111 protein-coding genes, 2 tRNA genes, 3 pseudogenes and 1 riboswitch (1 of these 117 running past the window's edge) are annotated in these 109,463 nt (G+C 63.0%); of the genes and pseudogenes, 67 read left to right on the top strand and 49 right to left on the bottom strand.

Translation table 11 applies throughout. From position 1 onward, the window contains the following. The 5 genes and pseudogenes from FFS12_RS18040 to FFS12_RS20310 form a co-directional block, all read left to right on the top strand. Nucleotides 1–490, top strand: the 3' portion of a protein-coding gene (locus FFS12_RS18040) for an energy transducer TonB (protein ID WP_137888857.1). The gene continues 329 nt to the left of window position 1, outside the view; 490 of the gene's 819 nt are visible here — the last part of the coding sequence; its start codon lies off the left edge, out of view; its stop codon occupies nt 488–490. Further along, entirely contained in the window at nt 483–935 is a 453-nt protein-coding gene (gene rimI, locus FFS12_RS18035) for a ribosomal protein S18-alanine N-acetyltransferase (protein WP_137888855.1), read from the top strand. Before FFS12_RS18040 ends, rimI begins: the two co-directional genes overlap by 8 nt. A gap of 286 nt (nt 936–1,221) precedes the next feature. Further along, nucleotides 1,222–3,141: a bifunctional UDP-sugar hydrolase/5'-nucleotidase gene (locus FFS12_RS18030; RefSeq protein ID WP_137888853.1), complete on the top strand. Its 1,920-nt coding sequence runs from the start codon at nt 1,222–1,224 to the stop codon at nt 3,139–3,141. A gap of 150 nt (nt 3,142–3,291) precedes the next feature. Continuing rightward, the gene (can, locus tag FFS12_RS18025) at nt 3,292–3,936 is read left to right on the top strand and encodes a carbonate dehydratase (RefSeq protein ID WP_137820579.1); all 645 of its coding nucleotides are present in this window, start codon (nt 3,292–3,294) and stop codon (nt 3,934–3,936) included. A gap of 79 nt (nt 3,937–4,015) precedes the next feature. Further along, nucleotides 4,016–4,111 (top strand): annotated as a pseudogene (locus FFS12_RS20310) (isocitrate/isopropylmalate family dehydrogenase); the annotation flags it as partial. A 63-nt stretch (nt 4,112–4,174) separates the two neighbouring features. On the opposite strand, the gene FFS12_RS20005 reads toward FFS12_RS20310, so the two are convergent. From FFS12_RS20005 to FFS12_RS18005, 3 genes are all read right to left on the bottom strand, one after another. Next, nucleotides 4,175–4,573, bottom strand: coding sequence for a hypothetical protein (locus FFS12_RS20005; protein ID WP_218568990.1), 399 nt, complete (start codon nt 4,571–4,573; stop codon nt 4,175–4,177). Between the two features lie 223 nt (nt 4,574–4,796). After that, nucleotides 4,797–4,873 (bottom strand) — tRNA-Met (locus FFS12_RS18010). 62 nt (nt 4,874–4,935) lie between these two features. Beyond that, the gene (locus FFS12_RS18005; RefSeq protein WP_137888851.1) at nt 4,936–5,976 is read right to left on the bottom strand and encodes an AraC family transcriptional regulator; all 1,041 of its coding nucleotides are present in this window, start codon (nt 5,974–5,976) and stop codon (nt 4,936–4,938) included. Between the two features lie 529 nt (nt 5,977–6,505). On the opposite strand from FFS12_RS18005, the gene FFS12_RS18000 reads away from it, so the two are divergent. The 11 genes from FFS12_RS18000 (at nt 6,506) to FFS12_RS17950 (ending at nt 17,094) form a co-directional block, all read left to right on the top strand. Continuing rightward, nucleotides 6,506–7,396: a hypothetical protein gene (locus tag FFS12_RS18000; RefSeq protein WP_137888849.1), complete on the top strand. Its 891-nt coding sequence runs from the start codon at nt 6,506–6,508 to the stop codon at nt 7,394–7,396. Between the two features lie 36 nt (nt 7,397–7,432). Next, on the top strand, nt 7,433–8,311 hold the full coding sequence (locus tag FFS12_RS17995) for a sugar phosphate isomerase/epimerase (RefSeq protein ID WP_137888848.1): 879 nt from the start codon (nt 7,433–7,435) through the stop codon (nt 8,309–8,311). A 32-nt stretch (nt 8,312–8,343) separates the two neighbouring features. Further along, a complete protein-coding gene (locus tag FFS12_RS17990; RefSeq protein ID WP_137888846.1) occupies nt 8,344–9,036 on the top strand; it encodes an L-threonylcarbamoyladenylate synthase in 693 nt (230 codons plus the stop codon). Between the two features lie 197 nt (nt 9,037–9,233). After that, nucleotides 9,234–10,394, top strand: a complete 1,161-nt coding sequence (locus FFS12_RS17985; RefSeq protein WP_137888844.1) for an MFS transporter — start codon at nt 9,234–9,236, stop codon at nt 10,392–10,394. Nucleotides 10,395–10,416: 22 nt separating this feature from the next. Further along, nucleotides 10,417–11,049 carry a CoA pyrophosphatase gene (locus tag FFS12_RS17980; RefSeq protein ID WP_171011914.1) on the top strand — a complete coding sequence of 211 codons (633 nt, stop codon included), beginning with the start codon at nt 10,417–10,419 and terminating at the stop codon, nt 11,047–11,049. Further along, nucleotides 11,030–12,643, top strand: coding sequence for a citramalate synthase (cimA, locus tag FFS12_RS17975; RefSeq protein WP_137888841.1), 1,614 nt, complete (start codon nt 11,030–11,032; stop codon nt 12,641–12,643). The genes FFS12_RS17980 and cimA overlap by 20 nt, the downstream gene beginning before the upstream one ends. Further along, nucleotides 12,640–13,314: a hypothetical protein gene (locus FFS12_RS17970; protein ID WP_137888838.1), complete on the top strand. Its 675-nt coding sequence runs from the start codon at nt 12,640–12,642 to the stop codon at nt 13,312–13,314. The genes cimA and FFS12_RS17970 overlap by 4 nt, the downstream gene beginning before the upstream one ends. Nucleotides 13,315–13,328: 14 nt before the next feature. Beyond that, entirely contained in the window at nt 13,329–14,201 is an 873-nt protein-coding gene (locus FFS12_RS17965; RefSeq protein WP_137888836.1) for a phosphate/phosphite/phosphonate ABC transporter substrate-binding protein, read from the top strand. A gap of 10 nt (nt 14,202–14,211) precedes the next feature. Continuing rightward, a complete protein-coding gene (locus tag FFS12_RS17960) occupies nt 14,212–14,955 on the top strand; it encodes a phosphonate ABC transporter ATP-binding protein (protein WP_137888834.1) in 744 nt (247 codons plus the stop codon). A 10-nt stretch (nt 14,956–14,965) separates the two neighbouring features. Further along, nucleotides 14,966–16,039 (top strand): phosphonate ABC transporter, permease protein PhnE, encoded by a 1,074-nt coding sequence (gene phnE / locus FFS12_RS17955; protein WP_171011913.1) that lies wholly within the window; start codon nt 14,966–14,968, stop codon nt 16,037–16,039. Between the two features lie 11 nt (nt 16,040–16,050). Continuing rightward, entirely contained in the window at nt 16,051–17,094 is a 1,044-nt protein-coding gene (locus tag FFS12_RS17950; protein ID WP_171011912.1) for a flavin reductase family protein, read from the top strand. A gap of 81 nt (nt 17,095–17,175) precedes the next feature. On the opposite strand, the gene ychF is transcribed toward FFS12_RS17950, so the two are convergent. From ychF to FFS12_RS17910, 8 genes are all read right to left on the bottom strand, one after another. Continuing rightward, nucleotides 17,176–18,273 carry a redox-regulated ATPase YchF gene (ychF, locus tag FFS12_RS17945; RefSeq protein ID WP_137888828.1) on the bottom strand — a complete coding sequence of 366 codons (1,098 nt, stop codon included), beginning with the start codon at nt 18,271–18,273 and terminating at the stop codon, nt 17,176–17,178. A gap of 41 nt (nt 18,274–18,314) precedes the next feature. Further along, nucleotides 18,315–18,899: an aminoacyl-tRNA hydrolase gene (gene pth / locus FFS12_RS17940; protein ID WP_137888826.1), complete on the bottom strand. Its 585-nt coding sequence runs from the start codon at nt 18,897–18,899 to the stop codon at nt 18,315–18,317. A gap of 32 nt (nt 18,900–18,931) precedes the next feature. Further along, nucleotides 18,932–19,534 (bottom strand): 50S ribosomal protein L25/general stress protein Ctc, encoded by a 603-nt coding sequence (locus FFS12_RS17935; protein ID WP_137888824.1) that lies wholly within the window; start codon nt 19,532–19,534, stop codon nt 18,932–18,934. A 126-nt stretch (nt 19,535–19,660) separates the two neighbouring features. Beyond that, nucleotides 19,661–20,602: a ribose-phosphate pyrophosphokinase gene (locus FFS12_RS17930; protein ID WP_137888823.1), complete on the bottom strand. Its 942-nt coding sequence runs from the start codon at nt 20,600–20,602 to the stop codon at nt 19,661–19,663. A gap of 46 nt (nt 20,603–20,648) precedes the next feature. Beyond that, nucleotides 20,649–20,723 (bottom strand) — tRNA-Gln (locus FFS12_RS17925). 34 nt (nt 20,724–20,757) lie between these two features. Then, nucleotides 20,758–21,609, bottom strand: coding sequence for a 4-(cytidine 5'-diphospho)-2-C-methyl-D-erythritol kinase (ispE, locus tag FFS12_RS17920; RefSeq protein ID WP_137888821.1), 852 nt, complete (start codon nt 21,607–21,609; stop codon nt 20,758–20,760). A gap of 1 nt (nt 21,610) precedes the next feature. Continuing rightward, nucleotides 21,611–22,243, bottom strand: coding sequence for a lipoprotein insertase outer membrane protein LolB (lolB, locus tag FFS12_RS17915; RefSeq protein WP_137888819.1), 633 nt, complete (start codon nt 22,241–22,243; stop codon nt 21,611–21,613). A 3-nt stretch (nt 22,244–22,246) separates the two neighbouring features. After that, nucleotides 22,247–23,977, bottom strand: a complete 1,731-nt coding sequence (locus tag FFS12_RS17910) for a tetratricopeptide repeat protein (RefSeq protein WP_137888818.1) — start codon at nt 23,975–23,977, stop codon at nt 22,247–22,249. Nucleotides 23,978–24,283: 306 nt separating this feature from the next. Between FFS12_RS17910 and hemA the strand changes: the two genes are divergently transcribed. The 6 genes from hemA to FFS12_RS17880 all read left to right on the top strand — a co-directional run bounded on the left by hemA (nt 24,284) and on the right by FFS12_RS17880 (nt 29,642). Continuing rightward, complete coding sequence (gene hemA / locus FFS12_RS17905) at nt 24,284–25,561, top strand: glutamyl-tRNA reductase (protein WP_137888816.1); 1,278 nt, start codon at nt 24,284–24,286, stop codon at nt 25,559–25,561. Continuing rightward, entirely contained in the window at nt 25,558–26,640 is a 1,083-nt protein-coding gene (gene prfA / locus FFS12_RS17900) for a peptide chain release factor 1 (protein ID WP_137888814.1), read from the top strand. Before hemA ends, prfA begins: the two co-directional genes overlap by 4 nt. Nucleotide 26,641: 1 nt before the next feature. Next, on the top strand, nt 26,642–27,475 hold the full coding sequence (gene prmC, locus FFS12_RS17895; RefSeq protein ID WP_137888812.1) for a peptide chain release factor N(5)-glutamine methyltransferase: 834 nt from the start codon (nt 26,642–26,644) through the stop codon (nt 27,473–27,475). 7 nt (nt 27,476–27,482) lie between these two features. Next, entirely contained in the window at nt 27,483–28,238 is a 756-nt protein-coding gene (locus FFS12_RS17890) for a molybdopterin-synthase adenylyltransferase MoeB (protein WP_137888880.1), read from the top strand. Continuing rightward, the gene (murI, locus tag FFS12_RS17885; RefSeq protein ID WP_137888810.1) at nt 28,231–29,025 is read left to right on the top strand and encodes a glutamate racemase; all 795 of its coding nucleotides are present in this window, start codon (nt 28,231–28,233) and stop codon (nt 29,023–29,025) included. Before FFS12_RS17890 ends, murI begins: the two co-directional genes overlap by 8 nt. A 104-nt stretch (nt 29,026–29,129) precedes the next feature. Continuing rightward, complete coding sequence (locus tag FFS12_RS17880) at nt 29,130–29,642, top strand: acyloxyacyl hydrolase (RefSeq protein ID WP_137888808.1); 513 nt, start codon at nt 29,130–29,132, stop codon at nt 29,640–29,642. A gap of 61 nt (nt 29,643–29,703) precedes the next feature. Here FFS12_RS17880 and FFS12_RS17875 read toward each other — a convergent pair whose 3' ends face one another. The 3 genes from FFS12_RS17875 to FFS12_RS17865 form a co-directional block, all read right to left on the bottom strand. Continuing rightward, nucleotides 29,704–30,024, bottom strand: a complete 321-nt coding sequence (locus FFS12_RS17875) for a YkgJ family cysteine cluster protein (protein WP_137888806.1) — start codon at nt 30,022–30,024, stop codon at nt 29,704–29,706. A gap of 113 nt (nt 30,025–30,137) precedes the next feature. After that, nucleotides 30,138–31,586: a deoxyribodipyrimidine photo-lyase gene (phrB, locus tag FFS12_RS17870; RefSeq protein ID WP_137888804.1), complete on the bottom strand. Its 1,449-nt coding sequence runs from the start codon at nt 31,584–31,586 to the stop codon at nt 30,138–30,140. 75 nt (nt 31,587–31,661) lie between these two features. Continuing rightward, nucleotides 31,662–32,648, bottom strand: a complete 987-nt coding sequence (locus FFS12_RS17865) for an NAD(P)/FAD-dependent oxidoreductase (RefSeq protein ID WP_137819953.1) — start codon at nt 32,646–32,648, stop codon at nt 31,662–31,664. A gap of 193 nt (nt 32,649–32,841) precedes the next feature. On the opposite strand from FFS12_RS17865, the gene FFS12_RS17860 reads away from it, so the two are divergent. From FFS12_RS17860 to FFS12_RS17850, 3 genes are all read left to right on the top strand, one after another. Then, nucleotides 32,842–33,744 (top strand): TIGR01777 family oxidoreductase, encoded by a 903-nt coding sequence (locus FFS12_RS17860; protein ID WP_137888803.1) that lies wholly within the window; start codon nt 32,842–32,844, stop codon nt 33,742–33,744. Nucleotides 33,745–33,902: 158 nt separating this feature from the next. Continuing rightward, nucleotides 33,903–34,928 (top strand): ferrochelatase, encoded by a 1,026-nt coding sequence (hemH, locus tag FFS12_RS17855; protein WP_137888802.1) that lies wholly within the window; start codon nt 33,903–33,905, stop codon nt 34,926–34,928. A gap of 154 nt (nt 34,929–35,082) precedes the next feature. Beyond that, the gene (locus FFS12_RS17850; protein WP_137888801.1) at nt 35,083–36,480 is read left to right on the top strand and encodes an MFS transporter; all 1,398 of its coding nucleotides are present in this window, start codon (nt 35,083–35,085) and stop codon (nt 36,478–36,480) included. A gap of 62 nt (nt 36,481–36,542) precedes the next feature. On the opposite strand, the gene FFS12_RS17845 is transcribed toward FFS12_RS17850, so the two are convergent. After that, nucleotides 36,543–37,817: a uracil-xanthine permease family protein gene (locus FFS12_RS17845; RefSeq protein ID WP_137888800.1), complete on the bottom strand. Its 1,275-nt coding sequence runs from the start codon at nt 37,815–37,817 to the stop codon at nt 36,543–36,545. Between the two features lie 2 nt (nt 37,818–37,819). Continuing rightward, entirely contained in the window at nt 37,820–38,458 is a 639-nt protein-coding gene (upp, locus tag FFS12_RS17840; RefSeq protein WP_137888799.1) for a uracil phosphoribosyltransferase, read from the bottom strand. Nucleotides 38,459–38,652: 194 nt separating this feature from the next. Here upp and FFS12_RS17835 point away from each other — a divergent pair, with 194 nt between their 5' ends. Together FFS12_RS17835 and FFS12_RS17830 are read left to right on the top strand one after the other, a co-directional pair. Continuing rightward, the gene (locus tag FFS12_RS17835; RefSeq protein ID WP_137888798.1) at nt 38,653–39,210 is read left to right on the top strand and encodes a hypoxanthine-guanine phosphoribosyltransferase; all 558 of its coding nucleotides are present in this window, start codon (nt 38,653–38,655) and stop codon (nt 39,208–39,210) included. Then, nucleotides 39,210–39,686, top strand: a complete 477-nt coding sequence (locus FFS12_RS17830) for a WbuC family cupin fold metalloprotein (RefSeq protein ID WP_137888797.1) — start codon at nt 39,210–39,212, stop codon at nt 39,684–39,686. Before FFS12_RS17835 ends, FFS12_RS17830 begins: the two co-directional genes overlap by 1 nt. A 100-nt stretch (nt 39,687–39,786) precedes the next feature. On the opposite strand, the gene dauA is transcribed toward FFS12_RS17830, so the two are convergent. Beyond that, nucleotides 39,787–41,511: a C4-dicarboxylic acid transporter DauA gene (gene dauA, locus FFS12_RS17825; RefSeq protein ID WP_137888795.1), complete on the bottom strand. Its 1,725-nt coding sequence runs from the start codon at nt 41,509–41,511 to the stop codon at nt 39,787–39,789. A gap of 125 nt (nt 41,512–41,636) precedes the next feature. Between dauA and FFS12_RS17820 the strand changes: the two genes are divergently transcribed. The 3 genes from FFS12_RS17820 (at nt 41,637) to FFS12_RS17810 (ending at nt 43,029) form a co-directional block, all read left to right on the top strand. After that, complete coding sequence (locus FFS12_RS17820) at nt 41,637–42,125, top strand: hypothetical protein (protein ID WP_137888793.1); 489 nt, start codon at nt 41,637–41,639, stop codon at nt 42,123–42,125. A gap of 73 nt (nt 42,126–42,198) precedes the next feature. Next, nucleotides 42,199–42,486 carry a PA4642 family protein gene (locus FFS12_RS17815; protein WP_137888791.1) on the top strand — a complete coding sequence of 96 codons (288 nt, stop codon included), beginning with the start codon at nt 42,199–42,201 and terminating at the stop codon, nt 42,484–42,486. A 114-nt stretch (nt 42,487–42,600) separates the two neighbouring features. Further along, complete coding sequence (locus FFS12_RS17810) at nt 42,601–43,029, top strand: VOC family protein (RefSeq protein WP_137888789.1); 429 nt, start codon at nt 42,601–42,603, stop codon at nt 43,027–43,029. Between the two features lie 63 nt (nt 43,030–43,092). Here the strand turns inward: FFS12_RS17810 and mqo are convergent, their stop codons facing one another. Continuing rightward, on the bottom strand, nt 43,093–44,679 hold the full coding sequence (gene mqo, locus FFS12_RS17805; RefSeq protein WP_372239482.1) for a malate dehydrogenase (quinone): 1,587 nt from the start codon (nt 44,677–44,679) through the stop codon (nt 43,093–43,095). Between the two features lie 428 nt (nt 44,680–45,107). Between mqo and FFS12_RS17800 the strand changes: the two genes are divergently transcribed. After that, nucleotides 45,108–45,692: a YajG family lipoprotein gene (locus FFS12_RS17800; protein WP_137888785.1), complete on the top strand. Its 585-nt coding sequence runs from the start codon at nt 45,108–45,110 to the stop codon at nt 45,690–45,692. A gap of 83 nt (nt 45,693–45,775) precedes the next feature. Here the strand turns inward: FFS12_RS17800 and FFS12_RS17795 are convergent, their stop codons facing one another. Next, on the bottom strand, nt 45,776–45,982 hold the full coding sequence (locus tag FFS12_RS17795) for a hypothetical protein (RefSeq protein WP_137888783.1): 207 nt from the start codon (nt 45,980–45,982) through the stop codon (nt 45,776–45,778). Nucleotides 45,983–46,242: 260 nt separating this feature from the next. Here FFS12_RS17795 and FFS12_RS17790 point away from each other — a divergent pair, with 260 nt between their 5' ends. Next, nucleotides 46,243–46,530: a hypothetical protein gene (locus tag FFS12_RS17790; RefSeq protein ID WP_137888878.1), complete on the top strand. Its 288-nt coding sequence runs from the start codon at nt 46,243–46,245 to the stop codon at nt 46,528–46,530. 70 nt (nt 46,531–46,600) lie between these two features. On the opposite strand, the gene FFS12_RS17785 is transcribed toward FFS12_RS17790, so the two are convergent. Further along, on the bottom strand, nt 46,601–47,767 hold the full coding sequence (locus FFS12_RS17785; protein WP_137888782.1) for a 1-acyl-sn-glycerol-3-phosphate acyltransferase: 1,167 nt from the start codon (nt 47,765–47,767) through the stop codon (nt 46,601–46,603). A 100-nt stretch (nt 47,768–47,867) separates the two neighbouring features. Between FFS12_RS17785 and FFS12_RS17780 the strand changes: the two genes are divergently transcribed. From FFS12_RS17780 to FFS12_RS17765, 4 genes are all read left to right on the top strand, one after another. Beyond that, nucleotides 47,868–48,050 (top strand): CPXCG motif-containing cysteine-rich protein, encoded by a 183-nt coding sequence (locus tag FFS12_RS17780; RefSeq protein WP_137888780.1) that lies wholly within the window; start codon nt 47,868–47,870, stop codon nt 48,048–48,050. Beyond that, complete coding sequence (locus FFS12_RS17775; protein WP_137888778.1) at nt 48,050–48,310, top strand: putative signal transducing protein; 261 nt, start codon at nt 48,050–48,052, stop codon at nt 48,308–48,310. The genes FFS12_RS17780 and FFS12_RS17775 overlap by 1 nt, the downstream gene beginning before the upstream one ends. Nucleotides 48,311–48,341: 31 nt before the next feature. After that, on the top strand, nt 48,342–48,959 hold the full coding sequence (locus tag FFS12_RS17770) for an SOS response-associated peptidase (protein WP_137888776.1): 618 nt from the start codon (nt 48,342–48,344) through the stop codon (nt 48,957–48,959). A 354-nt stretch (nt 48,960–49,313) separates the two neighbouring features. Beyond that, entirely contained in the window at nt 49,314–50,135 is an 822-nt protein-coding gene (locus FFS12_RS17765; RefSeq protein ID WP_137888775.1) for a M48 family metallopeptidase, read from the top strand. Between the two features lie 105 nt (nt 50,136–50,240). Here the strand turns inward: FFS12_RS17765 and FFS12_RS17760 are convergent, their stop codons facing one another. The 4 genes from FFS12_RS17760 to FFS12_RS17745 form a co-directional block, all read right to left on the bottom strand. Continuing rightward, nucleotides 50,241–50,684 carry a ketosteroid isomerase-related protein gene (locus tag FFS12_RS17760; RefSeq protein ID WP_137888773.1) on the bottom strand — a complete coding sequence of 148 codons (444 nt, stop codon included), beginning with the start codon at nt 50,682–50,684 and terminating at the stop codon, nt 50,241–50,243. Between the two features lie 126 nt (nt 50,685–50,810). Further along, on the bottom strand, nt 50,811–51,392 hold the full coding sequence (locus FFS12_RS17755) for a TMEM165/GDT1 family protein (protein WP_137888771.1): 582 nt from the start codon (nt 51,390–51,392) through the stop codon (nt 50,811–50,813). 86 nt (nt 51,393–51,478) lie between these two features. Next, nucleotides 51,479–51,653, bottom strand: a riboswitch (yybP-ykoY riboswitch). A gap of 32 nt (nt 51,654–51,685) precedes the next feature. Further along, nucleotides 51,686–52,684: a class I SAM-dependent methyltransferase gene (locus FFS12_RS17750; protein WP_137888769.1), complete on the bottom strand. Its 999-nt coding sequence runs from the start codon at nt 52,682–52,684 to the stop codon at nt 51,686–51,688. Between the two features lie 81 nt (nt 52,685–52,765). After that, nucleotides 52,766–53,725, bottom strand: a complete 960-nt coding sequence (locus FFS12_RS17745; RefSeq protein ID WP_137888767.1) for a 2-hydroxyacid dehydrogenase — start codon at nt 53,723–53,725, stop codon at nt 52,766–52,768. A gap of 433 nt (nt 53,726–54,158) precedes the next feature. Between FFS12_RS17745 and FFS12_RS17740 the strand changes: the two genes are divergently transcribed. Continuing rightward, nucleotides 54,159–55,736 carry a sensor domain-containing diguanylate cyclase gene (locus FFS12_RS17740; protein ID WP_137888765.1) on the top strand — a complete coding sequence of 526 codons (1,578 nt, stop codon included), beginning with the start codon at nt 54,159–54,161 and terminating at the stop codon, nt 55,734–55,736. Nucleotides 55,737–55,856: 120 nt separating this feature from the next. Further along, entirely contained in the window at nt 55,857–56,486 is a 630-nt protein-coding gene (locus FFS12_RS17735) for a LysE family transporter (RefSeq protein WP_137888763.1), read from the top strand. Between the two features lie 234 nt (nt 56,487–56,720). On the opposite strand, the gene FFS12_RS17730 is transcribed toward FFS12_RS17735, so the two are convergent. Then, on the bottom strand, nt 56,721–57,896 hold the full coding sequence (locus FFS12_RS17730) for an acetyl-CoA C-acyltransferase (RefSeq protein ID WP_137888761.1): 1,176 nt from the start codon (nt 57,894–57,896) through the stop codon (nt 56,721–56,723). 195 nt (nt 57,897–58,091) lie between these two features. Here FFS12_RS17730 and FFS12_RS17725 point away from each other — a divergent pair, with 195 nt between their 5' ends. From FFS12_RS17725 to FFS12_RS17710, 4 genes are all read left to right on the top strand, one after another. Then, nucleotides 58,092–59,774, top strand: coding sequence for a fatty acid--CoA ligase (locus tag FFS12_RS17725; RefSeq protein ID WP_137888759.1), 1,683 nt, complete (start codon nt 58,092–58,094; stop codon nt 59,772–59,774). Nucleotides 59,775–60,003: 229 nt separating this feature from the next. Continuing rightward, the gene (locus FFS12_RS17720; RefSeq protein WP_137888757.1) at nt 60,004–61,872 is read left to right on the top strand and encodes a DUF1302 domain-containing protein; all 1,869 of its coding nucleotides are present in this window, start codon (nt 60,004–60,006) and stop codon (nt 61,870–61,872) included. Nucleotides 61,873–61,903: 31 nt separating this feature from the next. Continuing rightward, entirely contained in the window at nt 61,904–63,271 is a 1,368-nt protein-coding gene (locus FFS12_RS17715; protein WP_137888754.1) for a DUF1329 domain-containing protein, read from the top strand. 209 nt (nt 63,272–63,480) lie between these two features. Then, a complete protein-coding gene (locus FFS12_RS17710) occupies nt 63,481–66,222 on the top strand; it encodes a LuxR C-terminal-related transcriptional regulator (protein WP_137888752.1) in 2,742 nt (913 codons plus the stop codon). Between the two features lie 56 nt (nt 66,223–66,278). Here the strand turns inward: FFS12_RS17710 and FFS12_RS17705 are convergent, their stop codons facing one another. Beyond that, nucleotides 66,279–67,133, bottom strand: coding sequence for a hypothetical protein (locus FFS12_RS17705; protein WP_137888751.1), 855 nt, complete (start codon nt 67,131–67,133; stop codon nt 66,279–66,281). Nucleotides 67,134–67,225: 92 nt separating this feature from the next. Between FFS12_RS17705 and FFS12_RS17700 the strand changes: the two genes are divergently transcribed. Then, nucleotides 67,226–67,900, top strand: coding sequence for a TetR/AcrR family transcriptional regulator (locus FFS12_RS17700; protein ID WP_137888749.1), 675 nt, complete (start codon nt 67,226–67,228; stop codon nt 67,898–67,900). Nucleotides 67,901–67,923: 23 nt separating this feature from the next. Further along, a pseudogene (locus FFS12_RS17695) lies at nt 67,924–68,170 on the top strand (alpha/beta fold hydrolase); the annotation flags it as partial. Between the two features lie 103 nt (nt 68,171–68,273). Here the strand turns inward: FFS12_RS17695 and FFS12_RS17690 are convergent. Further along, nucleotides 68,274–68,653: pseudogene (locus tag FFS12_RS17690) on the bottom strand (metal-dependent hydrolase); the annotation flags it as partial. 142 nt (nt 68,654–68,795) lie between these two features. Beyond that, the gene (locus FFS12_RS17685; RefSeq protein ID WP_137888747.1) at nt 68,796–69,629 is read right to left on the bottom strand and encodes a metal-dependent hydrolase; all 834 of its coding nucleotides are present in this window, start codon (nt 69,627–69,629) and stop codon (nt 68,796–68,798) included. A 153-nt stretch (nt 69,630–69,782) separates the two neighbouring features. Here FFS12_RS17685 and FFS12_RS17680 point away from each other — a divergent pair, with 153 nt between their 5' ends. The 3 genes from FFS12_RS17680 to FFS12_RS17670 all read left to right on the top strand — a co-directional run bounded on the left by FFS12_RS17680 (nt 69,783) and on the right by FFS12_RS17670 (nt 72,344). Continuing rightward, nucleotides 69,783–70,802, top strand: coding sequence for an AraC family transcriptional regulator (locus FFS12_RS17680; protein ID WP_137888745.1), 1,020 nt, complete (start codon nt 69,783–69,785; stop codon nt 70,800–70,802). A gap of 125 nt (nt 70,803–70,927) precedes the next feature. Then, the gene (locus FFS12_RS17675) at nt 70,928–71,566 is read left to right on the top strand and encodes an MBL fold metallo-hydrolase (protein ID WP_137888743.1); all 639 of its coding nucleotides are present in this window, start codon (nt 70,928–70,930) and stop codon (nt 71,564–71,566) included. Between the two features lie 88 nt (nt 71,567–71,654). Further along, a complete protein-coding gene (locus FFS12_RS17670; RefSeq protein ID WP_137888741.1) occupies nt 71,655–72,344 on the top strand; it encodes an OmpA family protein in 690 nt (229 codons plus the stop codon). A 107-nt stretch (nt 72,345–72,451) separates the two neighbouring features. Here FFS12_RS17670 and FFS12_RS17665 read toward each other — a convergent pair whose 3' ends face one another. The 4 genes from FFS12_RS17665 to FFS12_RS17650 all read right to left on the bottom strand — a co-directional run bounded on the left by FFS12_RS17665 (nt 72,452) and on the right by FFS12_RS17650 (nt 77,199). Continuing rightward, the gene (locus FFS12_RS17665) at nt 72,452–73,360 is read right to left on the bottom strand and encodes an acyltransferase (RefSeq protein ID WP_137888739.1); all 909 of its coding nucleotides are present in this window, start codon (nt 73,358–73,360) and stop codon (nt 72,452–72,454) included. Between the two features lie 171 nt (nt 73,361–73,531). Next, nucleotides 73,532–75,625 (bottom strand): phosphate acetyltransferase, encoded by a 2,094-nt coding sequence (gene pta / locus FFS12_RS17660; RefSeq protein WP_137888737.1) that lies wholly within the window; start codon nt 75,623–75,625, stop codon nt 73,532–73,534. Between the two features lie 96 nt (nt 75,626–75,721). Beyond that, nucleotides 75,722–76,909 carry an acetate kinase gene (locus FFS12_RS17655; RefSeq protein ID WP_137888735.1) on the bottom strand — a complete coding sequence of 396 codons (1,188 nt, stop codon included), beginning with the start codon at nt 76,907–76,909 and terminating at the stop codon, nt 75,722–75,724. A 2-nt stretch (nt 76,910–76,911) separates the two neighbouring features. Next, nucleotides 76,912–77,199, bottom strand: coding sequence for a DUF3565 domain-containing protein (locus FFS12_RS17650; RefSeq protein ID WP_137888733.1), 288 nt, complete (start codon nt 77,197–77,199; stop codon nt 76,912–76,914). Between the two features lie 12 nt (nt 77,200–77,211). Here FFS12_RS17650 and FFS12_RS17645 point away from each other — a divergent pair, with 12 nt between their 5' ends. The 4 genes from FFS12_RS17645 to FFS12_RS17630 all read left to right on the top strand — a co-directional run bounded on the left by FFS12_RS17645 (nt 77,212) and on the right by FFS12_RS17630 (nt 80,289). After that, on the top strand, nt 77,212–77,697 hold the full coding sequence (locus tag FFS12_RS17645) for a peptidylprolyl isomerase (RefSeq protein WP_137888731.1): 486 nt from the start codon (nt 77,212–77,214) through the stop codon (nt 77,695–77,697). A 91-nt stretch (nt 77,698–77,788) separates the two neighbouring features. Next, nucleotides 77,789–78,271 carry a glutathione peroxidase gene (locus FFS12_RS17640; RefSeq protein WP_137888729.1) on the top strand — a complete coding sequence of 161 codons (483 nt, stop codon included), beginning with the start codon at nt 77,789–77,791 and terminating at the stop codon, nt 78,269–78,271. A 231-nt stretch (nt 78,272–78,502) separates the two neighbouring features. Continuing rightward, entirely contained in the window at nt 78,503–79,111 is a 609-nt protein-coding gene (locus FFS12_RS17635) for a TetR/AcrR family transcriptional regulator (protein WP_137888727.1), read from the top strand. A 68-nt stretch (nt 79,112–79,179) separates the two neighbouring features. Next, on the top strand, nt 79,180–80,289 hold the full coding sequence (locus tag FFS12_RS17630; protein ID WP_171011915.1) for an NADH:flavin oxidoreductase: 1,110 nt from the start codon (nt 79,180–79,182) through the stop codon (nt 80,287–80,289). A gap of 222 nt (nt 80,290–80,511) precedes the next feature. Here the strand turns inward: FFS12_RS17630 and FFS12_RS17625 are convergent, their stop codons facing one another. Together FFS12_RS17625 and cysZ are read right to left on the bottom strand one after the other, a co-directional pair. Next, a complete protein-coding gene (locus FFS12_RS17625; RefSeq protein WP_256657423.1) occupies nt 80,512–81,675 on the bottom strand; it encodes a glycosyltransferase family 1 protein in 1,164 nt (387 codons plus the stop codon). Nucleotides 81,676–81,714: 39 nt separating this feature from the next. Continuing rightward, nucleotides 81,715–82,470, bottom strand: coding sequence for a sulfate transporter CysZ (gene cysZ / locus FFS12_RS17620; protein ID WP_137888721.1), 756 nt, complete (start codon nt 82,468–82,470; stop codon nt 81,715–81,717). Nucleotides 82,471–82,681: 211 nt separating this feature from the next. Between cysZ and FFS12_RS17615 the strand changes: the two genes are divergently transcribed. Together FFS12_RS17615 and trxB are read left to right on the top strand one after the other, a co-directional pair. Continuing rightward, nucleotides 82,682–83,281 carry a peroxiredoxin gene (locus tag FFS12_RS17615; protein ID WP_137888719.1) on the top strand — a complete coding sequence of 200 codons (600 nt, stop codon included), beginning with the start codon at nt 82,682–82,684 and terminating at the stop codon, nt 83,279–83,281. 216 nt (nt 83,282–83,497) lie between these two features. Then, nucleotides 83,498–84,445 (top strand): thioredoxin-disulfide reductase, encoded by a 948-nt coding sequence (gene trxB / locus FFS12_RS17610; RefSeq protein ID WP_137818070.1) that lies wholly within the window; start codon nt 83,498–83,500, stop codon nt 84,443–84,445. Nucleotides 84,446–84,518: 73 nt separating this feature from the next. On the opposite strand, the gene FFS12_RS17605 is transcribed toward trxB, so the two are convergent. The 6 genes from FFS12_RS17605 to folM form a co-directional block, all read right to left on the bottom strand. Beyond that, a complete protein-coding gene (locus FFS12_RS17605) occupies nt 84,519–85,106 on the bottom strand; it encodes a putative glycolipid-binding domain-containing protein (RefSeq protein ID WP_137888717.1) in 588 nt (195 codons plus the stop codon). A 169-nt stretch (nt 85,107–85,275) separates the two neighbouring features. Beyond that, a complete protein-coding gene (locus tag FFS12_RS17600; protein WP_137888715.1) occupies nt 85,276–85,617 on the bottom strand; it encodes a HopJ type III effector protein in 342 nt (113 codons plus the stop codon). Further along, entirely contained in the window at nt 85,614–85,907 is a 294-nt protein-coding gene (locus FFS12_RS17595; protein ID WP_137888713.1) for a DUF1244 domain-containing protein, read from the bottom strand. The genes FFS12_RS17600 and FFS12_RS17595 overlap by 4 nt, the downstream gene beginning before the upstream one ends. A gap of 369 nt (nt 85,908–86,276) precedes the next feature. Continuing rightward, the gene (folX, locus tag FFS12_RS17590) at nt 86,277–86,648 is read right to left on the bottom strand and encodes a dihydroneopterin triphosphate 2'-epimerase (RefSeq protein WP_137888711.1); all 372 of its coding nucleotides are present in this window, start codon (nt 86,646–86,648) and stop codon (nt 86,277–86,279) included. A 2-nt stretch (nt 86,649–86,650) separates the two neighbouring features. After that, nucleotides 86,651–87,211, bottom strand: a complete 561-nt coding sequence (folE, locus tag FFS12_RS17585) for a GTP cyclohydrolase I FolE (RefSeq protein ID WP_137888710.1) — start codon at nt 87,209–87,211, stop codon at nt 86,651–86,653. A gap of 22 nt (nt 87,212–87,233) precedes the next feature. Next, nucleotides 87,234–87,941: a dihydromonapterin reductase gene (gene folM, locus FFS12_RS17580; RefSeq protein ID WP_137888708.1), complete on the bottom strand. Its 708-nt coding sequence runs from the start codon at nt 87,939–87,941 to the stop codon at nt 87,234–87,236. A gap of 420 nt (nt 87,942–88,361) precedes the next feature. Between folM and FFS12_RS17575 the strand changes: the two genes are divergently transcribed. From FFS12_RS17575 to FFS12_RS17555, 5 genes are all read left to right on the top strand, one after another. Then, nucleotides 88,362–88,814 carry a flavodoxin gene (locus tag FFS12_RS17575; protein ID WP_137888706.1) on the top strand — a complete coding sequence of 151 codons (453 nt, stop codon included), beginning with the start codon at nt 88,362–88,364 and terminating at the stop codon, nt 88,812–88,814. Nucleotides 88,815–89,043: 229 nt separating this feature from the next. Next, complete coding sequence (locus FFS12_RS17570; protein ID WP_372239481.1) at nt 89,044–89,808, top strand: class II aldolase/adducin family protein; 765 nt, start codon at nt 89,044–89,046, stop codon at nt 89,806–89,808. Next, on the top strand, nt 89,808–90,710 hold the full coding sequence (locus FFS12_RS17565; protein ID WP_137888701.1) for an alpha/beta fold hydrolase: 903 nt from the start codon (nt 89,808–89,810) through the stop codon (nt 90,708–90,710). Before FFS12_RS17570 ends, FFS12_RS17565 begins: the two co-directional genes overlap by 1 nt. Further along, the gene (locus FFS12_RS17560) at nt 90,689–91,234 is read left to right on the top strand and encodes a DUF1569 domain-containing protein (RefSeq protein WP_137888699.1); all 546 of its coding nucleotides are present in this window, start codon (nt 90,689–90,691) and stop codon (nt 91,232–91,234) included. Before FFS12_RS17565 ends, FFS12_RS17560 begins: the two co-directional genes overlap by 22 nt. A gap of 126 nt (nt 91,235–91,360) precedes the next feature. Continuing rightward, entirely contained in the window at nt 91,361–92,272 is a 912-nt protein-coding gene (locus tag FFS12_RS17555; protein WP_137888697.1) for an SDR family oxidoreductase, read from the top strand. A gap of 98 nt (nt 92,273–92,370) precedes the next feature. Here FFS12_RS17555 and FFS12_RS17550 read toward each other — a convergent pair whose 3' ends face one another. Next, a complete protein-coding gene (locus tag FFS12_RS17550) occupies nt 92,371–93,174 on the bottom strand; it encodes a SirB1 family protein (RefSeq protein ID WP_137888695.1) in 804 nt (267 codons plus the stop codon). Nucleotides 93,175–93,462: 288 nt separating this feature from the next. Here FFS12_RS17550 and FFS12_RS17545 point away from each other — a divergent pair, with 288 nt between their 5' ends. The 4 genes from FFS12_RS17545 to FFS12_RS17530 all read left to right on the top strand — a co-directional run bounded on the left by FFS12_RS17545 (nt 93,463) and on the right by FFS12_RS17530 (nt 97,886). Further along, the gene (locus FFS12_RS17545) at nt 93,463–94,485 is read left to right on the top strand and encodes a Glu/Leu/Phe/Val dehydrogenase (RefSeq protein WP_137888693.1); all 1,023 of its coding nucleotides are present in this window, start codon (nt 93,463–93,465) and stop codon (nt 94,483–94,485) included. Nucleotides 94,486–94,577: 92 nt separating this feature from the next. Continuing rightward, nucleotides 94,578–95,717, top strand: a complete 1,140-nt coding sequence (pdhA, locus tag FFS12_RS17540; protein WP_137888690.1) for a pyruvate dehydrogenase (acetyl-transferring) E1 component subunit alpha — start codon at nt 94,578–94,580, stop codon at nt 95,715–95,717. Then, entirely contained in the window at nt 95,710–96,708 is a 999-nt protein-coding gene (locus FFS12_RS17535) for an alpha-ketoacid dehydrogenase subunit beta (protein WP_137888688.1), read from the top strand. Before pdhA ends, FFS12_RS17535 begins: the two co-directional genes overlap by 8 nt. A gap of 68 nt (nt 96,709–96,776) precedes the next feature. Further along, nucleotides 96,777–97,886 carry a dihydrolipoamide acetyltransferase family protein gene (locus tag FFS12_RS17530; protein WP_137888686.1) on the top strand — a complete coding sequence of 370 codons (1,110 nt, stop codon included), beginning with the start codon at nt 96,777–96,779 and terminating at the stop codon, nt 97,884–97,886. Nucleotides 97,887–98,478: 592 nt separating this feature from the next. Here the strand turns inward: FFS12_RS17530 and FFS12_RS17520 are convergent. Beyond that, nucleotides 98,479–98,748 carry a YebG family protein gene (locus tag FFS12_RS17520; protein ID WP_137888682.1) on the bottom strand — a complete coding sequence of 90 codons (270 nt, stop codon included), beginning with the start codon at nt 98,746–98,748 and terminating at the stop codon, nt 98,479–98,481. A 356-nt stretch (nt 98,749–99,104) separates the two neighbouring features. Here FFS12_RS17520 and FFS12_RS17515 point away from each other — a divergent pair, with 356 nt between their 5' ends. After that, the gene (locus tag FFS12_RS17515) at nt 99,105–99,572 is read left to right on the top strand and encodes an aminoacyl-tRNA deacylase (RefSeq protein WP_137888680.1); all 468 of its coding nucleotides are present in this window, start codon (nt 99,105–99,107) and stop codon (nt 99,570–99,572) included. Nucleotides 99,573–99,629: 57 nt separating this feature from the next. On the opposite strand, the gene FFS12_RS17510 is transcribed toward FFS12_RS17515, so the two are convergent. After that, a complete protein-coding gene (locus tag FFS12_RS17510; RefSeq protein ID WP_171011910.1) occupies nt 99,630–101,957 on the bottom strand; it encodes a bifunctional diguanylate cyclase/phosphodiesterase in 2,328 nt (775 codons plus the stop codon). Between the two features lie 398 nt (nt 101,958–102,355). Here FFS12_RS17510 and FFS12_RS17505 point away from each other — a divergent pair, with 398 nt between their 5' ends. After that, complete coding sequence (locus FFS12_RS17505) at nt 102,356–102,853, top strand: phosphate-starvation-inducible protein PsiE (protein ID WP_137888676.1); 498 nt, start codon at nt 102,356–102,358, stop codon at nt 102,851–102,853. Nucleotides 102,854–102,972: 119 nt separating this feature from the next. Further along, complete coding sequence (locus FFS12_RS17500) at nt 102,973–103,476, top strand: DUF3016 domain-containing protein (RefSeq protein ID WP_137888674.1); 504 nt, start codon at nt 102,973–102,975, stop codon at nt 103,474–103,476. A gap of 105 nt (nt 103,477–103,581) precedes the next feature. Here the strand turns inward: FFS12_RS17500 and FFS12_RS17495 are convergent, their stop codons facing one another. After that, nucleotides 103,582–104,505 (bottom strand): helix-turn-helix domain-containing protein, encoded by a 924-nt coding sequence (locus tag FFS12_RS17495; protein ID WP_137888673.1) that lies wholly within the window; start codon nt 104,503–104,505, stop codon nt 103,582–103,584. A 154-nt stretch (nt 104,506–104,659) separates the two neighbouring features. Between FFS12_RS17495 and FFS12_RS17490 the strand changes: the two genes are divergently transcribed. After that, nucleotides 104,660–105,556, top strand: a complete 897-nt coding sequence (locus FFS12_RS17490) for a DMT family transporter (protein ID WP_137888671.1) — start codon at nt 104,660–104,662, stop codon at nt 105,554–105,556. A gap of 14 nt (nt 105,557–105,570) precedes the next feature. On the opposite strand, the gene FFS12_RS17485 is transcribed toward FFS12_RS17490, so the two are convergent. The 5 genes from FFS12_RS17485 to yaaA form a co-directional block, all read right to left on the bottom strand. Further along, nucleotides 105,571–105,951, bottom strand: coding sequence for a DUF393 domain-containing protein (locus tag FFS12_RS17485; protein WP_137888669.1), 381 nt, complete (start codon nt 105,949–105,951; stop codon nt 105,571–105,573). Nucleotides 105,952–106,030: 79 nt separating this feature from the next. Beyond that, a complete protein-coding gene (locus FFS12_RS17480; RefSeq protein ID WP_137888667.1) occupies nt 106,031–106,411 on the bottom strand; it encodes a VOC family protein in 381 nt (126 codons plus the stop codon). An 80-nt stretch (nt 106,412–106,491) separates the two neighbouring features. Beyond that, entirely contained in the window at nt 106,492–107,322 is an 831-nt protein-coding gene (locus FFS12_RS17475) for an SDR family oxidoreductase (RefSeq protein WP_137888665.1), read from the bottom strand. Between the two features lie 60 nt (nt 107,323–107,382). After that, nucleotides 107,383–107,847, bottom strand: coding sequence for a multidrug transporter (locus FFS12_RS17470; protein ID WP_137888663.1), 465 nt, complete (start codon nt 107,845–107,847; stop codon nt 107,383–107,385). Nucleotides 107,848–107,980: 133 nt separating this feature from the next. After that, nucleotides 107,981–108,760, bottom strand: coding sequence for a peroxide stress protein YaaA (gene yaaA, locus FFS12_RS17465; protein ID WP_137888661.1), 780 nt, complete (start codon nt 108,758–108,760; stop codon nt 107,981–107,983). Nucleotides 108,761–108,896: 136 nt separating this feature from the next. On the opposite strand from yaaA, the gene FFS12_RS17460 reads away from it, so the two are divergent. Continuing rightward, on the top strand, nt 108,897–109,463 hold a 567-nt coding region (locus FFS12_RS17460; RefSeq protein ID WP_137888659.1), incomplete at its 3' end, for a cation diffusion facilitator family transporter.

Genomic DNA, 109,463 nt, shown 5'->3' with positions numbered 1-109,463 from the left:
CTTTGCCCTGCAACTGCTGCGTGCCGGGCAATGCGTGCTGCTGGTCGAATTGCCCACTGGCGAGCCTTTCGCCTCCCGTGATCCGGCCTACCTGCTGCTCAAAGACCTGCTGCGCGCGGCGGGTCTGCCGGACAGCCCGCAACTGATCGGTGAGCCGGTGCGTTGGCCGCTGCTGATGCGCGGCAATCTGGATCAGGGCTCGCAAGCCGCCTTGGAGTATGTGCAGGGCTTTATCTCGGCGCGCCTGGAAGAGCAGGGCGCTTGCGCCTGCCTCTGGCTAATCGGCCTGCCGGCCGTGCGCTTTGCCGGCGAGGCGGGGGCCGAGGCCTATAACCGCGAACTGCAGATCGATGGCCTCGGCAGCGCCTGGGCCTTGCCGGGGTTGGAACTATTAGTGGACGAGCCGGCCCGCAAGGCCGAGCTGTGGCAAGCCATGCGCCGAGTGATGCGCCGTTGGCAACAGCCGCAAGTAGAGTCTGCGAATGAGTGATGCCGTAACCTTCCGCCCGATGACCGAGGCGGATTTGGACGCCGTACTGCAGATCGAGTGCGCCGCCTTCAGCCACCCTTGGACTCGGGGCATCTTCCAGGATGGCCTGAAATCCTATGACTGCTGGCTGATGTTCGAGGGCGAGCAGCAAGTCGGCCACGGCGTGATCAATGTGATCATCGATGAAGCGCACCTGTTGAACATCACAGTCGCGCCGAAAAGCCAGGGCCGCGGCCTTGGCCTGCTGCTGCTGGAGCGGCTGATGCAGCGCGCCTGCGAGCTGAACGCGGGCGAGTGCTTCCTCGAAGTGCGCGCCAGTAATCAGGCCGCCTACCGCCTGTATGAGCGCTACGGCTTCAACGAAATCGGCCGCCGCCGCGACTACTACCCCGCGGCGGGTGGGCGCGAGGATGCGCTGGTGATGGCCTGCACCCTGTTCGACTGAAGGGCTCCTCGCACGCCAGGCCTCGGTCTCTCCATCGGAGCGGTAACCGCTCGGTCGGTTGTATTTTGCCGGCAGCGAGATGGCGACCCGCTGGGAGGGCTATTTCGACGGCGCAGTAGCGACGGCCGAGCCTGCGCGAGCACAAGTGCTGCCCAACTGACCCGATTGGCTACAGCGGTCGACGCCATCGGTCGCTGTCCGCCGCGCGAGCCTCAACCATACTGGGCCGGATTCCCGCCGCCCAGAGCGGCGGCGCCTCTCCCAGTGCTTGACCAAGGACACCATGATGCGATTGCTTCGCCCCTTGCTCGCGGCCGCCTGCCTGCTGGCGGCCACGCTGGCCCCGGCGGCCGAACGCAGCTTTACCCTGCTGCACACCAACGACTGGCAATCGCGCTTGCTCGGTTTCGGCCCAAACAACGAATACACCCCGGCGACCGGCAATGACGACGACACCGCCGGCGGCATCGCGCGCTTGTCGACCTTGGTCAAGGCCCGGCGTGCGGCGGCCGGCGAGCAACCGCTGCTGTTGCTCGATGCGGGGGACTTCAGCATGGGCACGCTGTTCCATACCGTCAGCCGCGAGGTCGGCGGTGAGTTGCGTTTGCTGAGTGAGCTGGGCTATGACGCCGCCACCCTGGGCAACCACGAGTTCGATTTCCGCCCGGCGGGGCTCGCCGCCATGCTCAGTGCCGCGCAGCAGGCCGAAGGGTCGGCGCTGGTGCCGCTGCTCTCCAGCAACATCCAGTTCGATCCGACGCGCCGAGACGATGACAGCCTCAAGGCGCATTACGACGCCGGGCGCATCCTGCCGTACAAGGTGATCGAGAAGGGTGGTATTCGTTTCGGCCTGTTCGGTCTGCTCGGTTACAACGCCATGACGGTGACACCGATGATGACGCCGGTGAGCTTTGCCGACCCGCTCGAAACCGCCAAAGCGCTGGTGAAAACACTCCGCGAGGAGGAAACGGTCGATGTGGTGATCCTCCTGTCGCACATGGGCGTCAGCCAGCAGGCCGATGGCAGCTGGCGCGGCGAAGAGGTCGAGCTGGTCGAGCAGGTGCCGGGCATCGATATAGTCGTCGGCGGCCATTCGCACACCGCGCTGGCGCAACCGATCCTGGTGAATGGGCATACGCCGGTGATGCAGGCGGGGTCGGAGATCCAGTACCTCGGCGAGCTGCATATGCGCCTGGATGACAGCGGCAAAACCCAGGTGGTCGACTACAGCCTGCATCCGCTCGACGATAAAACCCTGGGTGATGAGGTGATCAGCACTCGGGTCGATGGCTTCAAGCGGCTGGTCGACGAGCAGATGCTGGGGCCCAAGGGCTATCGCTTCGATCAGCCGTTGGCCACAGTCGATAAGACCCTGAGTCGTGACCATGACGACCCGATTCTCGCCAACCTGGTTACCGATTCCCTACGACATGCCACCGGCAGTGATGTGGCGTTCACCGGCAACGGCACCATTCGCGATGACCTGATCAAGGGCCGTAACGGCGTACAGGCGGTTTCCGACCTGTTCCGCATCGCCCCGCTGGGCATCGGCCAGTACGACGACGCGCCGGGTTATCCGCTGGTTAAGGTGTACGTCAGCGCGAAAGAGCTCAAAAGCATCCTTGAGGTGCTGCTGCTGGCCCATCAGCTGCGCGACAGCGATAGCTACTACCCACGCGTTTCCGGGCTGAAGTTCAGCTACAACCCCTATCGCGTTCCGTTCGACCGGGTCAGCCGGATCGAGCTGGGCGATGCCGTGCAGGGCTATCGCGAGCTGGACCTGAATGACCCGCGCCTCTACAGCATCGGCACCAGCAGTTATGTCGGCAGCTTTACCTGGCTGATTGCCGATCTCACCAAGGGCCTGCTCGAAGTCGTCCCCAAGGACGCGCACGGCAAGCCCCTGGCCGAGATCAAGGCGGCGCTCATCGACACCGACCCACAGACCCCGGGCGTGCAGGAGTACAAGGAGTGGCAGGGCCTGCTCGACCATATCCGCAGCCTGCCGGACCTGAATGGCGACGGTCTGGCCGATATCCCGACCACCGGCGCCGCCGCAGAACAACGCATACTGCGCGCCCCCAGTCTGCGGCCAGGCGATCTGTATCGCAACGCCGGTGCACTGCAATGGGGTGTCAGCGCTGTGCTGGTGCTGGGCGTATTGCTGATCCTCTGGCTGCTGAGCCGGCCGCTGCGGCGGCAATGAGTGTTGTCGGCTAAAGGGGCGGGTGTCCGGCATCGACATAATCGGTTGCAAAGCAGAGGAATACTGCACTGTGACCTTGGGCATACGTGGCTTGTCAAAACCCACACGCGTTCCGTATGGTGCGCATCCGGTTTTCTGGGAGCATCTGGCATGAGTGATCTACAGCACCTCTTCGACAACAATGAGCGCTGGGCCGAGGCGATCAAGCAGGAAGACCCGGAGTTCTTCGAGAAGCTGGCCAAGCAACAGGCCCCGGAATACCTGTGGATCGGCTGCTCGGATGCCCGCGTGCCGGCCAACGAAATCGTCGGCATGTTGCCGGGCGATCTGTTCGTCCACCGTAACGTCGCCAACGTGGTGCTGCATACCGACCTCAACTGCATGTCGGTGATCCAGTACGCGGTCGACGTGCTCAAGGTCAAGCATATCCTGGTCACCGGCCACTACGGCTGCGGTGGTGTACGCGCCTCGATGCGCGACGTGCAGCTGGGGTTGATTGATGGCTGGATCCGCACTATCCGTGACCTCTACTACGAACACCGCGAGCACCTGGCGCAATTCCCCACGGAAGAAGAGCAGGTCGACCGGCTGTGCGAGCTGAACGTGATCCAGCAGGTCGCCAACGTCAGCCATACCACCATAGTGCAGAACGCCTGGCATCGGGGTCAGGCGCTCTCGGTGCATGGCTGTATCTACGGCATCAAGGATGGCCGCTGGAAGAACCTCAACGTTACCGTCAGTGGCATGGAACAACTGCCGCCGCAATATCGCCTGCGTCCGCTTGGTCAGAGTTAAGGCTTACGGTTGCCGAGCTGAGCGATTCTGAGGTGAGCGAGTACGCAAACTCTGTGTGATCCCTGGCGACGGCATCGGCCTGGCCGAGCCGGTGCATGGCAGTGCCCCGGATGTCGCCGGCCCGGGCCGGGCTAATCCGCTGGCGGCGATTCTCAGCGTTGCGCTGCTGCTCAGGCTTCCTTTAAACCCGCTGATCCAGAGCTGTCAGATTTTTCTGGTCCGGCTTAGGCGGGTTCTTTCATACCACGTCTGTCACACCGGTTGAGGTGCCCAGGCGCATTTCGATGAGTTGCGCTGACTGCGGGCGGGCAGCGCGCTCAGGCTGGAAGCTTGCCGGGCTGAGACTACCAAATTTGGGTGTGAAGCTGCCGTTCAGCACATTCGTAGCCAGGTTGGCAAAGAGCAGGCTCAAGATGAACCAAGTGATCATCAAGGCCGTGCCGCCGAGCCAGATACCCAAGGCGACTTGCAGCGCAAGATTGCGTTGGCGTGGCTGATGCCTGCTGGCCTGGCCGATGCCATACAGCTCATCCGACTCTCTCAGGTCATCTTCCCGCGCACTAAAGCTTTCGAGTCGTGTTCGCTTATCCATCTTCACTACCCTGATTTGGTCTTCGGAATACCAACGCTCAGTCACCTTGTTGGTGATTGTGATGCCAGGTTTGGACTGCGCACGTTTCGCTTTGGTTCGCGGCAGCCAGCCTGGCAGGGCGCGTCTGGATCTCGGTGATACGCAGCCGTCTAGAGAACACTCAGTGCCGGCCTGGCTAAGAGGGGCTAAGTGTGGGCGCGCTGTAGCCACAGTGTACTCACTGCAGGCAATAAAAAAGGCCTGCCTTTCGGCAAGCCTTTTTTATGTTTGGTGGCTACGCAGGGACTTGAACCCCGGACCCCAGCATTATGAATGCTATGCTCTAACCAGCTGAGCTACGTAGCCAACGTGGCGCGCATTATTCTTATCCTGGCCCCCCCTGTCAAGCCATTAATATCGTTGTCGGATCAGCTGCTTAGCGTCGTATCCGAGGTTTCGGCCGAGCGCCGAGCGTGCGCCAGGGCATCACCGGAATGCAGCCATGGCGGAACCTCCGATACGCTCGGAGCCCCCTGGACATCGCCATCGCTTACAGCGAGGGGGGGCGCGCCTGGTTTCGGCTTCAGGCTCCGGTAGGCAGACGGCGAGCAGTTGAACTCCTTGCGGAACATCTTGGAGAAGTGGCTGCTGTCGGCGAAGCCAAGTTTCATGGCGATTCGGGTCAGGGATTCGCTGCCGCAGCGCAGCTGCTGGCGCGCGCAGTCGAGCCGGCGGCGGTTGATCCAACGTTTCGGCGACATGTCCAGGACATTCTTGCACTCGCGCTTGAAGGTGCTGACGCTCAGGCCGAAGCGTTCGGCGAAGTCCTCCACCGACCAAGGCTGCGTGTAGTTGCGTTCCAGAAAGTGCCGCAGCTTGGCGTTGCGGCCGCCGGAGGCGATGAAACGCATGTGCGTCAGCAATTGCCGGGAGCAGTCGGTGTCCAGCAGGTAGAGCAGGATTTCGCGCACCTTTTCTTCGAGGAACAGGGTATTGACCCGATCCGGATAATCGAAGAAGACCCTGAAGGACAGCATGGAAATATCGAGAAAGGGCGTTTTGTCGAACTTGACCCAGGGCGCCATGGGCTCGCGGCAGAGGGGTGGGTCGTTGATGGCGGGCAGCTGGGGAGTCCGCTTGGCATAGAAGTCGATGAGAAAATCATCCTCGATCAGTACCATCAGCGACTCGAAGCCATGCTGAGTGGCCGCGGAGGACATTTCCGTCATGACGTAGGAGCCCTTGGGAATGAAGGCGCCCTGCAAGGCGGAGAGGGTGGTTTTTTCGTCGGAGATCTTCAGTTGCTTGATGCCGCTGTTGACGAACAGCAGCAGATTCTTGTCGAGAATGACTTCGTTGATGACTTCGCTGCACTGATGGTGGTAGCAGAGCACTTCCAGGCTCGTTGTCGTGAAATGGGAGAAGTTGTTTTCCTTCCCATACAGGCAATCCGGCACTGTAATCGACATATGCTTTCCTCTTCCGATTCTTTGACCCGGCGGTCATGGCCTTGCCCGATGCGCTGCGAGGGCCAGGTTCATCATTGATCTTTTGCTCGTAAGCGCCCCGGTCTTATTTTCAGGCGACCCGACTGCTGGCGGGCCAAGGTCTGAACACGCAAGCTCAGCACCCCTGTACGGACCTTGCCCGACTTCGGCTGATCGGAGTCAGAACATGCAGGGTACTTCCCCTAATGCAATGTCTGCGCCCTGGTAAGGAACTTGCTGCTTTGTCGTATTGATTTACTCGCAATTTATAAAGACTGTTCTATTCTGCTGTTGGATTGTCTGACAAAGATCTGCTGAATACACTTCCCTCCTCCTGGAGCCCGCGACACATTTGGGCTCAACTCTCGCGCAACTATCCTTTGTACCGCAAAAACGTTGAAGTAATAAGAACGTTAGAAAGAGCGGAATAAACAAAAAGTTGGCCTCTATGTAAAAGCCCTCTCCCTGCCCCAGTCATTAATCTCTTGCCATCTTGCTAGGAGGGCATGTGATGAGTGGTGCATTGGTTTTGAAGAAGCTTGCGATTGGTGTTCTGGCCTGGGCTGCACTGCCGCTGGTGGGGCACGCCAGTATCTTGGAGGGGAGCGCCTCGCCGGAATCGGTACTGCGTTATGGGGACGATCTTCTGGTGGCCAACGTAGGCGCCAAACTGGAGCCGACCGCGAAGGATGGCAACGGTTTCATCGGCCGTTTTCAGCAAGGCAAAGTGCTGGAGAAGGACATCTTCGCCGGCAAGGTTATGCTCAATGCTCCGAAAGGGATGGGCATCTACAAGGACGTGCTCTATGTGGCGGATATCGACCGCATCGTCGGCATCGATCTGAAGGCCAAGCAGCAAGTGCTTGAGCTGTCGTTCGCCGAGCAGGGGGCGGGCTTTCTCAATGACGTGGTCATCACCGATGCCGGCGTGCTCTATATCAGCGCCACGGACAAAGGAGCCATCTACAGCGTCGATCTGGCCAAGGGCGACGCCAAACCGGCCATCGCCAAGCTGCCGATCGCTCCGCTGCCGGGCCCGAACGGCCTGTTCTTCGATGCGCAGAAGCAGCGTCTGATCGTCGCCAGTTTCGGTGTCAACAAAACCCCAGGCGAGCTGGGCATCGTCGATCTGCGCAACAACAGTTATTCGGTCGTGCCGGGTGTGCATGGTCTGTTCGACGGCGTCAGCCTGCTGAACGAGCAGACTCTGCTGACCTCCGACTGGGGGAAGTTCGAGAGGGGGGCCGGCGAGCTAAAGCAGGTGGATCTGGTCTCGGGCAAGGTCACCGTGGTGCGTCAGGGGCTGAGTGGTCCCGCGGATTTCGTCATGTTGGGCGAGGGCGAGTACGCCCTGCCCAACATGATGGATGGCTCGATCGTCGTCGAGAATTTGAAGCACTAACCGCCATTAGCCGCCACAGGGCAAGAGGACTGCACCATGACCGCTACCGCCGCACAATTGAACGAACTGGCTAGTCGAATCGGTATTTCCACCAACCTCTTCTTGGAAGAGGAGAACGTGGAGGAGCTGGTCTGTCATCTAGCCAACCATTTCCCCGTCGTCGAGGTCGAGATCGAGGGCACCGTGCGTCAGGTCTCAGACGAAGCCAAGAACCTGGAGCTGGCGCGCACGCTGCGCAAGATATCCGAGGAGACCGGCAGCATCATCAACATCCATGCGCCCTACATTCGCGTCGACTATATCCTCGGCAGCGAAGAGGAGCGCGCCAAGGCGCGGGAAACCATTATCCACGCTGCCGAGTTCGCCATCGCCGCCGGCTCGAAGATCATGACCTTCCACCCGGGCTTCCGCTTTCCCAAGAACGGCGGCGCGGAGATGCGCGCCGGGGCCCTGGCACTGATCCAGGAACTGACCTACGACCTGTTTCATGTGAACAAGCACAAGGGCGCGGATCTGACCTACAGCCTGGAGAACTCCGGCAATGAGCGTCCGTTCCTGACCCTGACCCACGAGGAAAACGAAGAGCTGTTCAGCACCTCGCCGCTGTCCTTGACCCTGGACATGGCTCACGCCGCCTCCTACTGCTCCAACGTCGCTCAGGCGCAGGAAGAGATGAAGCGTTTCGCCAAGTACGCCGCCAACGTCCATTTGGCCGACATCAAGTTCCCCAAACACCTGCACTTGCCGCTGGGCCAGGGCGACTTCGATTTCCACGACATGATCCTGGCGATCGAAGAGACCGGCTACACCGGCCCCTACATCGTCGAGGAGATCGGTGCGGGTTACAAAGGTCAGGATTACTTCGACGCCGCTCTGCACTACCGCGATCAGTTGCGCTCGCGCAGCGCTGCCTAAACATAGACCGATCAATTTAAAAGGAGGAAGTCATGGTTCAACTGATGAAGGCGGGTCCCGAGGCGATTCAGAGGGCTGCGGAGATCATCCATGCCGGCGGTACAGTGGTCGTACCGACTGACACCAACTACAACGTGGTCACCTCGCCGTTTTCGGCCCGGGGCGTCGAGCGCATCTTCGATATGAAGAAGCGCGAGAGCCTGAGCCCGCTGACGCTGTTCCTCGGCGATAGCCTGGAGTTCACGCGTTACGCTTACACCACGCCGCTGACCGAGTACCTGGCCAAGCGCATGTGGCCGGGGATGATCTCCTTTGTCTGCTGGCAGCAGCCCACCGTGCCGCACTACGTCACTCGCGGTTTCGGCACCGTGGCCTGCACCCTGCACAGCAACAAGATCCACCGGGAAATCGCCCACTTGGTCGGCACCCCGCTGGCGGGCACCTCGGCCAACCTCAGCGGCACCGGTAACGTGCCAGACGTGAGCAAGGCGGTGGATCACCTGGGCGAGGACGTCGATCTGATCATCGATGCCGGCCTGTCCCCGGTGGACAACGCCAACACCATCATCGACTTCACCTTCGACCGGCCGATGCTGGCGCGTGACGGGGCCTTCCCGCTGGAGGAAGTGCTGCGTTACCTGCCCGACCTGATCATCGACAAGAGCAAGGACGAGTACAAGGCGCTGGCCAAGCAGCGCGTGGGACGACCGGTTATTTCCGCGTAAGCACCGGGGCAAAATAAAAGCCCAAACCGAGCGCCAGCTACTGGCGCCGCCCTAGGCGACCTCACAGGGAGGTGAGGGATCGGGAATGGCGCTACCCGGATTCGCTTGCTCTTTTTCTTGCCTCATAACGCATCGAGCTTCGGCGATCGTCGACGGCCCCCGGCTGCCTCGACTTCGCTCCAGGCCAAGGAGTAGACATGAACGCGCGTTTCTTCGTCGTGGTGTGCCTGACCGTTGCGGTCAATGCTGGGATGGGCCTGATCATCCCGGTGCTGCCCAGCTTCCTGCAGGGTTACGGGTTTTCTGTGGCCGGGCTGTCGCTGCCCTTTCTCAGCCTGATCCTCGGCCGCATGCTGTCCAAGACCTGCGCCGCGCAGGTCATCGCGGTGCTCAGTAACAAGGCGACCCTGGTGGTCAGCTTCCTGCTCTATGGCGCAGTCTTCGTATGCTATCCGTTGGTCGAGCACGTCTATGGCTTCATCGCCCTGCGCTTCTTCGAAGGCGTGGTGGAAGGCATCAGCATCATCTGCCTGACCGACCTAGCCATCGTCATGTCGAAGCACAACCGCGGCAAGCTGATGGGCATCTTCGGCTCCAGCTTCGGCATCGGCTTCGTGGTCGGACCGCTGCTCGGCGGGGTGTGCTTCGAGTGGGGCGGCACCACCGCCATGTTCGGTGCCGGTGCGGTGCTCGGTCTGTTGGGCGCGGCCCTGTCCCTGGTGGTGCCGACGATCGATCAGGTGCCGCCGCGGCGCAACAACTGGCTGTTCCCGGCGATGGAACACATGAAGTTTCTGCCGGAATACGGCCCGAGCATCATCCGGCGCGCCGTGTTCTTCTGCTTCATGATAGTGCTACCGCTCTACGCCACCACCCAGTTGGGGCTGAAGGCCACCGACGTGGCGTTGTACTTCACCTCCTCGGCGATCATCTCCGCGTCGCTGATGCCCTTCACCGGCAAGCTGGCGGACCGCATCTCGGCGGAGAAGATCCTCGCCCTGAGCCTGCCCCTGATGGGCGGCCTGATCATGGCCTTCGGCATCGGCAGCCACGTGCTGCTGTTCACCGCGCTGTTCCTCCTGGAAAGCCTGGTGTTTGCGCTGATGCTGCCGGCCGGCATGAAGGTGTTCGCCGACGCGGTGGACGGCCATCCCGAGCGCACCGAGATCGTCTCTTCCTTCGGCGGCTTCACCGAACTGCTGACGCTGATCCTCGCCGTGCTGATCCCCTGGCTCTACACCGTCAGCACCGAGCTCACCTGGGCGCTGATCGGCCTCCTCTGCGTCGTCAGCGGCGTGCCCTTCGTGCGCCGGGTACTGGCCGGGAAGTCCCGAGCCTACCGCCAGGCCTCTCAGTGACGGCGCTCGGGGCGTGATGCGGATGAATACCCTCCCTCTCAAACAGCATCGGCCGCGGCGCTTGGCGCCAACGCCGAAAAGCTCGGCGGTGATGCTGGCGCTGATCGTGCGTGCCAAGGCGGAACCCGTGCTGCTGCTGACCCGTAGACAGGCCGGCCTGCGGCACTACGCCAACGACTGGTGCCTGCCCGGCGGTCGTCAGGAACCGCAAGACGCTTCGCTGCTGGTCTGCGCCTGGCGCGAGTTCAGCGAGGAGACCGGCATCCCGGCCGACTGCGGCACCCTGCTCGGCGAACTGGACGATTTTTACAACGGCAAGGGCGAACTGGTCCGGCCGTTCGTCTGCGCCCTGCCCGAGTCGGCCCTGCAGGCGCATCTGCGCCTGCAGGCCAGCGAGGCCGTGGAGTACGCGCTGCCGGCCCTGTCCTCGCTGGCGGGCATTGCCGAGGACGCCGCCGGCCAATTTCCCTCCGCGCGCCGGCCAGCTTACCTGCTGGAGATCCACGAGCAGGGCATATCCAAGGGGCATGTCTGGGGGTTGACTGCCAGCATTCTGCTGCATTTCAGGGATGTATTGACGGGCACTGTCTCGCCCATCTGCACGGGTGAACGCTTTAAGCGCGAGGAGGCTATCCATGGAAGCGGATTTCAGTAAAGCGGGGCTGGTCGAGCTTTACGACACCACTCTGCGGGATGGCGCCCAGACCAATGGCGTGCATTTCTCGCTCAACGATAAGATCGGCATCATCGAGTTGCTCGACGATTTCGGCATCGACATCATCGAGGCCGGCTGGAACGGCGCCAATGTCACCGACACCAAGTTGTTCGACTATCTGCGCCGGCATAGGCCGCGCAACAGCCGGATCGCGGCGTTCTGCAGCACCTATCACCCCGCGCGCCGCGTCGACAGCGACCCGGTGTTCCTCGCTGGCACGGCGGCCGAGGTGCCGGTGATGACGCTGTTCGGCAAGAGCTGGGACTTCCAGGTCAGCGAGGCGCTGAAGATTCCGCTGGAGCGCAATTTGGAGATCATCGCCGAGTCGGTGGCCTACTGCCGCGCGCGCTTCGACAGCGTGGTGTTCGATGCCGAGCACTTCTTCGACGGGCTCAGCGCCAACCCCGGCTATGCCTGCGCGGTGGTCGAGGCGGCGCTGTCGGCCGGGGCCGACTGCATCGTGCTCTGCGACACCAACGGCGGCATGCTGCCGGCGCAGGTCAGCCAGGCCCTCAACATGATGCGCCGCCAGTTCCCCGCCGCGCGCTTCGGCATCCATGGGCACAACGACGCCGACACGGCCGTGGCCAACAGTCTGGCTGCGCTGGAGCATGGCGCCTTCCAGGTGCAGGGCACCATCAATGGCATCGGCGAGCGCTGCGGCAACACCAATCTGTGCTCGCTGATTCCCACGCTCGCCCTCAAGTGCGGCTATCGCATGCGCTTCATCACGCCGGAGCGCCTGACCCAGCTGCATGGCTTGGCGCGGCAGGTGGCCGAGGTGGTGCGGGTGCCGGTGTCGGCCAACCAGCCCTATGTCGGCGAGAACGCCTTCGCCCACAAGGCCGGCGTGCACATCGCCTCGGTGCTCAAACATCCGGGCTGTTACGAGCATGTCGCGCCGGAACGGGTCGGGCACAGCCGGCGCCTGGTGATTTCCGACCAGTCGGGGCGGGTCGCCATCGGCCACAAGCTCGCCGAGCTGGGCTACGGCGAATGCGGCGAGGAGACCGTCAGTCAGCTGGTCGACGAGATCAAGCGGCGCAGCAACCAGGGCTATGCCTTCGACAAGGCCGAGCTGTCCCTCGAACTGCTGATCCATGAACGCTTGAGCGCGGCGAACCAGAGTCTGGCGCTGGAGCATCTCGTCTGCGTGGCGCTGCCGCATATCGGCGCTGGCCAGCATTACCGGGTCGAGCTGGCGGTATCCATCGACGGCCGAATCCGTTTCCGCCGCGGTTTCGGCGAGGATCCGGTGGCCACCTTCCAGACCATGCTGCTGACCCTGGTGCGCGGTGCGGTGCCCGAGTTCGAGCCGCTGGAGATCCAGCAGGTGGCCGTCGAGCCCCTGGACGGCACGCGCAAGCGCGCCTGGGTCACGGTGCTGCACGGCACTCCCAGGCGCAGCATGGCGGTGGCCGAGAACTGCGAGGTGCAGGCGCTGTGCCTGGCGATCACCGAGTGCTACCGCTGGGCGTTGGTCACCGCCAGCCGCGCCCGGGAAAACCTGCTGGCCATGGCCCGGTTGGCATGAGCGGCGCCCTGAGAACGAGGCTCTGGGCCTTGGCGCTGCTCGGCTGCGGGTTTTCGGCTGGGGCGGTCGAGCCGTTGACCATCAGCCGTCTGCAGCTGCGCGCGTCCGAGGCCGACACCTATTCGTTCACCGAAAGCCTGTACCACCGGTTCGAGGGCGGCACCTACTTCCTGCAGATCTATGACAACGAGAAGGACCCGCAGGCGGACAGCGACCACGAGCGCTTCGAGTTCTTCCTCGGCAAGCCGCTCGACGAGCGCGTGGGCTGGGTGCTGCGCGAGCAGAAGTGGTCCAGCGCGCAACCCATCAGCAGCGTCGGCGTGCAACTGGAACTCGGCAAGCTGCCGTTCACCGCCGATCTGCTGAGGCGGATGAACGCCGGCTCCTTCGTCCAGGTGTTCGCCAAGAACCGTTCGGAGCTGTTGGGCAACTGGGAAGTCCTGCATTACTACCAACTGAAGACGCCGCTGGGGCTGCCCTTGGAAATCCGCGGCAACAACATTTACTACCACCGCCAGGAGGGCGATCTGTGGAATCTCTGGCTGGACGCTATCCACCCCGTGCACAGGCATTGGGACCTCTACCTCCGTTGGAACTACCTCAGCGAAGCCGATCCCTTGCTCGGGCGGGAAGGTAACACCACGTCCCTCGGCGTTCGCTTCAACTTCTAAAACGGGAGAAAACCATGTTCCGATTGCTAGCCGCTTCGCTCGTTCTCGTCTCCGCGCTGTGCCATGGCGAGGAACCGGTGAAGGAAAACCTGGTGATGGGTTTTGTGCCCTCACGTAGCGTGCACGAAATCCAGATTTCCTCGCAGAAGATCGCCGACTATCTGAGCCGCAAGACCGGCTACGGGATCACGGCCATCACCCTGTCCAACTACGCCGGCGTCGCCCTGGCGATGAAGTCCAAGCGCGTCGATTTCGCCTTCGTCGGACCGATCAACTACCTGCTGATCGACGAGCGCGCCGGTGCCTTGCCGCTGACCGCCGCCGTGCGCCACGGCCAGAAGGGCTACCGCGGGATGATCATCGTCCGCGCCGACAGCGGCATCCACAGCCTGGCGGATCTCAAGGGCAAGCATTTCGCTTTCGGCGATTCGCTGTCCGCTTCCGCCAACCTCTATCCCAAGGCGGCATTGCGCGAGGCCGGGATCGATCCGAAGAAGGACATCAAGTCGTTGAGCCTCAGCAGCCAGAACGCGGTGGTGACCTCGGTGCTGACCGGCAAGGTGGATGCTGGCGCGGTCTACGAGGACGCGCGGCTCAACCCCGAGGTGCTCAAGTACTACCCGGACGCGGCGCCCCGCACCCGGGTGATCTACCACACCCCGCTGATCCCGGGAGATCCGCAGATCGCCCGCGCCAGCCTCAACGTCGGGCAGCGCGAGAAGCTGGCCGAAGCGCTGCTGGCGATGGCGCGCGACGCGCAGGCCAAGGGCTGGCTCAAGGACATCTACGGCATCGATGGTCTCGACGCGGCCACGGCCGAGGAATACCAGGGCCTGCGCAGCGTGGTGGAACAGGTCGATCCCAGCCTGCTGTCGTCGGCCGAGTGAGGGCATAGCCATGACCGAGAAAGCCGTCGCATTGGATATTCGTGAGCTGCAAGTGTGCTACCCGGGGAGCAAGCAGATAGTGCTGGACATCCCCCAGCTCCGCATCGAGGCGGGCAGCTTCACTGCGGTGGTCGGGCCCTCCGGAGCGGGCAAATCGACCCTGCTGCGCGCCCTCAACGGCCTGGTCAAGCCCAGCCGCGGCGGGGTCCGCGTCCTGGGCGGCAGCGCCGAGCAGCTGACGCTCCTGCGCCGGCAGGTGTCTATGGTGTTCCAGGGCTTCAACCTGATGCCGCGCCTGAGCGTGCTGAGCAACGTGCTGGTCGGGCGCCTGTCGCACAAGAGCGGGCTGGCCAAGTTCGGCGCCTACTTCACCGTCGAGGACCGCGAGGTCGCCCTGCGTGCGCTCAGCCAGGTGGGCATGCTGCGCTACGCCTACCGCGACGTGCGCGATCTCTCCGGTGGGCAGAAGCAGCGCGTCGCCATCGCCCGCTGCCTGGCTCAGCAGGCGAGCATCATCCTGGCCGACGAGCCGGTCGCCTCCCTGGACCCCCTGAATGCGCGCAACGTCATGGCGCTGCTGCACAGCCTGAATCAGGAGCACGGCATCACCGTGGTGGTGAACCTGCACCAGGCCGAGCTGGTTGAGGCCTATTGCAACAGCGTGGTCGGACTCAAGGCCGGCCACCTGATGTTTCACCAGGTGATGGCTAAGAGCCATGGCAACGATTCGTCCTGGAAACAAATCTATGCGTGAGGAGACGGCAATGTCCGGCAACGTCCTGTTGGGGTTCCTGCCCGGGGCCCGTGAATTCAGAACCCGGCGTTACTGGCTGGCCCTGCGCGACAGCCTGATGTTCGCCCTGTGCCTGCTCGCCAGCGCCGCGCTGTTCGATCTGCCGAGCATGGCCGCGGTCGGGCTGCTGCTGGTGCTCAGCGAGGGCTATCAAACCTTGCACGCCAACTATCGGCAACAGTGCGAGGCGGCCTTGCAGACCTATCCGCTGGAGGCCGGCAGCGGCGACCTCTGCGCCGTCATGAGGCTGTTCCGCCGGCCGTCCTGGTGGCTACCGGTGCTCAACTGGCCCTGGCTGCTGATCGCCTTCATCGGCCTTGCCGGGCTGGCGTTGGGGCAGAGCACCCAGGTGTCGCTGAGCGGCATCATCCAGGGCCTGCCGGTGGCCGGCGAGTTTCTCCGCGGCCTGCTGCACCCCAACTGGGCGCTGCTGCACGAGGCTGTCTTCGTCTATGCCCGCCAAACCCTCGAGGTGGCGCTGCTGGGCACCGCCCTGGGCTTCGTCCTGGCGCTGCCTGTGAGCTTCTTCTGTGCGCAGAACCTGATGAGCGAGAACCTGCTGAGCAAGGGGCTGTATCTGGTTTGCCGCGCCATCATGGTGGTCCTGCGCTCGTTGCCGACCTTCATGCTTGGCCTGATCTTCGTCGCCCTGGTCGGCCTGGGGCCGTTCCCCGGCGTACTGGCGATCAGCCTGTTTTCCTTCGGCGTGATGGTCAAGCTGTTCTCCGAAACCATCGAGACCATCGACTACGGCGCGGTCGAGGGGATCAAGGCCAGCGGCGGCCACTGGTTCAACGCGGTGACCTTCGCGGTGATTCCCCAAGCCTTCCCAGGCATCCTCGCGCAGTTGCTCTACTGCATGGAGATCAACGTGCACAGCGCCTCGGTGCTGGGCCTGATCGGCGCCGAGGGCATCGGCCTGCCGATCCACGAATACCTCTCGGCGCTGGCCTACGACAGCGCCGCCCCCTTCATCTTGGTGACTATCGTGATGACCATAGTGATCGACTATGCCAGCGCCTTCCTGCGCAGGAAGATCATCTGATGGAGCTGGCCATGCAGGATGTTGCGCTGCCTTCGCGGCGGGCTGTCGCGCCTCAGGGTGAAGGATTCCGGGTGGTGCGGGTGCAGCCGGAAACCGCCGAGGCGGTGTCCCTGATTCTCGAGCGCGAGGGCAATGGCGAGGGGTTCAGCTATGCGGCGGGTCAGTACCTCAGCCTGCACTTGCCCATCGAGGGCCAGGACTGCGTGCGCTGCTATTCCCTCAGCACCGCGCCGCACGAGGCGGAGCTGCGCGTCACCATCAAACGGGTGCGTGACGGTCGGGTGTCCAGTTACCTGACCAGCCAGCCGCTGGTCGGCGCGCGCCTGATCGGCGGCCGTGCCCTCGGCGACTTCACCCTGCGTGATAGCGCGCGGCCGTTCCTCGGCGTGGCGGCCGGCAGCGGCATCACGCCGGTCATCTCCATGCTTAAGCACATGCTGCACAGCACTGAGCAGCCATGCCGCCTGCTGTATGTCACGCCGCACCCGGAGCAGACTATCTTCCGCCAGGAGCTGGAGCAGCTGAGCCGGGCCTACCCCGAACGTTTGGAGGTGCACCACTGGTACACCCGCCTGCAGGGTGCCTGGGAGAAAGGGCTGGCGGGCAGGGTGCTCGGCGAACTGGCGCGGGGCGACTGCCCGGACGTCTATCTGTGCGGGCCCGCGACTTGGATGGAGCAGGTGCAGGAGCGGGTCGTGACGCAGACGGAACGGTTCGGCGGCTGCTACTGCGAGTCCTTCACCCCGTCCGCGCAGATCCCGGCGCCGGCCGGCGGCGAGGCACTGCATGAAGTCGTGCTGCAACACGGTGGCGAGACCCATCGGCTGCTGGCTGCGGCAGGGCAGAGCATCCTGGCCAGCGCCCGTGCGGCCGGCTTGGACTTGCCGTCCGGCTGCGAGCAGGGCAAATGCGGCTGCTGCATGGCGCGCTGTGTGACGGGCGAGCTGGACGCTGGCGCCACCGACTTCCTGACGCTGGACGAGATCGCACGGGGCTACCTACTCTGCTGTCAGGCCAGCCCGAAATCGGCGTGCGAGCTGGCGTTGGAGGGCTGATCAGAGGGTGGTAGGGGCGAATAAATCCGCCTCTACCGGGCATTGCGGACGCGGGGGCGATAAATCGCACCCCACGCGAGGTTAGACGTTAAAGCGGAAGTGCATGACGTCGCCGTCTTTGACGATGTAGTCCTTGCCTTCCAAGCGCCACTTACCGGCTTCTTTCGTCCCGGCCTCACCCTTGAACTGGATGAAGTCGTCGTAGGCGATCACTTCGGCGCGGATAAAGCCTTTCTCGAAGTCGGTGTGAATCACTGCGGCGGCTTGCGGTGCCGTGGCGCCGATGCGCACGGTCCAGGCGCGAACTTCCTTCACCCCGGCGGTGAAGTAGGTCTGTAGGTTGAGCAGCTGGTAACCGGCGCGGATCACGCGGTTGAGGCCTGGCTCTTCCATGCCGAGGTCGGCGAGAAATTCGGCTTTCTCTTCTTCTTCCAGTTCGCCGATCTCGGCTTCCAGTTTGTTGCAGATCGGTACCACGACCGCGCCTTCGGCGGCGGCGATGGCGTTAACCACATCTAGCAACGGGTTGTTCTCGAAGCCGTCTTCGGCAACGTTGGCGATGTACATCACCGGCTTGACGGTCAGCAGGTGCAGGGACTTGATGCGCAGCTTCTCGTCGTCGCTGAGGTCTTTCAGCAGGGTGCGGGCTGGCTTGCCATCGGTGAAATGGTTTTGCAGCTTTTCCAGCAGGTCTTTCAAGGCGACGGCTTCTTTGTCGCCGCTTTTGGCGTTGCGCTGAGCCTTCTGGATCTGCTTTTCGACGCTGTCGAGGTCGGCGAAGATCAGTTCGAGATCGATGATCTCGATGTCGCGCTTGGGGTCGACGCTGTTCGACACGTGGATCACGTTCTCGTCTTCGAAGCAGCGCACCACGTGGGCGATGGCGTCGGTTTCGCGGATGTTGGCGAGGAACTTGTTGCCCAGACCTTCACCTTTGGAGGCGCCTTCCACTAGGCCGGCGATGTCGACGAACTCCATGGTCGTCGGCAGGACGCGCTCGGGCTTGACGATGGCTGCCAGGGCGTCGAGGCGCAGGTCAGGCATCGGCACGATGCCGCTGTTCGGCTCGATGGTGCAGAAGGGGAAGTTCTCCGCGCTGATGCCGGCCTTGGTCAGGGCATTGAACAGGGTGGACTTGCCGACGTTGGGCAGGCCGACGATGCCGCAGTTGAATCCCATGGTGTATCCCTCGCGGAGATGAGTTCGGTAAATAAAGTGGTTCAGGCCTTCTGGCTGTGCAGGAGTTTCATCGCACGGTTCCAATGCCCGGCGTAAACCTCCGGCAGCACGCCGAGGGCAAAGTCGATGCTGGCATCCAGCTTCTCCTGTTCGGTGCGGGGTGCGCGGCCGAGGACGAAGCCAGTTACCTTGTTGCTGTCGCCCGGGTGGCCGATGCCAAGCCGCAGGCGGTGAAAGGTATTCTGATTGCCGAGTTGGGCGATGATGTCGCGCAACCCGTTGTGCCCGCCGTGGCCGCCGCCTTGTTTGAACTTGGCGACACCGGGCGGCAAATCGAGTTCGTCGTGCGCTACCAGAATGGCCTCTGCCGGGATCCGGTAAAAGCTCGCCAGCGCCGCTACGGCTTGGCCGCTGCGGTTCATGAAGGTAGTCGGGATCAGCAGACGAATGTCGTGGCCTTGGTGGCTGAACCGCGCCGTCAGGCCGAAAAACTTGCGCTCTACAGCGAGGCTGACCCGTTGGGCCGCCGCCAGGCGCTCAACAAAAAGGGCCCCTGCGTTATGCCGGGTCTGTTCGTATTCGGCGCCTGGATTACCCAGGCCGACGATCAGTTGCACGGCAGTCACGACAGGAGCCCTTCCTCAGACTAAGCGAGTAATTACTCGGCTGCGCCTTCTTCTTTAGCTACGCGGGAAGCGTGGACGTTGGCAACAGCCAGGTCGTTACCGTGAGCCAGTGCAACGAACTCAACGCCTTTCGGAGCTGTCAGCTCGGACAGGTGAACGATCTGACCGATTTCAACTTTAGCCATGTCGACTTCGATGAATTCCGGCAGGTCTTTCGGCAGGCAGGAAACTTCGACTTCAGCAACGGTGTGAGAAACTTCGGCGCCTTGTTGCTTAACGGCAACGCTGGTTTCCTGGTTGATGAAGTGCAGCGGTACGTGAGCGGTCAGCTTCTGGCCGGCGACAACGCGCAGGAAGTCAGCGTGCAGCACGTGGCCTTTGGCCGGGTGGCGTTGCAGAGCCTTGATCAGAACGCTTTCGGCTTTACCGTCAACGGTCAGGCTGATCACGTGGCTGAAAGCGGCTTCGTTTTCCAGCAGTTTGGCCACTTCTTTAGCCAGCAGGCTGATGGATTGCGGAGCTTGTTCGCCACCGTAAATTACGGCAGGAACTTGGCTGGCGAGACGACGCAGGCGGCGGCTCGCACCTTTCCCCAGGTCGGAACGCACTTCAGCATTCAGGGTAAATTCATTCATGGTGTATCTCCAATATAAACGACAACGCCCGCAGCGCTTGCGACCGGCGCTCGGGCGATTCGGCAAAAAGCCCCGCACGAGGCGGGGCGCTTTTCGTTCTACGCAATCTAGCCAGGGGTTTAGCCCTTAGCGGAACATCGCGCTGATCGATTCTTCGTTGCTGATACGGCGAACCGCTTCAGCGACTACCGGCGCGATATCCAGTTGGCGGATACGTTTGCAGGCTTGTCCAGCGGCAGACAGCGGGATGGTGTTGGTCACCACCAGCTCGTCGAGCATGGAGTTTTCAATGTTTTCGATGGCACGGCCAGAGAGAACAGGGTGGGTGCAGTAGGCAAATACCTTGGCTGCGCCGTGTTCTTTCAGGGCTTTGGCCGCGTGGCAGAGTGTGCCGGCGGTGTCGACCATGTCATCGACCAGGATGCAGGTACGGCCTTCGACATCGCCGATGATGTGCATCACTTCCGATTGGTTGGCTTTCTCGCGACGCTTGTCGATGATCGCCAGATCGACCCCGAGGGATTTCGCGACGGCACGCGCACGCACCACACCGCCAATATCCGGGGAGACGATCATCATGTTGTCAAAGCGCTGATCTTCGATGTCATCCACCAGCACCGGGGAGCCGTAGATGTTATCCACGGGAATATCGAAGAAGCCTTGAATCTGATCGGCGTGCAAATCGACAGTGAGAACCCGGTCAATGCCGACGACGGTCAGCATATCAGCCACCACTTTGGCGCTGATGGCTACACGGGCAGAACGCGGACGGCGATCCTGGCGTGCATAACCGAAGTAGGGGATTACCGCCGTGATTCGAGAAGCCGAGGAGCGGCGGAAGGCATCAGCCATCACCACCAGTTCCATCAGGTTATCGTTGGTTGGCGCGCATGTCGGCTGGATCAGGAAGACGTCTTTACCGCGGACGTTTTCGTTGATCTCAATGCTGATTTCGCCGTCGGAAAACTTTCCAACAGAGGCATCGCCGAGGGGGATATGCAGCTGACGTACGATACGCCGCGCCAGATCGGGGTTAGCATTCCCCGTAAAGACCATCATCTTGGACACGCGCAGTACCTGCCGGCTGAGGGTATATCAGGATGAGTATAGAAAATGGCAGGGGCGGCTGGATTCGAACCAACGCATGGCAGGATCAAAACCTGCTGCCTTACCGCTTGGCGACGCCCCTGTAATGTTGCAACTGGATGCCGAGCATCCGTTTCTCAGGACAGGCTTTGTAGCTTGCGGTGCAACATCGAAACGTTGCTGCCTTTTGCGACAAACCCTGGCAGGGAGACTGGAAGTTGGGCCGCGACTTTATCAGCTTCGGCTTTGTTAGGGAAGCTCCCAAAAACACAACCACCAGTGCCGGTTAATCTAACTGAAACAAATTTGTTTAGCAAGATCAAAGCGTTACGAATATCTGGGTAACGCTTCTCGACCACCGACTGACAGTCATTTCGACCGCCCCGCTCGAGAACGGCCGACAATGTAATCGCCGGAGTATCGCGTGTCAACTCCGGGTCGGAGAAAATTTCTGCTGTGCTGACAGCTACTTGCGGTATGGCCACGAGAAACCAGGGTTCGGCCAGCTCAACCGGGGTCAGGCGCTCACCGATGCCCTCGGCGAAGGCGGCGTGACCGTGGACGAATACCGGCACATCGGCGCCCAGGCCCAGGCCCAGTGTGGCCATGCGGTTTGCATCCCAGCCCAGTTGCCACAGGTGGTTGAGGCCGAGCAGGGTGGTCGCCGCATCGGAACTGCCGCCACCGATACCGCCGCCCATGGGCAGGCGTTTGTTCAGCCAGATATCGGCGCCGAGCAGGCAGCCGCTGTGCTGTTGCAGTTGGCGCGCGGCCCGGACGATCAGGTTGCTGTCGTGGGGGACGCCGGCGATTTCGCTGTGCAGGCGGATCTCGCCGTCTTCGCGCAGGGCGAAACTGAGTTCGTCGCCGTAGTCGAGGAACTGAAACAGTGTCTGCAACTGGTGATAGCCGTCGGCGCGGCGGCCGAGGATATGCAACATCAGGTTGAGTTTTGCCGGTGCCGGCAGGGTCAGGCGTGCCGCGGGCATGTCACTGACCGAGCTGGCGCGGTTGCCAGTCCTTGACCACCAGGGTGACGTCGAGGTCACGGCCGTGCAGCTTGAGGCGATCCGGCAGCCAGTAGCCGTTCTGCTCGGCGTAGCTGAGGTATTCGACCTGCCAGCCGTCCTGCTCCATGCGGGCGAGGTGGCTGGTGCTGTCCAGTGTCAGGATGCTCTTGCTGTCCGGTGCCGGTAAGCCACGCACCCACCAGATCAGGTGGGATATTGGCAGCTTCCAGCCCAACTGTTCATCCAGCAGTGCTTCGGGTGAGTCGGCCTGATAGCGGCCCTGGTTGGCCACTTCGAGTGTCACCTTGCCAGGGCGACCGGTCAGGCGCGCGGCGCCACGGCCAAGCGGGCCGGACAGGCGGATGTCGTAGTAGCCCTGGCGTTGCAGCCAGAACAAGGTGGCGCTCCCGCTTTCTGTTTTACCGGCGCCACGCGGGGCGCGGATGCCGACCTTGCCGCTGATCTGCCACGCATCGAGCGTGCTGATCCGCTGTTTGTGGGCTTGCCAGTGGGCGGGATCACCCTGGCCTTTCAGCGCTTCATAGGAGGTGAGGCCGGCGCAGCCGCTGAGTAGGGTGAGCAGGCCGATAACGATGAGGTGGCGCAAACGCATGGATTAAAGCTTCTCGGAACCAGTCAGGCGCAGCAGGGTGCCGCGCAGGATGCTGTTGTCGGGTTGTTCTTTCAGGGCGCTAGCCCAGACTTGCCGGGCCTCGCGCTGTTTGCCGTTGGCCCACAGCACTTCGCCCAGGTGGGCGGCGACTTCTGCGTCGGGGTAGCGCTCCAGGGCTTGTCGCAGCAAACGTTCAGCTTCATCGAGATTGCCCAGGCGGAAGTTCGCCCAGCCGAGGCTGTCGAGAATCGCCGGATCGTCCGGGCTCAGTTGATGTGCTTGTTCGATCAAGGCTTTGCCTTCGGCATAGCGCGTGGTGCGATCGGCCAGGGTATAGCCGAGGGCGTTGAGGGCCATGGCGTTGTCCGGCTCGCGCGCCAGGATAAAGCGCAGATCCTTCTCCAGTTGGCCTAGATCATTGCGCTTTTCCGCCAGCATGGAACGGGTGTAGAGCAGGTTGAGGTCGTCCGGAAACTGTTCCAGCGCCTGCTGGATGACGCGCCAGGCTGCATCGTATTGCTCACGTTTGGACAGCGCTTCGGTTTCGATCAGATAGAGTTGGATGGCGTAGTCGGGTTGGCTGTCGCGGGCCGTGGCTAAATGCTTGGAGGCTTCTGCGCCGCGACCACTGTCGAACAGTATCTCGCTCTGGCGTAGTTGTGCCGGTAGGTAGTCGTTGCCGGGGCCGACCAGACCGTATTCGATCAGGGCGCTGTCTTTGTTACCCAGTTCCTCGTAGGCACGACCGAGATTGAAGTGGGCGGCGTCGACATGGCTGTTGCGCTCCACCAACTCTTCCAGATAGGCGATGGCTTCCTGCCAGGCTTCGGCCTCCAGGCAGACCAGGGCCAAAGAGAAGCGCAGGTCGTCATCATCCGGGAACTGCTGCACCAGGGTCGCGAACTCGCTCTTGGCATCGTCCAGGCGCTCCTGCTCGACCAGCAGGCGGGCGTAGGCCAAGCGCAGGCGCTTGTCGTCCGGGTGCTGTTTGATGCCTTTTTCCAGCAGCGGCAGGGCCTCGTCGCCGCGTTTCAGGCCTTGTAGCAAGCGTGCGCGGAGCAGCAGCGGGGCGACGTCATGGGTGCCGGCCGGCTGATCTTCCAGCAGTTTGAGTGCCGTATCCGGGTGGCCGTCCTGTTGCAGTAGCAGGGCTTTGCCAAACAGCAACTGGCCGTTATCCGGGTATTTCAGCAGCAGGCGGTCGAAGCTTTGCAGCAGGCCGGCGCGCGTATCGGGATCGGTCTCGGCGGCGGAGAGGGCGAGGAAGTCGAAGTGCGTATCGCCTTGGCCCTGCAGGACCGTCTCCATATAGGTCATGGACTCGTCGTAGCGCCCCGCGCGGGCCAGTTGTATCGCCGCGGCGCGTTGTGCATCGAGGCTGCTCGGGGCGTTTTTCGCCCAGATCAGCGCGGTATCCAGCGCGGCCTGGTCGGCGCCGAGGTATTCGGCGATGCGAAAGCCCCGCTCGGCGACACCGGCATCCTGAGTGGCGTTGGCCTGCTGTACATAGTTGCCGAGGGCGATATCGAAGCGGTTACGTTGCCCGGCCAGCTCGGCGCTGAGCAGGGCGAACAGCGTTTCCTGGCTGAACGAGCCATAGACTTGCGGCTTGGCTGGAGCCGGCGCTGGCGTGACGTCCTCCACCGGTGGGGTGCCGTCCGGTGCGGAAGGGCTCAGTGTTTGACAACCGCCTAAGAACAAGAGGGCGGCGAGCAACGGGAACGATCTATTCATAGAGGAAAGGGCGACTTACCTGCGGTCGGATCATCATGACACAAGCCGTTGGGCAAACCCATGGGGCTATCTATGGTTTGAAGCGAGTGCGTAGGCTGGGTAGAGGCGGCTTTTGCCGAAACCCAGCGATTTTGAATATTTCAAGAGCGCTGGGTTGCGCTTCGCTCTACGCCAGCCTACGTTTCGCTTCGCTTTACCTCTGCCTGCATTTCACCAGCCGACGTTAGGACAATAATGAGCGGTGGTTGTTCTCAATCTGGTGAAGTAGGACAATTGCCGGCTTCCCGTACCCGTCAGCGAACCTGCATGGCCTTTCTTGCCCTCGGTATCAATCACAAAACCGCCTCGGTGGATGTCCGCGAACGCGTGGCTTTCACCCCTGAGCAGTTGGTTGAGGCCTTGCAGCAGCTGTGCCTGCGCACCGAAAGCCGTGAGGCGGCGATCCTCTCGACCTGCAACCGCAGTGAGCTGTATCTCGAACAGGACAGTCTGACCGCCGACGCGGTGCTGGCTTGGCTGGCCGATTACCACCAGCTCAGTCTGGAGGAGCTGCGCGCCTGCGCCTACGTGCATCAGGACGATTCGGCGGTGCGGCACATGATGCGCGTGGCCTCTGGCCTCGATTCCATGGTGCTTGGCGAGCCGCAGATTCTCGGGCAGATGAAGTCCGCTTACGCTGTGGCGCGCGAGGCCGGCACCGTTGGCCCATTGCTGGGGCGGTTATTCCAGGCGACCTTCAGCACCGCCAAGCTGGTGCGGACCGATACCGCGATTGGCGAGAACCCGGTGTCGGTGGCTTTCGCCGCGGTCAGCCTGGCCAAGCAGATCTTCAGTGATCTGCATCGCAGCCAGGCGCTGCTGATTGGCGCCGGCGAGACCATCACCTTGGTCGCGCGGCACCTGCATGAGCAGGGTGTCAAACGGATTGTCGTGGCCAACCGCACCCTAGAGCGCGCCAGTCAGTTGGCGGAACAGTTCGGCGCCCATGCGGTGCTGCTCGCGGAAATACCTCACGAACTGGTCAACAGCGATATCGTCATCAGCTCCACCGCCAGCCAGCTGCCGATTCTCGGCAAGGGCGCGGTCGAGAGCGCGCTGAGGCTGCGCAAGCACAAACCGATTTTTATGGTCGACATCGCCGTGCCGCGCGATATCGAGCCGGAAGTCGGCGAGCTGGATGACGTCTATTTGTACAGTGTCGATGATCTGCACGAAGTCATCGCGGAAAACCTCAAGAGTCGCCAGGGTGCCGCCCAGGCTGCGGAAGAACTGGTCGCCGCCGGGGCCGACGACTTCATGCTGCGCCTGCGCGAACTGGCCGCGGTGGATGTGCTCAAGGCCTATCGGCAACAGGCCGAGCGCCTGCGCGACGAGGAATTGGCCAAGGCGCAGCGCCTGCTGGCCAACGGCAACTCGGCCGACGAGGTGTTGGCGCTGCTGGCGCGCGGCCTGACCAATAAACTGCTGCATGCCCCCAGCGTGCAGCTGAAAAAACTCTCCGCCGACGGCCGCATCGACGCGCTGGCCGTGGCCCAGGAACTCTTTGCCCTCGACGAGGGTACGACGGATAAACCCCCGCAATGAAAGCTTCACTGCTGAACAAACTGGACATTCTCCACGACCGTTTCGAGGAACTCACGGCGCTGCTCGGGGATGCCGAGGTGATCGGTGACCAAAACAAGTTTCGCGCGTATTCCAAGGAGTACGCCGAAGTTGAACCGGTGGTTCGGGCCTTTCAAGAGTTCCGCAAGGTGCAGGCTGACATGGACGGGGCCCAGGTGCTGCTCAAAGACAGCGACCCCGACCTGCGCGAGATGGCCGAGGAGGAGGTTGCCCAGGGCAAGGAACAACTGCTCGAACTGGAGGCTCGTCTGCAGCGCATGCTGTTGCCGAAGGACCCGAATGACGGGCGTAACGTCTTCCTCGAAGTGCGCGCCGGCACCGGTGGCGACGAGGCGGCGATCTTCTCCGGCGACCTGTTCCGCATGTATTCACGCTATGCCGAGCGGCGTGGCTGGCGGGTCGAGATCCTGTCGGAGAATCTTGGCGAGCACGGCGGCTATAAAGAGGTCATCGCCCGTGTCGAAGGCGATAACGTCTATGCCAAGCTGAAGTTCGAGTCCGGCGCCCACCGCGTGCAGCGCGTGCCGGAAACCGAATCCCAGGGCCGCATCCACACCTCGGCCTGCACCGTCGCGGTGTTGCCCGAGCCGGATGAGCAGCAGGCGATCGAGATCAACCCCGCCGATCTGCGCGTGGACACCTACCGCTCCTCGGGGGCGGGTGGTCAGCACGTGAACAAGACCGACTCGGCCATCCGCATTACCCACATGCCCTCTGGCATAGTCGTCGAATGCCAGGAAGAGCGCTCGCAGCACAAGAACCGCGCCAAGGCCATGGCCTGGCTGTCGGCCAAGCTGAACGACCGGCAAGAGGCCGCGGCGCACAAGGAAATTTCCGATACGCGCAAACTGCTGGTCGGTTCCGGCGATCGCTCCGAGCGCATCCGTACCTACAACTTCCCGCAAGGGCGGGTCACCGATCACCGCATCAACCTGACCCTCTATTGCCTGGACGAGGTGCTGGCCGGTGGCGTCGACGCGGTGATCGAGCCACTGCTCAGCGAATACCAGGCCGACCAGTTGGCCGCCCTCGGAGACTGAGATGGCCACCATCGGCATGCTGCTGTCTGACGCCGAGCTGCCGGACTCGCCGAGCGCGCGGCTGGATGCCGAGTTGCTGCTCGCCGCGGTACTCGGCAAGTCGCGCAGCTACCTGCATACCTGGCCGGACCGCGAAGTGCCGAGTGAGCTGGCCGAGCGTTTTGGCGCCGATCTGCAGCGCCGCCGCAGCGGCGAGCCGGTGGCCTATATCCTCGGCCAACAGGGCTTCTGGAGTCTGAATCTGGAAGTCGCTGCGCACACCTTGATTCCCCGCCCGGATACCGAATTGCTGGTGGAGACTGCACTGGCGTTGTTGCCGCAGACGCCGGCTCGGGTCTTGGATTTGGGTACCGGCACCGGGGCCATCGCGTTGGCATTGGCCCACGAGCGGCCGGGCTGGAGTGTCACCGGGGTCGATCGGGTGGCCGAGGCGGTCAGCCTGGCCGAACGCAATCGCGCCCGGCTGCAGTTGCGCAACGCGCTGTTCCGCGAAAGTCACTGGTTTAGCGCCCTGGCCGGTCAGCGTTTTCAACTGATCGTCAGCAACCCGCCGTATATTGCCGCGGGTGACCAGCACCTGGCCGCCGGCGATGTGCGTTTCGAGCCGGCCAGCGCGCTGGTGGCCGGCGTCGACGGGTTGGACGATATCCGCGCGATCATTCAGCAGGCGCCCGACTATCTCGAAGTGGGCGGCTGGTTGCTGCTGGAGCACGGTTTCGAGCAGGCGGCCGCAGTTCGCGCGCTGCTGACGGCGCAAGGTTTCAGCGCAGTAGAGAGCCGCCGCGATCTCGGCGGCCACGAACGGATCAGCCTGGGGCGTTATGGCAATGAATGATGAAACCCTGCTCAGCGACCAGGAACTGCTGCGCTACAGCCGGCAGATACTGCTGGCGCAAATCGATATCGACGGTCAGCTGCGGCTGAAACAGAGCCGGGTCTTGATCGTCGGTCTGGGCGGCCTTGGTTCGCCCGTCGCGCTGTATCTGGCGGCGGCGGGTATCGGTGAGCTGCACCTGGCAGACTTCGACAGGGTCGACCTGACCAACCTGCAGCGGCAAATTGCCCATGACACCGCGAGTATCGGCCAGAGCAAGGTCGACTCGATGATCAGCCGGCTGGCGGCGCTCAATCCTGAAGTCCAGTTACGTGCCCATCGCGTCGCGCTGGACCAGGACTCCCTGGCCGCGGCCGTGGCGGCGGTGGATCTGGTGCTGGATTGCTCGGACAACTTCGGCACCCGTGAGGCGGTCAATGCCAGCTGCGTCGCGGCGAAAAAACCACTGGTCAGTGGTGCGGCGATCCGTCTGGAAGGCCAGCTTTCGGTGTTCGATCCGCGGCGCGCCGATAGCCCCTGTTACCACTGCTTGTATGGCCACGGCAGCGAGGCCGAATTGACCTGCAGTGAGGCCGGGGTAGCCGGGCCGTTGGTGGGCCTGGTCGGCTCGTTGCAGGCGCTGGAGGCGCTGAAATTGCTCGCCGGTTTTGGTGAACCGTTGATTGGCCGCTTGCTGCTGATCGATGCCTTGGGCACGCGTTTCCGCGAGTTGCGGGTCAAACGCGACCCGGCCTGCGCGGTGTGTGGCGCTGCGCATGCTTAAGTCCGCGCCGATTGGCGTCTTCGATTCCGGGGTCGGCGGGCTTTCCGTGCTGCGCGAGATTCGCGCGTGCCTGCCTGAGGAATCCTTGCTGTATGTCGCCGACAGCGGTCACGTGCCCTACGGCGAGAAGAGCCCGGAGTTTATCCGCGAACGCAGTGGGGTCATCGCCGAGTTCCTCCTGGAGCAGGGCGCAAAGGCCTTGGTGTTGGCCTGCAATACCGCGACCGCGGCGGGCATCGCCGAATTGCGTGCGCGTTACCCGCAATTGCCGATCATCGGCATGGAGCCTGCGGTCAAGCCGGCTGCGGCTGCGACCCAGAGCGGTGTGGTCGGAGTGCTGGCGACCACCGGCACCTTGCAGAGCGCCAAGTTCGCCGCTTTGCTCGATCGCTTCGCCAGCGATGTGCGGGTGATCACCCAGCCCTGCCCGGGTCTGGTCGAGCGCATCGAAGCCGGCGAGCTGGATGGCTGGGCAACTCGCGAATTGCTCCAAGGCTTGGTCGAGCCGTTGTTGGCCGAGGGCTGCGACACGCTGATCCTCGGCTGCACCCACTACCCCTTCATCAAGCCGCTGCTGCGCCAATTGGTGCCGGAATCGGTCAGCCTGATCGACACCGGTGCGGCGGTGGCGCGACATTTGCGGGGCCTGCTCGCTGAGCGTGAGTTGCTGGCGCAGGGCCCGGCGCAGGCCGGACGCTTCTGGTCGAGCGGTGAGCCGACGCAGCTGTTGCGGGTATTGCCGGTCCTGTGGGGCGAGCCGGCGCCGGTAGAGGCGTTACTGCGCTAAGCAACGTTTGATGGGTTTGTCGGCTTTCCTTTAGAACAAAGATTTCTATACTCGGATTTAGAACGCAGATTCTTCTTTGCCAACCATACAAAAAGGAAGTTGCCATGAAATTGTTTTCTTTGGTTGCGGTTGCAGCCCTTTCCTTGGGGGGCGTCCTGTCGGCGCAGGCGGCCGATGTCAGCGTGGCTATAGGCCAGACGGGTGAGTCGACCATGGTCTATCGCCTGGGTACGCAATTCGAGTTTGCCAGCAACTGGTTCCAGAGCGATGTGGGTCGCCTGACGGGTTACTGGGATGCCGCTTACACCTATTGGGATGGCGACGAGGCCGCGAGTAACCACAGCCTGTCGTTTGCTCCGGTATTCGTCTACGAGTTCGCCGGCGAAAGCGTGAAGCCCTATGTCGAGGCCGGCATCGGGGTGGCCTTGTTCGCCAATACCGAGGTGGAAGACAAGCAGTTGGGCTCCGCCTTCCAGTTTGAGGATCGGATCGGCGCCGGCCTACGCTTTGCCGGTCAGGAAGTGGGGATTCGGGCGATGCACTACTCCAACGCCGGCTTGCAGAGCCCGAACGATGGGGTAGAGACCTATACCCTGCATTACCGCCTCTCGTTTTAAGGCGCAGGGAAACAAAAACCGGGCCAGGACCCGGTTTTTTTATTCCTGAATGCGGCAGCGTTTAGCGATAAATCGTCGACAGGCCGCTGCGTTCTTCCAGGCACTCGGCTGAGCCCATTTCAAACTCGCGGCAGACCCAGGGGCGATTCTCATAGATGCTGCAGAGCATGGTGTCGCGGTCGAGGGCGATGCACCAGCCATCATCGAGTCGAGCCATGACGTCGCCGCCCCACTCATCGGTGTCGATATAGCGGTCGGGCACGCCGGTGTCGGTGAGCAGGATGACTTCCAACTGGCAGCAGCAGGCCGCGCAGGTGGAGCAGGTCACGGCCGGCTCGGGCTCGAGGGTGGTCAGCGGGATCTGGTTGGAGTCGGTAGTCATAGGCCGGCAGTGTAAGCCAGCCGCCAGCGGCGGTGTTGTCCAACTGACCAGCGCTTGTCGGACGGGCGTCGATCATCGTTATTGCTCGCCGTGCAGTTTTGAATGAAGGCGAGTCAGCAGACCGGTGCAAGCTTCGCCAGGTGCTTGAACGCCGCCAGCGCGCGCTCGCGGCTCTGCTGCAGATCGACTATCGGTCGCGGGTAGTCGAGCGCGCCGAACAGGCCACCGCCATGCGCAGCCAGGGCCGCAGGATGGTTCAGATCCTTGTTGTTCAGCCCGACCAATTCCGGCAGCCAGTGACGGATAAAGTGGCCGTCCGGGTCGAATCTCTCCGACTGGCTGATCGGGTTGAAGAGGCGGAAATAGGGCACCGAGTCGGTGCCGGTGGAGGCGCTCCATTGCCAGCCGCCGTTGTTGGCGGCGAGGTCGCCGTCGATCAGGTGGCGCATAAAAAAACGCTCGCCCTCGCGCCAGTCGATCAACAGGTTCTTGCTCAGGAACATGGCCACCACCATGCGTAGGCGGTTATGCATCCAGCCGGTGGCCAGCAACTGGCGCATGGCCGCGTCGATGAGTGGGAAGCCGGTGCGGCCCTCCTGCCAGGCCGCCAGTTCATCCGGGGCATTGCGCCAGGGCAGCGCCTCGGTGTCCGGGCGGAAGGCGCGATGACGGGAAACCCGCGGGTAACCCACCAGGATGTGTTTGTAGAACTCGCGCCAGAGCAGTTCGTTGATCCAGCTGACCACACCGCCATTGCCGCTTTCGAATTCGCCGTAGTTGATCATCAGGGCGGCGTGCAGGCACTGACGAGGCGAGACCACGCCGGCTGCCAGGTAGGTCGACAGCTGGCTGGTGCCGGGTTTGGCCGGCAGGTCGCGCTGCTCCTGGTAGAAACCGATCTGCTCTTCGGCAAAGCGCTGCAAGCGTTCCAAGGCCGCCGCTTCGCCCGCTGGCCAGAGCTGGCGCAGGCTTTGCTCGGGGGTGGGGAAACCGTCCACGGCCGTGGGAATGGGGTCGCTGGCCAGGCCCAAAGGCGCCTGGGCGGATGGCAGGCGCACCAGGCCGGGCAGGGCCGTGTGCAGGCGGCTGTAACAGAGCTTGCGAAACTGGCTGTAGACCTGGAAATAACCGCCGGATTTGCTCAGCACGCTGCCGGGTTTGAACAACAGCTGATCGAGGTGGCTGCGAAAAGTCACCCCCAGCGCATCCAGTGCTGCGGCCACCGCCTGGTCGCGGCTGCTTTCGTGGCTGCCGTATTCCTCGTTGACCTGCACGCAGTCGATTTTCTGCTCCTGGCACAGGCGGGCGATGAGCTTGGGCGCTTCGCTCCAGGTGTCGGCCTGACGGATCAGCAGCGGCACGTTCAGCTCGCCCAGGGCGCGGGACAGTTCCACCAGGTTGCGCAGCCAGAAGTCGACCTTGCTCGGCGCATCGTCATGGCGTTGCCACTGGCCGGGGCTGAGCAGAAACACCGCGAGGGTCGGCCCGGCAGCCATGGCCGCGGCCAGGGCGGTGTTGTCCTGCACGCGCAGATCGCTGCGAAACCAGATCAATTGGCGCATTACGCGGTTCTTAACGGTTTTCCGCTTGCGCCGCGGCCCATTTGGACAGCAGCAACTTGCGCGGGCTAAGTCGGTTCATTGCAGGTGTTCGAGCAAGCGTTTCGCCGCTTCCTGACCGCTCAACCAGGCACCTTCGACTCGCCCGGACAGGCACCAGTCGCCGCAGGCATACAGGCCCAGGTCGGCATCGGCCAGGGTGCCCCATTCGTGGTTGCTGATGGGGCGCGCGTAGAGCCAGCGATGGGCCAGGCTGAAGGCGGGGGCGGGCACGGCGCAGCCGATCAGCTCGGCGAAGGCGCCGTGCAAGTGTTCGATCACCGTTTCCTTAGACAGGTCCAGATGCAGTTTGCTCCAGTTGCTGCTGGCGTGTAGCACCCAGGTGTCCATGTGGGTGTCGCGTCCCGGTTTGCTGCGGTTGCGCGCCAGCCAACTGAGCGGGCCACCCTCGACAAAGCAGCCTTCGACCGCCGTTTCCAGCGGGTTGGCGAACGCCAGTGCGACGGCCCAGGTGGGTTCCATGGCGACGCTGGCGGCGGCGCCGGCCAGCTTCGGGGCGGCGGCCAGCAGGGCACTGGCTTGTGGTGCGGGGGTGGCGATGATGACGTGACTGAAGGGGCCATGGCTCTGGCCCTCGGCATCCTGCAGGCTCCAGTGTTGCTTGCCGCGGAACACTTCGGTGATACGGCAGGAGAAGTTGATGGGCAGGGCGCCGAGCATGGCGCGGGTGATGGCGCTCATGCGTGGGGTGCCGACCCAGCGAACTTGCTCATCTGGCGAGGCGCTGAGCTGTCCGTCGCTGAAGTTGTAGAGGCTCGGCGCCCACTCGGCGACCCAGCCCCGCGTTTGCCACCGCTGGACGGCTTCGAGGAAACGGCGATCGCGGGCGGTGAAGTATTGCGCGCCCAAGTCGAGGGCGCCGGCGTCGCTGCGCTTGCTGGCCATGCGTCCGCCGCTGCTATGGCTTTTATCGAACAGCTGTACCGCCTGCCCCGCCGAATGCAGGGCTTGCGCGGCGGACAGTCCGGCGATGCCGGTACCGATAATGGCGATAGGTGCACTCATGGTCTACCTCGTTACCTAGGGCTGCAGGCTACGCTTTAGACAGAACCTGTACGCTGTAGTTATGTATAGAACGGTTCGGGTTCAACCGCCTCCTTTGCTTTAGGACGGCGCGCGGCTGGAGGAAAGACACGTGCTCGCGACATGAACCAGACTAGGGCTATATCTTCATTTAGCACCAGGCGAGGAGGATGTCATGCATATATTGCTGACCGGCGGCACGGGTTTGATCGGCCGTGCGCTGTGCCGTCATTGGGCGGCGCAGGGGCAGCAGTTGACGGTCTGGAGTCGTACGCCCGAGCGTGTGGCCAGCCTCTGCGGTGCCCAGGTGCGCGGGATTGGTCGCCTCGACGAGCTGGCCGAAGAGCCGCTGGATGCGCTGGTCAACCTGGCTGGCGCGCCCATTGCGGATCGGCCCTGGACCAGCAAGCGCAAGGCACTGCTCTGGGCTAGCCGGATCACCTTGACCGAACAACTGTTGAGCTGGCTGGCAGGCCGCACGCAGAGGCCGCGGGTGCTGCTTTCCGGTTCGGCCGTGGGTTGGTATGGCGATGGGGGTGAGCGTGAGTTGCGCGAATCCACCGCACCGGTGAGCGAGGACTTTGCCAGCCAGTTGTGTGGCGCCTGGGAAGAGACGGCGCAGCGGGCTGCAACGCTGGGGATGCGCGTGGTGCTGGTGCGTACCGGGCTGGTGCTGGCCAACGACGGCGGCTTTTTAAAGCGCCTGCTGCCGCCGTTCAAGCTTGGCCTGGGTGGGCCGATCGGCAATGGTCGACAGTGGATGTCGTGGGTTCATCTGGCCGATCAAATCGCCCTGATCGATTTTCTCTTACGGCAGGAGAGCGCTCAGGGTCCTTATAATGCCTGCGCGCCGCAGCCGGTGCGCAATGCCGAGTTCAGCCGCGCGCTGGGCCGTGTGCTGCAGCGGCCGGCGTGCTTGCCGGTGCCGGCGGTGGTGTTGCGCCTGGCCCTGGGGGAACTGTCCGGTCTACTGCTGGGCGGCCAGCGGGCGCTGCCGGCCCGGCTGAGTGAGGCGGGTTTCAGTTTTCGCTTTAGCGATTTGGATTCGGCCCTGAACGATCTGTTGGGCCGTCATTGATTAGAGGCTGTTTTGAAAATCGTCGAGCGAAGGTCAGGCAAGGCAAAAATGGCTGAGGAAGCGGAGTTTACGAGCTGTAAATGAGCATTCCGAAGCCATTTTTAACGCAGCATCACCAATGCGTAGACAATTTAAAAACAGCCTTTTAGGGATTTTGCATGACCGATCACGCGTTGCTACTGGTCAACCTGGGTTCGCCGGCTTCTACCGAAGTGGCCGATGTACGTAGTTACCTCGACCAGTTCCTGATGGACCCCTATGTGATTGATCTGCCGTGGCCGCTGCGGCGTCTGTTGGTGTCGCTGATCTTGATCAAGCGCCCGGCGGCTTCGGCCCATGCCTATGCCTCGATCTGGTGGGATGAGGGCTCGCCCCTGGTGGTGCTCAGCCGGCGCTTGCAGGAGGCGCTGCAAGCGAGCTGGACCCAGGGCCCGGTGGAGTTGGCGATGCGCTACGGCGAGCCGTCGATCCAGAGCGTGCTGACCTGCCTGGCGGCGCAAGGCATCCAGCGGGTGACGCTGGCGCCGCTGTATCCGCAATTCGCCGACAGCACCGTGACCACTGTGCTGGAAGAGGCCAAGCGGGTGGTGCGCGAGCAGAAGTTGAACCTGCAATTTGCCGCCCTGCCGCCGTTCTACGCTCAGCCGGAGTACCTCGAGGCCTTGGTGGAAAGCGCCAGGCCGCATCTGGAGCAGGGCTTCGATCACCTGCTGCTGAGTTATCACGGCTTGCCGGAGCGCCACCTGCGCAAGCTGGACCCCGCGGGCAGCCATTGCCTGAAAGGCCCGGATTGCTGCCGCACGGCCTCGGCGGAAGTTCTGGCGACCTGCTACCGTGCCCAATGCCTGCGCAGTGCCCAGGCGTTCGCCGAGCGCATGGGCCTGCAGCCCGGACAGTGGTCGGTGTCGTTCCAGTCGCGCCTGGGCCGGGCCAAGTGGATCGAGCCCTACACCGAAACCCGGCTCGAGGAACTGGCTCGACAAGGGGTGAAAAAACTCCTGGTGATGTGCCCGGCGTTCGTTGCCGACTGCATCGAGACCCTGGAAGAAATCGGCATTCGCGGCCTCGAGCAATTTCAGCAGGCCGGTGGCGAGGAGCTGGTGCTGGTGCCCTGCCTGAACGATCACCCGCGCTGGGTGGCGGCGCTGCAAACCCTGTGCGAGCGTGCGCCCCAGGGGCTGTGACTCGCCAGGCATTCGCGCAAGGGCGCTTGCTGCATTCGCTTGATGGATAACGCTCTCCTGGCAGTATAAGTACGGTTGTTGATGAGGCTAAGCTGCGCTCACTTTCAACCGTCGCGCGTCGCGCGTCGCGCAAGCGGCGCCGAGGAGACCGTTAGTGAACAACAATAATAATGTCGGTTATCCCTCCAACCTTCGTGCCTGGGGCACTGTCGCCATCCTGATGGTGGCGTACGTCCTGTCCTTTATCGACCGGCAGATTCTCAACCTGCTGGTCGCGCCAATCCGCCGCGATCTGATGATCAGCGACACCCAGATGAGCCTGCTGATGGGCTTGTCCTTTGCACTGTTCTACACCGTTTGTGGCATTCCCCTCGGCCGGCTCGCCGATAGCAAAAGCCGGCGTGGCTTGATCGCGGTCGGCGTGCTGTTCTGGAGCGCGATGACCGCGGCCTGCGGCATGGCCAGGCTGTACTGGCAATTTCTGCTCTGCCGGATTGGTGTGGGTGTCGGTGAGGCGGCGTTGTCGCCGGCGGCCTATTCGCTGATTGCTGACAGCTTCCCCGCCGAGCGCCGCGCCACCGCCATCAGTGTGTATTCGATGGGGGTTTACCTCGGCTCCGGGTTGGCCTTCCTGCTCGGTGGTTTGGTGATCAAGTTCGCCTCGGCACAGGGCGATGTGCTGCTGCCGGTGCTCGGTGAAGTGCGCCCGTGGCAGTTGATTTTCTTGCTGCTGGGGGCCGCGGGCTTGCTCTTCACCTTAATGATGCAGGCCGTGCGCGAACCTGCTCGGCGCGGTGTGGGTGCCGGGGTGGCGGTGCCGCTGGCCGAGGTCGGTCGTTACATTCGCGCCAACCGCCGCACCGTGCTGTGTCACAACTTCGGTTTTGCCGGGCTGGCCTTCGCCGGTTACGGCAGTGCCGCGTGGATCCCGACGTTCTTTATTCGCACCTATGGCTGGGATGCTGGGCACGTCGGCGTGGTCTACGGCGGCATCGTCGCGGTCTTTGGTTGCCTGGGCATCGTCTTCGGCGGACGTCTGGCGGATTGGATGGCCAAGCGCGGGCGGACTGACGCCAATATGCGCGTCGGCCTGTATGCGGCGCTGGGTGCGTTGCCCTTCGTGCTGGCCTTCCCGCTGCTGGACAGCGCCAATCTGGCGGCGCTGCTGATGGCGCCGACGGTGTTCTGCCTGAGCATGCCGTTCGGCGTGGCGCCGGCGGCGATTCAGGACATCATGCCGAACTCCATGCGTGGCCAGGCCTCGGCGATTTACCTGTTCGTCATCACCCTGATCGGCCTGGGCATCGGCCCGACGGCGGTGGCGTTGGTGACCGACTATGTGTTCGCCGACGATAACGCGCTGCGTTATTCGCTTCTGCTGGTCACCAGCCTGGCGGTGCTGAGTTCGGTGTACCTGCTGAACAAGGGCTTGCAGCCCTACCGTGACAGCGTGGTGCGCTTGCAGCAGTGGGCGGCCGAGCCTGTCGGCGGCGGGTCAGCAAAGAGTGCGTCGTCACCCTCATTCGCCATTTCCGCGCAGGCCGGAATCTAGGATCAAAGGGTTTTGAGCATAAAAAAGCCCCGCAACTGCGGGGCTTTTTTAGGGTTGGAAGGTCAGCGCTTCTGCTCGTCGAGCGCCTTGTTCTTCCAGCTGTCATTGCCCGGCAACAGCAGGTTGAGGCCGATGGCGACGATGGCACAGAGGGCGATGCCCTTCAGGCCGAAGTCGTCCGGCCCGGTGCCGCTGCCGATCAATACACCGCCAATGCCGAATACCAGTGTCACGGAGACGATCACCAGATTGCGCGCCTCGGCCAGATCGACCTTGTGGCGGATCAGCGTGTTCATCCCGACGGCGGCGATGGAGCCGAACAGCAGGCAGAGAATGCCGCCCATCACCGGTACCGGGATGCTTTGCAGCAGCGCGCCGAACTTGCCGATAAAGGCCAGGGTGATGGCGAAGATCGCCGCCCAGGTCATGATTTTCGGGTTGTAGTTCTTGGTCAGCATCACCGCGCCGGTCACCTCGGCGTAGGTGGTGTTCGGTGGGCCGCCGAACAGGCCGGCGACCGAGGTGGCAATACCGTCACCGAGCAGGGTGCGGTGCAGGCCGGGTTTTTTCAGGTAATCACGGCCGGTCACGCTGCCCACGGCTATCACTCCGCCGATGTGCTCGATCGCCGGCGCCAGGGCGACCGGCACGATAAACAGAATCGCCTGCCAGTTGAACGCCGGCGCGGTGAACTTCGGCAGCTCCAGCCAGGGCGCCGCGGCGATGGCGGCGCTATCGACCACGCCGAAGAAGAACGCCAGCGCGAAACCAACCAGCACACCGGAGATGATCGGCACCAGGCGGAAGAGGCCACGGCCGAACACCGCGACTATCAGCGTGGTCAGCAACGCCGGCATGGAGATCAGCATGGCGGTGCGGTAGGGGATCAACTCGCTGCCGTCACCACTCTTGCCCATCGCCATATTGGCGGCGATCGGCGCCATGGCCAGGCCGATGGCGATGATCACCGGGCCGATGACCACCGGAGGCAGCAGGCGGTCGATGAAGCCGGTGCCTTTGATCTTCACCGCGAGGCCGAGGAAGGTATAGACGAAGCCCGCGGCGACTATGCCGCCCATGGTTTCGGCCAGGCCGAACTGGCCCTTGGCGAGGATGATCGGGGTGATAAAGGCAAAGGACGATGCCAGAAAGACCGGCACCTGCCGCCCGGTGACGAGTTGGAACAGGAGAGTCCCGAGACCCGCGGTGAACAGCGCGACGTTCGGGTCGAGGCCGGTGATCAGCGGCATCAACACCAGCGCGCCGAAGGCGACGAAGAGCATCTGCGCGCCCGACAGCACCTGCCGCCAGAGCGGGTCGTGGAATTCATCCTGCATGCTTAGGCATCCTTTTGCTTGGTGCCGAAAATTTTGTCGCCGGCATCGCCCAGCCCGGGAATGATGTAGCCGTGTTCGTTCAGGCGCTGGTCGATGGAGGCGGTGAAGATCAGCACATCCGGGTGGGCGGCTTGCACCGCCTGGATGCCCTCGGGCGCGGCGACCAGCACCATGGCGCGGATCTCCTTGCAGCCGGCTTTCTTCAGCAGGTCGATGGTGGCAACCATCGAGCCGCCAGTGGCCAGCATCGGGTCGACGATCAGCGCCAGGCGCTCGTCGATCTCGGGCACCAGTTTTTCCAGGTAGGTGTGCGCTTGCAGGGTTTGTTCATTACGCGCGACGCCCACGGCGCTGACCTTGGCGCCGGGAATCAGGCTGAGCACGCCATCCAGCATGCCGATGCCGGCGCGCAGAATCGGCACCACGGTGATCTTCTTGCCGGCGATCTTTTCCACCTGCACGCTGCCGCACCAGCCCTGGATCTCGTAGCTTTCCAGCGGCAGGTCTTGCGTGGCCTCGTAGGTGAGCAGGGCGCCCACTTCCTGAGCCAGTTCGCGGAAATTTTTCGTGCTGATATCGGCGCGGCGCATCAGGCCGAGCTTGTGGCGGATCAGCGGGTGGCGGATCTCACGGATGGGCATGGGGATGGGCTCCGGCGGGGCTGGGGATAATGTTCGCTAAAGTACAGTACTAGCAGCAAAGCGGCGGGCAAGTGTAGCGGCCAGTGAGCCCTATAGCTCGGAAAGACCTGTCGCACCGGTCAGGATGGACTTGCCGTCGTGCCGGCGGATGCGTACCTTTGCCCACTTTTCTTAAACTGCCCCTGGAGCGCGCCATGTCCGTCGATCTCGAGCACATTCGTCAAGTCATGGCGCAAGCCGACTGCCTGTACAACGAAACCGAAGTGGAAGCCGCGATCGCTAGCGTCGCCGTGGCGATCAACGCCGAACTGGCCGAGCGCAATCCGGTGGTGTTCTGCGTGATGAACGGCGGTCTGATCTTCTCCGGCAAGCTGTTGCCGAAGCTGAATTTCCCGCTGGAGCTGTCCTACCTGCACGCCACGCGCTATCGCAATGAAACCAGCGGCGGCGATCTGTTCTGGAAGGCCAAGCCGGAAGTGTCCTTTATCGACCGCGATGTCCTGATCATCGACGACATTCTCGATGAAGGGCACACCCTCGGCGCGATCATCGATTTCTGCCGCCATGCGGGCGCGGCCAACGTGCATATCGCCGTGCTGATCGACAAAACCCACGACCGTAAGGCGCGCCCGGACCTGCAAGCCAACTATGTCGGTCTGCCTTGCGTCGACCGTTACATCTTCGGTTACGGCATGGACTACAAGGGCTACTGGCGCAATGCGCCAGGCATCTACGCAGTTAAAGGCCTGTAATGACTGAGCCTCGTTTCCTCGACCAGACGCTGTTCGCCGAGCTGGCGCAGAAAGCCGCGGCCAACCCGCGTGGCCGTCAGCACCATAACTTCCACCAGATGGAAGAGCCCTGCCACCGCATGGCGGTCGGCTTGCAGCCACACACCTATATCCCGCCGCATCGCCACCTCTCGGCCGATAAAGCCGAGGCCTTGCTGGTGCTCAAGGGGCGTTTGGGGCTGTTGCTCTTCAGCGACAGCGGCGAGGTGCTGGCCAAGCGTGTGCTCGAGGCGGGGGGCGACTGCGTGGGTGTGGACCTGCCGCCTGGGGTGTTCCATGCCTTGGTGGTGCTGGAGGCCGACAGCCTGTTGTTCGAATGCAAGGCCGGCCCCTATCGGCCGGTTGGCGCCGGCGAGCAGGCAGAGTGGGCGCCGCGCGAGGGTGAGGCTGGGGTTGCCGATTACCAGGCCTGGATGCGTGCGCAGTTCAACGACTAAGCCGGTTGCCTGGGGGCACTGCCGATGACCTGTAGGCGTGAGCGCTGTTGGCGAGCGTTGGTGTGCCGAGCTTAAAGCTGATCGCGAGCAGGGCTCGCTCCTAGCTATGGCCTTCATCCAACCAACGCAGCGCCTTCTCCCGCGCCTGCTGCAGATCCTGCACATACGCCAGCTGCCCCTGGACGCGGTGTATCCCCGCACGGCGGAGTTTCAGGCGCACCCGCGGCGACGTGCCGACCAGCACCAGGCCGATACCCTGGTGGCGATAGTCGCGCAGCACATTGTCCAGCGCGGCCAGGGCGGTCATGTCCAGCATCGGCACCGCGCTCATTTCGACGATCACCACCCGCACCCCAGGGGTAAAGCGGCGCAGTACGTTGAGCGCTTTTTCGGCGGCGCCGAAGAACAGCGGGCCACGAATGGCATAGGCCAAGATGTGCTCAGGCAGATCGTGCAGCGCTTGATGGAAATGCTTGGGCAAGGGCTCGGTGTCGGTCAGATCGCTCATGCGCTTGATAAATAGCCCGGCCGCGAGCAGTAGACCGACACCCACCGCCAGCACCATATCGAACAGGACGGTGAGAGTCAGGCAGGTCAGCAGCACCAGCACGTCGCTGCGCGGGGCAATGCGCAGGGTATGCAAGACATGCCTGGGTTCACTCATATTCCACGCGACGATCAGCAGCAATGCCGCCAGCGCGGCCATCGGCAGGTAGCTGAATAAAGGCGCGAGCAGCAGGATGGCGACCAGTACCACGCTGGCATGAATGATCGCCGCCAGGGGTGAGAAGGCACCGGCGCGTACGTTGGCGGCGCTGCGGGCGATTGCGGCGGTGGCGGTGATCCCGCCGAACAGCGGCGCAACCAGATTGCCCAGCCCCTGGCCGATCAGCTCGGCATTCGGGTCGTGCTTGCTGCCGGTCATGCCGTCAGCGACCACCGCGCAGAGCAGTGACTCGATGGCGCCGAGCATGGCGATGGCAAACGCCGGGGCGAGCAGTTGGCGGATCAGCTCGAACGACAGTGGCAACGGCGCGCCATCCGCCCCGGGCAGTTGCCAGGGCCAGGCGAAACTCGGCAGAAACGGTGGGATGCCAGGATGCCTGACGCCATCCAGCAGGTAGCTAAAGCGTTCGCCGAGCGTCGCCACCGGCACGCCGAAACGCTCCAGTGCCACCCCCAGCAAGGCGCCGGCGGCCAAGGCCACCAGATGCCCCGGGATCTTGGGCACCCAGCGCGGCCAGAGGACTAAAACCGCCAAGCAGACTGCCGCGACCACGGCATCGCCGAGCTGGATGCTGGGCAGCGCCTGCACCAGCAGGCCGAGCTGTTCCACATAGTTCTGCGGTTGGCTGCTCAGGCTGAGGCCAAGTAGATCCTTCAACTGCAAGGTGGCAATGACGATGCCGATGCCGGCGGTAAAACCCAGCGTCACGGGGTAGGGGATGTACTGGATCAGCCGGCCAGCCCGCGCCAAGCCCATGGCAATCATGATCAGCCCGGCCAGTAGCGTGCAGAGGAGCAAGCCGCCAAGCCCGAACTGTTGCGTGATCGGTAGCAGGATGACCACAAAGGCGGCCGTCGGCCCGGAGATATTGAAGCGCGAACCGCCGCTGAGCGCGATCAAGGGCGCGCCGATCAGCACCGTATACAGGCCGTGCTGCGGCGCTACACCGACGGCAATCGCCAGGGCCATGGCCAGCGGGATGGCGATGATCCCGACCGTTACCCCGGCGCTGAGGTCGCCGCGCAGGGCCTGCCATGAGTAACCGGCGCGCCGGGTCTGGCGCCAGGCCGCGAATAACGGGGGTAAAGAAAATGCCATAGGGGCTCCACGGGAATTGCCAGGAGTATAGAGCCGCAGGCGCTTAAGGTGGCTGACCTAAGTCGTCTGTGAGCGCGGCAAAGTCGCATGCTAGAGTGGCTCGCTGATTTTTCCCGGAGTTACCGATGCTTGTCTATATCCGTTGCATTGCGTGGTTACTGGTGGCCTGCAGCCTGCCACTGTCTGCCAGCGCCGCTCCACTCTTGCACGTGCAGTTCCTGCCGCCGGATGATCTCGCCTTGCGCCAGGAGCAGCCCGAGCAACAACAGCTGATTCAAATCACCGAATACTCCGTGGTGGTCGGCAGCCAGCGGCAGTCCAGCCAGCAGCCGATTCCGATTACCTCACCGGTGTTGCTGCGCTTGAAAGGCAAGCCGCTCAGCCAGGGGGCGAATGTCAGCCAGGTGCTGATTCACTTCGACGCTGAGGGCAAAAGCCTGAAAAAACCCAGTTACGACGCGAAAACCCGCGTGCTCAGTCTGAACTACCCCTTGGCGCAGTACAGCCTGTTGCTCGATCTGCTGCGCACCGGCACGCTGTATTGCCAGTTCCTCAGCTATCCGAATGGGCATGTCTGGGCCGACCTGCATACCGGCGCACAGCGCGCGCGTTGAGCGCCAGGGCGTGGCGGGGGTAAACTGCCGGCCCGGCGATGTCTGGTCCCCACTACGTCAAGAGAAGTGAACGATGCGTAAAGACAAGAAGCAGGTGATTGGCGAAGAGATTGGTGATGAGCCGATCAAACTGTTCCTCGACGTGGAGCCGGGCGACGACACGCCAGCGTCCCTGCACAAGCTGGTCAAGGCTTACCGTGGCCTGCGTATCGACGATTTCGAACGTTTTATCGGTTTCTTCGTGGCCGCCGGTTACGACCTGAATGCCAAGAATGCACAGGGCCAGGATTTTATCGCGCTGATCCAGGATCAGCGCCAGGCTGAGCCTTACATCGAGGTGATCAAAGCCGCCCGCGGCTGATCTGCCTGACGCTAAAAGCCCGCTCGTCACACGGCGGGCTTTTTTGTCTTCGCGGTGTGCCGCGCTTTTCTACACTGAGCCTTCCAGCAACAGCCATTTGCTTCGGAGGCAAGCATGCGAATCGAACCCTATCTGTTCTTCAACGGCCGGTGTGACGAGGCCTTGCAGTTCTATACCCAGGCGCTGGGCGCGAAAGTCACTATGCTCGTGCGCTTCAAGGATGCGCCAGAGCAAGAGGGCATGCCGCAGGCGGACCCGGACAAGGTGATGCACGCCAACCTGCAGATTGGCGGCAGCCAGGTGATGGCGTCGGATGGCATGTGCTCAGGCGTCCAGGCGTTCAACGGTTTCAATCTGTCGATCAGCACCAATAGCCTGGAGCAGGCCGAGCAGGCTTTTACTGCCCTGGCCGAGGGTGGCCAGGTCAGCATGCCTTTGCAGAAAACCTTTTGGGCGTCGGCTTTCGGCATGCTCACCGATCGCTTCGGCGTGGCCTGGATGGTTAATTGCGAGGCGGCCGACCCAGGCACTTCGTTGCCCTAACCTCAGGCACAAAAAAACCGCCCCGAGGGGCGGTTTTTTCTAGCGAGAGAGATTGGCTAGGGCTCAGAGGCTAACCTCTGGAACGTTGCTCTTCACCGTCAACTCCAGGTGCTCATCGCTACGCGCGCTGACTTCACGGTACAGCGCGGCATCGGCTTCCAGCACCTTCTCCCGGGCCGGGAACATTTCCTTGAGCTTGCTCGCCCACTGCGCGGAGCGCACCTGCTCGGGGAAGCAGCGTTCGATCAGTTCCAGCATGATCGACACCGTCACCGAGGCACCTGGCGAGGCGCCGAGCAGGGCGGCGATGGTGCCGTCTTCGGCCGCGACCAGTTCGGTGCCGAACTGCAAGATGCCGCCCTTTTTCGGGTCTTTCTTGATGATCTGCACGCGTTGCCCGGCCACTTCCAGGCGCCAGTCGGCGGCTTTGGCCTGCGGGTAGAAGCGCCGTAGCGCATCCAGGCGTTGCTCGCTGGACTGCATCACTTCGCTGACCAGATAGCGGGTCAGGTCGAAGTTGTCACGGGCCACTGCCAGCATCGGGCCGATGTTGCTTGGGCGAATCGACAGCGGCAGATCGAGGAAGGAACCGTGCTTGAGGAACTTGGTGCTGAAGCCGGCATAGGGCCCGAACAGCAGGGACTTCTTGCCGTCCACCACACGGGTATCCAGGTGCGGTACCGACATCGGCGGCGAACCGACCGCGGCCTGGCTGTAAACCTTGGCCTCGTGTTGTTTGACGATCTCCGGATCATCGCAACGCAACCACTGGCCACTGACCGGAAAGCCGCCAAAGCCCTTGCCTTCTGGAATGCCGGACATCTGCAGCAGCGGCAGGGCGCCGCCGCCCGCGCCGAGGAAGACGAAGCGCGAGTTCACTTCCCGCAGGTTGCCGCTCTGGGTGTCCTTGATGCTGACGCGCCAGCCACTGTCGGTGCGCTGCAGGCCAGTGACTTTCTTGTTGTACTTGACCTGGCAGTCCGACTTGTTGGCCAGGTACTTGAGCAGTTGCGTGGTCAGGGCGCCAAAGTTGACGTCGGTACCCGCGAGTATGCGGGTGGCCGCAATCGGCTCATCGGCCGGGCGGCCGGGCATCATCAACGGCATCCACTCGGCCATGGTGGCCTGGTCTTCGCTGTACTCCATGTCGGCGAAGGCATGGTGCTTGATCATCGCCGCGAACCGCGTCTTGAGAAAGGCGATGCCCTCGTCGCCTTGCACGAAGCTCAGGTGCGGTATCGGGTTGATGAAGGTTTTCGGCGAGCCGAAGCTGCCTTGCTCGATCAGATAGGTCCAGAACTGCTTCGACACCTCGAACTGGGTGTTGATGCTGACCGCCTTCTTGATGTCGATGGAGCCGTCCGCAGCTTCCGGCGTGTAGTTCAGCTCGCACAGCCCGGCATGCCCGGTACCGGCGTTGTTCCAAGGGTTGGAACTCTCGATAGCCCCCGACTCTTGCAACTCAACGACTTCCAGCTTGATGCCGGGGTCGAGCTCTTTCAACAGCACGGCCAGTGTCGCACTCATGATGCCGGCTCCAACCAGCACCACATCGACAGCCTCGTAATCGTTTTGCGCCATGTGCTCGCCACACTCTTGTGAAGTAGTGAAAACCGTTTTTTCACGCTCTTTTGGAGTCGTGAACCTCAAAAGCTCATGTGCCACCGGCGCATACCTGGGGGGCAATACGCTGCAGGGTTGCCAGACGTTTTGCGTGACAGGCGAAGCCGGAAAAGGCAACACGAAGGGGGCGACTCTCTGGGGCGGTGCGGGCTGATGCTGAGCACATCAGAGTAACTGCGAGGCCCGATCAGGAGACGTCCTTATAATCGGGGCGCGATTATAACGGCGAAATCGGCAAAGTCGCTTTTTTAGCGTGACTTTTCTTCTTCCGTCGGTCAGGCCGCCAACGGCTAGCGACGGGCTGAATGCGTGACGACTGGTGCGCTGCGGGCTTGGCTGGCGATTCGTGTGGCCGTAGCAGCCCAGCAGCCCTGTTAGCGCGTGACATCGCTGGTTATACTGCCGGCCACTTTAAGCGGCCCAATCGGGCGTTTCACCCCTCTGGAGAGATGAGCATGCTGCATCGCCTGTTGCTTGGTCTGATCGCTGTTACCAGCCTGACTCTGGTCGGCTGTGCCCACAGCCCACAACAACTCAGCCCGCAACCGCAACTGACCACGCCGCTGACGGCGGTTGGCCAAGGTCAGCCGGTCGTGGTGCGGGTGGTCGATGGTCGGCCGTCGCCGCTGCTGGGTACCCGCGGTGGTTTGTATCCGGAAACCAGCGCGATCAGCGTCGCTGCCGCGGATATCGTGCCCAAGTTGCAGGCGCAGGCCGAAGCGGCGGTGCGCTTGCTCGGGTTCACCCCGTCGCCGAATGCCTATAACGCGCCGCAGTTGACCATTACCCTGGCCGAGCTGAAGTACCAGTCACCGAAAGAAGGCCTGTACGTGACTGAGGCAACCATCAGTGCGACCTTCCGCGCCGATGTGCAGAACGCCACACGCCGTTACAGCGGCCGTTACGGCTCTTCGCTGGATCAGCGTTTCGGCATGGCGCCGAACCAGCAGACCAATACCAAGCTGGTGAGCGACGTGCTCAGCGATGCGCTGACCCGCGCCTTCAAAGACCCGACCATTGGCCAAATGCTGGCGCAGTAAGCCCAATGAAGTAATGAAAAAGCCCGGTTTAAACCGGGCTTTTTGTTGTGCGCTGTTGGTTGCGGGCAGCGTTCGTCGGTTGCTCAGGCCGCTTCGCTGTACAGCTGCGGCAGACTGAAACCTGTCTGTTGGTCGATCTCTGGCAGGTCGTAATGCTCGTGGCCGCCAAGGGCGCAATAGACCAACCAATGGCGATCCTGCACGTTGAAGGCGAGGCCGTCGATCAGCGCTTCCTGCTCGTCGCTGGGGCTGATGTGGTAGAGCGGATCCTGAATCTGGGCATGCAGCATGCTGGGCTCCTGGTGAGGGTTGGGCGTGTCAGATTGGCCTAGTTGTTTGACGATATCGTGACGCTGGGAACCTGATCACGAAGCCTTGCTGGCCTGCGCCGCGGTGCGACGCGAGGTGCTCGGGCATTCGTCGGAAACGTCGCGCAGTGCTCTATGGCTTCGGTAGAATCCGCCGCCGTAGCGAGCCCATGTCGGGCTTGCTCGGGTCTATCCAGGGCATTGCGCTATTCGCCGCGTGCCACCTGAAACAGAGGTTATTGATGTCGCTGCAGGCGTTGTTATCCCTGGGGCTTGCCCATCCAGCCCAACTGATTAATGGTTTGGCGCTGTTCTTTGCCGTTGCCGGCAGCTGGTTGCTGGTGGCTACCCGTTTGCGTGAGCGGCGCGCGGTGGCGCAGCTGGCGGCGGACACTGAACTGGGCCAGCGCGATGAGCAGGCCTCGTTACTGGATGAGCCGACCCAGCGCCTGAATCGGTTTTTCAACGGGTTCGGTTTCGCTTGCCTGGCGGCTGCGCTGTTGGTGTCCTGGTTTAGCACTCAGTTCTGAGCCGCTCAAGGACAGCAACAAAAACGGCGGCACCCTGTCATAGGGGCCGCCGTTTTTGTTGGTTGTAGGCTTACAGCGCCAGTCCAGCTTTGATGCGGTACTGGTTACGCACGGGGTTGGCGTACTGCAAGACCAGATAAGGCTGCTGCTCAACCGGGCAGGCGTCCAGGCGTTTCTGCCATTCGGCCTGGGCGGCGGCCAGCTCGGCGGCCGGGAACAGCTCGGCGGCGCTCGGCACGCTCAAGGCCGGGTCACGTTCGGTCCACAGCGCATAGGCCAGGTAATGCACCGGGAACAGCCGGTAACCGCAGAGAATCTGGCGATCCATCTCCATGGCCAGCTGCTTGGTGTCTTCGAACGCTGCTTTGATCGGCGCGCCGAAGTTCACATGGACACGGCCCTTGTAGCCGGTGATGCCGAGGGCGATGCTCTGGTCGTCCTCGCCGGCAACTTTCTCGTAGCGGCCTGCCGTTGCGCGGATATACAGCTCGCGGGCCTTGGCCTGGTCGCAGGGGTCGTATTCGTAGCTGATCGACACTGGGGTCAGGTTCAGTTCCTGAATGACCGCGGCGAAGGGCTCGCTCTTGCGGCTCATGTGGAACATTTTCAGGATCGCCGAATCGGTGCGGTCATCGCCGTCTTTGGCGCGGCCTTCGGCCTGGGCGATCCAGATCGACTGGCAATCGTTGCGGAGCGAGTGGTTGATATAGGCCGAGAGCAGTTGATAGGCCGCCAGCTTCTCGCGCCGCCCGCTCAATGAGCGGTGCACGATAAAGCTCTTGTTCAGGCGCATCAGATCGCTGACGAAGGGTTTTTGCAGCAGGTTGTCGCCGATCGCGATGCGCGGCGTGGGCAGGCCGGCGTGGTACACCGCGTAATTGACGAAGGCCGGGTCCATGACGATGTCGCGATGGTTGGCGAGAAACAGATAGGCGCTGCCACTCTTGAGGTGCTCGACCCCGGAATAGGTGACGCCGTCGGTGGCGTGCTCGATGGTGCGGTCGACGTAGTGCGCGACCTTGTCCTGCAGCGCCGCGACAGAAGCGACTCCGTCGAACTCACGGCGCAGGCGATGAGCTATAAGAGGTTTAAGCAGCCAGCCGAAGTGGCGGGCCACGCGCGGGAAGCGAAAGTGCGTGAGGATCTCGAGAAAAGCCTTATCCGCCAATAGGCGCGCCAGAACGGCAGGGACTTCAGCGTCGGCGTACGGTCGGATGGCATCGAATTCGCCCATCATGCTCTCTTGTTCTGGAAATGGCTGCGGTTGGGAAATACCCCTAAAACTGGGGTCTGCAATAGACCGGCGATTATACCTACAAGTCACAGCGGAGGCCGCGATGCTTGAGTCCCAGGACTATCAGTGCCCCTATTGCGGTGAGCCGGCCGAGGCGGTGCTGGATCTGTCGGGCGGCGATCAGCAGTACATCGAGGACTGCCCGGTGTGTTGTCAGCCGATTCTTTTCGATTTGCGCACCGATGGGGTCGACTGGACCCTGGATGTGCGCACGGAGAACGACTGATGCAGCGCATTTACGAGCCGCAGGATCTGCTGGAGGCCGAACTGCTGCAGGGCATGCTGGCCAGTGAGGGGGTGGCGGCTCATCTCACCGGCGGTGATCTGCTGGGGGCCGTGGGTGAACTGCCGGTCAGCGGTTTGCTCGGGCTGCTGGTGGAAAATGACCAGGCCGAACACGCACGGGGTTTGATCGCCGCGTACAATGCCGCGCAGCCGCTGCCGGGCGATGAGCCGGAAAACTTCTCCGGCATTCTGCTCTGCTGACCCCCCCTTAGTTAATGAGCCTTGCCGCCCGATGTGTGGACGTTATGCCCTGTTCCGCTGGACCCCTGCGCTAGCGGCTACCCCTGGCTTTCCCGCGGATCAGCGGGCCGCCTGGAATATTGCGCCGAACACCTCGGTGTTGCTGGTGCGCCATGTGCAGGGCGAACGCCGCGCCGCACGGGCGCGGTGGGGGCTGACTCCGCCGTGGTTGACCGATCTGTCGAAGACGCCCGCACAGGCACGCGCGGAAACCCTGGCCGAGCAACCGATGTTCCGTGAGGCCTTTCGTTTGCGCCGCGGTCTGTTGCCGGCCAATGGCTTCTACGAATGGCGCGGCACCACCCGTAAACGGCCCTACTGGCTCACCAGCGAGGCGTCGCCGTTGTACTTCGCGGCCGTCTGGGAAGCCTATCCGGTCGATGGCCACACCTATTTGAGCGTCGCGGTGGTGACCCAGGCCGCCGCCAGTCAGCGTCGCCCCTTGATTCTCGACGCCGCGGGGCAGGAGCTCTGGTTGGCGGCCGATACGCCGCTGCCGGCCTTGCAGGCGCTGCTGTGTCAGGCACAGCCCGCGCTGCGCGAGCGGGTGTTAGCGAACTTGGTGAATGATCCGAAGCTGGACGGGCCGGAGTGTCTGACCCCGGCCTAGTGGCCTGTGTGGCTAGTTCCATTAGTCAATTTCGGCGCCTGAAGCCCCGATACTGCGTTGCCGCGGATCAAAGTAGCCCAGCTATGACTCGTCACGGCGCCTTGTCTCAGGACTCCAGGCATCCGAACTTGAGTTAACCAACTAGCCGTACAGGCCACCAGGGTGCGGTCTCAAAAATAACGGTGCAATTTTGCCGGCGTCTTTTGCCGTCATACCGCGTTGTCGCGGATCAAAGTAGCTGGGCCATGACTCGTCGCAGTGCCTTGCCTGGCAACAGAATCCCCTCGCCAATTCTTGAACGTATTTCCGAGACAGCACACTAAGATACGGCCCTTGTTTACCTGGAGAACCCCCATGGCCCCGTTGTTTCGCGTTACCGGTCTGCTCACGGCTTTGCTGCTGGCAGGCTGCCAAGCCGTCAATACCACCAGCGGCGGCGCCGTCGGGGTCGAGCGCAAGCAGTACATGTTCAGCATGCTGTCGACCCAGCAGATCAATCAGATGTATGCGCAGTCTTATCAACAGACGCTTTCGGAAGCGTCCGGCAAGGGCGTGCTGGATAAGCGCAGCGTCGATGCCAAACGCGTCGATGCCATCGCTAAGCGGCTGATTGCCCAGGCGCCGATGTTCCGTCCGGACTCGGCGCAGTGGCAGTGGGAGGTCAACCTGATCGACAGCCCGGAGCTGAACGCCAATTGCGGCCCAGGCGGCAAGATCATCATGTATAGCGGCCTGATCGAGAAGCTGCAGCTGAGCGATGACGAAATCGCCGCGGTGATGGGCCATGAGATCGCCCATGCGCTGCGCGAGCATGGCCGCGAGGCGATGTCCAAGGCCTACGGCATCGAGATGGCCAAACAGGGCGCCGGCGCATTGCTCGGCCTGGGGCAGGACAGCCTGGCGTTGGCCGACACCGTGGTGCAGTACAGCATGACCCTGCCCAACAGTCGGGGGAATGAGAATGAGGCGGACTTGATCGGTCTGGAGCTGGCGGCGCGCGCCGGTTACAACCCGAATGCGGCGATCAGCCTGTGGGACAAGATGAGCCAGGCCAGCGAAGGCGCGCCGCCGGAGTTTATGAGCACCCACCCGTCCTCCAGCAGCCGGACTGCGGCGCTGCAAGCGGCCATCCCGAAAGTGCTGCCGCTGTATCAACAGGCCAAAGGCGCGCGTTAAGCCCAGGCTGAGCCGGGCTTCATGGCGCAAACGACAGTGGATGAGACGCTGGCGCGGACTATCCGGTGGTTCCGCGATAAGGCTTATTGGTAGGCACGGGCATCTTCACGGCAAGGCGATTTCGGCAAAGGGCCGGGACTCCAGGCCGAGTTGTGAGCGGAAACTCTCCATGTCGAACATGGTGCAGATTTCCTCCACTTCACCGGCGGGCGACAGGGTCCAGCAGGCCATGGCCGAGATGCTCAGCACCTTGTCGCTCGGCGGGTAGCCCAGGCCGGGCTTCTCGATGGTGCCGATCAGGGTGCTCCAGGTGAAGACCTTATGGCCTTCGGCCAGGCACTCCTCGAGCACCACCTCCAGATCCGGCATGGCGCTACGGATGTCGAGCACCAGTTGGGCGAAAGCCGCACTGCCCATGGGGCGGCCGACAAAGGAGCTTTTGTAGAGGAAGCTCTTGCTGTGCAGCTGTTCGGTCAGGGCCAGGCGACCCTTGTTCCAGGACAGGTCGATATGCTGGCGAACCAGTTTCTTCATATCATCCAGTGACATAACTGCTCTCCATGGGCGCACTAAGGTGTGCAATGACTTGCACACTTTAACAGCGGGCCCTCCCAGGCCGGTATTGGCCGAAACGCCAGCGAGCCGGCGTCAGGAGAGTCTTGAGTTGGTCGCGCTTCAGCTCAGCCCGCTGAGTTGAAGCGCGTGATAGCCGGCGTAGATGGCCAGGGCGCCGAAGGCCATAGCGGCTAGACGACGAATGAGTGTCAGTGGCAGACGCTCGGCGGCGAAGTTGCCCGCCAGCACCACCGGCACGTTGGCAATCAGCATGCCCAGCGTGGTGCCGATGATCACCAGGATAAAGTGCGGGTATTGCGCCGCCAGCATCACGGTGGCGACCTGGGTCTTGTCGCCCATTTCCGCCAGGAAGAAGGCGATCAAGGTGGTGAGGAAGGGCCCGTAGCGCTTCAGGCTCGAGGCTTCATCGTCGTCCAGTTGGTCCGGGATCAGTGTCCACAGCGCGACGGCGACGAAGGACGCCGCCAGAATCCAGCTCAGGGTGGTGGGCGCGAAGAAGCTGGCGACCCAGTTACCGATGGCGCCCGCGGCGAAATGGTTGGCCAGGGTGGCGACCACTATGCCGCAGATGATCGGCCAGGGCCGGCGAAAGCGTGCGGCCAGCAACAGCGCAAGCAGCTGCGTCTTGTCGCCGATTTCGGCCAAGGCAACGATCAGGGTCGGTAGGTAGAGAGATTCCATCGGGCTTCCTAAGGGGCGGGTCGACACGGCTATGACACGCACGCCTTCCCGCCCCGGGTAAGGTGTACGTGTCATAGGTCTGGTCAAACCCTGCGGCCCGGCTGAGAACCTGTTCAATATCGCGACGATCTTGAGCAGGTTCTGAGCGGACCTTGGGTCGCACGCGCCATGGTCTGCGGACCAAGTATGTTGACGCGTGCCGGGCGAGCCTGCCGATGTGAACCTGGCGCTCGCGGGAGACTACTCCCCTAGGACGGGGCGCAGTTTGCCCAAGCGGGGCGTATTGGGCAAGCTCAGCGGCGTTTGGCCTGGTAGATCCGAAAGCCCTGACCTTCGCCCAAGGTATGGCAGGGGCCCAGATGCTCCTCGATCAGCGGTTGGTACCTGAGAAAGCTGTTGGCCACCAGGCGCAACTCGCCCCCCGGCTTGAGGTGCTTGACGGCCTGGCGCAGCAGGTTTTCCGTGGCCAGGTAGTCGGTATGCACGCCTTCATGGAAGGGTGGATTGCTGAGGATGGCGTTGAGCCCGCTCGGCGCCGCGTCGATCCCATCGCCGGTCAGCACCTGCGCTTCCAGGCCATTGGCGGCCAGGGTCAGGCGACTGCTGGCGGCGGCGAAGGCATCCACGTCGAGCAGGCTGATCTGGTTGTGCGGGAAGCGCCGTTTCAGCACGGCGCCGAGTACCCCGGCACCGCAACCGAAGTCGAGCACATGGCCGCTGGGCAACTTGTCCAGATGCTCCAGGAGCAGGGCGGTGCCGCGATCGAGGCGGCCATGGCTGAATACCCCGGGCAGGCTGATCACCGTCAGCGGACCATCCGCCAGTTCCAACTGATAACGCTGGGCCAGGGCTTCCAGGTCCGGTGCGGCGGGGGCTTGCGCGACCCTGACTTGCCAGAGCTGCGAGTGCCGAGCGCTGTCCAGCTTGTGCGGCTGACCGAAAGGCGCCAGTTGCTTGGCCGCGCGCTCGATACCGCTGCGCTTTTCGCCGACCAGAAACAGTTCATGGCCTTGCAGGCGAGCCGCCAGGGCATTCAACAGGTAATCCGTCAGCTCGCGGGATTTCGGCAAAAACAGCACCGCGGCGTCGAACGTCGCACTGGGCGGCGTCACGCCAAACTGACTGCGCCCGGCAAATCGCGCCTCCAGTGTCGCCTGCTCACCGGCATGCCAACTCCAGCCGTGGGCGGCTGGCAGTTGGCCGAGCAAGTCGTCGGCCGGCAAACCGGCGAGCAGCAGGTTGCCGGTGAAGAGTTCGGGCTGGCGCAGTAGCACTTCGCTTCGCGGGTCCATGGGCATTCCTTAAACCTGGGCGTTTCTAAAAAGTGGCGCAGCATAGGCTCCGGCGCGGCCGTCTTCAAACGTCAACAGAGCCTAACCGACCACTCTGCGTGGCGCACCGCTGAAAAACGCCGCGGCGTTTTCCGCCAGCTGGATGACGATGCGTTGCCGCGCTTCCCGGCTGCCCCAGGCGCTGTGTGGGGTGACGATCAGGCGCGGGATATCGGCCGCCAGCAACGGATTGCCCGCCGTTGGTGGCTCCTGGGTCAGCACGTCGGTGGCGGCGCCGCCCAGATGGCCGCGGCGCAGGGCGTCGGCTAGCGCCTGTTCGTTGACCAGGCCACCGCGGGCGCTGTTGATCAGAAAGGCGCCGGGTTTCATCAGGCTCAGTTGGTAGGCGCCGATCAGGTCCTGGGTGTGTTCGGTCAGCGGGCAGTGCAGGGTCAGCGCATCGACTTGCGGCAGCAGCTCGTCCAGCGGCATGCGGTCGGCGCGCGGCGGCCGGCCGGGCAGTTGCCCGAGCAGCACGCGCATCCCGAAGGCCTCCGCCAGTTTGGCGACGGCACCACCCAGCTCGCCATGGCCGAGCAGGCCGAGGGTCTTGCCTTCCAGCTCGACAATCGGGAAGTCCAGCAGGCAGAACTGCTGTGCCTGTTGCCAGCGCCCGGCGCGTACTGCGGTCTGGTAGTCCGGGAGGCGGGTGGCTAGGGCGAGCAGCAGCATCAGGGTGTGCTGCGCCACCGAGGACGTGCCATAACCCTGGCAGTTGCAAACGCTGACGCCATGGGCGCGGGCAGCAGCCAGATCGATATTGTTGGTGCCGGTGGCGGCGACCAGCACCAGCTTGAGCTGTGGGCAGGCGGCAAAGGTCGCCGCCGTCAGCGGTGCCTTGTTGCTGATGGCGATCTGCGCCCCTTGCAAGCGCGGGATGATCTGCTCGGGTGTACTCTGGCCGTGCAGCAGCAGTTCGGCGAATACTTGTTGCAACGGGGTGAGATCGAGGTCGCCAAGATCGAGGGAGGCGTGATCAAGGAATACGGCGCGTGGGTTCATCGATAGGGCTCCCTTCATCCGTGGTGCAATTTAACCTGTGGCCGCTGCGGCAACTGCGCAACCCTGGACATTCGTCGTGCCTGCCTCGGCAGCGCTCGGGTGGCATACTCTCTGCGGCGCCCGAGAGTGACGGTATGCTGGTTCTATTCAGCGTTTGCCGGCGGCAATTCGCGAGCGGACAGGCCTTGGCAGTAAGCCATCGGGCTATTTAAGCGGCGTGGCGAGCTACCTAGTGGCCTGCGTGGCTAGTTCAATTAGTCAATTTCGGCGCCTGAAGCCCCGATACTGCGTTGCCGCTCCTCGCCATAGCCCTGCTATGACTCGTCGCGGCGCCTTGTCTCAGGACTCCAGGCATCCGAACTTGAGTTAACCAACTAGCCGTACAGGCCACTAGTGTACGGTTAATGCTCCGTGAGTACCCAAGCAGGGACCTATGACTGACGAGTACAACAGATTTCCGCGCTTTTTGCGTCTGCTGGAGCAGCGTTCCGTCCTGCCTTTGGCCAAGGTCTTCGTCATTCTCGTCGGCATTTCCCTGATCGCCAGCGATGCCTGGATGACCTGGAATGCACGGGTCAGCCGGCTCAAGGACGCGCAGATCGAGACCTCGAACCTGGCGTTTGCCCTCGCCCAGCACGCGCAGGATACCTTGAAGAAGGCCGACACCATCCTGGTCGGGCTGCTCGAGCGGCTGGCTGAGGAGGGCGCCGGGCCGGCGCAGTTGCGGCGTTTGCAGCAGCTGCTGGGTGTGCAGGTGGTTGACTTGCCGGAGCTGCAGGGGCTGTTCGTGTACGACCAGAGCGGGCAGCAGCGGGTGACCTCCTTGGCTGCCGCGCCATCGGTGGCCAACCATAGCGACCGCGAGTATTTCATCTATCACCGCGAGCATGCCGACCGCCAGCCACACATTGGCCTGCCGATGCGCAGCCACAGTGGCGGTGACTGGGTCATCCCGGTTTCACGGCGGCTCGAGGATGCCGAGGGGCAATTCGCCGGCGTGGTCTTGGCGACAGTGGCCATGGACTATTTCCAGCGCTTCTACAGCAGCTTCGAGCTCAATGAGAAGGGCGCCATTGCGCTCACCCTGGACACCGGCACGGTGCTGGTACGCCAGCCTTTTCAGGAGCGCGCCATTGGCACCAATTTGGCCGCTAGCCCGATCTTCAGCGAGTATTTGCCGAAAAGCCCGGTAGGCAACGCGAGGTTCGTGTCCCTGCTGGATGGCGAGGCGCGGCTGTACAGCTATCGCCATCTGCAGGGCTATCCGCTGGTCGTCACGGCGGCTTTATCGCAGGCCGAGGTGCTCACGAACTGGCGTCAGGACGCTTATCTGCAGCTCGGCGTAGTCACGCTATTGGCGCTATTGCTCGGCCTGCTGGGTTTTCATCTGATCCGCCTGATCAAGGGCGGGCTCAACGTCGAGGCGCAGCTGCTGGCCGCCCGCGACACCCTGGAGTCACTCAATCAGCGCCTGGAGAAGCTGGCGCTGGAGGATGAGCTGACCCTGCTGGCCAACCGCCGGCGCTTTATGGCGGCGCTGACGGATGAATTGCAGCGCGCGGCCCGGTACAAACGCTCGCTGGCGCTGATCATGATGGATATCGACTACTTCAAGCAGTACAACGATATGTACGGCCATGCGGAGGGCGATCAATGCCTACGGCGCGTGGCGCAGGTGATCAAGAACGGGCAGAAGCGCTCAGGCGATCTGGCCGCCCGTTACGGTGGCGAGGAGTTCTGCTTGTTGTTGCCGGAAACCGACGCGGCGGGCGCGCAGACGGTCGCGGAGCAGATTCGCCAGGCCCTGGAGGCCTCACAGATCGTGCATTCGGGCAGCCCCGTGGGGGTGGTCACGCTGAGCGCAGGGGTGCATGCCTTCGTGCCGGCGGGGGAGGCCGAAGGGGCCGCCATGCTGATGCACTGCGCCGATCGGGCGCTGTATCAGGCCAAAGCCAAGGGGCGCAATCAGCTCAGCGTGTTTGACGTCAGTTTGTTCAAACAGCGCTTATGAGACTAAGCGGCGGGTAATGCCCGCGTGCTCTGTGTGAGCCCAACTGTAACTGTTGCCTGGCGAGCGAGTCGCGTAGAGTCGCCGAACAGCTAGACGTATTCATGGTTTGAGGAGACCCCTATGTACTGGGCGGAATTTTTCACCGTTGCCCTGATTCACCTGCTGGCCGTGGCCAGCCCCGGCCCGGACTTCGCCATAGTGGTGCGCGAAAGCGTGGCCAACGGTCGCCGTGCAGGCACCTGGACGGCGCTTGGCGTTGGCTGCGGGATCTTTGTCCATGTGGTCTATTCGCTGCTGGGGATCGGCTTGATCGTGTCGCAGTCGGTTGTGCTGTTCAACGCACTGAAATGGCTGGCGGCGGCCTACCTGCTGTATATCGGCATCAAGGCGCTGCGGGCCAAGCCGGCCGCCCCTGGCACGGCCGAGCTGCCGCTGCTGGCGACTGAGCGCACGGCGCGCGCTGCCTTCACCAGCGGTCTGGTGACCAATGGCTTGAACCCCAAGGCCACGCTGTTTTTCCTCTCGCTGTTCACCGTGGTCATCAACCCGCATACTCCCCTGGCGGTGCAGGCCGGTTACGGCGTCTACCTGGCAGCCGCCACGGCGCTGTGGTTCTGCCTGGTGGCGATGCTGTTCAGCCAGCAGCGGGTGCGCGCCGGGTTTGCCCGCATGGGCCACTGGTTCGATCGGGCCATGGGCGCGGTGCTGGTCGGCCTGGGTGTGAAGCTGGCGTTTACTGAGTTGCGTTGAGGCATGTCACGATGAAGAAAAAAGCCCGGGGCAATGCTCCGGGCTTTTTTCTGCGGCTTTGCTTGATTGCGCAGTGGGGAGCAAGAACCGCTTAGAGCCTGTTCACGATCTCGCGAGCTAAGGTCAGGCAAGGCAAAATCGGGCGAAAAAGCGCAGTTTACGAGTGGTAAATGAGCATTTTGAGCCCGATTTCAACGCCGCATGGCCGACGCGCAGCAGATCGTGAACAGGTTCTTAGAGCAGTTCCACCGCCACGGCAGTCGCTTCGCCGCCACCGATGCAGAGGGACGCGACCCCGCGCTTACCACCGGTATTACGCAGCGCGTTGATCAAGGTCAGGATGATCCGCGAGCCGGTGGAGCCAACCGGGTGGCCCTGAGCGCAGGCGCCGCCGTAGATGTTGACCTTGGCGTGATCCAGGCCGTGTTCGCGGATGGCCAGCATGGTGACCATGGCGAAGGCTTCGTTGATCTCGAACAGATCGACATCCGCCTTGCTCCAGCCGGTCTTCTCGAACAGCTTGCTCATGGCACCGATGGGGGCGAGGGTGAACTCGCTCGGGTCCTGGCTCTGGGTGGCGTGCGCGACTATCTTGGCCAGTGGCTTGAGGCCACGGCGGGCGGCTTCTTCGGCAGTCATCAGCACCAGGGCGCTGGCGCCGTCGGAGATCGAGCTGGCGTTGGCGGCAGTAATGCTGCCGTCCTTGCGGAACGCGGGCTTCAGGGTTGGGATCTTGTCCAGGTTGGCGTTCAGCGGTTGCTCATCGTCCTTGACCAGCACTTCACCCTTACGGGTGACGACGCTCACCGGCACTATCTCGGCGTTCAGCGAGCCGTTGGCGATAGCGGCCTGGGCGCGCTTCAGCGACTCGATGGCGTAGGCGTCCATCTCTTCGCGGCCGATGCCATATTGGTCGGCGGTTTCCTGGGCGAAGGAACCCATCAGGCGGCCGCTGCGCGCATCTTCCAGGCCATCGAGGAACATGTGGTCCTTGATCTCGCCGTGGCCCATGCGCAGACCGGTGCGGGCTTTTTCGAGGATGTAGGGGGCGTTGGACATGCTTTCCATGCCGCCGGCGACCATCACGCTGTTGGTCCCGGCTTTCAGCAGGTCATGGGCCAGCATCACGGCCTTCATGCCCGAGCCGCAGAGTTTGTTGATGGTGGTGCAGCCGGTGGCGCTGGGTAGCCCGGCATTCAGCGCCGCTTGGCGGGCTGGGCCTTGTTTGAGGCCGGCGGGCAAGACGCAGCCCATGATCACTTCTTCTACGTCAGCCGCTTGGATGCCGGCGCGGGCCACCGCTTCGCGAATGGCCGTAGCGCCCAACTCGACGGCGGGAACGCTGGACAAGCTGCCCTGGAAACCGCCCATGGGAGTACGGGCACCGCTGACAATGACGATATCGGACATCGAAGTTACCTCTATGACTGTATTTGATCTATGAGTAGCGGGCCGAAGCCGGCGGCTGCAATCAATTCTACCGCGTGACCGGAACTGGCCAAAGAGTCATCTGGCAAATCATTCTTAGGGCTGATTTCTATGGCGACTAAGGGTTCTAGAGTGCATGCCAGTCAGATAACAACACGCATTCGAGTAGGTGCTTCTATGTTGCAGACCCGTGTCATTCCGCCGGCCGAAAATGCCTACCCTTATCCCCTGTTGATCAAGCGTCTGCTGCTGTCCGGTAGCCGTTACGAGAAAACTCGCGAAATCGTCTACCGCGACAGCGTGCGCTACAGCTATGCGACCTTCAATGAGCGGGTCGCGCGCTTGGCCAACGTACTGACGACGGCGGGGGTAAAGGCCGGTGATACCGTGGCGGTGATGGACTGGGACAGCCACCGCTACCTCGAGTGCATGTTCGCCATTCCGATGCTTGGCGCGGTGTTGCACACCATCAATATCCGCCTGTCGCCCGAGCAGATTCTCTACACCATGAATCATGCGGAAGATAAGTTCGTGCTGGTCAACAGCGAGTTCGTGCCGCTGTATCAGGGCATCGCCAGCCAACTGACCAGTGTAGAGAAAACCCTGCTGCTGAGCGATACCACAGAAAAGAGTGCGGCGCTGCCAAACCTGGTCGGTGAGTACGAAGAGCTGCTGGCGGCTGCGAGCTCGAGCTACGACTTCGCGGATTTCGACGAAAACTCCCTGGCCACCACCTTCTACACCACCGGCACCACCGGTAATCCCAAAGGGGTGTATTTCACCCATCGCCAACTGGTGCTGCACACCCTGTCGGCGGCCAGCGTCATGGGTAGCCTGGACAGCATCCGCCTGATGGGCACCAATGATGTCTATATGCCGATCACCCCCATGTTCCATGTGCATGCCTGGGGACTGCCCTACGTGGCCACCATGCTTGGGCTGAAGCAGGTCTATCCGGGGCGTTACGACCCGGAACTGTTGGTCAAGCTGTGGCAGAAGGAGAAGGTCACCTTCTCCCATTGCGTACCGACCATTCTGCAGATGGTGATGAATGCCAAGAGCGCCCAGGGCGTGGATTTCGGCGGTTGGAAGCTGATCATCGGCGGCAGTGCGCTGACCCGTGCGCAATACGAGGCGGCCAAGGCCCGTGGCATTCAGCTCACCGCGGCTTACGGGATGTCCGAGACTTGTCCGTTGATCTCCTGTGCGCACCTCAACGAAGAGCTGCTGGCCGGTAGCGAAGACGAGCGCACCACCTACCGGATCAAGGCGGGCGTGCCGGTGCCGTTGGTCGAGGCGGCGATCATGGATGACCATGGCCAGTTCCTGCCGGCTGACGGTGAGTCCCAGGGCGAGTTGGTACTGCGTGCGCCCTGGCTGACCCAGGGCTACTTCCGTGAGCCGCAGAAAGGTGCCGAACTCTGGGAGCACGGCTGGCTGCACACCGGCGATGTCGCCACTATCGATGGTATGGGTTTCATCGATATCCGCGATCGGATCAAAGACGTGATCAAGACCGGTGGCGAATGGATTTCCTCGCTGGAACTGGAAGACCTGATCAGCCGTCACGCGGCCGTCCGTGAAGTGGCGGTGGTCGGTGTGCCTGATCCGCAGTGGGGGGAGCGGCCCTTTGCCCTGCTGGTTGTGCGTGAAGGGCAGGAGCTGGATGCCAAGGGCTTGAAGGAGCATCTCAAGCCTTTCGTCGAGCAGGGTCTCCTGAATAAATGGGCGATTCCCACGCAGATCGCGCTTGTTACTGAAATTCCCAAGACTAGCGTGGGTAAGTTGGACAAGAAGCGCATTCGCCTGGATATCGCCCAATGGCAGGCTTCTGGTAGCGCCTTCCTGTCCACGCTCTAACCGTATCCGGCCGCACCCAGCCGGTGCGGCCGCCCCGCCAAGCAAACGCTTGGGTCATTAAGTGCTATCTCTGCTCCCTTCTTGGGGGCTTCCTGAACTGACTGATCAGTCGCAACCGGCGAGCCAGAGTGGTTGGCTGCCGCAAATCACACTTTAGATGGATCATCGGATACCACCTTGTAGCTATAGTCGGTGCCATCCATAACAAAAAACACATGGGGTAGCGTCGATGACAACAACAAACCCGCTCTGGCGTCTGGCAAGACTGCCATTGGCCGTCAGTCTCGCATCCACTCTCGCCGCTCCGGCATTCGGCGTGACCTTCAATATCGGGGAGATCGAGGGGCAATTCGACTCCTCGCTGTCCGTTGGTGCCAGCTGGTCGACTCGTGGTGCCGACCCGGATCTGATCGGGGCAAACAACGGTGGCGATGGTCTGTCGCAGACTTCCGATGATGGCCACCTGAACTTCAAGAAGGGCGAGACCTTCTCGAAGATTTTCAAGGGCATCCACGACCTCGAGCTGAAGTACGGCGACACCGGTGTCTTCGTGCGCGGCAAATACTGGTACGACTTCGAGCTGAAGGACGAACACCGCCTGTTCAAAGACATCGACGATCACGACCGTAAGGAAGGCGCTCAGGCTTCCGGTGCGCAGCTTCTCGATGCCTTCGTCTATCACAACTACGACATCGCCGATCAGCCGGGCTCGGTGCGCCTGGGCAAGCAAGTGGTGAGCTGGGGCGAGAGTACCTTTATCGGTAACTCGATCAACTCGATCAACCCAATCGATGCTTCTGCGTTCCGTCGCCCAGGCGCCGAAATTAAAGAGGGTCTGATTCCGGTCAATATGTTCTATGTCTCCCAGAGCCTGACCGAGAACCTCTCGGCTGAAGCTTTCTATCAGCTGGAGTGGGACCAGACGGTGGCGGACAACTGCGGAACCTTCTTCGCCCAACCTGATGTGATAGCAGATGGCTGTGACGACAACCTGCGGGTGCTGCGCAAGCGTTCGAGCTTGCCCGCCTTCGCCGTTGGCGCTGCGCAAGCCCTGGGCGTTGACGTCAACGAGGAAGGCGTTCTGGTTCGCCGCGGCCCGGACCGGGATGCGGATGACGACGGCCAGTATGGCTTGGCTCTGCGTTACTTCTCCGATGCTCTGGATACCGAGTTTGGCGCCTACGCCATGAACTACCACAGCCGCGCTCCAGTCTTCAGCGCCACCGGCGCGCCGCAAGCCACCTTCAACCTGGCCAATTCGCTGACGGGGGCAGCGGCGGCTTTGGCTCCGCTGTTGGTGGCAGGCAACTCGGAGTACTTCATCGAGTACCCGGAAGATATCCGCCTCTACGGCTTGAGCTTCTCCACCACGCTGCCTACGGGTACTGCCTGGAGCGGGGAGGTCAGCTATCGTCCGAATGCGCCGGTACAGCTGAACACCACAGACATCCTGTTCGCCGGTATTACGCCTGTGCGGGGGTTCGGCAACGTTTCCGTGCTGGATGGCCAAGCTGGCCAGGACCTGCATGGCTATCGCCGCAAGGAAATCACCCAGTTCCAGACCACCTTTACCCATTTCTTCGATCAGGTCATGGGTGCCTCGCGTCTGACCTTGGTGGGCGAGGTGGGCGTAAGTCATGTAGGTGGCTTGGAGCGCACTTCAGAAGCGCGTTATGGCCGGGATCCGGTGTTCGGCCCAGGCCCGCTGGATGGCACTCTCGGCGGTCTGCCGACTTGCCAGGGGCTTAACGCCGGCACCCTTGGCAGTGCGACTGCCGAAAACGTCAGCAAATACTGCGAAGACGACGGTTTCGTCACCACCACCTCCTGGGGCTACCGCGCTCGGGCGATCTGGGATTACAACGACGCCTTCGCCGGTGTCAACCTGAAGCCGAGCATCTCCTGGTCACATGACGTCGATGGTTATGGCGCCAATGGCGTGTTCAACGAAGGCAGCAAGGCCGTCAGCCTCGGTCTGGATGCGGAATACCAGAACACCTACACGAGCAGCCTGTCCTACACCGATTTCTTCGGTGGCGACTACAACACCTCGATCGATCGTGACTTCGTCGCACTCAGCTTCGGCGTGAACTTCTAAGCGGACAGGATTTTTGAGGAAGACTATGCACATGAAAACAACAAAGAGTCTGCTGCAAACCGGCGCTCTGGCGCTGTCCCTGCTGGCCACCGGTGTGATGGCGGCCGTTTCGCCTGACGAAGCTGCGAAGCTGGGCACCACCCTGACTCCGCTGGGCGCCGAGATGGCCGGTAACGCCGATGGTTCGATCCCCGCGTGGACCGGCGGCCTGCCGCAGAATGCCGGCGCCGTGGATAGCAAGGGCTTCCTGGCCGATCCGTTCGCCAGCGAGAAAGCGCTGTTCACCATCACCGCGCAAAACGTCGATCAGTACAAAGACAAGCTGACCCCTGGCCAGCTGGCGATGTTCAAGCGTTACCCGGACAGCTACAAAATCCCGGTATTCCCCACCCATCGTTCGGCGAATGTTCCGGCCAATATAGCGGCTGCCGCCAAGGCTAACGCGACGACTACCGTGTTGGTGCAGGGTGGTAACGGTCTGGATAAATTCAAAGAGGCCTATCCCTTCCCGATCCCACAGAACGGTGTAGAGGCGATCTGGAACCATATCACCCGTTATCGCGGTGGTAGCGTACGCCGTCTGGTGACGCAGGCGACGCCGCAACCGAATGGCTCGTACTCACTGGTCTACTTCCAGGACGAGTTCACCTTCCGTGCCAACCTGAAGGATTACGACGCGAGCAAGGAGAGCAACATCCTGTTCTACTTCAAGCAGCGGGTCACCGCTCCTTCGCGGTTGGCGGGTAACGTGTTGCTGGTGCATGAAACCCTCGACCAGGTCAAAGAGCCACGTCTGGCGTGGATCTACAACGCCGGTCAGCGTCGGGTGCGTCGCGCTCCGCAGGTGTCCTATGACGGCCCGGGTACCGCAGCGGACGGCCTGCGGACTTCCGATAACTTCGACTTGTACAACGGCTCGCCGGACCGCTACGACTGGAAGCTGGAAGGCAAGAAGGAAATCTACATTCCTTACAACAGCTACAAGCTCGATTCGCCGAAGCTGAAATACAGCGACCTCATCAAGGCCGGCCACATCAACCAGGATCTGAGCCGTTACGAGTTGCACCGTGTCTGGCATGTGGTGGGTACGCTGAAGTCGGGCGAGCGGCACATTTACGCCAAGCGTGACTTCTACCTCGATGAGGACACCTGGCAGGCTGCCGAGGTCGATCATTACGACGGTCGCGGTACGCTCTGGCGTGTGGCTGAGGCCCATGCCCAGTACTACTACAACACGCAAGTGCCGTGGTACACCCTGGAAAGCCTCTATGACCTGCTGTCCGGCCGTTACCTGGCGCTGGGGATGAAGAACGAGGAGAAACAATCCTACGACTTCAACTACACCGCTTCGGAAAGCGATTACACCCCGGCAGCCTTGCGTCAGGCTGGCGTGCGTTAATCCTGCCTCTTGCGACATAAAAACCGGCCCTTGGGCCGGTTTTTTAATGTCCAGTTTTTTTGTCCGGTATTTACTCGGCGAATGTTCGCGGCTCAATCACAGCCAAATTGCCAGGTAATGCCGTCATGGGGCTTCAAATGCGTTGGCCAAGCGACTAGGCTGCTGAACGTTCACGCTCCCGATGACGCAACCATGACAAGAGCCGGGTGATGACTGACCTATCCAGTTCGCAAGGCTTTACCTATCCCGCCATTCCTGCAGTTGAGGGGCGTTTTTTCCGCCCGCCGCTGCCTGTCGGCTACGTGTTGCGGCCGCGTTTGTGCGAGCGACTGGCGACCGGATTGGCCGGTCGCCTGCTGCTGATCAGCGCACCGGCCGGGTTTGGTAAAAGCTCGCTGGCCATCGAATTCTGCGAGCGCTTGCCGACCCAGTGGCAAAGCTTATGGCTTGGCCTCAGCCGCAGGGACAGCGATCCAGGGCGTTTTCTCGAACGCTTGCTGGCGGGGCTGCAACGGTTTTTCCCAGGCCTAGGTGAGGATGCGCTGGGGCTGTTGAAAATGCGCCAGCGGCACCAGCCGTTCGCTTTCGAAGAGTGGCTGGATGGTTTGCTCGATGAGCTGACCCAGCGCCTCGACCCGGCGACGCCGTTGCTGCTGGTGCTGGACGACTACCATCTGGCGCAAGGCGCGGTGCTGGATCGCTGCCTGCAATTCTTCCTCAATCACCTACCTGAAGGTTTGCTGGTGCTGGTGACCAGCCGGCAACGACCGGATTGGCATCTGGCCCGCCTGCGTCTGTCACGGCAATTGCTCGAACTGCAGGAGCAGGATTTGCGCCTGACCGTCGAGGAGTCCACTGAGCTGCTCGCCAGCCAGGGCGTCACGTTGCAAGGCGAAGCCCTCGACAGTCTGTTGCTGCGTAGCGAAGGCTGGGTCGCGGGGCTGCGTTTGTGGTTGTTGGCGGCTTCGGAGGAGGGGGATGCAGAGGGACTGGCGCATTCGCTGCACGGCGCCGATGGTTTGATTCGCGACTATCTGCTGGAAGAAGTGATCGAGAGCCAGAGCGCCGAGGTGCAAGCGTTTCTGTATGGCACGGCCTTCCTTGAGCGATTTTGCGTCGAACTCTGCGATGCGGTGCGCGAAGGCCACGACAGCGCCGCGATTCTCCAGCACTTACAGGCGCATCAGGTGTTTCTGGTGCCGCTGGATGAGCAGGGCCGCTGGTTCCGCTATCACCATCTGTTTTCCGATCTGTTACGGGCGCGCCCGGCCGTGGCCGTGTCGCAGCCTGCGGCCAGCCTGCACCTGCGTGCCTGTCGTTGGTTCAGTAGCCAGGGCTTGCTCGATGAAGCCATAGAGCAGGCGCTGCGCGCCGGTCAGCCGGATGTGGCGGCGAGTCTGGTGCAGAATCTTTCCGAGGAACAACTGCTCGGCGAGCAGAATGTGGCGATGCTACTGCGTTGGAAAATGGACCTGCCCGAGAGTTTGCTTAGCAGTACGCCGAGGTTGATTGTGCTGTACGCCTGGGCGCTGGCGTTGGCCTGCCAGCTGGATGCTGCGCAAGAGCTGGCGAGCCAGTTGTCACGTTTTCTGCCGGCGCCCTCGGCCAGGGCGCAGCGCTCGATGCTGGCGCAGTGGCTGGCCTTGAGTGGCGTGATTGCCCGTGGCCGCGGCGATAGCGCCCGTGCTGAGTCGTATTGCGGGGAGGCGTTGGCGACGCTGCCGCTGGAGCGTTTCGGCCAGCGTTTAATGTGCCTGTCGACCTTGGCCAACCTGGCGATAGTGCGCGGCGATCTGTGGCGCGCCCGCGGCCTCAACCGCGAGGCTCTGGAGCTGGCGCAGCGGGTCGGCAATCCCTTGTTCGAGGCGTTGGCGCACTACGATCGTGCGCGAGTGCTGCAGGCGCGTGGTGAGGTGTTGCGGGCGCAGGAGGAAGTGCGCCAGGGCTTGGAATGCCTGCGTGGCCTGGCGCCGCAACGCCTGTATGCGGTGCGCGCCCGGCTGACCTTGTATGAAGGCTATCTGCTGACCTTGCGGCTGCAACCCGAGGTCGCGCGCGCCCGCCTAACTGCCGGGATCGCGGAGGCGCGCGCCTGTCGCGATACCAGCCTGCTGATTGGTCACTGTGTACTAGCCAGTCTGGAAGGGCGCAGTGGGCGCTTGCCGGAAGCCTTCGCCCAGCTCGCCGAGGCCGAGCGGTTGATGCACATCTGGGACGTGCCGGCGATCTACTACCTGGCGATGATCACCCTGGTCAAATGCGAGCTCTGGTTGCTGCGCGGTCAGACGGAGCTGGCGGGCAGTTGGTTGGTGCGCCTGGCCGAAACCTACGGCGGTGAGCAGGCGGCTGCGGCGCCGGAATACCACCCGCAGTTGCCGTTGCATATCGAATTACAACGCGCCGCCCTGGAGCGGATTCAGGGGCAGGTGCCGGACGCCGAGCGCCGCTTGCGGGCCTTGAGTGCGCGTGCGCAAACCGCCGGTGGACAGTTGCTTGGGGTCATCGCGCAGGTTCAGTTGACCTTGCTGTTACGCGGCGCGGGTCGTGAGCGCGAGGCCCAGCAACAGCTGGCCAGTTGCTTGGACGCGGCCGGAGGTGGTGGCTTGTTACCCTTCAATGAGTTGCTCGTGCAGCAACCGGAGTGGTTGCGTGAGCAGCTGGCGGCGCGCCCCTCTTGTGCGCTGCGCGAGGCGTTGTTGGCGCATTTGCCGGCGTTCGATGGCGAGCCCGAGAGCATCGATAGCGGCGCTCCGGCAGAGGCCTTGAGCTCGCGCGAGTTGGCGGTGTTGAAGCTGATCGCCCAGGGTTGTTCGAATCAGGAAATCAGCGAGCGGCTGTTTATTTCCCTGCATACGGTCAAGACCCACGCCCGCCATATCAACAGCAAACTCGGCGTCGAACGGCGTACTCAGGCGGTGGCGCGGGCCAAGGGGCTGGGTTTATTGCGCTGAAACTTATTGCGCTGAAACTTATTGCGTTGAAACGGCGGAAAAAGGCGCTACCCAACCTAGGGTAGCTGCGGCGCCGACAGGTCGAGCTTAGGCGCGATCTGGTTACTGGCCTTCAGCGGCTGGGCCAGTTGCTTTTCCACATCGGCTTGGATTCCGGCCAGTACCAGTTGCAGTTCGGCCAGGCTGGCGCGCACCTCGGCATAGGGGTGCTGCTCGATCAGCTGGGCGATTCGCGCGAGGATTTCCGGGCGTACTTCGGCATTCAGGTGGACGAACAGTTCCGGCAATTGCTTACCGATCTCGGCGGCATACAGCAGCAGATCCTCACGGCCGAATTGCTTGGTCAGGCCCAGGTAATCCAGCGCGCTGGAGGTCAGCATGGCCGCCGCTGCCTTGGTTTCCTGCAGGCCCTGCAGGCGCACGGGGTTGCTCTGCTCGCCTTGCGAGAGCGTCATCCAGAACTCGGTGGTGAGGGTGAACAGCACCGCTTGCTGACGTAGCGAGTAGGTCATCAGCCCCAGCGCCTCGGCGCCATAAGGCTGCTGTACTGCGCGAAAGTCGAAGTACAGACGCATCAATTCCTTGAGCTGGAACAGCGCCTCGCGGGCGCCGTTTTGCCGCAACTCCAGCGGCGCATAGATATTCAGCTGCGGGCGAAAATTCTCCTCGCTGACCATGCGCTGATAGATCGGCCCGGTGAATTCGCCACTGCGTCGTGGCAGGGCGTTGGCCTGGGTGCTGTCGATCTGCTGCAACGCCTCGATCAACTGCTGGTAATCGGCACTGCTCCAGGGCTTTTGAATATCCGGAATCTTCTGCCCGAGGTAGAACAGCTCGGCAGCCGGGAGCGAGCGCGCCACGACCAGCAAAAGGATGGCCAGCGGCCAGAGCAGGCGGCGTGTTAGCTTCATCGACAAAGAAGATTCCGGCGGGAAAGGGCGTGCACAAGAGTAACCAGCTCGGGTGGCGCCGTCACCCGGGCCTAGGTTGGGAGTTGTGCGCGATGGAGCTGGAGCGAGCCGAGCAAGGGGCGGTGCGGGCGGTATTCGAGGATCTGGGTGGCTATGGTGCGGTCGCCCGGCAGCAGGGCGAGTCGGCTGACGGACCCTTGGTCGGGCATTTGCAGCGCATCAACATCCAACTGGCGGCGATCCCGCTGTTTGCCCGCAAGGGGCTGGCGGATACCACGGTAAATGACCTGCTCGATGCGGCGAAGGTGTCGCGGCGGACCTTCTATAAATACTTCGCGAACAAGATGGAGGTGCTCGAAGGCATCTACCAGACCGCAGTGCTTCTACTGCTGGCGCGCTTTCGCGACCTGCAAAACGCCGCCGGCAGCCCGCAAGCCTGGCTGCACGACATGGTCACGTGCTTCTTCGACTATCACCTGGCGGTCGGCCCGATCATCCGTCTGATGCAGGAAGAGGCGCTGCGTGCGGACTCCCCACTGGCGCCGCACCGTCAACGCGCGCATCTGGAAATGGTGAGTTTGCTGGTGGAGCGCCTGGAGGGTTCGAGCGGTGTGCGCGATCCGCTGACCTATCGCGCGCTGATCTGGGCGCTGGAAGCGGCTTCTTTGGAGCTGCTCGGCCGGTCAGCCGCGCGGGTAGAAATCGAACATGCCATGGCGGTCTTGAGCGATCTGCTCATCGCCTCCCTGTGCCCGCCCACAACCTAGGTTAGGCGTCAGCCCGCGGCGCGCGTGGGCTGCTGCAGGTCAACCGCGAGGAGCTGCATGGCACGGCCAGCGCCGGTCGCGGCGATCAAGGCGCCGACGCTGCTGATGTGGGGCGAGCGTGACCGCTGGATTTCGCCCAAGCCTGTGCCGTTGTGGCAGCGCGATCTGCCGGGGATTCAGGTGAAAACCTACCCGGGTGTCGGGCATATTCCGATGGAGGAAATTCCCGAGCAAAGCGCGGCGGATGCCTTGCGTTTTTTGCAGGAGTGAAGCGTTAACACGACCGCTAGGATCTGCAGTGCAAGCAAGCGCTATGGCACCAAGGAAAGGCCCCGAATGGGGCCTTTTGCCGATCAGCCGGCTTGAGGGGCAATCAGGCCGGCTGCGGCTCGAGCTCCGCGCGGGAGCGGTACAGCAGCTCAAGGTTGTCATGCTGCCAGGGGTGGAAGCCGGCCTTGAAGAAGTCCAGGTAGGTGCCGATCAAGGGGCGGAACACGCCTTCCTTGCCCCACATCCACTGGATGCCATCGCGCCAGACGCGCCAGTTTCACAGCAGGCCATCTTGCTTGAGCATGTGCGCCAGGCCGGGCTGGTATCCAGCACGAAGAAGAAGGTGCCCATCAGCATTGCGCGGCGCAGCAGTTTGCGGTCGCCGCAGACCTGATTGAACACATCGAAGGCCACGGCCTTGTGCTCGGTTTCTTCCAGGGCATGCCAGCGCCACAAGCGGATCAGTGAGTCGTTGCTTAACCAGGGTCGCACTATGGGTGGGGCGGTCGGGCTGGAAAAGGTTATCAGCAGCCAATGTTAAGGTTATTTGTGGCCAGGGCGGCGCGCCATAGCACGGCAGAAAAACATGAGGCCCCGGTTGGGGCCTCAGGCATACGTGGGTCGTTTAGGCGGCTTTCGGCTGGGGGTCGAACTCCAGGCGATACTGCTCGACCAGGTGCAGGTTGTCGTGCTGCCAGGGGTGGAAGTTGCCGCGGTAGAAATCCAGGTAAACGCCGACCAGTTGGCGGTAGATGCCATCCTTGCCCCACAGCCAGGTCAGGCCATCGCGCCAGACCCGCCAATTCCACAGCAGGCCATCGCGCTTGAGCATGTGTACCAGCCCCTTGAAGGTGTCGAGGGTGAAGAAGACCGTGCTCTGCAACATCGCCCGCCGCCGCAGCCATTTGCTGCCACAGACGGCCTGATACACGTCGAACGCCACGGCTTTGTGCTCGGTCTCTTCCAGCGCATGCCAGCGCCAGAGTTTGGCCATGGTCGGGTCGGCGCCGTCCAACCAGCGCGGATTTTTCAGCACGGCGTCGGCCATGATTGCGGTCAGGTGCTCGACGGCGCAGGTGGCGGCCAGTTGCAGCTTGGCGGGCAGGTGTTTTTTCACGAAGCTCAGCCGGCGGTTCAGCCCGCGCTCCAGGTAGTCCACGTCATAACCCAGTTCGCGCAGCCGCTGGCTGTACCCCTCGTGCTCGCGGCTGTGATGGCCTTCCTGACCGATGAAGCCGCGAATCTGCTCCTGCAGCACTGGGTCGTCGATCTGCTGGCGGAACAAGCGCACCGAGTCGATGAAGAAACGCTCGCCATCGGGGAACAGCACCGACATGGCGTTGAAGGTGTGGGTTTTGAAGGCATCGCCGCTGTGCCAGTGGCGGGGCAGCGGGTTTGGCAGATCGAAGTCCAGTTGCCGTGGGCGGATTTCCAAACCTTGGGGGGTGGTACTGAGCATACGGACTCCCAGAGTATCGTTAGGACTATGGTACGACTATGAGCTTGCCGGCCTTTGCCGGACAAGGTTATCTTCAGCCAAAATTCGGGTCATATCCGGCCATGTTCTTCAGCCAGAGCCGATAAAAATAATAATGATGAAGCCGCCGCCAGCATGAAACAGCCGTTGAATTTCACCGCCGAACTGGTCCCGATGGCTTACGTCGACGCGCTGCTCGATCTGGCCGAGGAACTCGGTCTGCCGCGCGCCGAGCTGCTGGCTGCGGCGCGGGTCAAGCCGCAGGTGCTGGACAATCCGAAGGGCCGCCTGTCCTTTATCGACTTCAACCTGCTGGCCAGCGTCGCGCTGCTGCGTTGCAACGAGCCGGCGCTGGGACTGGTGCTGGGGCAGCGGCTGAACGTCTCGACCCACGGCATACTCGGCTATGCGGTACTGTCCAGTGCCAATCTGGGCAAGGCCATCCAGTTCGCCCTCAAGTACTACCGGGTGCTCGGCCTGGCGTTCGAATTGGAGATGGTCGAGGAGGGCGAGCGGGTCGAATTGCGCGCCAGTGAGTCGATGCCGCTGGGCGCGCTCAGCCGCTTTGCCGCCGAAGGTTTGCTGAGCAGCCTGCACAGCATCGCGCACTTCCTGGTCGGCGAGGCGATGCAGGGGGTCGAGGTGGGGTTTGCCTATCCCGCGCCGGCTTATGCGGCGCGCTATCGGGAGGTCTTTGGCGCCGCGGTGTCGTTCGAGCAGCCCTACCACCGCATGAGTCTGCCGAAGGCTTACCTCGAGCGGCCGATGGCCCTGGCCAACCCGGCCACGGTGCAAATGTGCGAGCAGCAATGCGAGGCGCTGCTGGCCAGCCTGGACGTTCAGGATGGTCTGCTGACGCGGGTGCGCCGCCTGTTGCTAGCGCGGCCGGGTGACTTTCCCGACCTGGGCAGCGCCGCAGAGGCCCTGCACACCAGCGGCCGCAGCTTGCGGCGGCACCTGTCACTGATGGGTACCAGCTACCAACAGGTGTTGGATGAAGTGCGCAAGCGCCTGGCCCTGCAGTACCTGACCACCACCCACCTGCCGCTGTACGAGATCGCCTACCTGCTGGGTTTCAGCGACCCCTCGAACTTTCGCCGGGCGTTCAAGAAGTGGACGGGAAAGTTACCGAGCGATTACCGTGCCGAACCCTGATTCCATTCCCGTAGCAAGCGGGCACTCTATAGGTAGCACTTGCCATATTAAGTGAGAGTGCCTGCGCGCAGCCTTCGTGCACCCCCATGATCTGCACGGGGAACGATTTTTTTGGAGATGCCGTGATGAACCAGCCCACTTTGATTCGCGAAACCTTCCCCGTCGGGCCTTTGCAGTGCAACTGCACGATCATCGGCGATCCGATTAGCAAGAAGGCCATAGTGGTCGATCCCGGCGGCAATCCCGACTTGATCATGGCGCGCTTAGAAGCTCACGGCTTGCAGGTGGTCAGCATCATCCATACCCATGCGCATCTGGATCATTTCCTGGCTTCCGGGCAGATGAAGGAGAAGACCGGCGCCACCTTGCATCTGCATCAGGACGATCAGTTCCTCTGGGATAACCTGGAGATGCAGTGCCGCATGTTCGGTGTGCCTTACACCCCGGTGCCGGCGCCGGATCAGTGGCTGCACGATGACGAGGAACTGGCCTGTGGCTGCGGCGTGGCGCTGCACACGCCCGGCCATACACCCGGCTCGATGAGTTTCTGGTTTCCCCAGGCCAAGCTGTTGATTGCCGGCGACACCCTGTTTCGCCGCGGCATCGGCCGCACGGACCTGTGGGGGGGCGACTACCCGACCATCGAACGCTCGATCAAGCAGCGCCTGTATAGCCTGGATGAGGATGCGACCGTGGTCACCGGCCACGGCCCGGAGACGCGTCTGGGCGATGAAATGCGCGAAAATCCCTTTGTCCGTGCCTAAGAACTGCTGAACGGAATTTCTGGCCCCGGCCATGCTCTAATTACTCGCGGCCCACTGGGGCTGAAAAAAATATCCAGGAGTAGAGTTCATGTTCATTTCGCGTCGTCTGATCATCGCCGCTACCGCAGTGGCCCTGTTGGCCGGCTGTGCTTCGCAAAACCCCTACGACAACCAGCCGCCCAGCTCGAACAAAACCGCCAAATACGGTGGGCTAGGTGCGCTGGCCGGTGCCGCGGCGGGGGCGTTGATCAGTCATGACGACCGCGGCAAGGGCGCGCTGATCGGCGCCGCCGTCGGTGCCGCCGCCGGTGGTGGTTATGGTTATTACGCCGATAAGCAGGAAGCCGAGTTGCGCCGCAGCATGCAAGGCACGGGTGTCGAGGTGCAGCGCCAGGGCGACCAGATCAAGCTGATCATGCCCGGCAATATCACCTTCGCCACCGACTCCTCCGATATCGCCAGTAACTTCTATTCGCCGCTGAACAACCTGGCGACCTCGTTCAAGCAGTTCAACGAGAACAGCATCGAGATCGTCGGTTTCACCGATAGCACCGGCAGCCGGCAGCACAACATGGATCTGTCGCAGCGTCGCGCGCAGAGCGTGTCCAACTATCTGAGCTCGCAAGGGGTCGATGGCTCGCGCCTGTCTACCCGTGGCGCTGGCCCGGATCAGCCGATTGCCAGCAACGCCAACGCCGAAGGCCGTGCGCAGAACCGGCGGGTCGAGGTCAATCTGCGCCCGCTAGCGGGGCAGCAACAGTCCCAGCCGCAATACTAATAAGCCTTCCCGCTGCGCCCAAGGCCTCCTGATTTGGAGGCCTTGTCGTTTCTGGCTTAGCCGCGGGGGCAAGGCAGCTGTTGACTCGCTTGAGCCATAGCGCAGGCTTAAGGCGCCGGCGGGAACTGCTGATGCAGCCGTGCCAGCTGCGCGTCCTTGGCTTCCCACAGTTGGTTGACCCACTGCTGGAAGGCCAGGCGGTATTGCTCGTCCTGGTCGTAATTCTTGCCGATGAACTGCCGCGGAATTTCCTGCTGTTCGACACGCACCACGATCTGCTCGATCTGCCCGGACAGTAGACTCCAGAAGCTCGGCTTGCCTTGCGGGTAGTGAACGGTGACGTTGACCAGCGAGGTCAGCTGCTCGCCCATGGCGTCCAACACGAAGGCAATGCCACCGGCCTTGGGTTTGAGCAGGTACCGGAAAGGCGACTCCTGTTGGTCGTGCTTGGCCGGGGTGAAGCGCGTGCCTTCGAGGAAGTTGAACACCGAGACCGGGTTGGTCTTGTAACGCTCGCAGGCCTTGCGTGTGGTGGCCAGGTCCTGGCCGCGCTTTTCCGGGTACTTTTTCAGGTAGTCCTTGCTGAAACGTTTCATAAAGGGAAACTCCAGCGCCCACCAGCACAGGCCGATCACCGGCACCCAGATCAGTTCGCGCTTGAGGAAAAACTTCAAAAAAGGCGCGCGGCGGTTGAGCTGGTATTGCAGCACCAGGATGTCCACCCAGCTCTGGTGATTGCTGGTGACCAAGTAGGTGTGGTGCAGGTCCAGGCCTTCGAGCCCTTGCACATCCCAGCGAGTGCGACCCGCCGCGTCCATCCAGGTTTTATTGACGCTAATCCAGCTTTCGGCCGACCAGTGCATGGCGACGTTGATCAGCCGTCTGGCGGCCTGGAAGGGCAGCAGTGCCTTGACCAGTGCGCCGATGAACAGCGGCCAGCAAAAAATCAGGGTATTGAACGCCAACAACAGCGTGGCAATCGAACCTTTAAGCGGAGCAGGCAGAAGACGCAGCATGGGGGCAAGGGCCTCCAAAAAAAGGGGGGGCGGTTTGGCCCGCCCGGGATCGTTATTAACTGGCCCGCGTGTTCTTTGCGCGCAAGGGGCCAAGTGGCGGCACAGGGTAACCTGCGCTCGGTGAACTGCAAGCCTGACCAACAGCTTGTTTACGCCAGAATTGCGGGCGTTCTATGCCGGCAAGTTGGCCGCCTGGATCGCGGTCAGGGCGATGGTGTAGACGATGTCATCGACCAGCGCGCCGCGGGACAGGTCGTTCACCGGTTTGCGCAGGCCCTGCAACATCGGCCCGACGCTGATGCAGTTGGCGCTGCGTTGCACGGCTTTGTAGGTGGTGTTGCCGGTGTTCAGGTCGGGGAACACGAACACCGTGGCGTGGCCGGCCACTGGGCTGTTCGGCGCTTTTTGCCGGCCGACGCTGTCGATCGCCGCCGCGTCGTACTGCAAGGGCCCATCCAGCAGCAGCTCGGGGCGAGCCAGGCGGGCCAGGCGGGTCGCCTCGCGGACTTTTTCCACCTCGTCGCCACTGCCGGAATCACCGGTGGAGTAACTGATCATCGCCACGCGCGGCTCGATGCCGAAGGCCGTGGCCGAGTCGGCACTTTGCAGGGCGATTTCCGCCAGCTCCGCCGCGCTTGGATCGGGGTTCACCGCGCAGTCGCCATAGACCACCACCTGATCGGGCAACAGCATGAAGAACACCGAGGACACCAGGTTGTAGCCGGGTGCGGTTTTGATCAGTTGCAAGGCCGGGCGGATGGTGCTGGCGGTGGTGTGGATAGCACCGGAGACCAGGCCGTCCACCTCGTCCAAGGCCAGCATCATGGTGCCGAGCATCACCGAATCTTCCAGTTGCTGCGTGGCCATGGGCGCGTTCAGGCCCTTGCCTTTGCGCAGCTCGACCATCGGCGCCACATAGCGGTTGCGAATCAGGTCCGGGTCAAGGATCTCCAGGCCCGGCGGCAGTTCGATGCCGTGGGCGCGGGCGACGATCTGCACCTCTTCCGGCTTGGCCAGCAGCACGCAGCGGGCGATGCCCCGGGCCTGGCAGATCGCCGCGGCCTGCACGGTGCGCGGCTCGCTGCCTTCCGGCAGGACGATGCGTTTGTTCGCGGCTTGCGCGCGTTGCACCAACTGGTAGCGAAACGCCGGTGGCGACATGCGCAACTCGCGCGGCTCGCCGCAGCGTTGGCGCAGCCACTGGTAGTCGATATGGCTGGCGACGAAGTCGCTAACCCGCTCCGCGCGCTCGCGGTCGTCGACCGGGATTTCCTTGTTCAGGCGGTTCAGGTTGGTTGCCGTGTCGTAGGAACCGGTGGTGACCGAAAGCACCGGCAAGCCGCTTTGCAGCGCGCCGCGACAGAGCTCCATGATCCGTGGGTCGGGCGCAAAGTCGCTGCACAGCAGCAGCCCGGCCAACGGCATGCCATTCATCGCCGCCAGGCTGGCCGCGAGGATGATGTCGTCGCGGTCCCCCGGGGTGACCACCAATACGCCGGGCTTGAGCAACTGCACGGTGTTGGCCACGGCGCGGGCACAGAGCACGATCTTCAGCATCCGGCGTTGCTCATAGTCGCCGGCGTTGATCACCCGCGCGCCCAGCAGGTCGGCGATATCGCGGGTGCGCGGGGCGTTCAGTTGCTCCTGCCAAGGGATGCAGCCGAGCAGGCGGAAGTCGTCGGTTTTCAGCAGCGGCGAGAGCTCCTTGAGGCGCGCGGCGAAGGCGTCGATACCGTCCGTACTGCGCACCTTGTTGAGAATCACGCCGAGCACTTTCGGGTCTTGCGGCCCGCCGAACAGCTGGGCCTGGATTTCGATGCGGTCGGACAGTTCGCTCAGGGGTTCATCTTCCGGCGCCGAGACCAGAATCACTTCGGCGTCCAGGCTCTTGGCCAGGTGGAAGTTGACCCGTGCCGCATAGCTGGCGTGCCGGGTCGGCACCATGCCCTCGACTATCACCACATCCTTATCCGCCGCCGCCTGCTGGTACAGGCTGATGATTTGTTCCAGCAGTTCATCCAGTTGGCCGTCACCGAGCATCCGCTCGACCTGGGCCAAGCTCAGCGGTTGCGGTGAGTGCAGGCCATGGGTGCGGGCGATCAGCGCGCTGGAGCGCTCCGGGCCGAGATCGCCGGGATGCGGTTGGGCGATGGGTTTGAAGAAGCCGACCTTCAGTCCGGCGCGTTCGAGGGCGCCGACCAGGCCGAGGCTGATGGAGGTGAGGCCGACGCCGAAGCCGGTCGGGGCGATAAAAAAGGTCTGCATGTCATTTCCTGTGTGGGGGCGAATTCATTCGCCCGCTGGGGTCACGCTAGGCGAATCAATTCGCCGCTACAGGTTTGCTTCAGTTACAGGTTTGCCTCAGTTAGTCAGCAACGCCAGGGTGTCCAGGGCGATCTGGCGCTCCTCGTTGGTCGGCACCACCAGCACGCGCGGGTGGCCGTAAGCCTGGATCGGCCCGGCGACGCCACGGATGCAGCGGGCGTTGGCCTGCGGGTCGAGCGCGAGGTTGAGCAACTTGAGATGGGCCACGGTTTTGCTGCGAATCAGCGCTGAATTCTCGCCGATACCGCCGGTGAAGATCAGCCCGTCCAGTTGCGGCAGGGCACAGCTCATCGCCGCCAGGGACTTGGCCAGGCGATAGCAAAATACCTCGATGGCCAGGGTCGCACCGGCATGACCTTGCTCGCGCGCCTGCTCCAGGCTGCGCATGTCATGGGACAGGCCGGACAAGCCTTGCAAGCCGCTGTCGTGATTGAGCATCCGTTCGATCTGCTCCAGGCTCCAACCGAGGGTACGGGCCAGATGGCTGTGCAGGTTGGGGTCGACATCACCGCTGCGGGTGCCCATCGCCAAGCCTTCCAGCGGGGTCAGGCCCATGCTGGTGTCACGGCTTTGGCCGTTGACGATGGCGCAGGTCGAGCAACCGTTGCCCAGGTGCGCCGACAGCCAACTGCTGTCGCCCAGCGCCAGGCCGGCCAGCTCGGCCGCGCGATGGCTGACGTAGCGGTGGCTGGTGCCGTGGAAGCCATAACGGCGCACGCCATGCTCGCGGTACAGCGGCTCCGGCAGGGCGTAGCGATAGGCGTATGCGGGCAGGGTCTGGTGGAAGGCGGTGTCGAATACCGCGACCTGGATCAGGTTCGGGTAGAGCTTGATGGCCGCCTCGATGCCCAGCAGGTTGGCCGGGTTATGCAGTGGCGCCAAGGGCGCGGTGGCCTGGATCGCCGCCAATACCTGCGCGTCGATTTTGCGGGCGCTGGTGAAGCGTTCGCCGCCGTGCACCACGCGGTGACCGATGCCGTGCAACTTGCCGCCCGCCGCGCCGTGCGCCAACGGCAGCAACTGCGAGAGCGCGGCGCGGTGGTCGGCATTGGGGATCATCAGGCTGTCCCTTTCGCCACCGCGCTGCCAGTGCAGCACGGCCTCATGGCTGCCCAGGCGTTCGGCGATACCGCTCAGGGAAAACTGCGAGTGGGCCTCGTTGACCAAGGCGAACTTGATCGACGAGCTGCCACAGTTGATCACCAGAATATTGCGTGCAGGCATCGTTACTCCTTGGTTTGTTCGAGTTCTTGGGCACACCAGCCACAGGGGAACGGCTGGCCGATCTGTGCTAGCCGCTGCACGGGATCGAGCACCCAGCTGCGCGCCTGCCATGGCGGTTGGTGGCGCAGGTGCTGCGTGTGCCCGCAGGACAGGACTGCCAGCCAATGGCCGTCTTCGTCCTGACGAAAGTCAAGGATACGGGAGGCGCCGGCGCTCGGCCGTCCGTCAGCGCTCGGGTCGCTTTCGGGCGACTGCTTGGTTAAACTTGCCCGTTCTACAATCTTTCGCAAAGGTCTCGCCCCATGCTGATCGCCGCCAATAAGGCCGTCTCCATCGACTATACCCTGAGCAACGACGCCGGTGAGGTGATCGACAGCTCCGCTGGCGGCGCTCCGCTGGTCTACCTGCAAGGTGCAGGCAACATCATCGTCGGTCTGGAAAAGGCTCTGGTCGGCAAACAAGCCGGTGACGAGCTGAGCGTGGCCGTTGAGCCAGAAGAAGCCTACGGCGAGTACAGCGCCGAACTGGTCAGCACGCTGAGCCGCAGCATGTTCGAAGGCGTCGACGAGTTGGAAGTCGGCATGCAGTTCCACGCCTCCGCCCCGGACGGCAGCATGCAGATCGTCACCATCCGCGACCTCGATGGCGATGACGTGACGGTCGACGGTAACCACCCGCTGGCGGGGCAACGCCTGAACTTCCAGATCAAGATCGTTGCGGTGCGTGACGCCAGCGAAGAAGAACTCGCCCATGGTCACGTGCACGGCGAAGGTGGTCACCACCATTGATTCGGCTAAGCTGCTAAAGCGGCAGACTGAGAATACTGAGAAGGCGCCTACGGGCGCCTTTTTTGTCCGTTGTGTTTACTGGGAGTTCGTCATGAGTGCCTTTCACGACATCAATTTACGCGCCCTCGATGGCCAGGAGTTGCCGCTTTCGCCCTTCAAGGGCCAGGTGTTGCTGGTGGTTAATGTCGCCTCCAAATGCGGGATGACGCCGCAGTACGCCGGTTTGGAAAGTCTTCATCAGCACTACCGCGACCAGGGGTTCAGCGTGCTCGGCTTGCCATGCAACCAGTTCGCTAGCCAGGAGCCGGGTAGCGAAGACGAGATCCGCGAATTCTGTAGCCGCAACTATGGGGTGAGTTTTCCGCTGGGCAGCAAGCTGGAGGTCAATGGCCCTGGCCGCCATCCGTTGTATCGCTTGCTGGCGGGCGAGGGTGCCGAATTTCCCGGCGACATCACCTGGAATTTCGAGAAGTTTCTGGTGGGCCAGGATGGCCGGGTGCTGGCGCGCTTCTCGCCACGTACCACACCGGATGATCCGGCACTGGTCCAGGCGATCGAAAAAGCACTGAGCTAAACCGCGCCTGGCACAGCCGCGGGACTCGCTGTTGATCACGGCAGTCGTGCCAGCTTTGCCAGGGGTTTCAGCGCTGGCTGGCCGGGCAATCCGGGCGTTGCTCAATCAAGCGACTGCCCGGGATGCCGAGCATGCCCCGTTTCCTTACCGCTTTTGACGCTTAATCACGCACATCAATAGTGCTGGGCGGGGCGAGACGACCGGTCATATGCTTGCGCCATGAACAGCACCATGACCAGCGCCACCAACTCTAGTATCCGACTCGACAAGCGCGACCTGATCCTTGCCAAAGGCGCCCAGGTGATGACCCGCCGTGGTTATCACGGCACCGGTGTGCAGGAGATCGTCCAGGCCGCCGGGATTCCCAAGGGCTCCTTCTATCACTACTTCGCCAGCAAGGAAGACTTCGCCTTGCAGGCCCTGGAGCACCTCTATGGGCCGCGCCTGGTGCGTTATGCCGAGGCCCTGGGCAACCCGGCGCTGAGTCCGCGCGAGCGTATCGTCGGTTATTACCGCGAGTTGATGGTGCACTTCGCCCGCCAGGAAAAGCCCGAATACCACTGCTTTATCGGCAGCCTGAGTTTTGAGATGGCCGAGCTCTGCCAGCCCATCGGCACCCAGGTGGAAAGCATTCTGCAACGCTCGGTGGAGATACTTGCGCAGTGCCTGACGGCGGCCCGCGAAGCCGGCGAACTGCCGGCGGAAACCGACTGCGCGGCGCTGGCCGAATTTATCGGCAATGCCTGGGAAGGTGCGCTGATGCGCATGAAAGTCGGCGCCAGTGCGGCGCCCCTCAAGGTATTTTTGCACCAGTTGGAGCGTCTGCTGACGCCGCGCTGATTTTTCACGTTTTTTTGTATCCAGCAGCGAGACGACCGGTCGCCTGCTTATTGTTTGCCTGCGAGGAGATAGCCATGCCCGTTAAAGCCCTGTTCGAACCCTTCCACCTCGGCGCTCTGGAGCTGCCCACCCGCGTGGTCATGGCACCGATGACCCGTTCCTTCTCGCCGGGTGGCGTACCGAACTCCAAGGTGATCGAGTACTACCGTCGCCGCGCTGCCGCTGGCGTTGGCCTGATCATCACCGAGGGCACCACCGTCGGCCATAAAGCCGCCAACGGTTACCCGAACGTGCCGCGCTTCTACGGTGAAGACGCCCTGGCCGGCTGGAAGCAAGTGGTCGATGCGGTACACGCCGAAGGCGGCAAGATAGTGCCGCAGCTGTGGCACGTCGGTAACGTGCGCAAGCTGGGCACCGAACCGGATGCCAGCGTGCCTGGCTATGGCCCGAGCGAGAAGCTCAAGGACGGCGTCGAGGTCGTGCATGGCATGACCCAGCAAGACATCGCCGAGGTGATTGCGGCCTTCGCCCAGGCGGCCAAAGACGCCCAGACGATCGGCATGGACGGCGTGGAAATCCACGGCGCCCACGGCTATCTGCTCGACCAGTTCTTCTGGGCAGGCAGCAACCAGCGCAGCGACGAATACGGCGGCAGCCTGGCGAACCGCTCGCGCTTCGCCATCGAACTGATCCAGGCCGTGCGCGCCGCGGTTGGGCCGGAATTCCCGATCATTTTCCGCTTCTCGCAGTGGAAGCAGCAGGACTACAGCGCACGTCTGGTGCTGACGCCGCAAGCCCTCGGCGAATTCCTCCAGCCGCTCGCGGACGCCGGTGTGGATATCTTCCATTGCTCGACCCGGCGTTTCTGGGAGCCGGAGTTTGACGGTTCCGAGCTCAACCTCGCCGGCTGGACGCGCCAGTTGACCGGCAAGCCGACCATCACCGTGGGTAGCGTAGGGCTGGACGGCGAGTTCCTGCAGTTCATGGTCAACACCGACAAGGTCGCGCAGCCGGCGAAACTGGAGGGCCTGCTGGAGCGCCTGAACAAACAGGAGTTCGACCTGGTGGCGGTCGGCCGCGCTCTACTGGTCGACCCGGATTGGGCGGTGAAAGTCCGCGAGGGTCGCGAAGAGGACATCCTGCCCTTCAGCCGTGAAGCGCTGATGAGCCTGGTCTGAGTTAGCGGTTATTTAGTGGTGTTCCCCCGGTGCGCTGTTTAGCCAGCGCGCCACTCCTCAAGCGATCCACAAGGATGTGGGAGCAGCCCCGGCACATCGGGGCTTTTTTTCGCCTGGCGAAACCCGCAATCGGTTGGGCTGACTGCGTTCGGTTAAGGCGGCAAGCTGCGAGCATCACAACAAGCGCCGGCTCAGCGACCAAGGCTTTTACTTAGAACCTGTTCATGATCCGCGGCGCGCTTCAGCATGGCGAGCGCTGCGCAGGTGCTCCTCGAAGCGCTGGACTATGGCCTCCCAGCCCTGCCGACCGGCATGTTGGCGAGCGTTCAGGCGCACGCGGCGCAAGGTCTCGGTGTCCTCCAGCAGCCAGCAGGCGCCATCGATAAAGGCCGCATCATCCCCCGGCATGGCCAGCGCGCCGTTATGCCCATGGCGGATATGCTGGGCCGCTGCGGCCTGGTCGAACGCCACCACAGCAAGCCCGGAGGCGAGCGCTTCCAGCAGCACATTGCCGAAGGTTTCAGAGAGGCTGGGAAACAGGAACAGATCGCCGCAGGCGTAATGCGCGGCCAGCTCTTCGCCGCGTTGCACGCCGCAGAATAGGGCATTCGGTAACGCCTGCTGCAGCTCGCTGCGCTGCGGGCCGTCACCGACCAGGATCAGCTTCAGCCGCCGTTGTGGGTGGGCGGCTTGCAACGCGCTAAAGCTGCGGCCGAGCAGGCCCAGGTTCTTCTCCGCTGCGAGCCTGCCGACATGCAGCACCGCCAGATCGTCGTCCCCCAGCCCCCAGCTCGCACGGAGCTCGGTCGAGCGTTTGGCCGGGTGAAACAGTTGCCCATCGACGCCGCGCGCCAGCAGATCGACCCGCTCGAAGCTGCGCCGCTCCAGCTCCAGGCGCTGGCTGGCGCTGGGCACCAGGGTCAGCTGTGAACTGTTGTGAAACCAGCGCAGGTAATGGGTCAGCGCCCGGGTCAGCAGGCCGAGGCCGTAGTGCTCGCTGTATTGCTGAAAGTTGGTGTGAAACCCGCTGACCACCGGAATCCCGAGGCGCCGCGCGGCGCGCAGGGCGGACAGCCCCAGCGGGCCTTCGGTGGCGATATACAGCACATCCGGGCGCTGGCGTTGCCAGCGCCGCAGCAGTTTGTGCATGGACGCCTGGCCCCACTGCAAACCGGGGTAGCCGGGCAACGGCCAGCCGCGGGTCAGCAGCAGTTCGTCATCGCTGTTCTGGCCCTGGTCGGCAGCCTGTCGTGGGCGCACCAGTTGCAGGCGATGGCCACGCTCACGCAGGCCCGCACACAGGCGCCCGAGGGTATTGGCCACGCCGTTGATTTCTGGCGGGAAGGTTTCACTGATCAGCGCGATATGCAGGGGAGAGGCAGTCATGGCGCCAGTCTCGGCTGGCGCCATGTAAGCCGTGTGACGTTAGCGTTGCGCCGCCGTGACAGCGCTATCGCCGCGCTCACGCACCCAGAACAAGGTGGCGCCGGCCACAGCGGCGGGCATCATCAGGATGTTGACCCCCGGAATCAGCAGCGCCAGGTACACCGAGCCGCCGAAGCCGAGGCTCTGCCAGCGCTTCTCGCGCAGCCAGGCGAGCATCTCGTTCCAGCCGAGCTTGTGGTTGTCCGCCGGATAGTCGATGTATTGCACGCACATCATCCACACGCCGAACAGCAGCCAGAGTGGCGCGGCCAGCAGGTTGAGCACCGGGATAAACGACAGGATCAGCAGAGCGATGGCGCGCGGCAGGAAGTAGCCGAGTTTGCGCAGCTCACGGCCAAAGGTGCGCGGCACCATGGCGACCAACTCACTCCAGCGAAACGCCGGGAAGTTGTCCTCGCCACGCAGCACCACTTCGACTTTTTCCGCCAGGAAGCCGTTAAAGGGGGCGGCGATGATGTTGGCCAGCAGGGTGAAGGTGAAAAACACCATCAGCAGTACCAGCACAAAGAACAGCGGCCAGAGCAGGTAGCTGAGAAAGCTCAGCCAGTCCGGCAGATCGGGCATAAACGCCGTGATCCAGCCGTTGAACTGCTGCACGGCAAAACCGATCAAGCCGACGAAGAGGATCAGGTTGATCGCCAGCGGCAACAGTACGAACAGCCGTAAGCCAGGGCTCAGCACCAACTTCAGGCCTTCGCGCAGGTATTGCGGGCCGGACAGCACAGGGGCGGGCATGGGGGTCTCCCGAGAGTTAAAGTCGCGCCGACCTTACCGGCTTTGGGGTTGCGGGGAAAGTCTGGACGGCTGGGCTGCGGCGTCCCCTCTACATAGAGATTGCCTATGAAGTGGATTAGAAATCGGCACTTCCTCAATTGACCGGGCCTGCGTAGCCTTGCCGTCAATTCTTCCACTCGCCCTTAAATTTTTAAGCTATAGGAGTTTTTCCATGAGCGTATTGGTCAACAAACAAGCCCCGGACTTCACCTCTGCTGCGGTATTGGGTGACGGTTCCATCGTCGAGAACTTCCAGCTGTCCGCCCTGCGCGGCAAATATGTGGTGCTGTTCTTCTGGCCGCTGGACTTCACCTTCGTCTGCCCGTCGGAAATCATCGCGCACAACAACCGCATGGATAAATTCCGCGAGTTGGGCGTGGAAGTGGTCGGCGTGTCGATCGACTCGCAGTTCACCCACTACGCCTGGCGCAACACCCCGGTCGAGAAGGGCGGTATCGGCCCAGTCGAATTCACCATGGTGGCCGACGTTAAGCACGAAATCACTCGCGCCTATGGCGTCGAACACGAAGACGGCGTGGCGCTGCGTGCGACCTTCCTGCTCGACAAGAACGGCGTGGTCCAGCACCAGGTGGTGAACAACCTGCCGCTGGGTCGTGAAGTTGACGAAGTGCTGCGTCTGGTCGAGGCCTTGCAGTTCACCGAAGAGCACGGCGAAGTCTGCCCGGCCGGCTGGCGCAAAGGCCAGAAAGGCATGAAGGCCGACGCCGAAGGCGTGGCGGCTTACTTGGCCGAGAACGCCAGCGCGCTCTGAGTGTAGGGTGGGTTAGGCCAAAGGCCGTAACCCACCATTCGGCCCAGCGGGCCGAGCAATGACGATGCCGGTCGGCATCGATGCTGGGTTACGCCGCTAATGCGGCTAATCCACCCTACGATTTTTCCAGGGCCGCCGCTCCTTACCAGCCTCCCCCGAGTGCTTTGGCTGCCCTGTTTTTATTCGCACCGGCGCGCCGGTCGCTAGGAGTTTGTTATGTCTGAAGTTCGTCACTCGCGAGTGATCATCCTCGGCTCCGGCCCTGCCGGTTATTCGGCTGCGGTTTACGCGGCTCGCGCCAACCTCAAGCCGCTGCTGATCACCGGCATGCAGGCTGGCGGTCAGTTGACCACCACCACCGAAGTCGACAACTGGCCGGGCGACGTCCACGGCCTGACCGGCCCGGCGTTGATGCAGCGGATGCAAGAACACGCGGAACGCTTCGAAACCGAGATCGTGTTCGACCACATCAATGCGGTGGATCTGGCCGGCAAGCCCTTCACCCTGATCGGCGACAGCGCGACTTACAGCTGCGATGCCCTGATCATCGCCACCGGTGCCAGCGCTCGCTACCTGGGCCTGCCGTCGGAAGAAGCCTTTATGGGCAAGGGCGTTTCCGCTTGCGCGACCTGTGATGGCTTCTTCTACCGCAACCGTGAAGTAGCGGTAGTCGGCGGTGGCAACACCGCCGTGGAAGAGGCGTTGTACCTGGCCAATATCGCCAGCAAAGTCACCCTGGTGCATCGTCGTGAGACCTTCCGCGCCGAGAAGATCCTGATCGACAAGCTGCACGCCCGGGTCGCTGAAGGCAAGATCGTGCTCAAGCTGAATGCCGCGGTGGACGAGGTGCTCGGCGACAACATGGGCGTTACCGGTGTGCGTCTGAAAAACCATGATGGCAGCAGTGATGAGCTCAAGGTCGACGGCTTGTTCGTCGCCATCGGCCACACGCCGAACACCTCGCTGTTCGAAGGCCAGTTGGCGTTGCAAGACGGCTATCTGGTGGTCAACGGTGGTCGCGATGGCAACGCCACGGCGACCAGCGTGCCGGGCGTGTTTGCCGCCGGCGACGTGGCGGATCATATCTACCGTCAGGCCATCACCTCCGCTGGCGCCGGCTGCATGGCCGCGCTGGATGTGGAGCGTTATCTCGACGCGCAGTAAGTACCGCTGTAATAAAAAGCCCCGCCAAGTGCGGGGCTTCTGCTTATGGGCCGTTTTATTTATGGGCTGGCGCTCATACCCAGGTGTTCAACGTCAGCGTCCGCGAACTCATGCGCAGGTACTGATCGCTGGCTTTCATCAACAGCGCATCGCGATCGACGGTCAGTTCGCGGGGCTTTTTGCCTTCCGATTCGCAGCGGTAAAGCGTTTGCTCGGCGTGCTGGCGCAGGCACAGGTAACGTTGGGTGCGGGCCTCGACCTTGAGGGTCAGCATGTCGATATAGGCCACCTGCACTTGCTCGCTCTGCCCGGTTTCCAGGGCACAGCGTTGCAAGGCCGGCGTATGGGTAAACGGCGAGGCGGAGAGCATCACGTGCTGGCAGTCGAACAGGTCGTGGCGCAGTTCGCCGTTCTGATACCAGCGGCCACGGATATCGCGATCCAAGGTCAGGCTTTTTTGCCCGAAGTTGTCGACCTTCAGCCACAGGCGGCGAAACCGCCAGCGTGGGTCGCAGTTCAAGACGTAGGTGGCCGCAATGCTCTGGCCACGCACGCTCTGCATCAGATGGCTGCTGGCGTGTATACCGCTGTCATCCTGCTTCAGGCGCAGGTTTTCCACGCCAGGGTTGAGCCATGGTTTCCATACCAAGGTCTGCTGCATCCACGCGACTCCAAGCCAGGTAAGGGGGCAACGGAGGACGGCGCGTCAGCGTGCGGAACACCGTCCTTGGTGTTTTCCAGGGCTGCAGGATAAGTGGGTTTTTGAGATATGTCTGTCAGCCGTTGCCGACAGTTGCGCGGTTATTTGCGCATGACGGCGTGGCTTCGGCTTATCCCTTGTGCTTGAGCGGCGGCTGGGTGAAACGCACGCCGCTCAGGCCGGTTTCCATCAGCGCGCGGATATTGCCGTGGTCGGAGCCATCCGGGTCGGCCAAGACGGCACGGTAGTGTTCGCCGAAGGCCTGCAGGGTCTCTTCCAGGCTCAAGCCTTCCAGCAGCGCCAGGCCGAGGGTCTTGCAGGAGCCTTCATTCTGTCCGACGGCGTTTTCCAGCGTGCCGTTGACGAAGGCGCTGGGCTGATAGTCGTAGTGCTCGGCGATAAAGGCCAGGGTGGCGGCGAACAGGTGCTGCTCGCTGCGCAGGCTGGCGCGAAAGTCGAGGAGTGCGCTCATGACTTGTTGCCCTTATCGAAAGTCGCCTGTTGTTCGCTGCTGGCTTCCTGCTGGTATTTGCTCTTCCACTCGCTGTACGGCATGCCGTAGATCTCTTCGCGGGCCTGCTCGGCGGTGACGGCCAGGCCGATGTCGTCGGCGGCGGCCTTGTACCACTTGGACAGGCAGTTGCGGCAGAAGCCGGCGAGGTTCATCAGCTCGATGTTCTGCACATCCGGGCGTGAACGCAGGTGTTGCACCAGTTGGCGGAAGGCGGCGGCTTCGAGTTCGAGGTGTTCTTGCTCGGTCATGGCAGGGTTCTCCGAGGACGTGCGGGTGGCAGATGGGCGCGATGATAGAAGCGCTGGCCCGAAGCAGCAATGCCCGACGGCAGCGAGCTGTCGGGCGGTATGAGTGTCGGCTAAGCACCTGTTCAAGATCGTCGCGAGCGCAGGTCAGGGCCGCACCCGTTCCCTACGGGTAACGGCATTCCCCACATCCATGTGGGTCACAAGGCGCAACGCAGCGCAGCGGAGTAACAGCCGAAGGCTGGCCCGCAGGGCGAGCGTAGCGAGTCAAACAGGCGAGGAAGCGCAGTTTACGAGTGGTAAATGAGCAGTCCGAGCCTGTTTTCAACGCCGCATGGCGCGCGAAGCCCGCAGCAGATATTGAACAGGTGCTTAGCGATGCCCGGCGAGGGTGATCGACACCGACTCGGCAAAGCGCAGGGCATGCGGCTTGTCCACTTCCACTTCGGCGTAACGCACGGTCGGGTGGCTCATCACCAGGTCGAGGATTTCCTGGGTCAGGCGTTCGAGCAGGGCAAAGCGGTGGCCTTCGACGTGCTGGATGATCGCCTTGGTGATGGTGCGGTAGTTCAGCGCGTGCTCGATATCGTTGCCCTGCACGGCGTCGACCGCCGGGTAGAGGACGGTCAGGTTGATCAGCACATCCTGCTTGTTGTTGATCTCTTCCTCTTTGATCCCGATGTAGGTGCGCAGACGCAGGTCTTTGACCCGGATTCGTGCCATTCCAGGCTCCAGTCTCGGCATAACTAGTTACTCCGTCCAATCAGTTTCAGGAATTCGTGGCGGGTGCTGGAGGACTCCCGGAAAGCCCCGAGCATCACCGAGCTGTCCATCGTCGAGTTCTGTTTCTCCACCCCGCGCATCATCATGCACATATGCTGGGCCTCGATCACCACCGCCACACCGGCGGCGCCGGTGACCTCCTGGATCGCCTCGGCGATCTGCCGGGTCAGGCTCTCCTGAATCTGCAGGCGCCGCGCATACATATCGACGATCCGCGCGACTTTCGACAGGCCGAGCACCTTGCCGGTCGGGATGTAGGCCACGTGGGCCTTGCCGATGAACGGTAGCAGGTGGTGCTCGCACAGCGAATACAGCTCGACGTCTTTGACTATCACCATCTCGTCATTGTCCGAGGCGAACAGCGCGCCGTTGACTATTGCCTCCAGGTTTTGCGCATAACCCTGACACAGGTACTGCATGGCCTTGGCGGCGCGCTGTGGGGTGTCCAACAGGCCTTCACGCTCGGGGTCTTCGCCGAGACCGAGGAGGATCTGGCGATAGTGGTGAGGCAGCTGTGGGTTCATCTCAGGGGTCTCGCGGCGGACCTCATTTGAGGTGGCGGCCGCCGTTGACGGTCAGCGTGGTACCGGTGACGTAGGGGTTGTCGAGCAGATAGCGCAGGCTCTGGTAGATCACCTCGGGCCCAGGCTCGATGCCCAGGGCGGATTTGTCCAGGGTCTTGGCGCGGTACGCCGCGTCGTCGTGCTCGTTGAACAGGATCAGCGCCGGGGCGATGCCGTTGACCTTGATCCGCGGCGCGAATTTGGCCGCAAAGGACAGCGTCAGGCTCTCCAGCCCGGCTTTGCTGGCGCAGTAGGCCGGGCGATTGGCGCTGCCTCTGCGCGTCACGTCATCGCTGATGTGGACGATATCGGCCGGGCTCGAGCGTTCGAGCAATTCGGCGCACTTCAGGTTGATCAGGTAGGGCGCGAGCATGTGCACGCTGAACATCTGCTGGAAGGCGGCGGCTTCGTTGCCTGGCGTTTCCGTCAGCCACTGCGAGGCGTTATGCACAATCGCGCGCAGGCGCTGGGTGTGGCTCTTTAGCGTGTCGATAAAGGCCAGGATGCCGGCCTCGGTGGAGAAGTCCGCGGGCAGCGTCAAAGCCCCTCGTTCGCGCAGGTGCGCCACGCTCTCGCGCTCACGGCGATAGCTGAGGATTACCGCATGGCCATCATCGAGCAGGCGTTCGGCGCAGTGTTGGCCGATCCGCTGGCTGGCGCCAGTAATCAGAATGGGGGCGGAAACGCTCATGCGCGACTCGTCGGCTAAAAGTAGGCGCCAGCCCGAGCAGTAGGGGCGGCGGACAGGGCAACGTTACCGCAGTCCGCCGCTGCGCACAAAAGCTGCGGGCGTGGCGCGCTCGCGCCTAGGGTGCCGAAGGCAGCCGGGGTGCTGGCACGTGCTGGGCTTTGCGCTAGTTGCGCGGCACCTGAGGCACGGTCGGCGGGTTTTCACGGCGGCGCGGATCGCCGCGAGTCTCATAAGGCATAATGCCCGGCATTTCAGGCTGTGTGAAAGCTACTGCGCTCGGTTATACGGCGTTAAAAACAGGCTCAAAATGCTCATTTACCCCATGTAAACTGCGCTTTTTCGCCTGTTTTTGCCTTGTCTAACCTTCGCTCGCTACGTTTTCACAAAGCCTGAGTCGCAGCCAGTTTCGGGAGCTCTTGTATGAAAGTCGCCATTCTCTCCGGTTCGGTCTTCGGTACCGCCGAGGAAGTCGCCCGCCACGCCGAGCAGGTACTCAAGGCGGCGGGTTTCGACGCCTGGCATAACCCGCGGGCGAGCTTGGCCGAATTGCAGGCCTTTGCTCCCGAAGCCTTTCTGGCGGTGACCTCGACCACTGGCATGGGCGAGTTGCCCGATAATCTGCAGCCGCTCTACTACGCGATCCGCGATCAACTGCCGGGGTGGCGTGGCTTGCCCGGTGCGGTGATCGGCCTGGGCGATTCCAGCTATGGCGACACCTTCTGTGCCGGCGGCGAACAGGTCCGCGAGCTGTTTGCCGAGCTGGGTATCCATGAGGTGCAGGCCATGCTGCGGCTGGACGCCAGCGAGACGGTCAACCCGGAAACCGATGCCGAGCCTTGGCTGGCCGACTTCGCCGCCGCGTTGAAGGCCTGATGCATCCGCGCGCCGTTGAGCTGATCCGTGAGCTGCGCCCGCCTCTCGTTACATTCTTCAACGGCCTGCTCAATCTCTCTGCTGAGCTAGCTGAAGTCGCGGCGCTCTGACTCGCTCGGCCACTAAGCTGGCTGCCACGGCAACTACCGGCGGCGGCATCCCTCGCTAGACTCCTCGGCACGCCACACTAATAAATGCCGAGGTGAACCCCGTGACCACAGCCCAAGTTCTGCCCACCGCGAACATCAAGGATCAGGTCTCTGCCGCCGAGTGGCAGGCCCGTGTCGATCTCGCCGCCTGCTACCGCCTGGTGGCCTTGCACGGTTGGGATGATCTGATCTTCACCCACATCTCGGCCAAGGTGCCGGGCAGCGAAGACTTCCTGATCAACCCCTTCGGCCTGATGTTCCACGAGATCACCGCCTCCAGCCTGGTTAAGGTCGATCTCGGCGGCGTCAAGTTGATGGACAGCCCCTATGAGATCAACCCGGCCGGTTACACCATCCACAGTGCGGTGCATGAAGTCCGCCATGATGTGGCCTGCGTGCTGCACACCCATACCGCCGCCGGCATCGCCGTCTCGGCGCAGAAGCAGGGCTTGCTGCCGCTGTCGCAGCAAGCGCTGTTCGTCCTCGCCAGCCTGTCCTATCACGGTTATGAGGGGGTGGCGCTGAACCACGAGGAGAAGGCGCGCTTGCAGGCGGATCTGGGCGCAAGCAACTTCATGATCCTGCCCAACCATGGCCTGATGACCTGTTCGGGCAGCATCGCCGATGCCTTCCTGATGATGTTCACCCTGCAGCGCGCCTGTGAGGTGCAAGTCATGGCGCAGAGTGGCGGCGTCGAGCTGATCCATATTCCGCAGTCGATCCTGGCAGGCGCCAAAGCCATGGTCGCCGGGGTGATGCGCAGCGCCCAGGGCATGGGCGGGCAACTGGCCTGGCCGGCGCTGCTGCGCAAACTGGACCAACAGAACCCCGGCTACGCCGCCTGATGGCCCTGGCCGGGATGGCCTTGCACGATTGGCGGGCGCAGGGCCAGAGCTTCGACTTCCGCGGCCACGCCATCCGCTATTGGACAGCCGGGCAGGGCGAGCCGCTGCTGTTGATTCACGGTTTTCCCACCGCCAGTTGGGACTGGCACTACCTTTGGGGGCCACTAACGGCAAAGTATCGGCTGATCGCCTGCGACATGCTCGGCTTCGGCGATTCGGCCAAGCCCCGTGGGCATGCCTACAGCCTGCTGGAACAGGCGGATCTCCAGCAGGCGCTGCTGAGTCATTTGCGCATCGACGGGGCCGTGCATGTCCTGGCCCATGACTATGGCGACAGCGTCGCTCAGGAATTGCTCGCGCGCCATCACGACGGGCGCCTGCAACTGGCGTCCTGCGTCTTCCTCAATGGCGGGCTGTTTCCGGAAACCCATAGGCCGGTGCTGGTGCAGAAGTTGCTGCTCGGCCCGCTTGGGCCGTTGATCGGTCGGCTGTTCTCCCGGCGGAAGCTGGCCGCTAGTTTCGCGCAGATCTTCGGTCCCAACACCCGGCCGAGTGCCAGTGAGCTGGACGACTTCTGGCGCCTGATCGCGGCGAACGATGGCCCAGGCGTGATGCATCGGCTGATCCGCTATATACCGGAGCGCCGTGTGCAGCGTGAGCGCTGGGTTGCGGCCATGCAAAAAGGCGGCGTACCGCTGCGGGTGATCGACGGTGCGGTCGATCCGATTTCCGGCGCCCATATGGTGGCGCGTTATCGCGAGCTGATTCCGCAGCCGGATACCCTGTTGTTGGACGGTATCGGCCACTATCCGCAGACCGAGGCGCCGGAGCAGGTGCTCAAGCACTATTTGGCGTTTCGCCTGCACCTGGAGGGGAACCGATGCAACGACGGCAGCTGTTGAAACTGGGGGCCCTGGGCGCTACGGCAGCGGCGCTGGGCGCTGGCTTCTGGGCGCTGCCGCTCGGCCCGGCACCCGCCGGCCTGAGCCTGCAGGCGGCGCGCGCTGTGCTCGCGCAACTGGCCGGGCGGGCGCTGGTCAGCGTCAAAGGCTGGAGCCCGGCCGAGGTGTTCAACCACTGCGCGCAAAGCATCGACTATTCGCTGGACGGCTATCCTGAGCTGAAACCCGCCTGGTTCCGTCATAGCCTGGGTATGGCCGCCTTCAACCTGTTCGCCGCCCGCGGCGCCATGCGTCATCCGCTGGATCAGCCGATCCCCGGCGCCGCGCCACTGGTCGAGCCGGCCGGCCAGGAACAGGCCCTGCAGCGGCTGCAAGGCGCCTTCGCGCGCTTCGCCGCACACAGCGGCGCGCTGCAGCCGCACTTCGCCTATGGTGTGTTGAGCCATGAGGAATACGCCCTGGCCCATGTGCTGCATCTGTACGACCACCTCAGCCTGATTCGTCCGGCGGATCAATCGGCGTGATAAGGCCCCGGGGATAATCATCCCGCTGCCTTATCGGCCACCATTCAGCCGCGGCGGTCTTCATTGTGAGCGCCGCGCGCCTGCACGACACTCGCCCCATCGCAAACCCTGCCGTAGGAGCCGTTTATGAGTGAAGCCGTCCGCTTCGAAGACAAAGTAGTGATAGTCACCGGTGCTGGCGGTGGTCTTGGCCGCGCCCATGCGCTGTTGTTCGCCAAACATGGCGCCAAGGTGCTGGTCAACGATCTGGGCGGCAGCACCCATGGCGAGGGCGCCAGCGCCTCGGCCGCCGACCGGGTGGTTGCGGAGATTCGTGAAGCGGGCGGCACCGCGGTGGCCAACCACGACTCGGTGACCGACGGCGAAAAGATCGTGCAGCACGCGCTGGACGCCTTCGGCCGCCTCGACGTGGTGGTGAACAACGCCGGCATCCTGCGCGACAAGACCTTCCACAAGATGGAGGACGCCGACTGGGACCTGGTTTACAAGGTCCACGTCGAAGGTGCCTACAAGGTCACCCGCGCCGCCTGGCCGCACCTGCGTGAGCAGAACTACGGCCGGGTGATCTTCACCGCCTCGACCTCGGGCATCTACGGCAACTTCGGCCAGTCCAACTACGGCATGGCCAAGCTCGGCCTGTACGGTCTGACCCGCACCCTGGCCATCGAAGGCCGCAAGAATAATATCCTGGTCAACGCCATCGCCCCGACTGGCGGCACCCGCATGACCGAAGGCCTGATTCCGCAGCAAGTCTTCGAACAACTCAAGCCGGAGCTGGTCAGCCCGTTGGTGGTCTACCTCGGCAGCGAAAACTGCCAGGAAACCGCCGGCCTGTTCGAAGTGGGCGGCGGCTGGATCGGCAAGGTGCGCTGGGAGCGCAGCAATGGCGCCGGTTTCGATCCGCAAGCCGGGTTTGACGCGGAAGACGTGGCGGCCCAGTGGCAGCAGATCTGCGACTTCGAAGGCGCCAGCCATCCGGCGGACAATATCGAGGCGATGACGCAAATGCTGGCCAACCTGCAGAAATACACCGGTTGATCCGGCCAGTCTGACGGGGGAAGCGGCCAGCGCGCGGATTTCCCCGCATGCCGCGCAGTAGGGTGAAGGTCCTGGGTCTGTTGACTCAGCTTGGCCTGTTAATGCAGTGCCGGCGTTTGGCTGAGCTGGCGCAGCCTGTGCGTCAGCGCTAGGCGCTGCGCCGGGTCGTCGCTCAGCAGCAGGGCGTGCTCTAGATCGAAACGCTCGGCCTGTGGACAGTCCAGCTGCTGATAGAGCTCGGCGCGGGCCAGGTGGTCGCTGGCGGAGGGTGGCCCCAGTTCGAGCACGCGTTCGGCATCTTTCAGCGCGGCCAAATAGTCTTGAGCCTGCAGATGCAGATGCCGCAGATTGCGCGAAAGCCGCTGCAGCAGGCTGCGGGCATCGCAGTTTTGCAGGTGTCCGGCGCAAAGTTGCACCCTAGGCCCAAGCTGCTGAGCCAGCAGTTCGCGACAGTCCTGGGTATAAAGGCGGCGGCCGCCGCAGGGATCGAGCAGATGATCGGCGCCAGGAACGCGCAGTAAGAAATGCCCGGGAAAGTTCACGCCCTGCAGGGGTATCTCCAAACGCCGGGCCAGTTCGAGGGCCATCAAGGCCAGCGACAGGGGTTGGCCGCGGCGCCGTTGCAGCACGCGGTGGAGTAGGGCCGCCTGTGGCCGCAGCGGGCTTTCATGGTCCTCATGGAAACCCAGCTCATTCAGCCGGCGCAGCAGCGGTTGGGCCAGCTCATGGCTGGGCAGCACCGGCAAACCTGCAGCCACTTGCTGTTGCAAGCCGGCGATGTCACGCAGCCAGCGCTCCGGCTGCAGGGCCGGATCGTGCTCGGCAGCAATCCACAACGCCGCTTCAAAGACCGCAGGCGGCTCACGTTCGAGGCAGGCAAGGCAGGCTTGGCGCGGGGTCATCGGATTCTCCAATTCACTCTTGGTTTGTAGCGGGTCGCCTAACCTGCGTCTAGCCCTTTTATCCCGCCGCTTGCAGAAAAAACCGACGCAGCGCTGAAGGTGCGCGCTCCAATGCACGGAAGCGCTCGGTGCGCCCCGTGACTAGCCGTTATGACGGTACAAGCCTGGCCGAGCAAGCCGGCCTTATGCTGCCTGCCGCAGCCCGGCTGCGTACTTATACCTGCCCGTTCGGTCGTCGTCGGGGGTGCGACCTATACTGCTGATAATTACAGGCAATGGAGCCTCAGCATGTTTGCCATCATGGAAGCCGCCCGACTCGAGGCGCTGCACCTGGCACAGGATCCCGTCACGGGCCTCAAGGCCATTATCGCGATTCACAACACGCGCCTCGGCCCGGCCCTCGGCGGCTGCCGTTACCTGGCTTATCCCGATGAGCGCAGTGCGATTCGTGATGCCGTGCGCCTGGCCCAAGGCATGAGTTACAAAGCCGCGTTGGCCGGGCTTGCGCAAGGCGGTGGCAAGGCAGTGATCATCCGGCCGCCGAATGTGGACAATCGCGGCGCCTTGTTTGAAGCCTTCGGGCGCTTTATCGAAACCCTCAACGGCCGCTATATCACGGCGGTCGACAGCGGTACCTCGAGTGCCGACATGGACTGCATCGCCCAACACACCCGCCACGTCACCAGTACCACCAGTGCCGGTGATCCCTCACCGCATACCGCCATGGGGGTGTTCGCCGGTATTCGTGCGACGGCCCAGGCGCGCCTCGGTAGCGATGACCTGGAAGGTTTGCGCGTCGCCATCCAAGGGCTCGGCAATGTCGGCTATGCGCTCGCCGAGCAGTTGCATGCCGCCGGGGTCGAGCTATTGGTCAGCGATCTGGACCCCGGTCGGGTGCAGTTGGCGGTGGAGCAACTCGGTGCACATCCGGTGGCCAGTGAAGCGCTGCTCGGCACGCCGTGCGACATCCTCGCGCCTTGCGGCCTGGGCGGCATATTGAATGCGCAGACGGTGGGTCAGCTGCGCTGCTCGGCGGTGGCCGGGGCGGCGAATAACCAGTTGGCGAGCACCGAGATTGCCGATGAGCTGGAGGCGCGGGGGATTCTGTATGCGCCGGACTACGTGATTAACTCCGGCGGCTTGATTTATGTGGCACTCAAGCACCGCGGGGAAAGCTTGCCAGCCATTACGGCGCATCTTGCGCAAATAGACAGACGCTTAACCGAGATTTACGCCCATGCCCAGGCCGACAAACGCTCCCCCGCGCGCGTCGCCGATGCCTTGGCCGAACGCCTGCTGTATAGCGGCTGAGCCCCCACCCGGGAGCAGCCGCCGAGAGTCCCGCCGCCACAAGCGGAGGGGGAACGCCATCGCACCTACCCGGTGTGTCGAGGAGTCGTGTCATGACCCCTAACAAGATCGACCTCCCGTATACCCGCTACCTCGACCCCGATGGCCGCGCGCTCGGTACGCTGCCGGCCTGGGCCGACGACTTCAATCTGCTGACCAAGCTCTACCGGCAGATGGTGCTGACCCGTCTGTTCGACCTGAAGGCCGTCGCCCTGCAACGCACCGGCCGCATCGGCACCTACGCGCCGACCCTCGGCCAGGAGGCGATTGGTGTCGCCATCGGCAGCCTGATGCAGCCGCAAGACGTGCTGGTGCCCTATTACCGCGACACCGCCGTGCAACTGATGCGCGGCGTGCGCATGGAAGAAATCCTCCTCTACTGGGGCGGCGACGAGCGCGGTAGCGCCTTCGTCGACTCGGCGGCCGCGCAGGACTTTCCGATCTGCGTGCCGATCGCTACCCAGGCGCTGCATGCCTGCGGGGTGGCCAGCGCGTTCAAGATCCGCGGCGAACACCGGGTCGCCGTGACCACCTGCGGCGATGGGGCCACCAGCAAGGGCGATTTCCTCGAGGCGCTCAACGTCGCCGGCACCTGGCAGTTGCCGGTGGTGTTCGTGGTCAACAACAACCAATGGGCGATCTCGGTGCCACGGCGCATCCAGTGCGGCGCGCCGACCCTGGCGCAGAAAGCCCTCGGCGCCGGCTTCCACGGCGAACAGGTGGATGGCAACGACATACTCGCCGTCTACGACCGAGTTCAGGTCGCCTTGGAGCGTGCACGCCATGGCAAAGGCCCGGTGTTGATCGAATGCCTGAGCTACCGCCTCGGCGATCACACCACCGCCGATGATGCGACCCGTTACCGCCCGGCCGAAGAGGTCAAACAGGCCTGGTTGGAGGAGCCGGTCAAACGGCTGCAGGCCTTTCTCGCCGGCCTTGGGGTGTGGGATGAAGCCCGCGAGCAAGCGCTGGTCGCCGAGTGCCAGGCGCTGGTACAGAGGTCGGTGGACGCCTTCGAGTCTGCCGGCATCCAGCCGGTCGAAGCGGTGCTGGACTACGTCTACGCCAAATGGCCGGCGCCCTTGGCCGAGCAGCGCGAGTGGTTGCTGGAGCGTGCGGCCCGCCGCGAGGCGCAAAGCGCCTCGCCCTCATCCGGCGCCGCGCGCCACGTCGGAGGTGCGCGCCATGGGTGAGACAAAAGTGCCGAATGCAAAACTGACCCTGCTCGAAGCGGTCAACCTGGCCCTGCACCGCGCCATGCGCGAGGACGAAAACGTCGTCGTGTTCGGCGAAGATGTCGGCGTTAATGGCGGCGTGTTCCGTGCCACCCAGGGCCTGCGCGACAGCTTCGGCTTCAAGCGGGTGATCGACACCCCGCTGGCGGAAACCATGATCGCTGGCCTGGCCGTCGGCATGGCCGCGCAAGGCTTGAAGCCGGTGGTGGAAATCCAGTTTCTCGGCTTTATCTACGCCGCCATGGATCATCTGGTGTCCCATGCCAGCCGCCTGCGTAACCGCACCCGTGGCCGTCTGAGTTGCCCGCTGGTGCTGCGCAGCCCGATGGGCGCCGGCATCCGCGCGCCGGAGCACCACAGTGAAAGCACCGAGGCCTTGTTTGCGCATATTCCGGGGCTGCGCGTGGTGATTCCGTCCTCGCCGGCGCGGGCCTATGGCTTGCTGCTGGCGGCGATCGACGATCCCGATCCGGTGATCTTCCTCGAACCGACCCGGCTCTATCGGATGAACCCGCAAGCCCTGGTCGACGATGGCCGGCGCCTGCCGCTGGACACCTGCTTCACCCTGCGCGAAGGCAGCGACATCACCCTGATCAGTTGGGGCGCCAGCGTCCACGAAACCCTGCAAGCCGCCGCGGTATTGGCCGAGCAGGGCGTGTCCGCCGAAGTGATAGACGTCGCCTGCATCAAGCCGCTGGATCTGGATACCTTGGAGGCCTCGGTACGCAAAACCGGGCGCTGCGTGATAGTCCACGAGGCGCCGCGTTCCTGCGGGGTGGGTGCGGAGATCGCCGCTAGCCTTTACGAGCGGGTCTTTCTGGATTTGCAGGCACCGATCCAACGGGTCACCGCGCCGGATATTCCGCCACCGCTGTATCGCCTCGAGCAGCTGTATATCCCCGGCGTCGAAGACATTCTCGCGGCCTGCGACACGCTGCTGATCATCTAGGAGCGGGCCATGCCCGCGATGCTTGCGCTGGACCACAGCTACGGGGGAAGCGAAATGGGAGATTGGAGATGAAGTACTTCAAATTGCCCGATCTGGGCGAAGGCCTGCAGGAAGCCGAGATCGTCGAATGGCACGTCAAGGCCGGCGATACGGTCAAGGCCGACCAGTTGCTGGTGTCGGTGGAAACCGCCAAGGCCATAGTCGATATTCCCGCACCCTATGACGGGGTGATCGCCAAATGCTTCGGCAACGATGGCGAGATCCTCCACGTCGGCGAGCCGTTGTTGGCTTACGAGGGGGAAGACGATGCCGGCACCGTGGTCGGTCGCCTGGAAGGGGGTGGTAGCGCTCAGGAAGACAGCTTCTTCGTCGGTGCCGCGCCGTCTACCCGCGAGCATCTGGCGCCACGTGCGACCCCCGGCGTGCGCCAATTGGCCAAGCAGTTGGGCGTGGAACTCAATGGCCTGAGCGGCTCCGGCGCCGACGGCATGATCACCCGTGCCGATGTCGAAGCGACGGCGCAAACGGCGCGGGACAAATTTGGCGGCGAGAAGCTGCGTGGCGTGCGCCGCAGCATGGCAATCAACATGGCCAAGTCGCACGCCGCCGTGGTGCCGGTGACCATCTATGGCGACGCCGACCTGCACCAGTGGGGCAAAGCCCGCGACCCATTGATCCGCCTGGGTAAAGCCATCGCCGCCGCCTGTGCGGTCGAGCCGCTGCTCAACGCCTGGTTCGATGGCCAGTCGCTGTCGATCAAGCAGCATCGGCAGCTCGATCTCGGCATCGCCGTGGATACGCCGGACGGCCTGTTCGTGCCGGTACTGCGCGATGTCGGCGCGCGCAGCGCGGAAGACCTCAAGGAGGGCATGGCGCGCTTGCGCGCGGACGTCAAGGCGCGCTCGATTCCGCCGCAGGAAATGATGGGCGCGACTATCACGCTGTCCAACTTTGGCACCTTGTTCGGGCGCTACGCCAATCCGGTGGTGGTGCCGCCCCAAGTGGCGATCATCGGCGCCGGCGGTATTCGTGAAGAACCGGTGGCGGTGGCTGGCAAGGTGCTGGTGCACCCGATCCTGCCGCTGTCGCTGACCTTCGATCACCGCGCGGTAACCGGCGGGGAAGCGGCGCGGTTTATGCGGGCCATGGTCGAGGCGTTGGAAAAACCCGATGGTTAAAACTTCGGTAGCCAATGAGCTGGTCAAGTATAAAAAAGGTTCTTCGCGGATTCTCGGGGGTGGCGGTTAATACCGGATAGGCAAGATGGGTCGCAAGAGTCCTGCTATTTGTTGGCCTTGAACTTGTGCCCGAGCCTGTTATCGCGTGGGCGGATGCTTCTGGTTGCGCCCCCTCGGGCGCCTCACTTTTCTTTGTGTGCGCTGAGAAAAGTAAGCAAAAGAAAGCGCCCCCCGACATCCGGGTCTTCGCTGCGCTCCGACTCCCCTCATTCCCGGCGTGCCCCCGGAGCGACGATGGAGCGAGGGAACCCGCCGCAGGCGGGCCGGATGCAGGGGCAAGCGCTTTTGGTTACTTTTCGCGCGACTGCGAAAAGTGACTCGCCCAGCAGGGCGAAACCGGGCTGTCAGCCAGCACGGCAAGCGCCCAATGACACCAAGCGACGAGACAACACAATCTTGCCGATTCGGTGTTAACCCCTCACGTCCTCCCGGTAATCCGTGAAAACCATAAAAAAGCCCCTCGCGCGTGAGCCGAGGGGCTTTTCTTAGGCAGGCATCTGACACAGGTCAGGCGGCTGTAGAGCGACGGATGTCAGTCCGCAGGTTCTTCAGCGGGGTTGATCAGCTCGTTCAAGGCATCCGGCTGGCTCTTGAAGGCCTTGGCAAATACCTCGCGGTTCTTGGCCATATAAATCCCGATTTCTTCGCCTTGTTGCTCGCTCAGTGACGGTACGGCTTTGTGTAGCACTTGCGTCACTAACTCCGCCAGTTCGAGCATTTTGTCATGACGATCGGCTTCGGCTTTATCCATGAACAAGTGCTCCGGATCGCGGCTGCTGCGGTACACCACTTCGACGGCCATTCATCACCTCACCTTCATGCTGGTTAGTCGTACGGATTACTGTGTTTATATACAGGCTTCCAAGCATAAAGCAGTCCGCCGTGCTTGGATAGCGGCCCGTTTCAAACAGGTGGTTAAAACGATGCCATGTAGCCACGCCTGGTTTAGACGCTTCGGCCGTAAACCCATGCACTAGACTTGTAGAGTGAGCATTGGGCGCAGGCCCAGTGCTCAAGGCGGGGGCAGGGAGGAACCCCCGATAGCGCGCAACACGCTTGTTGCGACATGAGCCGGTAGCTACCCGCACCGGCCAGCGCGGGTTTCAGCAGGACGATGAGGCCGGCGTCAATCCTCAGGCCAACGGCAGGAGATGCATCATGACCATGGCCACCCGTTTGCAAAGCTACTTGTCACAGAACCATTCCCGCTACGACATGCTGCAGCACGACCCCTCGATCACCACCCGCGAAGCGGCACGGCGCGCTGGAGTACCGCCCTATCTGATGGCCAAGTCGGTGATCCTCGATGACTTCCAGGGGCACTGGCTGATGGCGGTGGTGCCGGCGACTCGGCAAGTCGATCTCAGCAAGGTGCACAAACTCACCAAACGCCACTGGCGGCTGGCCCGGGAGAGCGAGTTCAGCTCCCGTTTCAGCGACTGCGAGTATGGCGCGATTCCGCCGGTGGGCAGCGCCTTCGAGATGGAAACCCTGATCGACCAGGCCCTGGTGGGCGTCAAGGATGTGTATTTTGAGTCGGGCGATCATGAAGCGCTGGTGCATATGAGCACGGAGCAATATCTCCAGCTCATGCCGGATGCCCGACGCGGATCGCTCAGCGAATAGAGCTGGCTTGCGGCGCCAGCCAACTCTGCCCGCGGCGACGGGGCGCAGTGCGCAGTTCTATGACTCCAGCGGCGGGCTGGCGGTCGTCTCGCGGGCCTGCAGCCAGTCCAGCAGCTGCGCTTCGGGCATGGGCTTGGCGAACAGATAGCCCTGCATCAGCCGGCAGCCGAGCGCCTGCAAACGCTCCTGCTGCAGGAGCGTTTCCACGCCTTCGGCGATCACGCTCATCTGCAGCTGTTCACCGAGCGAGAGAATCACCTTGACGATACGTTCATCGCCCTCTTCAAGCAGGCGGGTGAAGGACTTGTCCAGCTTGAGCGCCGACATCGGCAGGTGTTGCAGGCGTTGCAGGGAGGAGTAGCCGGTGCCGAAATCATCGAGGTGGAGCTTGAAGCCGGCCGCGACCAGGGCGTTCACCTGTTGCTGGAGCAGCTCCAGGTTTTCCGAGAAAGCGCTTTCGGTCAGCTCGAAGTGCACGCTGTGCCGGGAGAGCGGCTCGGCGTCTATCAGTTCGCACAGTTGGCTGACGAGGTCGACCTGCAGCAACTGCTTCACCGACAGGTTGATATTGAGGGCGAGTCCGGGCCGCAGCTGCTGCAGGCGCGGCAAGGCGTGGACGGCATGCCGGGCGATATAGTGACCCAGTTCGCCGATCAGGCCGGCTTCCTCGGCCACCGGAATGAACTTGTCGGGAGGGCAGAAGCCCGCGTCGGTTGGCCAACGTGCCAGCGCCTCGACCATCACCACCTCCTGGGTTGCGCAGTCGACTATCGGCTGGAACCAGACCTCCAGCTGGCCCATGATCAGGGCCTGGCGCAGGCGTTGTTCGATGAACATGCGTTCCTGCACGTTGGCATGCATGGCCGCGGAGTAGAACGCATAGCGGCTCTTGCCCGCGCGCTTGGCTTGGTACATGGCGATGTCGGCGTTGCGCAGCAGCTCCTCCTGGCTCATGCCCGGCGCGGCATGGGCGATGCCGATGGAGCCGCTGATCGCCAGGCGGGAGCCCTGAAACATCAGCGGCTGACAGATCTCTTCCAGCAGCCGCTGGGCCAGGATGTGGCTGCCCTGCCCGGCGCTTTCCAGGCTGAGCACGGCGAACTCGTCCCCGCCCATGCGCACCGCGGTGTCGCTGGCGCGAATCAAAACCCGTAGCCGTTGAGCGATGCTGTCCAGCAGGGCATCGCCGGCCTCGTGGCCGAGGCAGTCGTTGATCAGTTTGAAATCGTCCAGATCGATCAGGTAGATGGTCAGCGCCAGTTCCGGCTGACGCTGCTGGATGGCCTGGTAGAGGGGCAGGCGCTCGCCGAGGAATTTGCGGTTGCCCAAGCCGGTCAGCGGGTCCTTGCGCGCATCCTGGTAAAGATTCGCATGGGCAGAGTGCACTTCCGCCATCAGCTCGTTGAGCGACTGGGCTAGCTTGTCCAGTTCGTCATGGCCTTGCACCGGCCAGACCGGCGGCTGCTCATCCACCCGCTGCCTTTGCTCGGCCAGGCGCGAGAACAGGCTGAGGCGTTTGAGGATCAGGCGATCGAGCAGGGCGGCGGCGGCCAGTACCGCCAGCACCAGGATGACCAGGGAGTTGCCGATCAGCAGCAGATTGCCGGCGTGTTTCTGGCTGTGCAGGATCGGTGGGTGCTGGATGATCAGGCGCAGAGCGCTGCTGCCGAGGGAGTCCTCGAGGACCCGGCTAACCCGGATGCTGTTCGGCGCCGTCCGCGGCGGCTGCACGCTTGCCGCCGCCGCGGGCGCCAGTTGGAATGCCGTGGAGACCAACTGCGCCAGCTCGGCCTGGCCGTCGTCATCGAGCAGACGGCCCAGTACCAGCCAGCCCCGCCGCGGCTGGGTACGGCTGTTGTCGAGCACCGGGCTGTAGGCCAGGAGGGCCGGAATGCCGTCGATCCAGCGCAGCAGGTAGGCGCCCTTTTGTTGCAGGGTGGGGGTGAGCGCAGCGAGGCCGGCCTGCACCTCGCGCAACTTGCCGCTGCCGGCGGCGAGGCTCTCCAGCTGGCCGGAGCCGATATCGAAGGCGGAGTGAGGCTGGCCGGCGGCGGTGAGGAAGACGGCGAAATCCACCCGCAGATTGCGCATGGAGTCGGCGGTGAAATTGCTCGTCAGGTAGTCCGGGTTGCCCTGTTGCAGATACTCGTAGGTATCGTCCCAGAAGCCGTAGTCCACGGCGCTGCCCAGCAGGCCCTGGGCCTCGGCGGCGAGCACCGCGCGGACCCGTTCCAGCTCCTCCTGGGCATGGCGCTCTTCGAATTGCAGCAGGCTCCGCTGCAGCAGATGGGAGGTGGTCCAGTAGCTGGCCAGGGCAAACCCGGACAGCAACAGCAGCAAGTAGAGCAGGGTGCGGGTACGCAGGTTGTGGATTTTGCGAAACACTCGGCCCTCCTTGGCAGCAGCCACAGGCTGCTCGCGGTGAAATTCTCAGCTCGGCGTTGGCGGTGGGTTGCCTGGAGCCCGTCTCCGCGGTTTTTCCAAGCCACGGAGTCGGGGACAGCATCAGCCGCAGATCGGTGCGGGCGTGGGAAAAGAGGGCTTCCGAGTGACTGCCACGAACCGACCTGGCATCTTGTACCAGCGGGTTCGGCGCAGGGCACTAGGCGTGTTGCTGCTTCCCAGGTTCGCAGTATGTGATGACGTTAGCAGTGAGTGCCCGTTCTCGCCATTCCGCCCAGCAGGCGTTCGCTGGCCCCCATCCTGCATAACCCAAGCGTCACCTTCGAGCGCCATCATCCCGGCAAGCTCGCTTACGTCAACAGCGCCTAAGGAGCAGCATCTTGAAACTGAACTGGGCCGAAGCCCTGCGCGAGAACGTGCACGGCCTGGCGGAGTCGCTGGGCAATCTGCTGGTCGAGACCTTCCACTACCTGGCGCTGTTCGCCATCGGCGGTATCACGGCTTGGGCGGCGGTGGTGGCGTTTCTGGGCATGGTGGAGAAGGGCCATATCACGGTCGATGACATTCTGTTGCTGTTCATCTACCTGGAGCTCGGCGCCATGGTTGGCATCTACTTCAAGACCAACCATATGCCGGTGCGTTTCCTGATCTATGTGGCGATCACCGCGCTAACGCGCCTGCTGATTTCCGATGTATCGCACCATCACAGCCCGGATATGGGCGTGGTGTACGTGTCCGGGGCGATTCTGCTGCTGGCCTTGGCGATTCTGGTGGTGCGCTATGCCTCGTCGCAATTCCCCTCGGTGTCGACGGAAAAAGCCGGGCACCAGCGCAGCCAGCTCGGCCAAGCAGCTGACGGTGAAGTCGAGGCCGATTAGGCCTGCTCCTGGGTGGCAGGAGTTGCCCGCTGGCGGCTTGAAACGGCTTTTCAGCCGTGGCGGCGGGCGTAAACTGAACCTGATGGTGAGTGCGAATAAGCACCGTTAGGAGGTGTGCAATGCGCCTGTTAAGTGCGCTGAGGGTGGGTGCCCTGCTGCTTGCGGTGGCTCCGGCAGCGCTGGCATCGACTACCGAGGTCAGCTTCAGCCATCCAGAAAACTACAGCGACGCGCGGTTCTCCCGTGCCTACGGTCGTGGCGCCGATGAGTCGGTGCTGAAAGAGTTGCAGGCCTTTATCGAGAAACTTGGCCAGCGCTACTTGCAAGCAGGCCAGCGTCTGCAAGTGCAGGTGCTGGATATCGACCTGGCAGGGCGTTACGAACCCTGGCGGATCGACTACAGCGAGGTGCGCTTTATGCGCGAGATCACCTGGCCGCGGATCAAACTGCACTATGCCCTGGAACAGGACGGCCAGGAGATCGCCAATCGCGAGGCGGTGGTGATCGATCAGTCCTACCTGCAACACGGCAATCGTTATTTCAGCAGTGATCGCCTGCGCTATGAGAAGGCCATGCTGGATGATTGGTTCCGGCGCAATTTAGGCCAACAGGCTCAGAACTAGGTTGCCTCTCCCAGGATCCTAGGGTGGAATCCCCAAAGGGGCTTCCACCGTTCACTGCGATACTGTCCGGTTGCGGTGGATTAACCGCTGGGCGGTTGATCTGCCCTAGATTAATTCTGGCCTACGCCGGGGTGACGGCTGATTCAGCGGTTCTTCACCACACAGGGCCGCGCGGTAGTCGCCAGGCGTTGCGCCCAAGGCCGCGCGAAAGCGATTGCTGAAGTGGCTGGCGCTGGCGAAGCCGCAGGCCAGGGCGATTTCACCCAGGGGCAGGGCGCCGTCTTTGAGCAACTGTTGTGCCCGCGCCAGGCGCCGGGCCAGCAGGTAGCGGTGGGGCGGGACGCCGAAGCTTGCGCGGAACATGCGCGCGAAGTGGTAGGCGGACAGTGCGGCGAAACTCGCCAGTTCGCCCAGGCTGATGGGCTCGGCCAGGTGCGCTTCGATATAGTCGATCAACTGCCGGCGCAGGCGTGGCGCCAAGCCTCCCTTCAGGCGCAGGCCCTGACGCAGGCCGACCTGGTTGAGCAGGGCGTGGCTGAGCATCTCGTGGGCCAGGCTGCTGGTCAGCAGGCGCTCGCCGGGTTCGTCCCAGTTCAGCGCGGTCAACTGGCGAAAGCGCAGGGCCTGCTGCGGGTTGTCGAGGAAGGTGCGCTCGCGCAGCTGCAGCTCGCGCGGCTCGCGGTCGAGGAGGCTGAGGGCGCCGAGGGCGAAACGCTCGGGGCTGATGTAGAGGTGGGCGAGGCGGATTTCGCCATTGATCACCCAGGCCGACTCATGGCCGGCGGGCAGCACGCACAGCTTGTCCGGCGCGCCCTTGCTGTCGGGGCAGCCGCGGCGGAAGGTGCCGGTGCCGCCCGCCAGGTAGCAGGACAGGGTGTGGTGGCTCGGCCCCTGGTATTCGCGGGCGTCGTGGTGGTTGCTCCATAGCGCCGCGATCAGGCCGTCGCCGAGTTCGGCGCAATGCTCGAGACGTGCATGCGGCGAGCTGCTCAGCGATTGGAATACCTGGATCTGTGCGAGTTGCGACATGGCCTGCACCCGCGCCGGCTGCGGCGCTCTAGTGGACCCATGCTAACGCGCGCGGGCGCCGCTGCCAGCCCGGCGCGGCAAATAAGCGCAAGTTTGTGCAAGCCGGCCCTCGCTTGGCGGCCCAGACTCCCCGGCATCGCCGTAGGAGTTGCGTATGAACCTCTCGCTGTATCTACTCACCGTGCTGATCTGGGGCACCACCTGGATCGCCATCAAGCTGCAGATGGGCACAGTCGCCATCCCGCTGTCGATTGCCTATCGCTTCGGCCTGGCGGCCGCGGTGCTGTTCGCCGTCTTGCTGCTCAGCCGCCGCTTGCAGAGGCTCGATGGTCGCGCGCAACTGCTGTGTTTGGCCCAGGGGCTGTGTCTGTTCTGCATCAACTTCCTGTGCTTCTACACCGCCAGCCAGTGGATTCCCAGTGGGTTGATTGCCGTGGTGTTCTCCACCGCGACGCTGTGGAATGCGCTGAATGCGCGGATATTCTTTGGCCATAAGGTGGCCGCCAATGTGTTGGCGGGTGGCGCCTTCGGCTTGGCGGGTTTGGCGCTGCTGTTCTGGCCCGAACTGGCCGGCCACCACGCCAGCCAGCAAACCCTGCTCGGCCTGGGCCTGGCGCTGTTCGGCACGCTGTGTTTCTCCGCCGGCAACATGCTCTCCAGTCTGCAGCAGAAGGCCGGCCTCAAACCGCTGACCACCAACGCCTGGGGCATGCTGTATGGCGCGCTGCTGCTCTCGGGCTACTGTCTGCTCAGCGGTGCGCCGTTCAGTTTCGATCTCAGCAGCCGCTATGTCGGCTCGCTGCTCTACCTGGCGATTCCCGGCTCGGTCATCGGCTTTACCGCGTACCTGACCCTGGTCGGCCGCATGGGCCCGGAGCGCGCCGCTTACTGCACCGTGTTGTTCCCGGTCGTCGCGCTGAATATCTCGGCCTTTGTCGAGGACTACCAGTGGACCTTACCGGCGCTGGCGGGGCTGGTCTTGGTGATGCTGGGGAATGTGCTGGTGTTCCGTAAGCCCAAACCGCTGCCGCTGGCGGCGCTTGCTCGCTAGTGTGCTTAAAGCCGCTACCAATGCCCGAGCCTGCGATTCCAGCGATAGAGCAGCCTGGCGAAGACTTTGTAGGCGAACGCTACGCTGGGGCGAATGACTGGCAGGCGAACCATATGGCCCAGCCAACGCTGCTTCGGCGTTTTCGTCCAGAGCTCGGCAAAGGCTTCGGTGCCTATGTTGATATTCCCTGCTTCGTCCTTAAGGTAAAGACGCTCGCGAACTTCCTCCAAGGAAGCGCCGACTTCTTTAACCGCCTCCGGGTTGTGGTGCACATCCACCCACTCGATATCGGTGATGCCACAAGACTCCATGCGGCTTCTTTGTGAGTTGATACCGGCTCTGCACACGGGGCAGGCACCGTTGTAGTACACCTTGGGTTTTACTGGCTCACTCATTTAACGCTCCATAACGCCTAGGTTCAGGGACGCATCCGCGAAGCGGGTGCGTCCCTGAACCTAGGCGCCAACGCTGTGCTCACACGGGCCTGCCCGACACATGACTTGAGAAGATGGTAATGACATGCCCGGCTGGCTCCCGGACCCGGAAGATCTCGTGCTCGATGGACGGCATGGCCTCGATTGGCGTTGGGGCGAGCCCGAGCGATGCATAGAGCTGGTGAGCCAGACGAAGATCATCGACCATTAAGTCGAATGGGGCATTGCCTGGAACCACTTTGCTCTTGAGCTTAAGGATTAGATGCGTTCCTCCACGCAACTCAAAGATGGCGACTTCCGGCCCCTGAAACACGGGCCGCATGCCGATCGTGCGCATGAACTGCGCAGATTCGTCCAGTCGATCTGTCTCTAGGGCGACGTGTCCCACCCAGATCGGAGGGCGCAGATCGTTCTCGCTCATGCTCGTTTACTCCAGAGAAAGCTTTGGCGCCTGACTCAGAGCTTGCAAACCTTACTGGCAGTCTAGCGGTCATGGCTGAGTCAAAGCGTTCGATCCAGGCCAAAACGTTTTTTCAGCACCTTTTCCAGCAATGCCTTAGGTATCAAGCACGCCAGCACAGGCAGCGCGCGGCTGCCATTACCCAGGCGCAGCAGGCGTGGCGGGGAGGCGCTTTGCACGGCGGCGAGCAAGTCGCGGGCGAAGTCGGTGGCGGGGGTGGGGTGGTATTGCGAGGCTTTGGCGCGGGCGCGGATGCCTTCGCGGATCGGCCACCAGGGCGAGCCTTCGGCAATAACCTGTTCGGCTTCACGGCTGGCGTTGGCGCCAAAGCTGGAGGCTATGGCGCCGGGCTGTACTTCCATCAAGCCGATGCCGAAGGGTGAGAGTTCCAGGCGCAAGGCGTCGGACAGTGCATGTACGGCGGCTTTCGAGGCGCAGTAGGCGCCGGCAAACGGGGTAACCAAGACGCCGGAGACGCTGCCGATATTCACCACCAGGCCTTTGCTGCGACGCAGCAGCGGGAACAGCGCGCGGGTCACGCCGACGAGGGCGAAGACATTGGTTTCGAACTGCCGGCGCAGAGCGTCGACGCCGCCATCCAGCAATGGGCCCATGGCGCCGAAACCGGCGTTGTTGATCAGTACGTCAAGGCCGCCGGTTTCCTGGTTCAGGCGGCTGGCGAGCTGTTCGGCGGCGGCGCCATCGTTGACGTCCAGTTGTACCGCGATAAAACCGGCGGCGCTGAGGGCGGCGAGGTCGTCGGTTTTGCGGGCGGTGGCCCAGACTTGGTAACCGGCGGCTTGGAAGGCCTCTGCCAGGGCGCGGCCGATGCCGCTGGAGCAACCGGTGATGAGGGCGGTGGGCTGGGTCATGCGCTAGTCCTTTGGTTGGGCATGGCGGGTTCGTAGCCGATGTCGGTTCGGGGCGAGGGGTTAATCGGCAAAACTACCTTGCAGACGCTCGGCGCGGAATTCCACGGTCGCCGCGCGATAGCCGGGGCGCAGGGGCGGGAGTGGCAGGCAATCTTGCCAGCTCTCGCCGGGGAGCAGTTCGCCCGGGCCGCGGTAGCGGGGCGAATCGTAGAAGCTTTGCACCAGGTTGACGCTGTCTCCCGGAGCATAAGCACTGATTCTCCAGCGCAACTCCAGCAATGGCTTGTCGCTGCCGTTCTTCAGCCGGAGGGCCAGCGGGCGGTCGGCCGGGCAGACGTCGGGCGCGTAGTTCAAGCGCAGCTCGAGGTGGGCCAGTTGGCGTTCTTCACGTTGCTCCAGCCAGAACACCCAGACCGCGACCAGGGCCAGGCCGAGTAAGGCGGCGAGGGACACCGGCAGGGCTTTAGCCGGGTAGCGGATCAGCAGAATCAGCCAGGTGAGGACGAGCAGGGCGCCGATCAGCATGGCCAGGACCTCGACTCATAAGTTTGGCGGCCTGCTGGAGTGCTGCGATAGGGCATGTGGGGGCCTCGCTGCGAGGGGAGGCACCATCCTACAACATGGGGTTGGGGTAATAGATAGGGGGCAAGGTCAGGGCTCAGTCTTGTGGCGCGTCGCGCAGGAACACCAGGCTGTCCTGTTTGGAGTTTTCTGCCGAGAAGCGATAGCCCTGATAATTGAAGTCCTTCAACCCTTCGGGGTCGTTCAGGCGCTCCTTGATCACATAGCGCGCCATCATGCCGCGGGCTTTTTTGGCATAGAAGCTGATGATCTTGTACTGGCCGTTTTTCAGGTCCTTGAACTCGGTGTCGATGATCCGCGCGTTGAGCGCTTGGCGTTTCACCGCGCTGAAGTATTCGTTGGAGGCCAGGTTGAGCAGGATATCGTCGCCTTGAGCGGCCAAGGCTTCATTCAGCCAGGCGCTGATGCGCTCGCCCCAGAACGCATAAAGATCCTTGCCCCGGCGGTTGGCCAGTCTGGTGCCCATTTCCAGGCGATAGGGCTGCATCAGATCCAGTGGCCGCAATACACCGTATAGGCCCGAGAGCATGCGCAGGTGCTCCTGGGCGAAGTCGAAGTCGGCTTCGGTGAAGTCTTGCGCGTGCATGCCGGTATACACATCGCCCTTGAAGGCCAGCAGTGCCTGCTTGGCGTTCTCGGGAGTGAAGTTCGGGGTCCAGCTGCCATAGCGGGCGGCATTCAGCCCGGAGAGCTTGTCCGAGAGGTGCATCAGCTCGCTGATCTGTGCGGGGCTGAGTTCGCGCAGTTGGGTGACCAGCTCCTGGGCGTGATCGAGGTACTCGGGTTGGGTGTAGCGGGCAGTGGCCGGTGGGCTTGCATAGTCGAGGGTTTTGGCGGGGGATAGCACCATCAGCATGAGTCGTCTCCTAAAGGCTGCGGTGATTCTAGGCGGTGCGCTGCCTAGGCTCTAGCGATAACGCTTATGGGTTGACCTGGGGGCCGCCCCGGGGTTGTAGTTTGCCTGGGTCACTCATGTTGATTAAGGAATCCCGATGACCGCCTGCAATCATTCGCGCTGGGAGCCGTCCCACGATTACCGCCCGCTGGGCTCCAGCGCCGAGCGCCAAGCCTGGCGGGTGGCGGCGCTGACCGGCCTGACCATGTTGGTGGAAATCGCTGCGGGCTACTGGTTCAACTCCATGGCGCTGCTGGCGGATGGCTGGCACATGGCCTCACATATGGTCGCCATCGGGATGGCCGCGCTGGCGTATCTGCTGGCGCGTCGCTACGCGCAGGATCGGCACTTTGCCTTCGGCACCTGGAAGGTCGAGGTGTTGGCCGGCTTCGCCAGTGCGGTGCTGCTGGTCGTGGTGATTGTGATGATGGCGGTGGAGTCGCTGTGGCGTTTGTGGGCGCCGGTCGAGATTGGCTTCGATCAGGCGCTTTGGGTGGCCGCTATGGGTTTGCTGGTCAACCTGCTCTCGGCCTGGTTGCTGCGCGATCAACACGATCACGGGCATGCTCAAGGTCATGCGCATGCTAAGCACGATCACGATCACGATCACGCGCAGGAGGCCAGGGCGGGCGGGCGGGATCTCAATCGGCATGCGGCGTTTATG

The sequence above is a fragment of the Pseudomonas sp. 2FE genome (assembly GCF_005503735.1).
Classification (GTDB): Bacteria; Pseudomonadota; Gammaproteobacteria; order Pseudomonadales; family Pseudomonadaceae; genus Aquipseudomonas.
This window is presented reverse-complemented; position numbering and strand designations above follow the sequence as displayed.

What these genes read in the sequence shown, in the direction of transcription:
- can (WP_137820579.1), top strand. Translation starts at nt 3,292, where the DNA reads ATGAGTGATCTACAGCACCTCTTCGACAACAATGAGCGCTGGGCCGAG.
- FFS12_RS17970 (WP_137888838.1), top strand. Translation starts at nt 12,640, where the DNA reads ATGAGCGGCGCCCTGAGAACGAGGCTCTGGGCCTTGGCGCTGCTCGGC.
- FFS12_RS17495 (WP_137888673.1), bottom strand. Translation starts at nt 104,505, where the DNA reads ATGTCGCAACTCGCACAGATCCAGGTATTCCAATCGCTGAGCAGCTCG.
- FFS12_RS17530 (WP_137888686.1), top strand. Translation starts at nt 96,777, where the DNA reads ATGAAGTACTTCAAATTGCCCGATCTGGGCGAAGGCCTGCAGGAAGCC.
- prfA (WP_137888814.1), top strand. Translation starts at nt 25,558, where the DNA reads ATGAAAGCTTCACTGCTGAACAAACTGGACATTCTCCACGACCGTTTC.
- FFS12_RS17810 (WP_137888789.1), top strand. Translation starts at nt 42,601, where the DNA reads ATGCGAATCGAACCCTATCTGTTCTTCAACGGCCGGTGTGACGAGGCC.
- cysZ (WP_137888721.1), bottom strand. Translation starts at nt 82,470, where the DNA reads ATGCCCGCCCCTGTGCTGTCCGGCCCGCAATACCTGCGCGAAGGCCTG.
- FFS12_RS17625 (WP_256657423.1), bottom strand. Translation starts at nt 81,675, where the DNA reads ATGACTGCCTCTCCCCTGCATATCGCGCTGATCAGTGAAACCTTCCCG.
- FFS12_RS17675 (WP_137888743.1), top strand. Translation starts at nt 70,928, where the DNA reads ATGAACCAGCCCACTTTGATTCGCGAAACCTTCCCCGTCGGGCCTTTG.
- FFS12_RS17785 (WP_137888782.1), bottom strand. Translation starts at nt 47,767, where the DNA reads ATGATGGGCGAATTCGATGCCATCCGACCGTACGCCGACGCTGAAGTC.
- cimA (WP_137888841.1), top strand. Translation starts at nt 11,030, where the DNA reads ATGGAAGCGGATTTCAGTAAAGCGGGGCTGGTCGAGCTTTACGACACC.
- FFS12_RS17830 (WP_137888797.1), top strand. Translation starts at nt 39,210, where the DNA reads ATGACTGAGCCTCGTTTCCTCGACCAGACGCTGTTCGCCGAGCTGGCG.
- FFS12_RS17670 (WP_137888741.1), top strand. Translation starts at nt 71,655, where the DNA reads ATGTTCATTTCGCGTCGTCTGATCATCGCCGCTACCGCAGTGGCCCTG.
- FFS12_RS17960 (WP_137888834.1), top strand. Translation starts at nt 14,212, where the DNA reads ATGACCGAGAAAGCCGTCGCATTGGATATTCGTGAGCTGCAAGTGTGC.
- FFS12_RS17700 (WP_137888749.1), top strand. Translation starts at nt 67,226, where the DNA reads ATGGAGCTGGAGCGAGCCGAGCAAGGGGCGGTGCGGGCGGTATTCGAG.
- FFS12_RS17950 (WP_171011912.1), top strand. Translation starts at nt 16,051, where the DNA reads ATGCAGGATGTTGCGCTGCCTTCGCGGCGGGCTGTCGCGCCTCAGGGT.
- FFS12_RS17720 (WP_137888757.1), top strand. Translation starts at nt 60,004, where the DNA reads ATGACAACAACAAACCCGCTCTGGCGTCTGGCAAGACTGCCATTGGCC.
- FFS12_RS17515 (WP_137888680.1), top strand. Translation starts at nt 99,105, where the DNA reads ATGACCATGGCCACCCGTTTGCAAAGCTACTTGTCACAGAACCATTCC.
- prmC (WP_137888812.1), top strand. Translation starts at nt 26,642, where the DNA reads ATGGCCACCATCGGCATGCTGCTGTCTGACGCCGAGCTGCCGGACTCG.
- FFS12_RS17765 (WP_137888775.1), top strand. Translation starts at nt 49,314, where the DNA reads ATGGCCCCGTTGTTTCGCGTTACCGGTCTGCTCACGGCTTTGCTGCTG.
- pdhA (WP_137888690.1), top strand. Translation starts at nt 94,578, where the DNA reads ATGACCCCTAACAAGATCGACCTCCCGTATACCCGCTACCTCGACCCC.
- FFS12_RS17550 (WP_137888695.1), bottom strand. Translation starts at nt 93,174, where the DNA reads ATGACCCCGCGCCAAGCCTGCCTTGCCTGCCTCGAACGTGAGCCGCCT.
- dauA (WP_137888795.1), bottom strand. Translation starts at nt 41,511, where the DNA reads ATGGCATTTTCTTTACCCCCGTTATTCGCGGCCTGGCGCCAGACCCGG.
- FFS12_RS17760 (WP_137888773.1), bottom strand. Translation starts at nt 50,684, where the DNA reads ATGTCACTGGATGATATGAAGAAACTGGTTCGCCAGCATATCGACCTG.
- phrB (WP_137888804.1), bottom strand. Translation starts at nt 31,586, where the DNA reads ATGCGCCAATTGATCTGGTTTCGCAGCGATCTGCGCGTGCAGGACAAC.
- FFS12_RS17635 (WP_137888727.1), top strand. Translation starts at nt 78,503, where the DNA reads ATGACCAGCGCCACCAACTCTAGTATCCGACTCGACAAGCGCGACCTG.
- FFS12_RS17565 (WP_137888701.1), top strand. Translation starts at nt 89,808, where the DNA reads ATGGCCCTGGCCGGGATGGCCTTGCACGATTGGCGGGCGCAGGGCCAG.
- FFS12_RS17770 (WP_137888776.1), top strand. Translation starts at nt 48,342, where the DNA reads ATGTGTGGACGTTATGCCCTGTTCCGCTGGACCCCTGCGCTAGCGGCT.
- FFS12_RS17845 (WP_137888800.1), bottom strand. Translation starts at nt 37,817, where the DNA reads ATGCAGGATGAATTCCACGACCCGCTCTGGCGGCAGGTGCTGTCGGGC.
- folX (WP_137888711.1), bottom strand. Translation starts at nt 86,648, where the DNA reads ATGCCGAGACTGGAGCCTGGAATGGCACGAATCCGGGTCAAAGACCTG.
- FFS12_RS17475 (WP_137888665.1), bottom strand. Translation starts at nt 107,322, where the DNA reads ATGACCCAGCCCACCGCCCTCATCACCGGTTGCTCCAGCGGCATCGGC.
- FFS12_RS17935 (WP_137888824.1), bottom strand. Translation starts at nt 19,534, where the DNA reads ATGAATGAATTTACCCTGAATGCTGAAGTGCGTTCCGACCTGGGGAAA.
- FFS12_RS17745 (WP_137888767.1), bottom strand. Translation starts at nt 53,725, where the DNA reads ATGAACCCACGCGCCGTATTCCTTGATCACGCCTCCCTCGATCTTGGC.
- FFS12_RS18030 (WP_137888853.1), top strand. Translation starts at nt 1,222, where the DNA reads ATGCGATTGCTTCGCCCCTTGCTCGCGGCCGCCTGCCTGCTGGCGGCC.
- FFS12_RS17965 (WP_137888836.1), top strand. Translation starts at nt 13,329, where the DNA reads ATGTTCCGATTGCTAGCCGCTTCGCTCGTTCTCGTCTCCGCGCTGTGC.
- FFS12_RS17545 (WP_137888693.1), top strand. Translation starts at nt 93,463, where the DNA reads ATGTTTGCCATCATGGAAGCCGCCCGACTCGAGGCGCTGCACCTGGCA.
- hemH (WP_137888802.1), top strand. Translation starts at nt 33,903, where the DNA reads ATGACCGATCACGCGTTGCTACTGGTCAACCTGGGTTCGCCGGCTTCT.
- FFS12_RS17780 (WP_137888780.1), top strand. Translation starts at nt 47,868, where the DNA reads ATGCTTGAGTCCCAGGACTATCAGTGCCCCTATTGCGGTGAGCCGGCC.
- FFS12_RS17820 (WP_137888793.1), top strand. Translation starts at nt 41,637, where the DNA reads ATGCTTGTCTATATCCGTTGCATTGCGTGGTTACTGGTGGCCTGCAGC.
- FFS12_RS17860 (WP_137888803.1), top strand. Translation starts at nt 32,842, where the DNA reads ATGCATATATTGCTGACCGGCGGCACGGGTTTGATCGGCCGTGCGCTG.
- folM (WP_137888708.1), bottom strand. Translation starts at nt 87,941, where the DNA reads ATGAGCGTTTCCGCCCCCATTCTGATTACTGGCGCCAGCCAGCGGATC.
- FFS12_RS17640 (WP_137888729.1), top strand. Translation starts at nt 77,789, where the DNA reads ATGAGTGCCTTTCACGACATCAATTTACGCGCCCTCGATGGCCAGGAG.
- upp (WP_137888799.1), bottom strand. Translation starts at nt 38,458, where the DNA reads ATGCCCATCCGTGAGATCCGCCACCCGCTGATCCGCCACAAGCTCGGC.
- FFS12_RS17875 (WP_137888806.1), bottom strand. Translation starts at nt 30,024, where the DNA reads ATGACTACCGACTCCAACCAGATCCCGCTGACCACCCTCGAGCCCGAG.
- murI (WP_137888810.1), top strand. Translation starts at nt 28,231, where the DNA reads ATGCTTAAGTCCGCGCCGATTGGCGTCTTCGATTCCGGGGTCGGCGGG.
- FFS12_RS17715 (WP_137888754.1), top strand. Translation starts at nt 61,904, where the DNA reads ATGAAAACAACAAAGAGTCTGCTGCAAACCGGCGCTCTGGCGCTGTCC.
- FFS12_RS17490 (WP_137888671.1), top strand. Translation starts at nt 104,660, where the DNA reads ATGAACCTCTCGCTGTATCTACTCACCGTGCTGATCTGGGGCACCACC.
- FFS12_RS17740 (WP_137888765.1), top strand. Translation starts at nt 54,159, where the DNA reads ATGACTGACGAGTACAACAGATTTCCGCGCTTTTTGCGTCTGCTGGAG.
- FFS12_RS17835 (WP_137888798.1), top strand. Translation starts at nt 38,653, where the DNA reads ATGTCCGTCGATCTCGAGCACATTCGTCAAGTCATGGCGCAAGCCGAC.
- FFS12_RS17575 (WP_137888706.1), top strand. Translation starts at nt 88,362, where the DNA reads ATGAAAGTCGCCATTCTCTCCGGTTCGGTCTTCGGTACCGCCGAGGAA.
- lolB (WP_137888819.1), bottom strand. Translation starts at nt 22,243, where the DNA reads ATGCGTTTGCGCCACCTCATCGTTATCGGCCTGCTCACCCTACTCAGC.
- FFS12_RS17685 (WP_137888747.1), bottom strand. Translation starts at nt 69,629, where the DNA reads ATGCTCAGTACCACCCCCCAAGGTTTGGAAATCCGCCCACGGCAACTG.
- FFS12_RS17985 (WP_137888844.1), top strand. Translation starts at nt 9,234, where the DNA reads ATGAACGCGCGTTTCTTCGTCGTGGTGTGCCTGACCGTTGCGGTCAAT.
- folE (WP_137888710.1), bottom strand. Translation starts at nt 87,211, where the DNA reads ATGAACCCACAGCTGCCTCACCACTATCGCCAGATCCTCCTCGGTCTC.
- FFS12_RS17750 (WP_137888769.1), bottom strand. Translation starts at nt 52,684, where the DNA reads ATGGACCCGCGAAGCGAAGTGCTACTGCGCCAGCCCGAACTCTTCACC.
- FFS12_RS17910 (WP_137888818.1), bottom strand. Translation starts at nt 23,977, where the DNA reads ATGAATAGATCGTTCCCGTTGCTCGCCGCCCTCTTGTTCTTAGGCGGT.
- ispE (WP_137888821.1), bottom strand. Translation starts at nt 21,609, where the DNA reads ATGCCCGCGGCACGCCTGACCCTGCCGGCACCGGCAAAACTCAACCTG.
- FFS12_RS17775 (WP_137888778.1), top strand. Translation starts at nt 48,050, where the DNA reads ATGCAGCGCATTTACGAGCCGCAGGATCTGCTGGAGGCCGAACTGCTG.
- FFS12_RS17710 (WP_137888752.1), top strand. Translation starts at nt 63,481, where the DNA reads ATGACTGACCTATCCAGTTCGCAAGGCTTTACCTATCCCGCCATTCCT.
- FFS12_RS17730 (WP_137888761.1), bottom strand. Translation starts at nt 57,896, where the DNA reads ATGTCCGATATCGTCATTGTCAGCGGTGCCCGTACTCCCATGGGCGGT.
- FFS12_RS17480 (WP_137888667.1), bottom strand. Translation starts at nt 106,411, where the DNA reads ATGAGCGAGAACGATCTGCGCCCTCCGATCTGGGTGGGACACGTCGCC.
- FFS12_RS17470 (WP_137888663.1), bottom strand. Translation starts at nt 107,847, where the DNA reads ATGCTGATCGGCGCCCTGCTCGTCCTCACCTGGCTGATTCTGCTGATC.
- phnE (WP_171011913.1), top strand. Translation starts at nt 14,966, where the DNA reads ATGTCCGGCAACGTCCTGTTGGGGTTCCTGCCCGGGGCCCGTGAATTC.
- FFS12_RS17995 (WP_137888848.1), top strand. Translation starts at nt 7,433, where the DNA reads ATGACCGCTACCGCCGCACAATTGAACGAACTGGCTAGTCGAATCGGT.
- FFS12_RS17605 (WP_137888717.1), bottom strand. Translation starts at nt 85,106, where the DNA reads ATGCAGCAGACCTTGGTATGGAAACCATGGCTCAACCCTGGCGTGGAA.
- FFS12_RS17680 (WP_137888745.1), top strand. Translation starts at nt 69,783, where the DNA reads ATGAAACAGCCGTTGAATTTCACCGCCGAACTGGTCCCGATGGCTTAC.
- trxB (WP_137818070.1), top strand. Translation starts at nt 83,498, where the DNA reads ATGTCTGAAGTTCGTCACTCGCGAGTGATCATCCTCGGCTCCGGCCCT.
- FFS12_RS17980 (WP_171011914.1), top strand. Translation starts at nt 10,417, where the DNA reads ATGAATACCCTCCCTCTCAAACAGCATCGGCCGCGGCGCTTGGCGCCA.
- FFS12_RS17800 (WP_137888785.1), top strand. Translation starts at nt 45,108, where the DNA reads ATGCTGCATCGCCTGTTGCTTGGTCTGATCGCTGTTACCAGCCTGACT.
- FFS12_RS18005 (WP_137888851.1), bottom strand. Translation starts at nt 5,976, where the DNA reads ATGTCGATTACAGTGCCGGATTGCCTGTATGGGAAGGAAAACAACTTC.
- FFS12_RS17705 (WP_137888751.1), bottom strand. Translation starts at nt 67,133, where the DNA reads ATGAAGCTAACACGCCGCCTGCTCTGGCCGCTGGCCATCCTTTTGCTG.
- FFS12_RS17535 (WP_137888688.1), top strand. Translation starts at nt 95,710, where the DNA reads ATGGGTGAGACAAAAGTGCCGAATGCAAAACTGACCCTGCTCGAAGCG.
- hemA (WP_137888816.1), top strand. Translation starts at nt 24,284, where the DNA reads ATGGCCTTTCTTGCCCTCGGTATCAATCACAAAACCGCCTCGGTGGAT.
- FFS12_RS17615 (WP_137888719.1), top strand. Translation starts at nt 82,682, where the DNA reads ATGAGCGTATTGGTCAACAAACAAGCCCCGGACTTCACCTCTGCTGCG.
- rimI (WP_137888855.1), top strand. Translation starts at nt 483, where the DNA reads ATGAGTGATGCCGTAACCTTCCGCCCGATGACCGAGGCGGATTTGGAC.
- FFS12_RS17665 (WP_137888739.1), bottom strand. Translation starts at nt 73,360, where the DNA reads ATGCTGCGTCTTCTGCCTGCTCCGCTTAAAGGTTCGATTGCCACGCTG.
- FFS12_RS17485 (WP_137888669.1), bottom strand. Translation starts at nt 105,951, where the DNA reads ATGAGTGAGCCAGTAAAACCCAAGGTGTACTACAACGGTGCCTGCCCC.
- FFS12_RS17880 (WP_137888808.1), top strand. Translation starts at nt 29,130, where the DNA reads ATGAAATTGTTTTCTTTGGTTGCGGTTGCAGCCCTTTCCTTGGGGGGC.
- FFS12_RS17990 (WP_137888846.1), top strand. Translation starts at nt 8,344, where the DNA reads ATGGTTCAACTGATGAAGGCGGGTCCCGAGGCGATTCAGAGGGCTGCG.
- FFS12_RS17735 (WP_137888763.1), top strand. Translation starts at nt 55,857, where the DNA reads ATGTACTGGGCGGAATTTTTCACCGTTGCCCTGATTCACCTGCTGGCC.
- FFS12_RS17560 (WP_137888699.1), top strand. Translation starts at nt 90,689, where the DNA reads ATGCAACGACGGCAGCTGTTGAAACTGGGGGCCCTGGGCGCTACGGCA.
- FFS12_RS17865 (WP_137819953.1), bottom strand. Translation starts at nt 32,648, where the DNA reads ATGAGTGCACCTATCGCCATTATCGGTACCGGCATCGCCGGACTGTCC.
- FFS12_RS17795 (WP_137888783.1), bottom strand. Translation starts at nt 45,982, where the DNA reads ATGCTGCATGCCCAGATTCAGGATCCGCTCTACCACATCAGCCCCAGC.
- FFS12_RS17790 (WP_137888878.1), top strand. Translation starts at nt 46,243, where the DNA reads ATGTCGCTGCAGGCGTTGTTATCCCTGGGGCTTGCCCATCCAGCCCAA.
- FFS12_RS17595 (WP_137888713.1), bottom strand. Translation starts at nt 85,907, where the DNA reads ATGACCGAGCAAGAACACCTCGAACTCGAAGCCGCCGCCTTCCGCCAA.
- FFS12_RS17815 (WP_137888791.1), top strand. Translation starts at nt 42,199, where the DNA reads ATGCGTAAAGACAAGAAGCAGGTGATTGGCGAAGAGATTGGTGATGAG.
- yaaA (WP_137888661.1), bottom strand. Translation starts at nt 108,760, where the DNA reads ATGCTGATGGTGCTATCCCCCGCCAAAACCCTCGACTATGCAAGCCCA.
- FFS12_RS17655 (WP_137888735.1), bottom strand. Translation starts at nt 76,909, where the DNA reads ATGCCTGCACGCAATATTCTGGTGATCAACTGTGGCAGCTCGTCGATC.
- ychF (WP_137888828.1), bottom strand. Translation starts at nt 18,273, where the DNA reads ATGGGATTCAACTGCGGCATCGTCGGCCTGCCCAACGTCGGCAAGTCC.
- FFS12_RS17555 (WP_137888697.1), top strand. Translation starts at nt 91,361, where the DNA reads ATGAGTGAAGCCGTCCGCTTCGAAGACAAAGTAGTGATAGTCACCGGT.
- FFS12_RS17725 (WP_137888759.1), top strand. Translation starts at nt 58,092, where the DNA reads ATGTTGCAGACCCGTGTCATTCCGCCGGCCGAAAATGCCTACCCTTAT.
- FFS12_RS17755 (WP_137888771.1), bottom strand. Translation starts at nt 51,392, where the DNA reads ATGGAATCTCTCTACCTACCGACCCTGATCGTTGCCTTGGCCGAAATC.
- pta (WP_137888737.1), bottom strand. Translation starts at nt 75,625, where the DNA reads ATGCAGACCTTTTTTATCGCCCCGACCGGCTTCGGCGTCGGCCTCACC.
- FFS12_RS18000 (WP_137888849.1), top strand. Translation starts at nt 6,506, where the DNA reads ATGAGTGGTGCATTGGTTTTGAAGAAGCTTGCGATTGGTGTTCTGGCC.
- FFS12_RS17500 (WP_137888674.1), top strand. Translation starts at nt 102,973, where the DNA reads ATGCGCCTGTTAAGTGCGCTGAGGGTGGGTGCCCTGCTGCTTGCGGTG.
- FFS12_RS17645 (WP_137888731.1), top strand. Translation starts at nt 77,212, where the DNA reads ATGCTGATCGCCGCCAATAAGGCCGTCTCCATCGACTATACCCTGAGC.
- FFS12_RS17600 (WP_137888715.1), bottom strand. Translation starts at nt 85,617, where the DNA reads ATGAGCGCACTCCTCGACTTTCGCGCCAGCCTGCGCAGCGAGCAGCAC.
- FFS12_RS17520 (WP_137888682.1), bottom strand. Translation starts at nt 98,748, where the DNA reads ATGGCCGTCGAAGTGGTGTACCGCAGCAGCCGCGATCCGGAGCACTTG.